Raw genomic sequence first — 88,700 nt, 5'->3', positions numbered from 1 at the left:
GCTCGAGTTCGTCACTCCGAGTCGAGCTCGTCACCGCTAGGTGACGAACTCGACCGGAACTGACGAACTCGAGCGCCCGACGGCGGGTCGGCAGAGCAGGTCCGGTGGGGTCAGCGGGTCAGCGGTCGCGGAGCACCGTGAGGAACTCCTGGACCGAGGACTCGAGGTGCACCGCGGTGTCGGTGAGCGCCTCGTCGGTCGTCGTCCCGGTGGAGATCCGCTCGGCGAGGCCCGCGACGCCGCCCTGCATGACGTCGACGCTCTCGTCGATCTTGCCCAGCGCACCGGCTACCTCGGCGATGACGTCCTGCGACGCGCCGAGCTGCTCCTCGACGCGGGTGCTCGCCCGCGCCGTCTCGTCCGCGAGGCGGCCCACCTCGTCGGCCACCACCGCGAAGCCCTTCCCCGCCGCCCCGACGCGGGCCGCCTCGATGGCCGCGTTGAGGGCGAGCAGACGGGTCTGGCGGGCGACGTCGGTGATGAGCCCGATGACCTGGCGGATCGTCTCGGACGACTCCCCGAGGCGTGCGACCGCGTCGGACGCGGCGCCGGCCCGCTGCACGACGGTCGCGGTGGCGCCCTGGAGCTCGTCGACGGTGCCCGCCATGCTCCTGGCCGACTCCCCCACGGCCTGCGAGACGCGCAGCACGTCCCTCTCGAAGTCCTCGACGAGCGCGCCACGGGCGTCGTCCGCCCCGCGCAGGCGCGCGTCGTTCTCCGCCATCGACATCCGGGCGTCGTTGATGGTCCCCGCCTGGGAGCGGAACGCCCCGGAGAGGCCGACGAGCATGAGCTCGCGCTCGAACCGCCCTGAGCTCGCGGCCGCGAGCGCGGCACCGGCCTCGCGGATGAACGCGTCGGTGACGTCGAAGAACCGGTTGACGTCGTCGCGCACGGTCCCGAAGCCGAGGGCGTCGGCCTCGGGCACGGCGGCCACGCGTCGTTCCATGTCCCCGCGGGCACCGGCGCGGGCGGCGTCCGAGACGGCGTCCAGCGCGGCGCGGTACGCAGCGACCTGCGCCTCGAGCTCGGCGGTGCGGCGGCGCGATCCCGCCCAGGTGGGGAGTCTCATCGGGCACCTCCGGCGACGCTCCACAGCCATTCGCTGTACGTGCGGCCCTGCTCGGCGAGGCGGGCGCGCAGCCAGGCGAGGGACGCCTCGTCGGCACCCTTGCCGCCGTGCTGGGTCTCGACGCGCAGCATCTGCGCGTAGAGGGCCTCGACCTCGGTGAGGGCGGTGCGGCTCACGGCACGTCGGGTCGAGTGGTAGCCGACGGTGGTGCCGCGGGCGTCGCGCGAGGGCGTGACGTGGGCGAACACCCAGTAGTGGGCGCCGTCGAAGGCGAGGTTCTGGACGTATGCGAAGAGCTCGTCGCCTGCGCGCAGCGTGTCCCACAGGAGGCGGAAGACGCCGCGCGGCATGTCGGGGTGGCGGATGAGGTTGTGGGGCTGTCCGAGGGCCTCGTGCTCCTCGATCGCGGAGATGCGCAGGAAGACGTCGTTCGTGTAGGTGAGCCGGCCCTTGAGGTCGGTCTTGCTCACGATGAGCTCGTCGTCGGCGAGGACACGCTCGACGCCGCTCGGTCGGACGGCGGTACGGCTGGTCATCTGGTCCCCCAGGGTCAGGCGGTGGCCCGAGAGGTCCGGACCTGCCCCCTTATCGGCGGATGGTGTCCCGGTATGACCCGCCGTGGGGCGCCTACGATCGTCCGATGAGCTCCCAGACCCCGCGCACGCCGGACGACGCCCCGGACGAGACCCCCGACGCAGGCGGGAACGACGAGGTCGTGGAGAAGGACGAGGGCCCGGACGCACCGGCGGGCGTCGAGACGCGCACCAAGGTCCTCTGGCTCTTCGGTGGCGCCGTGGGACTGTGGTTCGTCCTGTCGGGCGTCCTCGGGGTGCTCACCCCCTGACGGGCGCGCCGCGCCCTGCCGTCCGCGGCCGTGCGTGATGGAATCGCACGGTGGACGACGCCCAGATCATGCCCTTGACCGGACCCCTCCCTCCTGAGGACGCGGAGGCCGTGCTGCGCCTGGCGCGCGCGGCGGAGCACGTCGACGGCGTCGCCCCGCTGTCCGAGCAGCCGCTGCTGTGGTTGCGCGACGCGTCCGCGCCGGTGGAGCACCTCCTCGTCCGGGCCGCCGACGACCTCGCGGGGTACGCGCAGCTCGACCTCGGGGGCACGACGTCGGCGAGCGCCGAGCTCGTCGTGCACCCGTTCGCGCGTCGGCACGGGGTGGGGCGGGCCCTGCTCGCGCACGTCCGGGACGTCGCGGACCGGGAGGGCCGGGAGCTTGCGGTGTGGGCGCACGGGGACGTGCCGGCCGCGCAGGGACTCGCTGCCGCCGAGGGGTACTCGGTGGTGCGTGAGCTGCTGCGCATGGAGCTCGACCTCACCGACCGTACGCTCGTCCCCGTCGACCTCGCCGAGGGGCTGACGCTGCGGACGTTCCGGCCGGGTGACGACGACGAGGCGTGGGTGGCGCTCAACGCCCGCGCCTTCGCGGACCACCCGGAGCAGGGGCGGCTCACGGTGGCCGACCTGCGTGCCCGGACCGCCGAGGACTGGTTCGACCCGGAGGCGTTCTTCCTGGTGCACCGGGGGGACGCGCTCGTCGGCTCCCTGTGGGTCAAGGTCCCCACCGGGCAGGGCGACGGTCCGCGCACGGGCGAGATCTACGCGGTGGGCATCGATCCCGACGCGCAGGGGCAGGGCATCGGGTCGGCGCTCACGCGCGTCGCCCTCGACCACCTCGCCCGGACCGGGGTGGGCACCGCCGAACTGTACACGGAGGCCGACAACACGGCGGCCGTGCGCACGTACACGGCCGCCGGATTCACCGTCGCCGCCACGGACGTGCAGTACTCGCGCACGTCCTGACGGCCCCTGACCACGGACGATCCTGCGGATCACCACCCGAAGTTCACCGAAGGATGCCACGATGAACCCATGAGCGAACCGACCACGACCGTCCAGGCCGGGGGCCAGCGGGGCGGCGCCTCGCAGGCGAACCCGTCGACGGGTGCCCGCATCGACCCCGAGCTCGCCGCGCACATCGCCGAGCACATCGCCGAGGACGACGCCCCGCCCGAGAGGACGCCCGGTGAGCTGGTGGTGCTCCCCGAGGACCGGTTCGGGGACCGGGAGCTCAGCTGGTTGGCGTTCAACGAGCGTGTCCTGGAGCTCGCCGAGGACGAGGCCCAGCCGCTCCTGGCCCGCGTCCGCTACCTGGCGATCTTCGCGTCGAACCTCGACGAGTTCTTCATGGTGCGCGTCGCCGGGCTCAAGCGCCGCATCGCGACGGGTCTCGCGGTGACGTCCGCGTCGGGCCGCGCCCCGCGCCAGGTCCTCGAGACGATCAGCGCCCGCGCGCACGAGCTCATGCTCCGCCACGCCAAGGCGTTCTCCGAGGGCGTGCAGCCCGCCCTCGCGGGCGAGGGCATCACCCTCGTGCGGTGGGAGGAGCTGTCGAGCCCCGAGCAGGACCGTCTGCACAAGTTCTTCCGCAAGCAGATCTTCCCGGTGCTCACCCCGCTCGCCGTGGACCCCGCCCACCCCTTCCCGTACATCTCGGGGCTCTCGCTCAACCTGTCGGTCCTCGTGCGGAACCCGGGGACGGGCAAGGAGCACTTCGCGCGGGTCAAGGTCCCGGCGCTCCTGCCGCGCTTCATCGCGGTCGACGCGAAGGGGCGTCCGAGCGCACCGAGCAGCCAGGCGTCGAACAAGGGGCCCACGTCGTTCGTGCCCCTCGAGGACATCATCTCCCACCACCTGGACCACCTGTTCCCCGGCATGGAGGTCGTCGAGCACCACACGTTCCGGGTGACGCGCAACGAGGACGTGGAGGTCGAGGAGGACGACGCGGAGAACCTCCTCAAGGCCATGGAGAAGGAGCTGCTGCGCCGACGGTTCGGGCCGCCCGTGCGGCTCGAGCTCGCCGAGGGCATCAGCCCGCGCATCCGCCAGCTGCTGGTCCGTGAGCTGGGCGTCGTCGAGGACGAGGTGTACACCCTCCCCGCGCCGCTCGACCTCACCGGTCTGACGCTCATCGCCGACCTCGACCGCGCGGACCTCCAGTACCCGCGGTTCGTGCCGACCACCCACCGGTTCCTCGCGGAGGTGGAGAGCGCCAGCCCCACGGACATCTTCGCGGCCCTCCGCGACCGGGACGTGCTGCTGCACCACCCGTACGACTCGTTCTCGACGTCGGTGCAGACGTTCCTCGAGCAGGCCGCCGCGGACCCCCACGTGCTGGCGATCAAGCAGACGCTCTACCGGACGTCCGGCGACTCCCCCATCGTCGACGCGCTCATCGACGCCGCCGACGCGGGCAAGCAGGTCCTGGCCCTCGTGGAGATCAAGGCCCGGTTCGACGAGCAGAACAACATCTCCTGGGCCCGCAAGCTCGAGCAGGCCGGCGTGCACGTCGTGTACGGCATCGTGGGCCTCAAGACGCACTGCAAGCTGTCGCTCGTGGTCCGCCAGGAGCCCGACGGGCTGCGCCGCTACTGCCACGTGGGCACCGGGAACTACAACCCGAAGACCGCCCGCCTGTACACGGACCTGGGGCTCCTCACCTCGGACCCGGACGTCGGGCAGGACCTCACCCGTCTGTTCAACCAGCTGTCCGGGTACGCCCCGCAGTCGCGGTTCCACCGGCTCCTCGTGGCACCCCGCTCCGTGCGCTCCGGCCTCGTCGAGCGCATCGACCGGGAGGCGGCCGCCGCCCGGGCCGGCAAGCCGTCGTGGGTCAAGATCAAGGTGAACTCCATCGTCGACGAGGCCACCATCGACGCCCTGTACCGGGCGTCGCAGGCGGGCGTGCCCATCGACCTCGTGGTGCGCGGCATCTGCGCCGTACGGGCCGGGGTGCCCGGGCTGAGCGAGACCATCCGCGTGCGCTCCGTCCTCGGGCGGTTCCTCGAGCACTCGCGGATCTTCGCGTTCGCGAACTCCTCCGGACCGGCCATCGGGGAGGGCCCCGAGACCGGGCCGGAGGTGTTCATCGGGTCGGCGGACCTCATGCACCGCAACCTCGACCGGCGCGTCGAGACCCTCGTCCGGCTCAGCGACGAGACCCAGATCTCCGGGCTCCTCGACCTCATCGACGTCTGCATGGACGACGCGACGTCGACGTGGCACCTCAACCCCGACGCCACCTGGACCCGTCACCACCTGGACGCCGACGGCCAGCCCCTCCAGGACGTCCAGGAGATGCTCATCTCCCGGCAGCGCCGACGCATGAGCCTGGGCCGCTAGTGGGTGCGTCGACGTCCTCCACCGCCCCGGGCGTGCGCGTCAGGGGCGCCACGGGCGTGAGCACGTCGGCGGACGACCCGGCGACCGTCATCGAGTCGGCGGGCGCCCTCGTGTGGCGGGTGCGCGACGGCGGCCTGCAGGTCCAGCTCATCCACCGACCCCGCTACGACGACTGGTCGTGGCCCAAGGGCAAGGTCGACCCCGGTGAGGCGCTGCCGACGACGGCCGCCCGGGAGGTCACGGAGGAGACGGGCAAGCCGGTCTCCCTCGGCCTGCCCCTGCCCGGCCTGGAGTACCTCACCCCGGAGGGCCGCGTGAAGCGGGTGCACTACTGGGCGGCGACGCGGGTGCACTCGCGGTCCCCGGCCGTCACCGCCCGAGCACCGGTGCCACCGGTCGACCCGGCCGAGATCGACGACGTGCGGTGGCTCGGCGTCGACGAGGCGGCCGGGCGCCTCACACGGGCCGCGGACCGCATCCCCCTCGAGGCACTGATCGAGGAGCACGAGAAAGGGCGCCTCGCGACGACGGCGCTCGTCGTGGCCCGCCACGGCAAGGCCCTCGCCCGGACGTCGTGGCACGGCGACGAGGCGTCGCGCCCGCTCACCCCGACGGGTCACGCCCAGTCCGCCGCCCTCGTGCCCGTCCTGGCGGCGTTCGGTGTCGACGCTGTCGTCACGAGCCGGTGGCGCCGCTGCGCGGACACCATCGAGCCGTACTCGCGGGCAGCTCGCCTCGAGTCTCTCCCGAGCGAGTACGTCACCGAGGCCGACCACGAGCGCTCCCCCAGCCGTGTCGCGGCCCTCATCAGGGCGCTCCTCGAGGCAGGGGCCCCGTCGTTGCTCTGCACGCACCGACCTGTGCTGCCCACGGTGCTCGACGTGCTCGGTCAGCACTCGCGACGCTCGGTGGCCAGCGCGCTGCCCACCAAGGACCCGTACCTGGAGCCCGGGGAGGCCCTCGTCACGCACGTGACGCAGAGCGCCAAGGGGCCGCGGGTCGTGGGCGTCGAGAAGGTCCTGCCACCCCTGCACTGACGGGGTGGCCGGGTGAGGGCGGGTCTGGCGGGCGGAACCGGGACGTCCTAGTCTCGGTGGATGGCCCGCTACGTCGACGTGCACCCTCAGGACCCGCAGCCCAGGAGCATCGCGCAGGTGGTGCAGATGCTCCGCGACGACGCCCTCGTCGTGTACCCGACGGACTCGTCGTACGCGTTCGGGTGCTCGTTGGACAGCCACACGGGGGCGGACCGGATCCGACGGATCCGGCACCTCGACGACAAGCACCACTTCACGCTGGTGTGCGCGGACTTCGCGCAGCTGGGGCAGTTCGTGCAGCTGGACAACGTGGCGTTCCGGGCGATCAAGGCCGCGACCCCGGGGCCGTACACATTCGTCCTGCCGGCCACCAAGGAGGTGCCGCGCAGGTTCGCGCACGCGAAGAAGAAGACCGTGGGTGTGCGTATCCCGGCCCACCCCGTTGCCCAGGCCCTGGTCCGCGAGCTGGGGACCCCGCTGCTGTCGAGCACCCTGCTGAGCCCCGACTCCGACGAGCCCCTCACCGACGGCTGGCAGATCAAGGAGGAGCTGGACGCGGTGGTCGACGCCGTCGTGGACGCCGGTGACTGCGGGACGGTGCCGACGACGGTGGTCGAGTGGTCGGGAGGGGCGCCGACGGTCCTCCGCGTCGGGCTCGGGGACCCCAGCCGCTTCGAGTAGCAGCAGCCGCCGGGGCGGTCAGCCCAGGAAGGGGTGGAGGATCGCGAAGGTGAGCGCCGCGACGGCGGCCGCGGCCGGGATGGTGAGGATCCAGGCGATCGCGATGCTCTTCGCCACGCCCCACCGCACGGCCGACAGGCGCTTGGTGGCGCCGACGCCCATGATGGCCGACGTGATGGTGTGGGTGGTGGACACCGGTGCGTGAAGGGCGAACGCGTTGACGTAGAGGACGATCGCCGACACCGACTCGGCGACGAAGCCGCGCGCCGGGTCGAGCTCGATGATCTTGCGGCCCAGCGTCCGCATGATGCGCCAGCCGCCCGCGTAGGTCCCCAGGGAGATCGCGGCCGCGGCGGAGAGCTTGACCCACAGGGGGATGCCGTCCTCGCGGTCGGCCCACCCGACGGTGAGGAGGGCCATGAAGATCACGCCCATCGTCTTCTGGGCGTCCTGGAGGCCGTGCCCGAGCGCCATCGCGGCGGCCGACGCGGTCTGCGCGATGCGGAACCGCCGGTTGGTGCGGCTGGGGGCGGCGTTCTTGAAGATCCACAGGACGGCGACCATGACGAGGAACGCGAGCCCGAAGCCCACGAGGGGCGACACGATCATGGGCAGGACGACCTTGTCGACGATCGCGGAGCCGTAGACCCCGAGCCCACCGGCGAGCCCGGCGCCGACGAGTCCGCCGATGAGGGCGTGCGTCGAGGAGGACGGGAGCCCGAACCACCACGTGATGAGGTTCCACACGATGGCACCCACCAGGGCGCACAGGACGACGACGAGGGCGCTGTGCGGTGGCGCGCCTTCGAGGTTGACGATCGACGTGGCGATGGTCTCGGCCACCTCGGTCCCGAGGAGGGCACCGGTGAAGTTCATGATCGCCGCCATGATCAGGGCGGCGCGCGGCGTCAGCGCGCGGGTCGAGACCGAGGTCGCGATCGCGTTGGCGGCGTCGTGGAATCCGTTGGTGTAGTCGAAGCTCAGCGCGAGCGCGACGACGACCACTACGAGCGCGAGTTCCACGAGAGCTCAGGACTCCTTGAGCGCGATGGTCTCGACCATGTTGGCGACGGTCTCGAACGCGTCCGCGGCGAGCTCGAGGGTCTCGACGACCTCCTTGAGCTTCATGAGCTGGATGGGGTCGGCGACCTCGTCGAAGAGCTGCGCGAGGAGCTTGCGGTGGATCTTGTCGGCCTGGTTCTCGAGGCTGTTGACCTCGACCCAGTACTCGGAGAGGTCGCCCATGGAGCGCAGGTGCGGCATGGCCTCGGCGGTGAGCTCGGCGCAGCGCTGGAGGACCTGGACCTGGTCGGAGACGCGGGCGGGGAGCTCGTCGAGCTTGTAGAGGACGATGAGGTCACCGGCCTCCTCCATGTAGTCCATGCAGTCGTCGAGGGCCGACGCGAGGCCGTAGATGTCGTCGCGGTCGAAGGGCGTGACGAACGTCTTGTTGAGGCGTCGCATGATCTCGTGCGTCGCCTCGTCGGCGGCGTGCTCGGTCTCGGCGAGCCTCTTGGCGATCGCCTTGCGGCCCGGCCGGTCGGCGCCGAGGAGCTCGCTGAGCAGGTTGGCGCCGGTCACGAGGTGACCCGCGGACGCTGCGAGGAGATCGAAGAAGGAGGTATCGCGCGGGGTGAGGCGCAGGCGCACAGCTGGCTCCGGTGGGGGACGCGAGGTGATCGCACGACGGCCGAGGAGCGGCACTGTCGCGGGTGATCGACTGATCGTTCCCAGAGTAGGGCAGCAGTTTGGTGAACACACAACTCCGGGGGTGTCGCGGAGGCGACCCGGAGATGAACATCCGGTGACAGGATTCGGGCGCGTCCCGACGACGGTGTGGTGTGGTGAGGTGTGGTGGTGACGCCGGACCACAGAGCGCCTGTCGGCGCGAAGGCCGCTCGTAGCGGCTTGAAGTGGAGCCCGGGGCTACCGTGGCCCGACGTCCCCTCAAGTCTACGGTCGTGCTCGGCGTCAGTCGAGTCGTTCGGCCCGCCAGAGCTCGGCGGCCCGAACGAGCTCCTCTGCGGTGCCGACGAGCGACGCCGCGCCGCGGGTCATGTGCGTCGCGTGGTCCGCGTCCACGCCCTCCACGTGGTCGGCGTCGAAGGCCGCACCGGTGGCCAGGACACGGCAGAAGGCGGCCGCCCGCTCGAGCGCGACGGCCAGGTCACCTGCGAAGACGCCGGACAGGACCGCGTCGGCCACGCTGCGCACGTCCTCGGGGCCGGGGGGCGCCACGACGCCGGCGACCACGTCGTGCACGGGTGCCGCCGCGGTGCCGAGACGGTAGCGGTCGGCCACGGTGCGCGGGTCGCGCCGGACCCACTCGCGCAGCACGTAGAGGCGCCACAGCGCCCCGGGGAGGGTGTCGGCAGGGCTGTCGGCCCAGAGCCCGGCGACCACGTCGAGCCCTTCGTCCTCGACGAGGCTCACGAGTCGCTCGACGACCGCCGGGTCCTCGGACGCACGTGCCCGGTGGACGATGGCCGCGGCGGTCGTGTGGGCGATCTCACCCCGCAGCGCGGGGTCGATCTCACCGGGGATCTCCTCGGCCTCCCGGGGGTCCAGCATCGCCGGCCTGCGGGGCCGCGGGGCCCCTCCGGACGCGCCCGAGGACGCGCTCCCGCCGCCGGTGGTCCTTGCTCCGCTGCCCGCGCCGATCGAGTCGCTCATCATTACAGTGTGGATGACCATGGGCGTCCGCCGCCATGTGTCGGCGACGTCCGGCAAAGGACGGGCCCAGCGCCCGACCCCGACACGGAGGCACTGATGGCCGAGCCACACAAGGAACCGGGCGCCGAGGGCGCGAGCACGGAGGTGCGCGCGGCGCACAGGAAGGCCGTCGCGCTGTCGGTGGCCGCCGCGGTGGGCGGGTTCCTCTTCGGCTTCGACAGCTCGGTCATCAACGGGGCCGTCGACGCGATCGAGACCGACTTCGAGCTGAGCGCCACCCTCACCGGGTTCTCCGTGGCGGTCGCCCTCCTCGGCTGCGCGCTCGGCGCCTGGTACGCGGGCCGCCTCGCCGACCGGTGGGGGCGCCCCCGCGTCATGCTCGTCGGCGCCTTGATGTTCCTCGTCTCGGCCATCGGGTCCGGGTTCGCGTTCGCCGTGTGGGACCTCATCCTGTGGCGCGTCGTCGGCGGCGTGGGTATCGGCATCGCGTCCGTCATCACCCCGGCGTACATCGCGGAGATCTCACCGTCCGCCATCCGTGGGCGGCTCGCGTCGCTGCAGCAGCTCGCCATCACCATCGGCATCTTCGCGGCGCTGCTCTCCGACCAGGTCTTCGCGTCCACCGCGGGCGACGTGGCGTCGGGCACCCCGATCGCGCTCGGCGACAGCCTCTTCGGGCTGGAGGCGTGGCGCTGGATGTTCCTCGTCGCGGTGATCCCGTCGGCGGTCTACGCGTGGGTGGCGCTCTCCGTCCCGGAGTCGCCGCGGTACCTCGTGGCCAAGGGCAAGGTCGAGGAGGCACGGACGGTGCTGCGCTCCGTCCTCGGCCCGGTGGACGTCGACGCGAAGATCGACGCGATCGAGGAGAGCGTGCGACGCGACGCGGCGCTCGAGAAGAAGGCGTCGCTGCGCGGCCCGCGGTTCGGCCTCCTGCCCATCGTGTGGGTGGGCATCCTGCTGTCGGTGTTCCAGCAGTTCGTGGGCATCAACGTGATCTTCTACTACTCGACGACGCTGTGGCGGTCGGTCGGGTTCGACGCGTCCGACTCCTTCACGTTCTCCACCATCACCGCCGTGACCAACGTCGTGGTGACGTTCATCGCGATCGCGCTCGTGGACAAGGTGGGCCGCAAGCCGCTGCTCCTCGCGGGCTCGGCCGGCATGACGCTGTCCCTGGGGACCATGGCGGTCGCCTTCACGCAGGCCACCGGGACGGGCGACGACGTCTCGCTGCCCGGGTCGTGGGGCATGATCGCGCTCGTCGCGGCCAACGTGTTCGTCGTGTCGTTCGGGGCGACGTGGGGGCCCGTCGTGTGGGTCCTGCTGGGCGAGATGTTCCCCAACCGCATCCGCGCGTCGGCCCTCGCGCTCGCCGCGGCGGCCCAGTGGATCGCGAACTTCACCATCACCGTGACGTTCCCGCCCATGGCCGAGCACCTCGGGCTCGAGGTCGTCTACGGGATGTACGGGACGTTCGCGCTGCTGTCGTTCTTCTTCGTCCTGACGAAGATCAAGGAGACCCGCAACCGCGAGCTCGAGGACATGGGCTCCGGGACCGACTGAGTCCTGGGGACCGAACGAGTTCCCGGGCATGACGGAGGGGGGGGGGGGGGGGGGGGGGGGCGCCCCCCCACCCCTCCGTCGCACGTTCGACCTTCCGTGGCCACACTCACACGCCCAGGTAGTTGCATTCGGCAAGCAACCGCTTAGGGTGGAGAGGACGGACCGTCAGGAAGAGAGCGACATGAACGAGGACGTGGCCTACCAGGTGGCTCGCGCGATGGAGGACTTCGGGCGCGCCCAGCGCCAGATCGGGGCCCAGCTCGCCCGGTCGCTCGACCTCCCCCGCGCCGGCATCGGCATCGTGCGCATCCTGCGGCGCGAGGGCGCCGTGCAGGTCGGGTGCCTCGCCCAGGCGCTGCGCGTCGACCTGTCCGTCGCCTCCCGCCAGGTGAGCACCCTCGTCGATGCCGGACTCCTGCGGCGCACCGTCGGCGACGGCGACCGCCGCGCCCGCACGGTCGAGCTCACCGACGCCGGCACGGCCATGGCCGACGCGATCCGCGACCGCCTCGTCGCCACCGTCACCGAGGTGTTCGACGGGTGGGACCCCGACGAGCTCACCGTCGCCGCCGCACACATGAGCGCGCTCGCGCGCTCCATCACCGAGCACCACGACGACGTGGACCGCACCACCCAGCAACCCACGAAGGACCACGCGTGACACCCTCCACACCACCGAGCACAACCGACGTGACGACCTCAACCAGCGCCCCCGGCGCCGCCGACTCGCCACCCGCTCAGCACGTCCCGGGCGAGCCGGCCCGGATGACGCACCGCCAGGTCCTCGAGGCCCTCAGCGGGATCCTCATGGGCATGTTCGTCTCGGTGCTCGCCACGTCCATCGTCTCGTCGTCGCTGCCGCGCATCATCGCGGACCTCGACGGGTCCCAGTCGGCGTTCACCTGGGTCGTCACCGCGACCCTCCTCACCACGACGATCAGCACGCCCATCTGGGGCAAGCTCGCGGACCTCACGGACCGCAAGACGCTCGTGCAGGTCGCGCTCGTCATCACCGTCGTGTCGTCGGCCCTCGCGGGCTTCGCCCAGGGCACGGGGACCCTCATCACGTTCCGCGCCTTCCAGGGCATCGGTGCCGGTGGGCTCATCTCCCTCGCCACGGTCCTCGTCGCCGACATCATCTCGCCCCGCGAGCGCGGCAAGTACATGGGCTTCATGGGTGCCGTCATGGCCGTCGGGATGATCGGCGGGCCGCTCCTCGGCGGGGCCCTCACCGACAGCGTCGGGTGGCGCTGGAACTTCTTCGTCGGCGTCCCGTTCGCCGTCGCCGCCATCGTCGTCCTCCAGCGCACCCTGCGCCTGCCGCCCATGCCCAAGCGGCAGGTCCGTCTCGACTACTGGGGCGCGGCCCTGCTCTCGGCGGGGATCTCCGGACTCCTGCTGTGGGTGACGTTCGCCGGCAACCAGTTCGACTGGATGTCGTGGCAGACGGCCGCGATGGTGGTCGGGTCCGTCGTCGTGCTCGCCGTGGCCGTGCGGGTCGAGGCTCGCGTGGAGGCCCCGATCATCCCGCTGAGCCTGTTCCGCAACCGCACCCTCGTCCTCACCGTGATCGCCAGCGTCGCGGTGGGGGTCGCGATGTTCGGCACCGCGGTGTTCCTCAGCCAGTACATGCAGGTGGCTCGCGGCAAGTCGGCGACCATGTCCGGCCTCTTGACCATCCCCATGATCGTGGGCCAGTTCCTGGCGTCCACCGTCAGCGGACAGCTCATCTCCCGCTCCGGGCGGTACAAGAAGTTCATGGTCACGGGCGCCGTCGCGCTCACCGTGGGCCTCGCGCTCATGGGCACCATCGACTACCACACGAGCATGGTCCTCATCGGGGTGTACCTCTTCGTCCTCGGTGCCGGGGTGGGCATGCTCATGCAGAACCTCGTGCTCGCGACGCAGAACACCCTCGCGGTGAGCGAGATGGGCGCCGGGACGTCGACGGTGGCGTTCTTCCGGTCCCTGGGCGGCGCGGTCGGCGTGTCGGTCCTCGGGGCGGTCCTCGGGTCACGCATCGCCTCCGAGATGGCGAGCGGCCTCGCTGCCGCCGGCATCCCGGCCGGGCAGGGGACGGGCACGTCCATCCCCGACGTCAACGCCCTGCCGCCCGCCCTGCGCGACGTGGTGGAGAGCGCCTACGGCGCCGGTGTCGCGGACATCTTCCTCGTCGCCGCACCCATCGCGGTCGTCGCCCTCGTCGCGATCCTCTTCCTCGAGGAGGTGCCGCTGGGCCTCAAGTCGGGTGTGCAGCAACGCATCGAGGACATGGACGGGGCCAGCACCGCCGACGACGTCCCCGACGCCGCAGCCGTCACCGGCTTCGCCCCGGGCACGGCGGCCGCGATCGACGGGCGCCCCTCTTCCCGCTGACCCCACCTCAACCCTCCGCACAGCCCGACGGGGCGTGCTCTCGTGGACGATGCGGCGCCTTGAGCGCACGCCCCGTCCACAAGAGCACGCCCCGTCGGTCGCGCCCGGGTCAGGGTAGGGGACCTGGGCGCGGGGTCAGGTGCCAGGCACCCGAGGTCAGGTAGCGCGCGGGGTCAGGAGCTCATGTCCTCGAAGGTCAGGGAGATCGAGTTCATGCAGTACCGGTCTCCCGTGGGGGTCTGCGGGGCGTCGTCGAAGACGTGACCCAGGTGCGACCCGCACCGGGCGCACCGCACCTCGGTGCGGAGCATGCCGAGGGTACGGTCCTCGATGAGCTCGACGGCGTCGGACTCCTGGGGCGCGAAGAAGCTGGGCCAGCCGCAGTGGGCGTCGAACTTCGTGTCGGACCGGAAGAGCTCGTTGCTGCACGCCCGGCAGCGGTAGACGCCCTCCCGGTTCTCGTGGAGGAGCTCGCCCGTCCCTGGACGTTCGGTGCCGGCCTGGCGCAGCACGGCGAACTCCTCGGGGCTGAGCTCAGCACGCCAGTCCTCGGGTGTCTTCTCGATCTCGTAGGCCATGGCTGGTCCTCTCCACGAACGGTGTGCGCTCGCTGGTGTCTCGTCGGCGGGGGTCTCCTGGGACAACGACAGGGCCCACCGGATGCTTCCGGTGGGCCCTGTCGACCTTACGTGGTGCTGCGCTGCTGGACTACGGGGTGGTCACGCCTGGCCTGCGGCGCGGCGACGGCCGCGCGGGTTGCTGCTGCGTCCGCCACCGGCGGCACCGCTGCGCTCACCGACCGACGACCCGGAACCCGGCGTGCTCGTGGAGTACTTCACTCCGCCGCGGGCCGACCCTGCACCGCGGGCGGACGAGGACCGGCCGGACCCGGCACGGGAGGACGAGCCACCGGTCGACGTGCGCGCGGACGTACCGCGCTCGCCACCACCGGAACGCCCGGAGCCGCTGGTCGCGCCGCCACCCGAACGGCCGGAGCCGCTCCCGGCACCGCCACCGGAGCGGCCACGACCACGGCCGCCACCGCCGCCAGCACGCTGGACGGGCTGCTCCTGGACGGGCTGCGGCGTGACGTACTCGGCGACCTCGCCGACGAGCCGCGAGACGGCCTCGTCGCCGGGGGTGACCTTCACGGGCTTGGCGTTGATCTTCGCCAGGCGCGTGAGGTCGCGGACGTCGCCGCGCTGCTCGGGGAGCATGATCGTCACGACGTCACCACCGGACCCGGCCCGCGCCGTGCGGCCGGAGCGGTGCAGGTACGCCTTGTGCTCGGCGGGCGGGTCCACGTGGACCACGAGGTCGACCTCGTCGACGTGGATGCCGCGGGCGGCGATGTCGGTGGCGACGAGCACCTTGACGGAGCCGGACGAGAACGCGGCGAGGTTGCGCTCGCGCGCTCCCTGGCCGAGGTTCCCGTGGAGGTCGACCGCGGGCACGCCGTCGGCGGTGAGCTGCTTGGCGAGCTTCTTCGCCTGGTGCTTGGTACGCGTGAACAGGACGCGGCGGCCCAGCCCGGACGCGAGCTCCTTGACGACGTCACGCTTGGCGGCGACGTCGGCGACCTCGAACACGTGGTGGATCATCGCGGCGACGGGCGACTCGACGCTGTCGACGGAGTGGCTCGTGGGGGCGTCCATGTAGCGCTTGACCAGCTGGTCGACGCCCTTGTCGAGCGTCGCGGAGAACAGCAGGCGCTGGCCCTTGGCGGGCGTGCGGTCCATGATGCGCTTCACGCCGGGCAGGAACCCGAGGTCGGCCATGTGGTCGGCCTCGTCGAGGACGGTGATCTCGACGTCGTCGAGGGAGATGAGCCGCTGGCCCATGAGGTCCTCGAGGCGGCCGGGGCACGCGATGACGATGTCGACGCCGCCCTGGAGGGCGTTGACCTGGCGGGACTGCGCGACGCCGCCGAAGATCACGGTGGTCTTGAGGCCGAGGAGCGTCGCGAGGGGCTCCATGGTCGCGTTGATCTGGTTGGCGAGCTCACGCGTGGGGCACAGCACGAGGCCGCGGGGGCGGCTGGGGCGACGGCGTGCGCCGCCTGCCGCGAGGCGCGTGACCATGGGGAGGGAGAACGCGAGGGTCTTGCCGGAGCCGGTCCGCCCGCGCCCGAGGACGTCGCGTCCTGCGAGGGTGTCGGGGAGGGTCGCGGTCTGGATGGGGAAGGGGCTGTCGATACCGCCGGCGGCCAGGTGCGTGATGAGCGCCGTGGGGATCGCGAAGTCGGAGAACGACGCCTGCGTGGCGTTCGTGGTGGGGGTGGTCGAGGGCGCGCCGGAGCGCTGCGTGTTCGTCAAGGGTTGCCTTATCTCTCTGCGCCGTCGGGCGAAATCCCTCGACGCTCGGTGCGCGACCTGCGCGCTTCCTGTCCGTCAGTCTCTCATGGCTGCTCCGTGGGCGGTCGGGGAGCGCCGTGTGACCCTCGACTCCCACGGCCCGGTCGACGCCCGTGGACGCGCAGGCCCGTGTGGTCGAATACGGCCATGGACTTCCTCGCAGAGATCTGGTCGCGCGCATCCGCGCAGCTGGCACCCCCGGAGCAGTGGGTCGTGTGGGTCACGGGCCTCGTGGCCCTCGCCGTGGTGCTGTACCGGCCGACCTGGCGCGTCTCCCGGCACGTGGTGACCATCGCGCACGAGGGGGCGCACGCGTTCGCGGCACTTGTCACCGGACGGCGTCTGTCGGGCATCCGCCTGCACTCCGACACGTCGGGCCTCACCGTGTCCTCCGGGAAGCCGCGGGGCTTCGGCATGATCCTCACGGCCCTTGCGGGGTACGTCGGTCCGGGTCTCGTGGGTCTGGGCGCGGCGTTCATGCTGCGGCAGGGGTACGCGGTGGGGCTGCTGTGGCTGCTCATCCTCGTGCTGGCACTCATGCTGCTGCAGATCCGCAACTGGTTCGGGCTATGGTCCATCCTCGTGAGCGGCGTGGTCCTCGGTGCCGTGTCGTGGTTCGCGAGCACGGAGTGGCAGGCGATCACGTCGTACCTGGTGACGTGGTTCCTGCTGCTGGCCGCGCCGCGGCCGGTGCTCGAGCTGCAGACGGAGCGGCGCAACGGACGGGCCCGCACGTCGGACGCGGACATGCTCGCCCGGCTCACCCCGTTCCCCGGTCTGTTCTGGGTGGGGGTCTTCCTCGTGGTGACCCTCGGCGCCCTGGCGCTCGGGTCGTGGTGGATCGGGGCCTGGTCGGTGGAGCACCTCCCCCGCTTCTGAGGTCGACCGCCCGGAAGGGTCCGGGGACGACGACACCCCGGCCGCCGCGTGCTGCGGCGACCGGGGTGGTGTCTGCGGGCGACCAGCGCGGTCGCGGTGGTCGGGCGCATGGTGCCGCCCGGCCGGTGGTGCTCAGGCCTGCTGCGGAGCCAGGCTGAACGAGATGCTCTCGCCCGCGGGCTGGGCGTCGAGCGCGAGGTCGTTGAGCGACGCGGCGGTCGTCTCCTCGACGAAGACCTTGGTGGTGCCGAGGTCGATGACCTCGTCCGACGGCTTGTGCTCCGTCACGAGGGCGAGGTTGAAGTCGCCCGGGTTCTCCTCAGCGGCGGCGATGCGCAGCCCACCGTCGTCGGGGAGGTTCGCCTGCGTGGCGAGGTCCTGGACAGCCTGTCGAGCGTTATCGGTGAGGGTAAGCACGAGATCTCCTCTCGTAGCCGGGCACTCCCGGGGCATCGCGTCGACGGGGGTCGCCCGCCTCCGGATGAACCCTCCCAGGAGTCATTCGGTCCCCTCCACCGAACCAAGCCCGGGCGGGGCCCGCAAGCGCAGGTGCCCGATGGGGGTGGTTCGCGGCGTTCGTCCTTGCCGGGCGACCCGCTCCGATCCGCAGCACCGCACCGCTCCCGCCTGATTGTGAAGATCCTGCGCAGAGACGGGTTGTCGGCCTCCCGCCCACCCCGGGTAGCCTGTCCTGGCGACGTCCCGCCCTGTCACGGACCGGGACGTCCGGGGCCTCTAGCTCAGTTGGCAGAGCATCGGACTTTTAATCCGCGGGTCGTGGGTTCGAGCCCCACGGGGCCCACCCGGTCGCCGCTGTCGGACCACGCCACGTCCGCGACCGGACTCAGCGCCGGACCGTCAGCGGCCCGCCCTCCCCGAGGGCGAGCCGGGCGAACCTCTCCCCGATGATCTGGTGGGTGGCCGCGTCGGGGTGGAGGGCGTCGGGCAGGGGGTGCGGCTGGGCGTCGTCGGGGCCGTAGAGCTCGCGGCCGTCGAGGTGGTGGAGGTTCGGGTCGCTGGGCTGCCGCTCGCGGACGATGCGCTCGAGCTCCGCCCGGATCACGGTGAGCGTGAGCTTGCCTGCGACCACCTCGCCAGGGTCGCCCGTGGCGCGGAAGCGGACGACGCCCTCGGCGAGGGCGTCGGTGTCGAACGCCCCCGGACCTGGGGTGTCCTCGTGGATGCCACAGAAGATGGGTGAGACCACGAGGAGCGGCGTCTCGGGGTGACCGTCGCGGATCGTGTCGAGGAACCCGTGCACCGCGGGTCCGAACGCGCGGACCCGCATGAGGTCCGCGTTCACCAGGTTGATGCCGATCTTCACGCTGATGACGTCCGCCGGGGCGTCGCGCAGGGTGCGTGCCACGAACGGGTCGAGGAGCGCGCTGCCCCCGAGGCCGAGGTTGACCAGCTCCACGTCGGCCGTCCGGCTAGCCACAGCGGGCCACGTCCCCGTGGGCCGTGCGGCGTTGGACCCGTGGCTGACGGAGCTTCCGTGGTGCAGCCACACTGCACGGTCCCCCGTCGGCCCGGGTGCCACCGGGGCGTCGGCACGGAGGTCGACGAGCTCGGTCGTCTCGATGTGCGGCAACCACACCTCCACGTCCTTGGTCCCCCCGGGCAGACCCTCGAAGCGCGAGGTGCACACCTCGCCCGCCTCCTCGTGGGCGGCTCCGGTGCGCATGTCGACGGTGACCGTCGTCCCGCCCGACGTGGTGGCGGACGCCGTCAGCACACCGTCGACGACGAGGTCCACGACGCCGTCCGGGCGCGGCGGCACGCCCGCGTAGACGACGCGACGCCGGTAGGTGTCGACCTCGAGGACCGTGGCCGCGGTGCGGAGCACGAGGCGCACGCCCGACGGCTGGGACTCGACCGTCGCGAGCTGCGGGTCCGCGCACTGCGCCCTCGCCCACGCTGGCAGGCGGTGCGGGAGCAGCCCGCGTGGGGTGCGCTCGAGCTCCGCGGCGCCGCGCACGAGCGGTGCGACCGGGACGCTGGTCAGGGTCGGGGAGGTCATGGGTCCTTCTCTCTGCCCGGTCCCGGGCCACGGTGATGACGACAGTGGTGACGACGGGGGCGCCGAGCCACGAGTGCCCGAGCGGCTACGGGGCGGGCCAGGCGCCGAGGACGGCGTCGAGCGCACCGATGACGTGCGCCCAGCTCTCCTGCGGTGCCGGGCCGCTGTGGGAGAACGCGCCGCTCGCCTCGAGCGTGATGAACCCCCGGACGGTGCTCCCGATGAGCCGCACCGCGTGGACGTGCACGGCGGGATCGAGGTCGTAACCGCGCAGGACGGCCTCCATGAGCCGCGTGTGGCGCGGCCCCGCGCTCGACGCCGCGGTCGACGGCTCGAGGGCCGCAGAGCTCGCGGAGAAGCGGCCCGGGTGCTCGCGCGCGTAATCCCGGTACGCGTCCGCGAGGCCGGCGAGCGCTTCCGCTCGTGACCGTCCCGCGACCGCGTCGGTGGCACGGTCGGCGAGCTCCTCGAGAGCGAGGAGCGTGACGCGGGCACGAAGGTCTGCGGTGCCCCCGACGTGCGAGTAGAGGCTCGGGGTGCGCACCCCGAGGCGGCGGGCGACCTCCGCGACGGTGACGCGCTCGAACCCGATGTCGTCGGCCAGCTCGGCCCCGACGGCCGCGACCCTGCCCGGTGTGATCCCTGCGTGCACCATGTTCACCTCTTCGTCCGCGATCGATCCTATACCCATTAGGCAACTACCTGTGGAACGAAGGGAGAGGTTGCGGCAGTAACGCGGGAGCCCCCGCACGGCCCGCCGCCCGCAGCGTCGCGACGCAGACCGCTAGCATCGGCGGGTGCCACCCACCTCGCGACCGTCGACCTCGCGACCCTCCGCTCCGCGCCCGTCCGGCCGTCGCACGCATGTCGGTCGCCCGGCCGGCCGCACGCCGGAACGTGGGCCTCGGCGGCGCCGCGCACCCTGGGTGCTCGTGGCGCTGTTCGTCGCCGGGCTGACGGCCGCGACCCTCCTGCTGGACCTCAGCCTGGTCGTCGCCGCCGTCTACGGCACCCTGAGCCTCGTGACGTTCCTGACATACGCGCGAGACAAGGCCTCGGCGCGCGCCGGGCGCTGGCGCACGTCGGAGCAGACGCTGCTGACCCTCGGGCTCCTCGGTGGGTGGCCGGGCGCGATCGCCGCCCAGGAGACGCTGCGGCACAAGACGACGAAGGTGAGCTTCCGGTCGCGGTTCTGGGTGACGGTCGTCGTGAACCTCGCCGCGCTCGGGCTGCTGCTCAGTCCTCTCGGTCCGGTGGTGCGGGACGCCCTGCGCGACGTCGTGGGCGTCTGAGCCTCGGATCGAGGTCCCGCCTGACGCGGCGCTACGGGTCGCTGGAGCAGCGAGCGCGCCTCGTGCGGAGCGCCGAACGCGCAGCACAGAGCGCATGCCGCAGCCCACTGCCCACTGCCCACTGCCCACTGCCCAAACGTTTCAGCAGTGCCCGAGTCGTGGCATACGTCTGTGATGTGCATCACCCTGGTGCGATGACGACCACACCACTCGCGGTCCGGACGGACGAGCGTCCCACCGTCGATCACACCCACGACACCACAGGACGTGTGGGAGCGCGGTCCCTCGCCGCCCTCCGCATCGTCCTCGGCCTGGTGTTCCTCTGGCCCTTCCTCGACAAGACCTTCGGCCTCGGCTACGCCACCCCGCGCGACCGGGCGTGGATCGCCGGTGGGACACCGAGTCAGGGATACCTGCAGTCCGACGCCGTCAAGGGGCCGACCAAGGACCTCCTCGCATCGATGGCGAGCCCCGTGTCCGACTGGCTCTTCATGCTCGGCATGCTCGGCGTCGGGCTCGCGCTCGTCATCGGCATCGGGCTGCGCGTCGCCGCCGTGGCCGGCGCGTTCCTCATGCTCCCCATCTACCTCGCGAGCTGGCCCTTCGGACCGGGCAGCAACAACCCCCTCGTCGACCAGCACCTCGTGTACGTCGTCGCGCTCGTCGCCCTCGCAGCGACCGCCGCCGGCGACACATGGGGCGCCGGCCGCCCGTGGGCGAGAGTCATCGGCCGCCAGACCTGGCTCCGATGACCCCTGACACCTGACACCCCCGACCCCACAGGACACAGCACGGCCCCGAACGACCTCACACGGGGCGTGCTCTCGTGGACGGGGCGTGCGCTCGAGGCGCCGCCCCGTCCACAGGAGCACGCCCCGCCGGGCCGCGCAGCCGAGGGGCACACCACGCGCGGACCTGATGCCCGTCGAGCGCTGCGCCCGGGCCGTGAGGGCGAGGACACCTCACGCCGAGCGTCGGACCGCATGCCGCGCTACGGTCGGGACGGACCGGCGGACGACGGCACGAGGAGGACCGCGTGAAGTGGCACGAGCAGTCGAAGGACGTGTGGACGGCGTCGACCGAGCACCGGGTCTACACGGTGAAGAAGTACGACGGCCGATGGAAGTTCACGTGGGACACGGTGCCCCCGTCGCTCACGGAGCGTGAGCAGGGGCAGGAGTGGCTCACCCTCGCTGACGCGCAGCAGGAGGCCGAGCAGCACTCGTCCCCGAGCTGAGGGGCGCTGGACCGGAGGCCACCCACGGGACCTCGCCGGCGGTGACCCACTCCCCGTCCGCGGAGCGCGTCTGGATCCACAGCGCCTCGTCGCGCGCCACGGACACGGCGATGTCGAGGAAGTCCCGGGCGGCGAGGGCGATCGCGATGTCCTCGGCGCGGCTGGTCTCCCTGTACACCTCGGTCCCGTGCCGGTCGACGAGCCGGTAGGTGCGTCGACCGGACACGGCACCTTGGTCACCCAGCTGCGGCACCCCGTCGCCCCTGCCGCTGCTCGCCGCCGCCACGAGACCTTCGGCGAGCTCTCGGAGCTTGACGTTCGCCTCGTTGGACCGCTGCTTGAGCATCCCGAACGCCTCGTCCTCGCTCAGCCCGAACGCAGCCATGAGGATGCCCTTGGCCTGCTCGATCGCAGCGCGCGAGCCCGCAGCGGCGCGGATCGACTCGGCGGCCTCCCGCTGCGCGGCCTCGTGCTGGGTCTCGGTGAGGTCGATGATGGTCCCGGAGATGCAGGCCGACGTCGGCCCGTCAGGATCCTCCCACCGGCCGGTGAGGACGAGCGTGCGCTCCACACCGCGCGCGTCGACGATCCGGTGCACCCGGCTGAACGCCGCGCCCGAGCTCCGCAGAGCCTCGACCGCGACCTCCACGGATCCTCGGTCCTCGGCCACGACGTGGGCGAGGACGAGGTCACCGGACGGGACGACCTCGTGAGGCTCGAACCCGTAGATCTCGTAGACCTCGTCGGACCACCACCAGGTGTCCGTCACGAGGTCCAGGCGGTAGGTGCCGAACGCCTGCTCGGTACCGACGGTCAGCGCGGCGATCCGGTGGCCAGCGTGTCCATGATGAGTCCTGTCGCACAGTGCCGTGACGGCCGCTGCTTGACCCCAGGGCCACCCTACTCGCGCCCGCCCTCCTCCGCAGGCGCACGACGGCCGTCGACCTCGCCGGCACGCACGTCGCCCTCCTCGTCCTCCACGCGCTGGATCTGGGCGGTGCGCTCGCGCTCGTCGATGACCTCCTGGCCGGGTCCGGAGAACGCCTTGGACCGCTGCTGGGCGTCCGCGCTCCCGGTGAACAGCCCTGCGGCGGGGCTCATGACCTGGGTCTCCTCGACCTCGGCGGTGGGGTGCGGGCCACGCGACGGCTCGCTCAGGCGCATGCGCAGCCCGGGTCGCGCGACCCGCACGGGGATGCGCTCGGGGGCCTTCTGCGTGGCCTTCTTCTTCCGCTCCCCGGCAGGCCCCTTCCCGGGTCGCGCGCCGCCGGGGCGGTCGTCCTCGTCGGTGACGCTCAGCGGCGCCTCGACGGCACCGTCGGCACCGAGCAGGCGGGTGCGCGGCTTGGCCTGCGGGGCCTCGCGCTGCAACCACTCGACGAGGCCTTCACGCAGGTAGCAGCGCAGGTCGAAGAGCGTCCCGGCGTCCTGGGCGCTCGCCATGGCGCGCACCCGCACGAAGCCGTGGGTGGCCTCAGTCACCTGGAGGACGCCGACGCGCTCGTCCCAGAGCGGCGTCGAGTCGAGGAGCCGCGTGAGCTCGGCGCGCATCTCGGCGAGGGGGACGTCCCAGTCGAGGTCGATCTCGACTGTCCCGAGCAGCTCCGCCGCCCGCCTGGTCCAGTTCTCGAAGGGAGTGGTGGTGAAGTAGGTGCAGGGCAGGATCAGACGACGGTCGTCCCAGATGTGCACCACCACGTACGTCATGGTGATCTCCTCGATGCGACCCCACTCGCCCTCGAGGACCACGACGTCGTCCACGCGGATGGCGTCCGTGAACGCGATCTGCATGCCGGCGAACACGTTCCCCAGCGCCGTCTGCGCCGCGAGACCGGCGACGATGGACACGAGTCCCGCGGACGCGAGGAGGCTGGCACCGGCGGCGCGGGCGGCGGGAAACGTCAGGAGGATGCCCGCGAACCCGCAGATGACGATGACCGCGACCGTGAGGCGCCGGACCACGATGATCTGGGTGCGCACGCGTCGGGCGTGCCTGTTGTCCGCCGTGTCGGTGCGGTACCGCTTGAGGATCCCGTCCTCGACGACGAACGCGAGGGACCCGACGAACCACGCCCCCACCACGATGAAGAGGATGAGCAGGAGGTGCTCGACGCCCGCGCGCCAGGAGTGCGCGGAGTCCGTGGCGAGGCGGACGGCCAGCCACACACCGACGACGACGAGGACGGCACGCAGCGGGCGACGCATCCGGGTGGAGAGGTCGCGCAGGAGCCAGTTGTTACGACCGGCGCGCCGGACCACGCCGGAGATGATGGCACCGACGAGGAACGCGGCGACGACCGCGCCGACGACGGCGATGGCTGTGACGGCCACGTTGGTGGCCTCGGTGAGGTCTGTCTCTGGGGGCATCGGTCCAGGCTAGGCCGATGATCCTGGACGTCGCCTGACGGAAGGTCCGGGGCGCCCGTTCCGGTGGCGAGGTCCCACAACCGGTGCAACACTGGCGATGCAGCCACTGCGGCCGGTTCTCCGGCCCGGTGATGCGACCACCTTATGGAGTCGACGGGTGCGAGAGCTCCGTCCGGGCGCAGGCCCACTGCTCCGCCACGCACTGTGCGGGCGAGACGGAGCAGCTCCCACCCCGCTCGCCCTCGGGCGGGCGGGGTGCTCCGGTGGGTCGCCGCCCGCGGCAGCTAGCCTGCCGCCCCTTCCGTCACCTGAGCCAGCAGCCAGGACGCGATCTCCTCACCGGCCGCCGCGCCTGCCGCGCCCGTGACCGTGAGGCCCGGCGTGGTCCAGCCGACGTCGTGCAGCTCGCCGTGGGCGGGCCGGATCGCACGCGTGGCGGACTCGAGCATCTCCGCGTCGAGCAGCGAGTCGCCGGCCGCGACCACCGTGTGCGCGTCCGTGCGGCGCGCCACCTCGGCGACGGCCGCGCCCTTGCGCAGCTCGTCGGGGACGACGTAGAGCTTGCGGCCCTGGAGCGACGCCCTCCACCCGTGGGCCCGCGCCCAGTCGGCGACCTCGTCGACGAACCCCTCGGGCAGGTGCTGCCGGCGCACCACCGCGTAGCAGAAGAGGCCCTCGGCGCTGCGCAGCTTGGACGTCCACTCCGGCTTGAACACGGACGCCATGTAGCCCTCGACCTCGGCGAACGGGTGCGACGACTCGGCGAGGACCCGCGTGACCCGGTCGGTCCACGCCTGGTCGGCCACGCCGTCGACGAGGAGGAACCCGCCGTTCGCGGTCACCGCGTACGGCGCCTGCGGCCCGGGCAGCATGATGCGCTCGTACTGCGCCCGGGTCCGTGTGGTCGCCGGGACGAGCGCCCCGGTCCGCGCGAGGGCCTCGACGGTGCGGTGCGCAGCCTGCGTCACGTAGGAGAGGGGTTCGCTCTCGTAGATCTCCACGCAGGCGAGGTCCCGCACGAGCTCCTCGTGGGTACCGTCGGGGAGGCCGAGCCGCGCGGCCTTGCGCGAGTAGACGAGCGTCCGGTCGAGGTCGCACGCCGCCACCACGGGCAGCACGGCGTCGGCGGCCCGGCGCACGTCGGCGGTCCGAGCGGTGGTGCGGCTCACCTGGAAGCCACCTCGCCCTGCTCGACCGGGGCGGCGTCGGCCGCCGCCGTCCCGTCCGCTCCCGTCGCCCCGCGCGTGAACCGCGGGTGGATCAGTCCCACGCAGCTGTACGGGAGATCGGCGACCTCCTCCACGTCGACGCCCCGCTGCTCGGCGAGCAGGCGCACGTGGCCGAGCTCGGCGGCGGCGTCCGCACGCACGAGGACCTTCCACGGGACGCGACGCAGCAGCACCCGCGTGGTCTCCCCCACGCCAGGCTTCACGAGGTTCACGTCGCCGAGACCGTAGGACTCGCTGATCTGCTCGACCGCGGCCCACCCGGCCCAGGTGACGTCCGGCTCGGGAGCGTCCTGCCGCGCCGCCACGTCGGCCCGCACGGTGTCGGCCACCTCGGAGAACTGGGCGCTCACGACGTCGAGGAACTCCGCCGAGACGTCCGCGTCCGCGAGGTCGGCGTAGAACTTGGCGCCGTGGAACATGCCGGGACCGATGAGCCGGTCGTTGAGCACCGTCCGCGACACGAGGCCGGAGACCGTGGAGTTCAGGCACGCCGACGGGATGAGGTAGTCCTCGCGCGTCCCGAAGAGCCGGACGCAGTGCCCGGGGTCGGCGAGGACCGCCGGCTCACCGGAGAAGCCGCGCTCCCCCAGGCCGAGCGCCGCGTTCGCGCGCTCCACGGCCGCGTCGAGCTCGCGTGCGATGGCCCCCTTGCCCGTCCACCCGTCGACGAACAGCACGTCCGCCGGGTCGTGGTGCTGGGCGAGGTACGCGAGGGCGACCTCGTCGATGCCCCGTCCACGGACGATGCTCGCCGCGTAGTGCGGGAGCGTCAGGCCGTGCGCGTAGCTGGCCCACCGCTTCATGAGGATGCCGACGGGCGTCCCGGCGCGGGCCAACGACACGAGGACGGTGCGCTCCCCGCGCTCCGCGAGCGCGAGCTCGGTGACGACGCCCACCGCGTGGGCGAGCCGCGCGGCCGACGCGCGCAGGGCGCTGTGGAAGAGGTCCTGGTACTCGGGGGTGGGCTGGTACTCCACGGGGAGGGACTCGGCGTAGTGGGCGCCACCGGACTGGATGGCCTCCTCGCGCTCCTCGGTGGGGGCCTCGAGCTCGACGTCGGAGAGGTCGCTGAGGAGCCACTCGACCTCGTGCGCCCCGTAGGACCCGAAGGTGGGGCCGTGGAGCGGCGCGGGCAGCGCGGTCGCGTCGCCACCCCGGGTGGCGTGCGGTGCGGAGCTCGGTGCTGTCTCGACGGTCACAGGGTGTGCTCCTCGGTGGTGGGGCTGGTTCTGGTGCGCTGGGCGGGGACGTACGACGGGACGACGGCGAGGTGCACCTGGTCGCAGCTCTCGGCGAGCCGGTCGAGGAGCCCGCCCGGAGCCCGGAGCTCAGGGGTGTCCCCGACGGAGTCGACGACGAGGACGATGTCGGTGAACCGTCGCGTCGGGTCCGTCCCGGGTGCGACGTTGTGCGCGAACCGCGGTCCCGGTCCGTCGGCGGGGTCGTCGTGCGCGGGGAACTCCAGGGTGGTGCGCAGGGCGTACCCCGCCTCGTCGACGGCGAGGACCGGTGACCGGGTGGTCGTGGAGCAGCGCACCTCGAGCGCCGGGCCGGGCGCCGAGCCCGGCCCGGTCGTGCCGGAGGCGAGCGACTCGAGGGCCCGGCCGAGGAGGAGGGGCGCGTACATGAGCTCCTCGAACCCGAGGACGAGGACCCGGTCGCCGGTGAGGGAGGACCGCAGGCTCTCGGCCGCGGCGGTCGCAGCCGCCTCGAGGGTGGTCTCGTCGGCGGGCGTGAACCCGTGGCGTCCGCCGTCGCGCACGCCCGCACCCCAGGTGGGGACCTCGCGCGGCGCGAGGCCGCGCGCCCCGCCGTCGGGCCCCGCGGAGGCGGGGACGGCATCCGGTGCGGACGGACCGGCGGGCGCGACCGGCGTCGCGGTCACCGACGCGACGAGCGACGCCGCCCGCTCGAGGAGACCGTCCGGGAGCGTGATGGTGCCGGACGCGAGCGCCACGACGTCGATCCGCACCCCGAGCCTCTCGGAGAGCGCCGCGAACGTGCCGCGGTCGGCGGCGGACCGCAGGTCGATGAGGGCTGCGACGACGTAGCGCTCGCGGTGCCGGACGGCGTCCAGCGCGGCGATGGTGTTGAGCGCGGTGCGCCCGGTGGAGATCTCGTCGTCGACGAGCACGAGGGTGCTGGCGCGGTCGAGCAGGCGGGGGTCCTCGGGGAGCACGAGGTGGTCGGTCGCGTGCGAGTGCTCCTCGGCGAAACCGGCTGCGGGCGTCACTCCGTCGACCGGGCGACGGGTGGAGTGCACCGACGGGACGCCGAGGGCGCGGGCGACGCTGTGCCCGAGGGCGGTGGCGGTCTCGGCGTACCCGAGGACGGCCGTCCCCGCGAGCAGGTGCAGCGGGTCGCCGGAGGCTGCGCGCGGGGCGCTGGCGGCGACGGCGTCCGCGAAGCGTCGCGCCGCCGCGACGGTCCGAGGGCCGGTCGCCCCGAGGGCGTCGCGCAGGGCGTCGGCGAGACCGGCGGCGCGTGCGGCGTCGGGCACGGTGCCGCTGCCCGCGACGACATCGGCGACGAGGTGCCCGAGGAGCACACCCGCCTGGTGGACGACGGTCGGGGACGTGGGCACGTGCTTCCCGAGGACCGTGGACACGAGCAGGTGGGCGCGCCGCGGGTTGCGGCGGACCGCGAGCCCGACGAGCGCGTCGAGCGGCACCCCTACGGGCGCGTCCACGGTCTCGACCCCGATGCCCAGGCGGTCCGCGACCCACGTCCCCGTCCATGTCGTCGCGGCCGTCGCGGTCGTCGCGGTCTCCCCGACGGCGGGGACCTGCGCCGCGCTCACGAGGTCTGGCTCGCGCTGAGGACGTCCACGAAGCTCACGTCCTCACGGATCACGCCGAACACCTGGGCGCGCCGCAGGAGCTGGGTGGCCCAGGCCCGGTGCGGCTTGCTCTCGTTCATCTTGTTCCGGTACTCCGACGCCTTCGCGCCACCGCGGTCCGCGGCGAGGACGTCGCACGCGTCGACGTACTCCTCGTGGGACACCACGGACAGCGCATGGACGGCCGCGACGTGCGAGGGGTGGATGACGGTCTTGCCGGTGAGGCCGTTCGCCTGGTCGAGGACCACCTCGCGGATGAGCCCGTCGAGGTCGTCGGCGATCATCCGCTGCCGCAGCTTCTCCTCGTCGTGCTCGGCGAAGGGTGTCTCGCGGAGCTGCGGCTTGAAGAGGCGCTCGTGCTGGGCGAAGTACTCCCAGACGGGTCCGGTGATGACGAACCCGGTCTCGTCGGCTCGCCCGAGGACGTTGACGATGTCCGCGATGACGGCCGCGATGACGTGGACGTGGTAGATGGTCAGCTCACGGTTGCGCCGCAGACCGAACGCGGCGGAGAGGTCGGTCGCACCGATCCGGACGGCGAGGACCGTGTCCCGGTACTTCTGCAGCACCGTCTGGATGCCGGCGAGCTCGGTGCTCCGCGTCTCGGCGAAGGCGAGCGTCGGGGACTCGAGGACCGGCATGGCGTACAGGCGACGGCCGGAGCGGGCGTTGACGGCCTCGATCGCCTCGAGGTACTCGATGCCGTTGTCCTGGAGGAACTTGGGGACCACGAACCCCGCGAGGATCCCCAGGTGCTCGCCCAGGCCGTCGGCGACGAGCGGGATCTGCTCGGGGTTCCGTACCCGGACGAAGACGAGGGGCCCCGTGGCGCCGGTCTGCGCGTAGGCGCGGAGCTGGGCGACGACGTTGCGCTCGGCGGCCGGGACGTCGTCGTCGGAGATCGAGTCCTCGAGGCACACGACGACGGACACGACACCGGCCGCCGCTCGCTTGGCGATGTCCTCCGCGAGGCGCGGGCGCGTCCCGGGGCTGTACAGGGTGGCGCCGAGCGCCATGGCGAGGACGTGGGGGTCGCTGTCCGTGCCGAAGTCCTCCGGTGCGCGGAAGAACAGGCGGTCGATCTCGGACGCGCTCAAGGTGGCGAAGTGGCGCATGTTCTCCCGGCTCTCTGCGTGCGGGACGGCGCGATCGACGCAGCCCCTCGCGCCCACTGCGTCGGGTGCGCAGTTCAAGATAGCCGACGGGTCCGCCCCGAGGACACCGTGCCGGAGGGGAGAACTCCCCACCAGGACGCTCTGCGACCATGGGGTCATGACGCAGATGACCAAGGGCTCGAACATCCCGCTCACCGCCGTCCACCTCCGCGCGGAGCTCGTGTGGGACGCCCGCCCCGGGACGCCCGACGTCGACGCCTCGGCGCTCCTGCTCACCGAGCACGGGACGGTGCGCTCCGACGACGACTTCGTGTTCTTCAACCAGCCGGCCCACGCCTCGGGTGCCGTGCGGAAGCTGCCCAAGCAGAGCACCGCGTCCACCGTCCGCGACACCGTGGAGGTCGACCTCGGTCGCGTGGAGCCGGCCGTCGACCGCATCGTGCTCGGCGCGTCCGCCGACGGCGGCACCTTCGGCGCCGTCCGCCACCTGCGGCTCGTCGTCACGGACGTCGGCACGGGTGCGGAGGTCGCGCGGTTCGACATGTCCGACGCCACCACGGAGACCGCCTTCCTCTCCGGCGAGCTGTACCGCCGGGGCGGCGGCTGGAAGCTGCGCGCCGTCGGCCAGGGCTACGCGTCCGGCCTGGAAGGCCTCGCGACCGACTTCGGGATCACGGTGGACGAGGCACCGGCGGCACCACCCGCACCCCCGGCACCGACGCCCGCCCCGGCGTACGTCCGGTCGGCCCCGACCGCCCCTCCGCCCCCGAGCGCCCCGAGCTTCGGTGCTCCCGCACCGGCGGGCACGGGGACCTCGATCCCCGGGTACGCACCGCCGCCGTCCGGCCCGCCCGTGGCCGTGCCGCCCCCGGCTCCTGTCGCAGCGCCCGCGCAGGGCCGGGCGACCGTCAACCTCGACAAGGGACGCGTGAGCCTCGCGAAGAACCAGCGGGTGAGCCTGACCAAGTCGGGCGCACCGGCCCTCACGCGCGTCCGGCTCGGCCTCGGTTGGGACCCGGCCTCCGGCGGCAGGTCCATCGACCTCGACGCGTCCGCCATCGTCCTCGACGCGCAGGGCAAGGACGTCGACAAGGCGTGGTTCCTGTCGAAGAAGGCGTGCGGCGGTGCGATCCAGCACATGGGCGACAACGTCACGGGACAGGGGGACGGTGACGACGAGGTGATCGTCGTGGAGCTCGACCGCCTGCCCGAGAAGGTCGCAGCGGTGGTGCTCACCATCAACTCCTTCGGTGGGCACCGGTTCACCGACGTGCGCAACGCCTACTGCCGTCTCGTCGACGCGGCGTCCGGCGCGGAGCTCGTGCGCTTCGACCTCACCGACTCGAAGCCCAGCACCGGGGTCTTCATGTGCGTCCTGCGCCGCAGCAGCGGGGGGACCTGGGAGATGGAGGCGCTCGGCGAGTTCCACGACGGGAAGACCGTCAAGGCGATGCTCAAGCCTGCCGCGCAGTTCGTCTCCTGACCGGTCCACCGCACCGACGACGAAGGCCCCCGGCGGCTGCCGGGGGCCTTCGTCGTGCGTGGCGGGGCGCACGGGCCCCGCACGTCACAGGTGCGGGGTGACCGCCGGGAGGAGCTGGTCGAACGTCCGGCCGCTCGCGGACTGCCCGATGGCCGTCATGGCCCACCCGGCGCCCTCGCGCGTCACCTTGGCCATGATCTGCGCGTTGTGCGTGCCGGAGCCGGAGAGGTCGTAGCGGGCGACCTCCGAGCCGTCCGTCTCGTCGACGAGACGGCAGAACGCGCTCTCGATCTGCGTGAAGTCCTGCCCGGTGAACGAGTTCACCGTGAAGACGACCGTGGTGACCGTCGGCGGGATCCGCGTCAGGTCGACGACGATCGACTCGTCGTCGCCGTCCCCTGCGCCCGTCCGGTTGTCACCCGTGTGCACCACGGAGCCGTCACGGCTCTGCAGCTGGTTGAACCAGACCACGTCGACGAGCTTCTTCGAGGCGTCGAACAGCAGGCCCGACGCGTCGAGGTCGATCTCCTGCTCCTTACGGCCGAAGAAGCCGCGCTTCTTCACGGCGTCCCAGCCGAGGCCCATGCGCACCCGCGTGAGCGTGGCCCCGCTCGACTTCTGGAGGGAGAGCTTCTGTCCCTTGGAGAGGTTCACTGACATGCGTCGTCCTTTCGGTGCCCCGTGGGCGGGGCGGTTGCGGATGAGGTGTCGGTGGTGCGGGCCGGCACCGGCCGTGAGGCCGGTGCCGGATGCTGCTCAGGCGTCGACCGTGGCCGGCTCGCTGGTCGTCGGCTCCTCCGTGCCGTGGAGCCTGCGGTAGCGCAGCGAGGACAGGAACGCCGCCCCGATGAACACCACGCCCACGAGGCCGGTGACGATCTCGTTGACGTGCACCTGGATGGAGACCAGGAGGATCACGGCGAGCGCACCGATCGCCCAGTGGGCACCGTGCTCGAGGAACACGTACTCGGCGAGGGTGCCCTTGCGGACCAGGTAGATGGTGATGGAGCGGACGAACATCGCCCCGATGAACCCGAGCCCGAGGGCGATGATCACGGGGTCCGAGGTGATCGCGAACGCACCGATGACGCCGTCGAACGAGAAGGACGCGTCGAGGACCTCGAGGTAGAGGAAGAGGAAGAACCCGGCCTTGCCGGTCGCCTTCGCGAGCTCGGACGGGCCACCTCCGGTGCTCTCCGTGTCGAGGGCGTTGTCGACGACCTTCTCGGAGACGCTCTCCTCGCCGATGCCGCTCGACTCGAAGAGGGTCCCCAGGCCGTTGACGGCGAGGTAGGTGACCATGCCGAGGACGCCGGAGAGGAGCACGACGTGCGGGTCCTCGGCGAGGAGCTCCGCGGCGAGGAGCAGGAGGACCGCACCGACGACGACGGACACGTTCTCCAGCTTGCCGGCGCGGGCGAGCGGACGCTCCAGCCAGCCGAGCCAGCTGATCTCGCGCTCCTCGAAGACGAAGTCGAGGAAGAGCATGAGGAGGAACATCCCGCCGAACGCGGCGATCTGCGGGTGCGCCTCGTTGAGGACGTACCCGTAGGTGCCCTCGACGTGCGGGTCGCCCTTCTCCATGGCGAGCTGGAGGGCCTCGATCGGGCCGAGGTCCGCGGTCACGGAGACGATGACGAGGGGGAACACGAGGCGCATGCCGAAGACGGCGATGAGGATTCCGACCGTGAGGAAGAGCTTCTGCCAGAAGGCGCTCATCCGCTCGAGGATCTTCGCGTTGACGACCGCGTTGTCGAAGGAGAGGGAGACCTCGAGGATCCCGAGGATGAGGCAGAGGAAGAAGGCGTTCCAGCTGCCGTAGACGAATGCGGCGACGAGCGATGCGATGGTGACGGCGAACGACCAGCCGAACGTGCGCAGGATCATGCTGTTCCTTGTCTCGGCACTGCGCGCACGGGCGCAGCAGGACGACGGCCCCGGGGGCGGGTCGCCTCGGGACCGTCGTCCGTGATGTGGTTGTGCAGCGTCAGACGTTGACGCCGTAGTCGCGGGCGATGCCCGCGAGGCCCTCCGCGTAGCCCTGCCCGACGGCACGGAACTTCCACTCGGCGCCGTTGCGGTAGAGCTCGCCGAAGACCATGGCGGTCTCCGTCGAGGCGTCCTCGCTGAGGTCGTAGCGGGCCAGCTCGGCTCCGCCTGCCTGGTTGATGACGCGGATGAAGGCGTTGCGCACCTGGCCGAAGCTCTGCGAGCGCGTCACAGCGTCGTAGATCGACACGGGGAAGACGATCTTGTCGCACTCCGCGGGGACCGCGGCGAGGTTGACGTTGATCTGCTCGTCGTCGCCCTCGCCCTCACCGGTGGTGTTGTCGCCGGTGTGCTCGACGGAGCCGTCGGCGCTCTTGAGGTTGTTGAAGAACACGAAGTGCTGGTCGGACAGGACGCGTCCGTCGGCGCCTGCGAGGATCGCGCTGGCGTCCAGGTCGAAGTCGACACCGGTCGTCGAGCGGACGTCCCAGCCGAGACCGACGGTGACGGCGGTCAGGCCCGGGGCTTCCTTGGTGAGCGAGACGTTCCCGCCCTTGGTCAGACTGACTCCCACGAGTACTCCATACGTTCGGGACGGGGCGTGCGTCCCCGCCGTGTCGATGGTCCGTCGCCCGGTGGGCGACGGGCCGACTATAACGTGCTGACCCCTGTCAGCACGTGGGTCCCGGGGAGGAGATCCATGGGGACTCCTCCCCTGCGTCGGCGTGCACCTCGAATCGTTTAGGCGTTTTTGTCCCGAGTGCGACACCTCGGGGGCATCCGCTACCGTCGGCGTCATGACGTACGCCCACCCGCGCACCGCGCTCCGCGCCCGTGCCGCTCTCCCCGCTGCCCTCCTCGTCCTCGTGCTCGCTGCCTGCGGCTCGGACGACCCCGGGGACGGAGGGACGGGCGAGGGTGCCGAGGTGTCGGACCAGCCGACGGAGGCGTCGGTCGAGCGGGGCGACCTCACGGAGGCGACGCTCGAGATCGTCGGGGGTGCGGCGACCATCGAGCTGGTGGCCGGCGACGCCGACGGCACCCTCTTCAGGGCCGTCTCGGCCGACGACGCCATCTCCCCCGTCCCTACCGAGACGGCAGAGGGCGAGTACACCCTGGACATCACGTACGTGCAGGACAGCTCGACGAGCGCCCTGACGGTCTACCTCGACCCGGAGGTGCTGTGGCACCTCGACGTGACGGGCGGGTCGGACACGTTCGAGGCCGACCTCTCGCAGGGACGTCTCGGCTCGCTCGACGTCACGGCGGGGTCGCGAGCCATCGACCTCACGCTGCCGGTGCCCGAGACCGAGGTGCCGATCACCCAGGCCGGGGGCGCGGAGTCCTTCACCGTGCACGTCCCGGAGGAGGCCTCCGCGCTCGTGTCGTTCGAGGCCGGGTTCGGGTCGGCGACGGTGGACGGCGCCGAGCTGGAGCCGGGCCCGTCGGGCGAGGCGACGGCCGGGGACCCGGCAGCGGCCGAGCGCTACGTCATCACGAACACGGGCGGCCTCGCGTCGTTCGTCCTCGACCGCGGCCCCGTCTCCTGACCTGATCGCGCCGTCGTCCGCAGCGCTCCCGGAGGTCAGGAGAGCGCTGCGAGGACCCGATGCCACACCTCGAGCGGCCGGCCGGTGTCGGTGAGGACCAGCGGTCGCGCGGTCGCCGGCACGCCGGGGGCCGCGCTGGTCCGCACCTCCCCCACGAGCAGCTCGTCGTGGGCGACCTGGACGGCCCGGTCCCCGTCCCCCGGCCCGAGGCCGAGCCAGGCGGCGAGCCTGGCCGGGATCGCGGCCACGTCGAGCACCTCGAAGGTCGGGGCGCTCGCACCGGGGTGGGCGGAGCGCAGCACGGCGTGCCCCTCGAGCCGGTGGACGGTCACCCACGTCCTGGGGGTCGCGTCGCCGGTCCGACGCTCGAGAGCCACGAGGACGTCGGGGCGGTGGAGGGCGCGGCGCACCCACCGGCCCGTGGGGGTCGCGGTGCCGTCCTGCTCGAGGAGCCCCTCGGCGCACGGCCCGGACCGCCAGCGTCGACCGACACGGTGCGAGCCGTTGACGAACACCGTGAGCTCCTCGTCCCCGAGCCGGGGCACAGCCGGGACGGGCCCGGTCCAGACCCGGTCCCCGAGGGGCGACGGTGCGACCGGGGCCTTGACCAGGTGCGGACCGCCCGGGACGGAGAGGCTCGCGAGGGCCTGCTCGACCGTCCCCGCCAGCGCTCGGTGGTGGGCGACGGGCACGGTGGCCGTCGCCGCCACGAGGCCGTCGCCGGAGGGCACCACGAGGGTGGTGACGACCACGGGCGTGGTGCCGTCCCGGTAGGTCAGGTCGCTGCGGACGCCGGGGGCGTGCCCGTCGGAGCCGGACCAGGCGCGGTGGTCGAGGAGCCATGCGAAGGGATCCGCGGCCCACGCATCACGGACCGCGGACGCGACGACGTCCGCAGCGGTCCGCGAGGCGCCCCCCTCCGTCGCCGCACGGGGGACGAGACCCGCCGACCCGGCGAGGTCCTCGACGCGCAGCTGGGCGGCGAGGGGGCGGCCCGTCGCGTCGGCCCGCCATGCCGGACCCTCGCAGAGAGCGGCGCCGAAGTCCTCGACGACCGTCCACCCGTCCGGGACCACGAGGGCGGCCCCGGACCGGGGCTCACGGAGCAGGTGCGACGTCACACGTCGATGCGGCGAGGCCCGGCCTGCCACGCGGACCAGGCGGACTCGAGGATCTCGTCGAGACCGGCCTCGCCGCGCCAGCCCATGACGGTGTTGATGCGCTCGGGCGAGCCGACGAGCACGGGCGGATCGCCTGCACGACGCGGCTCGACGACCGGGTCGATGGTCAGGCCGCTGACGCGCGCGAGCCCGTCGATGACCTCGCGCACGGACGAGCCCTCGCCGGTGCCGACGTTGAACACGTCGAAGGGGCGCTCGTCGCCACCCAGGTAGCCGAGCGCCGCGATGTGCGCCTTCGCGAGGTCGAGGACGTGGATGTAGTCACGGACGCACGTGCCGTCCGGCGTCGGGTAGTCGTCGCCGAAGAGGCGCGGGGACTCGCCGCGGGCGATGCGGTCGAGGACCATGGGGACGAGGTTGAGCACCGCGGGGTCGCCCAGGTCGTCCCAGCCCGCGCCGGCGACGTTGAAGTACCGCAGCGCCACGAAGCGCAGGCCCCACGCGCGGGACGCGGCCCGACCGAGCCACTCACCGACGAGCTTGGTCTCCCCGTAGGGGTTGATGGGCTCGGCGTGGAGCTTCTCCTCGACCACGGAGACCGACGGCATGCCGTACGTCGCGGCGGAGGACGAGAAGACGAGGCGGTCCACGCCCGCGTCCTCCATCGCCCCGACGACGTTGACGAAGCCGTTGACGTTCTGCTGGTAGTAGTACGCGGGGCGCTGGACCGACTCGCCGACCTGCTTGCGCGCCGCGAAGTGGATGACCGCCTCGACGGAGTGCTCGCGGAGCGTCGCGGCGAGCGTCTCGCGCGCCTGGGGCCCGGCGACGTCGAGCTCGACGAGCGTCGCGTTGCCGATGCGCCCCGCCTGGCCGGTGCTCAGGTCGTCGACGACGACCACCGACTCACCCTTCTCCAGCAGGAGCCGCACGACGTGCGCCCCGATGTACCCCGCTCCACCCGTCACCAGAATCGTCATGGCAGCAGGCTACTCGGCCGCGTGGTCGTCCCCGGGTGCCGTTCGTCCCGCGCGTCGACGCCGTGCCGTCGCCGGCTCCTCACGCCCAACCGAGCTCGTGCAGGCGCTCGTCGTCGATCCCGAAGTGGTGGGCGATCTCGTGGACGACGGTCACCGCGACCTCGTCGACCACCTCGTCGCGGGACTCGCAGACGGCGAGCGTGGGGTTGCGGAAGATCGTGATGCGGTCCGGCAGGGAGCCTGCCGCCCAGCCGAGGTCGCGCTCCGTGAGGGGGACGCCCTCGTAGAGCCCGAGGAGCCCGGGGTCGTCGGCGGGGGCGTCGTCCTCGACGAGCACGACGACGTTGTCCATCTGCGCCGCGAGCTCGGGTGGCACCTCGTCGAGCGCGTCGCCCACCGCGTCCTCGAACTCCTCGCGCGTCATCTCGACCATGCCGCCATCCTCCCCCACCCTCCCCCGCTCGTCCCCACGGGCCCCACGAGTCGGCCACGCGGCACTGCACGACCTCGGGTTTTGCATCCCACGCTCCGCGGGTCATATGATGACGCTGGTCTTCGACGGTTCGAGCTTCCGGGCGTCCGGGGCGTCATGACTGGCCCCCATCGTCTAGCGGCCTAGGACGTCGCCCTTTCACGGCGGTAGCACGGGTTCGAATCCCGTTGGGGGTACGGGCACATCGAACGGTGTTCGGAGTGGGCCACGAAGTAAGGTACGATCTTCCAGGTTCGCCGAAAAGCGAACTGCACGAAGCAGGTTCCTCGTAGTGAGGTATCACTCGAGGCCCCGTAGCGCAGTTGGTTAGCGCGCCGCCCTGTCACGGCGGAGGTCGCGGGTTCAAGTCCCGTCGGGGTCGCTTGACATCGAACGCCCGGTCATTCATTGGCCGGGCGTTCGGTTCAAGGCTCTGTAGCTCAGTTGGTAGAGCGTTCGACTGAAAATCGAAAGGTCACCGGATCGACGCCGGTCGGAGCCACACATGAACCCCTGGGAGACCAGGGGTTCTTTTTCTTTGCCCCCCCCGGTCTGCCGCCGCCCCGACCCACCCCATGCCACCCCTCCGACGCCGTCACCTCGGGCGTCGCGGTTGCGGCCGACCCCGGGTACGGGTTCAGTAGGTCTAGTGTCCACCTGGAAGGCGGGAGTCAGATGAGTCAGGAAGACCACGGGCGCGTACCGCTCGGTACGCAGAAGCCCTCCATCGGTCAGCTCCTCGAGCAGATGACCGAGCAGGTCAAGACCCTCGTCCGTGCCGAGATCGCCTCGGCCAAGGCCGAGATGGCCGCGAAGGCGAAGAACGCGGGCATCGGCATCGGGTTGTTTGTCGGCGCCGCCGTGCTCGGGCTGTACGCCTTCGGGTTCCTCCTGCACTCCGGCATGGTCGGGCTCGCTCACGTCGTGCCCCTGTGGCTCGCCGCACTGATCGTGGGGATCGTGCTGCTCGCCGGCGCCGGCGCGCTGGCGCTCGTCGGCAAGAAGATGCTCTCGCGCGGCATGCCGCCTGCACCCACCGACGCCGTGCAGAGCGTCAAGGCCGACGTCGACGCCGTCAAGAATGGGGCCACGTCATGACCTCCTCGAACCCGGACGACACGGCGCGCCAGGCCGAGATCCTCGCGGCCCGCGCTGCGCTCGCCGCCACGGTGGACGAGCTCACCACACGCCTGACCCCCAAGAACCTCGCCGCCGATGCCGCGGAGAGCACTCGCCGGGCAGCAGACGACGCAGGGACCTTCCTCGCCGGCGGAGGCTTTCCTGTGGGCTCACCCAGCCGCACCCGCAACGTGAAGATCCTGCTCGGCGCAGCGGCAGGAGTGGCCCTCCTCGTCACCGTCGCGGTGATCCGCAGCAGACGCTGACACGGAGCGACGACGAGGGGCCCGACCGCGGATGCGGGCGGGCCCCACGGCGGCCCTGGGGGGCGCGCCGGCGGGGGGGGGGTGCGCCCCCTGGCCGCCCCCCCCCCGGCTCGGCGCCGGGATGTGGCTCAGGCGCCGCGGCGGGCGCTCAGCTCGTCCTCGCTCACGACGACACCCGAGTTGGCGAGGAGGCCCTTGACCTCGGACTCGCGGTAACGGCGGTGGCCGCCCAGGGTACGGATGGACGAGAGCTTGCCGGCCTTGGCCCAGCGCGTGACCGTCTTCGGGTCGACGCGGAACAGGCCCGCGACCTCGGCGGGCGTCAGCAGGACTTCGGGCTCTCCACGGTTGATGGACATGTGTGCCTCTCTTGGCAACGGGCTGGTTCCGAGGGGGGGCGGAACTGTGCGATCAGACTCGTTGCTCTTTCATCCATTATCCCAGTTCGGGCGATTCGTAACCTGCGAAAAGCGGGTGAAAAACGGGTGAATCGGCTGTGAGCGAACAGGACGAGATGTAGATCACCCTCCCGATCACGCCTCGAACGGCTCCTCCTCGCCGGTCCAGGTAGTCCTAGGCCGCCGCGAGCATGTACCGTTGACCCACGAACAGACGAAACTTACCCCGGGGCCGCACGTCTGAGTACGCTGCCGCCCCGCTTCTACGTTGAGGGGGTCGGAGCCATGGGCCGCGGCCGTCAGAAGGCAAAGCAGACCAAGGTCGCTCGGGAGCTGAAGTACTTCAGTCCTGAGACGAACTACAAGGCGCTCGAGCAAGAGCTCACTGGTCACAGCCGAACCGATGTAGCCACGGACTCTCGCCTCGCGGCGAGCAGGTCCGACGACTCCGAGGACTGGGATCCCTATCGGGACTGGTCCGACGACCGTTGACGTCGTTCGACCCCACGCACTGAGACACCGCACCTGCCCTCCGGGGCCGGTGCGGTGCGCGTGTGTGCGACCGGCTGGTCGGCCTGGTGCGCTCGGCCCGCCAGGTCAGACCCGGTAGTTCCCGGTGAGCTCGACGGCCCCGCCGTCGACCCCCTTGGACCCGCGGACGATCCCGTCGTGCTGTGCCGGGTCGTCCGAGGCCACCGTGCCGAGGACCCATGCGGGGACCCCGAGCGCCGCGAGACGGGCGAGCGCTGCGTCTGCGCCCTCGACACCGACGACGGCGACCATCCCGACACCGAGGTTGAGCGTGTTCTCCAGGTCGGACCAGGGCACCTGACCGAGACCACGGACGACGTCGAACACCGCGGGCACCGCCCAGGACCCTCGGTCGACGGTCGCGCGCAACCCAACCGGGAGGACGCGGGCGAGGTTCGCGGCGAGACCCCCGCCGGTGACGTGCGAGAACGCGTGCACCTGCGCAGCCTCGTCGCGCGCCAGGGCCAGGCAGTCGCTCGCGTACACGCGCGTGGGCTCGAGGAGCTCCTCGCCGAGGGTGCGCGCGAACTCGGGGACGTCACGGTCCAGCTGCCAGCCGGCACGCCCCACGACGGCCCGCACCAGCGAGTACCCGTTCGAGTGGAGCCCCGAGGACGCGAGCGCGATGACGACGTCGCCCTCGCGGACGCGGTCCGGGCCGAGCAGCGCGGACGCCTCGACGACGCCGACAGCGGCACCTGCCACGTCGTACTCGTCCTCGGCGAGGAGACCGGGGTGCTCCGCGGTCTCTCCCCCGACGAGCGCAGTCCCGGCGACCTCGCACGCCGCCGCGATGCCGCGCACGATGTCCGCGACCCGCTCGGGGACGACCTTGCCCGTCGCGATGTAGTCGGTCATCACGAGCGGCTCCGCACCGCACACGACGATGTCGTCGACGACCATGCCCACGAGGTCGAAGCCGATGGTGTCGTGGACGTCCATGGCCTGCGCGATCGCGACCTTGGTGCCGACACCATCGGTGGAGGACGCGAGGAGCGGACGCTCGTAGTCCTTGAGCACGCTCACGTCGAAGAGACCGGCGAACCCGCCGACGCCGCCGACCACGCGGGGGCCGTGCGTGCGGGCGACGGCCGCCTTCATGAGCTCGACGGCACGGTCGCCGGCGGCGGTGTCGACGCCTGCGGCGGCGTACGTGAGACCTTCGGACACGGGGTTCTCCTGCGGGTTTCGGGGGGACGACGGCCCGGGCCGGGCGCCGCTCGGCGCCCGGGGACGCGTCAGGGCTGGTTGAGGGCGGTGGAGCCGCCCGCGGACACGGCGAGGGTGCTCAGGCCGTCCTCCGGTGCGCCGAGGGGCTGCTCGGGCTGCTCGAGGAGGTGCTTGCCGAGCTGGTCCGAGTCGGGGAGCTCGATGGGGTACGTGCCGGAGAAGCACGCGCTGCACAGCTGGGAGCGGGGCTGCTCGGTGGCGGCGATCATGCCGTCCTCGGAGATGTACCCGAGGGTGTCGGCACCGAGGGACTTGCCGACCTCGGCCGGCCCGAGCCCGTTGGCGATGAGCTCGGCGCGGGACGCGAAGTCGATCCCGTAGAAGCACGGCCACCGCACGGGCGGGGAGCTGATGCGCACGTGCACCTCGGCCGCACCGGCCTCGCGGAGCATCCGGATGAGGGCGCGCTGGGTGTTGCCGCGCACGATCGAGTCGTCGACCACGACGAGGCGCTTGCCCTTGATGACCTCGCGCAGCGGGTTGAGCTTGAGCCGGATGCCCAGCTGGCGCAGGGTGTCCGACGGCTGGATGAAGGTGCGGCCCACGTAGGCGTTCTTGGTGAGGCCCTGGCCGAACGGGATCCCGGACTCCTGCGCGAAGCCCACCGCCGCAGGCGTCCCCGACTCGGGGACGGGGATCACGAGGTCGGCCTCGACGGGGTGCTCCTGGGCGAGGCGCCGGCCCATCTCGACGCGCGCCGAGTGCACGGAGCGGCCCTTGATGCTCGTGTCGGGGCGGGCGAGGTACACGTACTCGAAGACGCATCCTGCGCGCTCGGGCTCGGCGAACCGCTGCGACCGCAGACCGTCCGCGTCGATGGAGACGAGCTCGCCGGGCTCGATCTCACGGACGAAGCTGGCGCCGACGATGTCGAGGGCCGGGGTCTCGCTCGCGACCACCCAGCCGCGCTCGAGGCGCCCGAGGACGAGGGGACGCACGCCCTGCGGGTCCCGTGCGGCGTAGAGGGTGCGCTCGTCCATGAAGACGAGGCTGAAGGCGCCGCGCAGACGTGGGAGCACCTCCATGGCCGTCTGCTCGAGGGTGTGGTCGGCGTCCCCGGCGAGCAGCGCCGTGACGAGCGCGGTGTCGGTCGTGTTGCCGCGGGCGAGCTCTCCGCGCCGCTGGGCGCCGTACCGCTCGGCGACGAGGTCGACGAGCTCGGCGGAGTTCACGAGGTTGCCGTTGTGGCCGAGGGCCACGGTCCCGCCGGCGGTCGCGCCGAGGGTGGGCTGGGCGTTCTCCCAGGTCACTCCCCCGGTGGTGGAGTACCGGCAGTGTCCGACGGCGATGTGCCCGGTGAGCGCGTTGAGCGCCGTCTCGTCGAAGACCTGGGACACGAGGCCCATGTCCTTGTAGACGAGGATCTGCTCGCCGTTGCTCGTGGCGATGCCCGCGGACTCCTGTCCGCGGTGCTGCAGCGCGTACAGACCGAAGTAGGCGAGCTTCGCCACCTCTTCGCCGGGTGCCCAGACGCCGAAGACCCCGCAGGCGTCCTGCGGTCCCTTCTCGCCGGGCATGAGGTCGTGATTGAGAAGTCCATCTCCACGGGGGGCCACGCGCCAAGTCTCCCACACGGCCCGGGCGCCGCGAAGTCAGCGTGAGCGCCGCACGCTCCGGCGGTCGGCGAGGACCGCGGCGGTCCCGGCGGCGAGCGTCGTCACGAGGGTGGTGCCCAGGACGGTGACGACGACGTAGATCCACCGGTTGACCATCCCGGCGTCGGAGACCACGACGCCGAGCACCACGCCGACGACGATGCCGACGAGCGCCCCGGTCCAGAAGAACGCGCGGTAGCGCGGCGCGCGACGGACGTGGGCGTCCGTCGCGGTGCGCTCGATGGTCTCGCGCTCGGCCGAGGTGGGCGTGGCGGGGTCCGACGCCTCGTCCGGGCGCGGTGGGGTGCTGGGCTCGTGGGACGTCACCCCGTCATCCTAGGCGGCGCCCCCGAGGACGCCCGCGGCGCGCGCCGCCCGGATCCAGTCAGGGAGCTCGCTGAGGAGCCGCTTGTAGAGCTCGTCGTCGGAGACCTTGTCGATGTCGTCGAGCTCGAAGAACCCGACGTTGTCGACGACGCGGCCGTCGAGCTCGTCGAGGTCGGTGAGCAGCCCGTAGTTGGCGCGCCCGATGCCGACGAACTGCCAGAAGGCAGGGAGCGCGGAGGCCTCGCGGACGAGCTCGGTGATCGCGCGGCGCCGGGAGAACCCGCCGTCGGTGAAGAAGAGCACGAGGGTGGGCACCGCTGCGCCCCGGTGCAGGCTGTCCATGATGGTCCGCATGATGGGGATCTCGTCGTTCGAGAGCCCGATGGAGTCGTAGTCGAGCCCGCCGTGCCGGCCGGTGAGGTGGACGTACGTCTTGGTCCACTCCTCGAGCCCGGCGACGGTGAGGTCCGGCAGGCGGAGCTGGCCGCGCGCGTAGAGGTAGGGCTCGAGGGCCCCGTCGTCGTCGAGCTGCACCGCCACGGGGACCATGCGCTCGACGACGCGGTGCACCACCTGCCGCTTGTACTGGCGCTGCATGGACCCCGTCTTGTCGATGACGAGGACGACGCGGGCACGCTCCTGTGCTGCGCCCTTGGTGAGCAGCACCCGGTGGACGGCCTCCTTGCGCAGCGAGAGAACCTGGCGCTTCTCGAGGGAGAGCCGCTCCTCGCCGGGCGCCGTGCGGACGCCCTCCTGGCGCGCGGGCACCACGGGCGGGGCGGGTGGCGGGGGCGGCACCGGAGGCATCACGGTAGCGGGCGGGGCCGGCTGGGCGGCCGACGCGGGAGCTGCGGGGGCCGCGGCCGCAGCAGGCCTCTCGGCGGGCTCGTCGTCGACCGCGACGCCGAGCTCGCGCACGAGGTCCGCGAGGCCGCCGTCCCACCCGGCGGAGACGTTGCGCACCTTCCAGGCGCCCTGGCGCCGGTAGATCTCGAGGAGCACGACGGCGCGTTCCGTCGTGAGGCCGGACACGATGCAGCGCGCGTCGTCCGCGCCGCTGCCCGCGGAGCTGCGGACGGCCGCGCCGAGACCGGCCGTGTCGGCGAGCGCCCCGGGGGCGGAGTCGTCGAGGGCCACGGCGACGGCGACGGTCGTGACGTCCGCGGGGACGCCTGCGAGGTCGACGGTGATGGCTCCCTGGTCGACGAGCCGCAGTGCTCCCTCGGCGGAGGCGGGCTGGTTGTAGAACACGAGGTCGTGGTCGCCCCGGACGGTGCCGGCGTCGGTGAGCTGGAAGGCGAGGAGGTCGACGGTGCCCTGCACGGCCCCGGTGACGGTGACGGTGAGGTCGGTGCTCGTCAGGGGCGTGTTTGCCCCTCGTGCCAGGTCCACGGGTGCTCCTCGGGTCGGTGGTGCGGTCATGCTAGCGGTCCCGCCCGTACACAGTCCCGGGGCGGACGGCCGGAGGGCCACGCACCGTCCGGTGCGTGGCCCTCCTCAGGCGCTCAGGTCCTCAGGTGCTCGAGGTCCTCAGGGTCAGAACCACCACCAGGACGACGTCCCGCGGTAGGGCTCCACGTACGTCTGGGCGGCCGGGCTGCCCTCGACGGTGGTGGTGGCCTCGATGGTGGCCGTGCCGCGCGGGATGCCGCCCCGCGTGGTGAAGACGGAGATCACGGTCTGGCCGGGACGGACGGACCCGTAGGTCCGGGTGCCGTACGGCGTGGTGACGGTGATGCTCGTCGTGGTGCGCTCGAGGTTCGTCGTGAGCACGTACACCTGGGAGGTGCCGAAGAGCTTGACGGAGAACGCCTCGGTCCACAGGTGGACGCCTCTGGTGGGCGGCGCGTCGACGCTCTCGACAGTGAGGGGCACCTGCACGGTGGTCCCGGACGGGGCCGCGACGAGGACGAGCGCGTACTCGCCCTCCGCGGTCCCGGCGGGCACGGTCACGGTGACGGATGCGGCACCGTCGGTGACGGGGGCGGTCGCGACGGGTGCCGCGGCCGGGTCCCGTTCCTCGCCCGCGGGGACGAGGTAGGCGCTGACCTCGGTGTTCGCCGGCGAGCCGAGCGAGGTGAGGTCGAGCCGTGCGAGGTCGAGGGTGGTGGAGGCCCCCGCGTCGACGGTGCCCGGCAGGTCGCCGGCCTGGACACCGCGTCGTGCGAAGTCGGGGCTCAGCGGCGAGCTCGCCTCGATGTAGGAGATCCATGCCTCCCGGTCGACGAGCCCGGAGTCGCGGGCGTCGGTGCCCTCGGTGAAGACGGTGAAGTTGTCACCGCCGGTGGCGAGGAAGGAGAACGTCGCGATGCGGTACTCGGTGGCGGGGTCGATGGGCTCCCCGTCGACGGTGACCGACGTGATGCGCTCGCCCCGTGCGTTGTCGGGGTCGTACGTGTAGCTCACGTTGTCGGAGAGCCCCAGGTTGAGGAAGGGGCGCGAGCTGCCGTCGGGCTGCCACTGCTGCTCGAGGAGCTCGGTGAACTGCTCCCCGGTGAGGGTGACGGACCACAGGTTGTTGACGAACGGCAGGACCGCGTTGGCCTCCGCGTAGGTGATGACGCCGTCCTCGCCGTGGCGGAGGTCGGCGCGCAGGCCACCGGGGTTGACGACGCCGATCTGCGCTCCGCCGCGCTCGGCGGGCGCCAGGGTGTCGCGCAGCGACTGGGCGACGAGGTTGCCCAGGGTGGACTCCGACGACCGGTCGTCGCGGTTGCCGTCGACGAACGCCGTGGTGATGTCGGCGGTCACGGACCCGACGGGCTGGTTGCCGATGACCGCGGCCTCCGCGAGGGCGGCGTCGACGATGGTCCTGACCTCCGCGACGCGGGGGTACGTGGCGACGAGCTCGGCGGCGGGCGTCGTGGTGCGTGCCACGTTCTGGACGGTGTAGGCGGTGACGTCGAGGGTGTCGGGGTCGAGGATCAGGGTGACCTGGCCGATGTTCTCGCCGTAGCTGCCCGTCTGGACGATCGGGCGGGTCCGGCCGTCCGTGCCGGGGACCGGGGCGTCCCACGCGTACTGCTTGTGGGTGTGCCCGGTGAAGATCGCGTCCACCCGGGCGTCGGTGTCGGTGACGATGCGGGCGAACTCGCCGCCTGCGGCGACCTCCTCCTCGAGGGTGGCACCGTCGGGCGTGCCCGCGGGTGCACCTTCGTGGAAGAGGGCGACGACGACGTCGGCCTCACCGTTGGACTCGTCGCCGTCGCTCAGCTGCTCGGTGACGCGGTTCACGGCGTCGACGGGGTCCCCGAAGTCGAGGGTGGCGATGCCGGCCGGGGTGACGAGCGCCGGGGTCTCCTCGGTGACGGTGCCGATGACGCCGACCCGCACCCCGTCGACCTCGAGGATGTCGTACTCGCGCAGGGCGGGGGTGGTGGTCCCCTTCTCGTAGACGTTGGCGCCGAGGTGGTTCCAGTCGGACGCGTCCTCGACGCGGCCCACGAGGTCCTCGAGGCCCTTGTCGAACTCGTGGTTGCCGACGGCGGACGTCGCGAGCTCGAGGGCGTTGAGGACGTCGATGGTGGGCTGGTCGTCCTGGGACGCCGACGCGAAGACCGACGCGCCGATGTTGTCGCCCACGGAGAGGAACGCGGTGCCCTCGGGGTTCTGGGCGCGCAGCTGCTCGACGGTCCCGGCGAACGCGACGGTGTTCGCGTCGATGCGACCGTGGAAGTCGTTGATGCCGAGGAGGTTGAGCTCGACGGGCTGCGTGCCCGTGCTCAGGCCCACGACGATGGGGTCGTGGTCGCTGGACCGGTACGGGGTCTCGTCGTAGAGGATCGTCGCGTTGTAGTTGTAGCGGCTGTACTCGTTGGCGATGGGCTCGACGGAGTTGATGTTCCAGATGTCGACGCCGGTGACGTCCTCGACCGCGGCCTCGGACGCGAAGACGTGATCGAGGGAGCCGACGTACCCGCCGAACAGGTAGGTGTGCTCACCGGTGGTCGCACCGAGGTTGGTGTACCCGGCCTCGGCGAGGACCACGAGCGGGTCCTCCTGGGTGTAGGAGTTGAAGTCGCCGACGAGGAAGACCTCGTCGGTGCCCGCGGCCTCGCCGACCTCGTCGGCGAACGCGACGAGCGCGGTGGCCTGGCGGACGCGCGAGGCGTTGGACGCACCCTGCCCGTCACCGGTGTCGGCGTCCTCGCCGGAACCGGAGCCCTTGGACTTGAAGTGGTTGACGATCACGGTGAACGCGTCGTCCTCGTCGCCGTCCGCCGGGGCGAAGGTCTGGGCGAGGGGCTGGCGGGCGTTGGAGAACGCGGGGTCGTCGAGGATGGTGGACTCCCCCACCGTCTCGATCGCCGCGGGCCGGTAGATGAATGCCGTGCGGATGACGTCCTCCGAGGCGGGGACGTCGGCGGGCGACGGGACGAACGCCCACGCGTCCGTGCCTGCCGCCGCGTTGAGAGCGTCGACGAGGTTCGACAGGGCGTCGTCGCGGTCCTTGCCGAACGCGGCGGAGTTCTCGATCTCCTCGAGGGAGACGACGTCGGCGTCGAGGGCCTCGATGGCGGCGACGATCTTCGCCTCCTGCCGGTCGAGGCTCTCCTGGTTCGCGGCGCCGCGGGCGTCGCACCCGCCGCGCACGGTGAGGGGGCTGCCCTCACGGTCCGTGTAGTAGCTGCAGCCGCTGAGCTCGTCACCGGTGGTGGTGAAGTAGTTGAGGACGTTGAACGTCGCGAGCCGGACGTCGCCGCCGACGTCCTCGGGGGCGTCGGTGCGCGTGTTCCCGAACGTGGCGGGCTGCACGCTCGCAGCGTTCTCCGCGGTGAGGTGCGTGGTGGGCTGGAAGGTCCACGCCTCGAAGCGGTAGTCGAGGACCACGGGCGTCGTGAAGGTCACGGGCGCCCCGACGCGGACGGGCGACCCTGGCGTGAGGTACGGCAGGGGCGTGCCCTTGTTGGCGTTCGAGTTGAAGTTGGTGGTGGCGCCGTCGTCGAGGACGACCGAGCGCGCCTCGGCGTCGGCGACCGCCGCGGCGGCCTCGGGGCTCCCGGGACGCCCGACGTCGGTGGGCTGGACGAGCGGGGCGGTACCGGAGGCGAGGGTGAGCGACCCGTAGAAGTTCGTCGAGTAGTTGTCGGTGACCAGGTAGTCGCCGGCGGGCTGCACGAGCATGCCCTCGAGGGACTCGCGCTGCGCCTCGTCGGCCGGGTAGGCGACGTTCGCGGGCTTGACGGCCTCTGCAGGCTCGTCGAGGACCCGGTAGCTGCTGGGGGTGATCTGGGTGAGCTCGAAGTACTCGCTCACGGTGCCGGTGATCTCGACGTGCTGGCCGACCTGGAGCTCGGCGGCTGCCGCGGCGGAGTACACGAAGAGGCCGTCGGACGCGGTGTGGGTGGCGAGGTCGAGGTCACCCCCGCTGCCGGGCGTCTGGACGTACAGACCGTCGTAGCCGCCCGTGGGGTAGGTGGCGGTGACGACGCCACGGGTGGTGACAGTCTGCCCCACGAGCGGGCTCGCTGGCCCGGTGCCCTGGACGTCGGCGATCGCGACGACGGCGGGGTCCGTCGGCTCGTCCGTGGGCTCCTCGGTCGGTTCTTCCGTCGGTTCCTCGGTCGGCTCCTCGGTGGGCTCCGGGTCGGGGTCGCCCGTCGAGCTGCCCTGCGGGGTGACGGTCTCGAGCAGCGTGAAGTCGGCCGCGTTGTCGTCGGTGTCCACGCCGTCGGTCCGGTTGAGGGACCGCGGGACGTTGTTCGCCGAGGGTGCCGGGGCGACGGCCGTCTCGAAGGTGTTCGACGAGCCGTAGCCGACGAGGTCGACGACCTGCGGCTGGCCGGTCACGGACCCGGTGGGCAGGGTCACGGGGTCGACGCCCGCGACGAGCGCGATGGTGCCCGTCGTCCCTGAGGTGTTGAGACCCGGTGCGACGACGTCCGCCTCCGGGAGCGCGGCCCCGTTGGTGCCGTTGGACCCGCCCGAGACGAGGTAGTACCCGCCCGGCTCGATGGTGCCGCTCAGCGCGGCCCTGCTGTTCGTCGCTCCCGTGCCGGTGGCGGACCGGTACTGGACGGACCACCCGGTGAGGTCGACGGCCGAGGCGGTCGGGTTGTACAGCTCGACGAACTTGTGGGTGAAGGGGGCGTTCGCGCTGCCTCCGCTGAGGTACGCCTCGTTGATGACGACGGCCGAGCCGTCGACCGCTGTCGGGAGGACCGTCGTCCTGGGGGTGGCGGTGGCTGCGGCCGCCTGCCCGAGGACGAGCGCGCCGGAGAGGGCGGCGGCGACCGCGGCCCTCCTCGGCGCTGAGTTCCGCTGGTGGCTCGAGAACACGCTTGCTCCTTCGTGGTGCGACGGGGAGCCGCACGTCGGTGACGCGGGTGGTGGACCGCCGTTGGTCGACCTCGTGCATCACATCCCGTGCGGGTGAACGGACGGTGTCGCCCAGGGCGACACCGTCTGAACTGGACGCTAATGCCGCAGACCGTGGGAAGAAAGACCTATCGCCCTCCAGTTACCGACTGGTAACACTGGGACGCACCAGACCGCCCCGCACGTCCCGGGGCGATCTGGGCGATCGGGACATGACGTCAGCGGCGACGCGCCGCCTGGAGCGGGAGCAGCCGCGACACGTCGGACCGCTCTCCCGAGGCGTGGACGCGGCCCGCGGCCACGGCGTCGGCCCACCGCACCTCGCCGGTGGCGAGCCCCAGCCAGGTCTCCGGGTCGGTCTCCACGACGTTCGGCGGCGTGCCGCGGGTGTGCCGGGGACCCTCGACGCACTGCACGGCGCCCGCCGGGGGCACGCGGACCTCGACCGCATGCCCCGGGGCGACGTCGGCGAGCTCCTCGAGCGTGAAGCGCACGGCCGTCGTCACGTCGACCCGGGTCGCGGCGCCGTCGCGCCACGCGTCGAGGGCGCCGCGACCCGCGGCGGGGTCGGTGCGTCTGCGGACGGCCACTACGCCCCCTCGAGGACGAGCTCGACCCGGCGGTCCTCCACGCTCGCCCCGACGAGCCGCACCGTGACCTCCTCACCGAGCGGGAGCGGCCCGGCCGCAGACCGGAGACGCCCGCGGACGGCGGGGTCGGCGAGCATCACCTGCCCGCTCGTCGGGTCCTTGTCGACGTCGACCACGACACCCACGAACGTCTCCCCGACCCGTGAGGACAGCAGTGCCGCCTCGACGACGTCGACCGCCGCCCGGTCGAACGCGGACGCACGCTGGCCGGTGCGGGCCATCGTGGACGGGAGGTCGTCGAAGGCGTCCGTGACCCAGCCGGGGACGTCGTCCGCGGACCCGCCCGCGCAGAGGGTGAGGCAGATCTCGGTGCCGTACCGGTCCACGAGACGCCGGAGCGGCGCGGTGACGTGCGCGTACTCGGCAGCGATGGCGGCGTGGGCGGAGCCCCCGGGCACGTCGCCCACGAACGTCACGTAGCCGGCGCCGCGGAACAGGGACGTCGCCTCGTGGAAGAACGCCGAGTGCTGGGGGACGCGGGAGTCCAGGCGGTCCAGGAGGCTGCCGTAGGTCTCGCCCTCGGGCCAGTCGATGCCGAGCGCCCGGGCCGTGCGGCGCAACCGTGCGACGTCACGCTCGTCGCTCTCGGGGAGCGTGCGGAGCACACCGATGCCCCCGGCGCGCATGACGCCGGCGGCGGCGATGCCCGTGAGCAGCGAGATCTGGGCGTTCCAGCCCTCGACCGGCAGGACGCTGCGCAGCTCGAGACCGTACGTCCCGTCGCCGTGCACCGTGACCTCCTGCTCCGGGACGTCGAGGGAGACGCCTCCGCGCTCCCTCTCGGCCGCCTCACGGAGCAGACCGACCTCGCGCAGGAGGACGAGCCCCCCGTCGGCCCCGCCGGCGTCCAGTGCCTCCTGCGCCTGCGCGTACGTGAGGCGGGCGCGGGAGCGGACCATGCCGCGGCGTACGTGGGTCTCCTCGATACGGCCGTCCCCGTCGAGGGTGATGCTCCACACCGCGGCCGGGCGCTCCTCGCCGGGGAGAAGGCTCGCCGCGCCTTCCGACAGCACGGGCGGGTGCAGGGGCGTCCGCCCGTCCGGGGCGTAGAAGGTGGCGCCACGCGCGTGCGCCTCACGGTCGACTGCGCCGCCCGCCGCGACGAAGTGGGCCACGTCGGCGATCGCGTAGTGGACGACGTAGCCCTTCGCCCCGTCGGGGCGGCGCTCGACGTGGACCGCCTGGTCGAGGTCCATGGACCCGGGCGGGTCGATCGTGACGAAGGGGAGCTCGAGGGTGTCCCGCGCGTGCGTCCCACCGGCGCCGCGCTGCGCCGACCTCTCTGCGTCCGCGAGGACCGCCGGCGGGAAGGCCAGGGGGACCTGCATCTCCTCGCGGAGGCGGGCGAAGGCGGCGCGGATCCGCTCGGGGAGGGTGGTCGACGGCAGGTCGAGCCTGATGCGACGGGTGGGCATGGTCCGACCCTACGACGCACCGTGCCGGGTCGCCCCGGGGAGGCGTTACCCCGGCGGTGTTATCGGCTAACACACCTCTGGGATCCGCGCGACCGCTGCAGAGGGTGAAAGGCAGGGTTAAAAACCCGGGTACGGAAATTTTCAACCGCTCCGCGCCGGAAGGGTACCGATCAGCGAACAGCTAACCGCTCCGCCGCGAACTCCCCCCGTGACGGAGCGGCCACACGTTCAAGGACAGGACTTCCCGTGCGCTCAACGCCGACCACCATTGCAGAAGACGCCTCCCGCTCCCCGTTCCCGCGCGCCGCGACGGTCCGCATCTCGGCGCTCGCGACCGCGTTCGTGACGGGTGGGGCGGCCATCAGCCTCCTCGTCGCCCCCTCGGCCTCGGCAGCCCAGGCGACCACGACCAGCCCGCTCGCGCAGGCCTCGGTGTCCCAGTCGCTCTCGACCACCTGGGGCCACGACGGCTGGTGGGAGAAGGGCAAGCACAAGGACAAGAAGAAGGACCAGACCACCAAGACCGTCGCGTGGCTCATGCCGGGCAGCACCGGTCAGGTCACCTGGCCCCAGACGCTCGTGAGCGCCGTCCCCGACTGCGGCACCGACTGGTACCAGGTCGACGTGTACCGCTACGGCTCGCAGGCCGAGCGCGACCTGGTCGACGGCTTCATGGCCGACGGCATCCTCGAAGGGCCCCACGAGGACGGCGGCGCGTACCTCAGCCACCAGTTCGTCCAGCCCAAGAACGACCCGGCGGTCTGCACCCCGGCCGAGCCCGAGACCCCGGCCGAGCCCGAGACGCCCGTCGAGGAGCCGGAGACCCCGGTCGTCGACGAGACGCCCGTCCCCGAGCCCGAGACCCCGGCCGAGCCCGAGACGCCCGTCGAGGAGCCGGAGACCCCGGTCGTCGACGAGACCCCCGTCCCCGAGCCCGAGACCCCCGTCGTCGTCGACGAGGAGCCTGTCGTCGTCGACGAGGAGCCCGTCGTCGAGGAGACCCCCGTCCCCGAGCCCGCGCCGGCAGTCACCACGCAGCCCGTCGCCGGTGTCGGCAGCGCCTACGGCGAGGCCCCCAGCACCGCGGTGAGCTCGTCCGGTTCCGAGCTCGCCGTGACCGGTGCCCGGTCCGGCGTCCTCGCGTCGATCGCCGCGGCGCTCGTCGCCGCCGGTGCAGCCGCCTTCTTCATCACCCGTCGGAAGATGCGCGCCTCGCAGCGCTAGTCGACCCCGCCCCTCGGGTTGCCCCAGCGTGACGTTCCCGGCAGATTTCTGCCGGGAACGTCACGCTTTGTGCGTGGTACTGTCCACAATTCACCCCGCACACCTTCTAGGCAGGACCACCGGCGCTCTACGATCGGGGCTCACCCGTCGTGCGGCGCAAGACCAGCAGCGCTCCTCGCTCCACCGAGCAAGGAGAGGATCGGGTGGTCGAAGGGGCCCGACGGCGCATGGCATCACCGACGAGAGACTCACCAGCCGGTGGGTTCTACGGAGGACCCCGCGTACCGTCGTTCCTCATCCCTCGTCCTGAGCTCGTCGCCGAGATCTCCACCGCCGCACCCCTCACCGTCGTCCGCGGCCCCAGCGGCGGCGGCAAGACGGTCCTCCTCGCCGAGTGGAGCGTCAACCGCCCCGAGGACTCGCCGCCCGGCGTATGGGTCACCGCCCACGAGGGCACCGCCACGCGCCTCGCCTTCTGGCGCGAGGTCATCACCACCGTCATCGACGCCGGGTATGCCGCGTACGCACCGGTCTTCAGCCGCCTCGTCGCCGAGATGAGGGTCACCGACGACCCGCGCCGACTCCTCGTCCGCGGGTTCGGACAGCTCCGGACGGCCCTCACCATCGTCGTCGACGACTACCACCACGTGCGGGCCGCATCCGTGCACCCGGACATCGTGTTCCTCCTCGAGCACTGCCCCCACGTGTCCTTCGTCATCGCCACCCGCACCCTCACCCCGCTCGAGGACCCGTCGACGGCCCTGAGCCTCGAGACCGTCGTCGTGGACCCCGCGACGCTGCGGTTCACGCTCTCCGAGACCGTCGCCGCGTTCGACCAGGCCGGGTTCGAGCACGCGCAGACCCTGGGGCTCGCCGCGCACGACATCACCGACGGGTCGGCGATCGCCATCCGAGGGCTCATCGTCACCCTGCAACGTGCCCCCGCGGGCACCGCCGCGCAGGAGATCTCCCCCGAGCTCATCGACGCCAGCGCGTCCGTCCTCCACGACTCCGTCCTGGGGCGCCTCACCCCGCAGACGACGGAGGCGGCCATCCGGTGCTCCGTGGCGGAGGTCCTCACCGTCGACCTCGTGCGCCGCCTCTCCGTCACCGACGACGTGGACGCCGCCGAGGAGTGCCTGGTCGAGCTCGAGGGCGCCGGGGTGGGCATGTGGTCCGTGACGGGCCTGGGCCGCACATTCCAGGTGTCCGCGATGGCGCGGTCCATCCTCTCCGCGGAGCTCCGCACGCGGTACCCGTCGGACGTCGAGGACCTCGTGCGCACCGCCGCCGCCTGGGCCCTGGAGAACGACCAACCGTTCACCGCGTTGCGCGACGCCGTGTCCATCGGGGACCTCGACCTCGCCACCCGGGTGGCGCAGAGCCGCTGGTTCACGCTGCTCTCCTACCACGCGGAGTCCGTCGCCCGGCTCCTGTCGCCCCTGTCGATCCGCCGCCTGTACAGCTACCCCATCCTCGCCATGGTCCTCGCCCTCGCGTACTCGTCGTCGGGCGCGCACCGGGTGCGGGCCATCGAGATGTTCGGCATCGCGAACGCGTCCGCGAAGCTCCGCAGCGCCAAGGCCGGGCCCGCGGAGCGGCTGGTGCTCCTCACCATCCAGAGCGCGTCGTTGCGGTCCACGGGGAACCTCGACCAGGCCATCGGCGTCACCGACCGGGCCATGCGGCTCTTCGCGGACCTGAGCATGCAGCAGCGCGACGAGCTCGCCGGGATCCTGCCCGTGATGCTCGAGCACCTGGGGCTCACCCTCTACTACTCGGGGCAGGCGGACCGTGCCGTGAGTGCGTTCGCGACGAGCTACGCGATGGCCGAGTCCACGGGCGCGGAGAGCCGCCACCACGCCCTCGCCCTCCAGTGCGGCGCGCTGGCGATGCAGGGCGAGATCGCCCGCGTGCGTCCCCTCATCGAGCAGATCCGCGGGGAGATGTGGCCCGAGGGGTGGAAGGAGGGGTACTACGGGTCGCTCTACCGGCTCGCGGAGTCGTTGTCGGCGCTCGAGCAGTTCGACTTCCCGCGCGCCCAGTACGAGCTGCACCTCATGCGCGCGCACGTGAACCTCACGGAGCACTGGCCACTGTTCCGGTACGCGCAGGCCATGATCGACCTCGGCCTGGGGCAGGCGGCTGAGGGCAGCGCAGCCCTCGAGATCGACATGACGACCATCTCGCACCTGCCCGCCATCAGCGACCGGTCCCGCGCGCTGCTCGACTCCTGCCGGGCGGGTCTGCTCATGGCCAACGGTCAGGGCGTCAAGGCGGAGAGCCTCCTCGAGGACCACCCGAAGACGTCACCGTGGACGGCCGTCATGTGGGCGCGGCGCTGGTTGCTGTCCGGGCAGCCCGACAAGGCGATCCGCACCCTGGCCCGCGTGTCCGGGGAGGAGGTGCTCTCCGTCCGGCTGCGCTCGGAGTCGCTCCTCATCCGCGCGGCCGCGGCCCTGCGCCTGGAGAACCCGGCCATGGCCCTGCGGAACGTCGACGCCGCGGTGCGCCTCATGGTGGAGCACCACCTGCGGACCCCCCTCATGCTCGTCCCCCGCAGCGACCTCGTCGCCCTGCAGGCGCTCGCGGCGGCACGCCCCGTCGACCCGGCGGCCGCGGTGCTCTCCGACCTGGAGCAGGTGCCGTCGGTGCTGCCGTCCGCGCTCTCCACCGTGCGCCTCGCGGAACGCGAGCTCGTGGTCCTCAACCACCTGGTGAACACCGGGAACATGGCGGAGATCGGGCGGGAGCTCTTCGTGTCGACCAACACGGTGAAGAGCCAGGTGCGGAGCATCTACCGCAAGCTCGACGCGTCGTCCCGAGAGGAGGCGCTCCTGCGCGCGCACGAGCACGGCCTCATCGGGGACTGAGGCCGTGCTCGGGGCGGTGGGCTGTGCGGGTCAGACGACGCCGAGGGCGAGCATCGCGTCGGCGACCTTGGTGAAGCCCGCGATGTTCGCACCGGCGACGTAGTTGCCGGGCTGGTCGTACTCGTCGGCGGTGGCGGCGCAGCGGTCGTGGATGCCCGTCATGATCTGTGCGAGGCGGTCGGCCGTGTGCTCGAACGTCCAGGCGTCGCGGCTGGCGTTCTGCTGCATCTCCAGAGCGGACGTCGCCACTCCCCCGGCGTTGGCGGCCTTCCCGGGGGCGAAGAGGGTCCCGGCCTCCTGGAGGAGGGCGACCGCGTCGGGCGTGGTGGGCATGTTGGCGCCCTCGGCGACGGCGAGGAGACCGTTGCCGAGCAGGGTGCGGGCGGCGTCGACGTCGAGCTCGTTCTGGGTGGCGCACGGGAGGGCGACCGTGGCGGGGACGTCCCAGATGGACCCGCCCTGGACGAGGGTGGCGCTGTCGCGGCGGGCCGCGTAGTCGTCGACGCGGCCGCGCTCGACCTCCTTGATCTCGCGCAGGACGTCGAGGTCCACGCCGGCCTCGTCGACGACGTACCCGGAGGAGTCGGAGAACGCGACGACGTGCGCGCCGAGCTCCTGGGCCTTCTGGATGGCGTAGATGGCCACGTTCCCGGACCCGGAGACGACGACGCGCTGGCCCTCGAGCTCGAGCCCGCGCGTACGGAGCATCTCCTGGGTGAACAGGACGGTCCCGTACCCGGTGGCCTCGGTACGGACCAGCGACCCGCCCCAGCTGATGCCCTTCCCGGTGAGGACACCGGACTCGTAGCGGTTGGTGATGCGCTTGTACTGGCCGAACAGGTACCCGATCTCACGGCCGCCCACACCGATGTCTCCGGCGGGGACGTCGGTGTACTCGCCGATGTGCCGGTAGAGCTCGGTCATGAACGACTGGCAGAACCGCATGACCTCACCCGTGGACTTGCCGCGCGGGTCGAAGTCGGACCCGCCCTTGCCACCACCGATGGGCATGCCGGTGAGGGAGTTCTTGAAGACCTGCTCGAACCCGAGGAACTTCACGATCCCCAGGTACACGGACGGGTGGAACCGCAGGCCGCCCTTGAAGGGGCCGAGCGCGGAGTTGAACTCGACGCGGAACCCACGGTTGATCTGCACGCGGCCGGAGTCGTCGACCCACGGGACACGGAAGATGATCTGCCGCTCGGGCTCGCAGATGCGTTCCAGGACGGCGGCGTCCACGTACTGGGGGTTCTTGCGCAGGACGGGGGCGAGCGACTCGAAGACCTCACGGACGGCCTGGTGGAACTCGGTCTCGCCGGGGTTGCGGCGGAGCACCTGGTCGAGAACGGGCGCGAGCTGGCCTTCCATCGGCGGTCTCCTCGGGTCGCGTGGCCCGCACCCGGAACGGTACGGGCGTGCCACTAGTGGCACACGCGTACCGTATCCGGAGCCGTGGCGCGGGGACACCGCCGGTCCGACGGGTGAGCCACGCCGCCGAGCAGCCCGGTGCCCGTCGCCGGACGTGTTGTCCACAGGGCCCCACGCGGGTGGTCGCCCCGTCGCTAGGCTCGCCGGGCCTCACCCCCTCCGGGACGGTGACGCCCCACCGTCGCCGAGCACACCTGGACCACCTCCTCATGACGCACCACCCGCCGCACCGCGGCGCCGCCACCCTCCTCGCCGTCGCCCTCCTCGGGCTCGCAGCCTGCTCGGGCGGGGCGAGCGCCGACGAGACCCCCGCGTCGCCCGCCACGCCGACGGTGGAACCGATGACCTTCGTCGCCCCGGACCGCTCCGCGAACGCCGAGTTCGGTCTCACCGCCGACGGCCCCGAACGGACCGACAAGCACGGCACCTACCGGCAGGCGAGCATCGCCGACGACGCCCTCGTGCTGCAGTACGAACCCGACGTCGTGGACCCCGGAGTCGCGGCCCTCTACGCGCCCGAGGACGTCGCCGCCGCGCACCGTGCGGCCGTCACGTACTTCCTCACGGAGTTCATCGACTCCGAGGTCGTCGCGGACGACAGCGAGGAGGCTCGCGCGGCGGCGGGGAGCAGGATCGCCGCGGCGCTCTATCCCGACCCGGAGTTTCGAGGAAGCGTGCCCTCGTGGCTGAACGAGGAGGATTGCGAAGGCCTGTCGGACTGTTGGTCCACCGCGAGGGACGAGAACCTCGGCTACGCCCCTGTCCCCTACGGCGAGGCCCTGCGGTTCGTGCTCTCAAGTTTCGGCACGGCCGAGATCACGGCGTCCGAGTACTACGACGTCATCGTGACACTGAGTGCCGGGTACCTGCGAGAGATCGATGTGCCCGACCAGCCACACGCGGTCGAGACCGCGCACGTGAGGACCTCCTTCACCATGTCCCAGGTCGACGGCGAATGGCTCATCCTCGGCATGGATGTGAACTCCAGCCTCTTCGACGTCGAGTCGCTCGTCGAGGGCGGGTCTGAGTCTCTCCCCCTCCTCGACGTTGCGGCCAGCGGCGTCGTCCCGGACGGGTTTGTCGAGACGACCTTCGGTGAGGTCGTTCTTGCTCTCCCCGCGCAATGGGCGCCCGGGGGCGAGGACCGGTGGTCCTGGACCAACGTCCCCGAGGACACCGACGTCGAGATGGACGCCTTCCTCGGGCCGGTCCTCGAGTCGACGTCCGAGCCTGCGGGCCTCATGGTCTGGCGTGAACCCGGCGAGGTCGAGGCGCAGGGTGTGGGGACGTCCAACCCTGACTGGTGGCACCCCGTCGGAGGTTCCTCGTACCGGCTCGACGTCGAGGGGACCGAGGAGGCGTTCGCCCGCATCGAGCCCGCAACATCGACGCAGGAGGCGGAGTTCGTCGAGATCACCCTGGTCCTGGCAGACACCGAGAACATCCGCATCGGGACGTACGCCGACCCAGGCGAGGGCGAGGACACGCTCCGGGAGATCGTCGAGACCCTGTCCGTCTCGTGACGGCGTCCGCTTGATCACTGGATCGCCCGAGGTGGAGAAGGCGGGCCGGGCTCAGGTCTCCTCGGCCGGTCCGTCGGCCGATCGGTCCGCCTGCCGGAGCGCAACCCGGCGGATCTTCCCGGAGACGGTGGTGGGCATGGCGTCGACGAACTCGACGATGCGCGGGTACTTGTAGGGCGCGGTGCGGTGCTTCACGTGGTCCTTGATGTCGTGGGCGAGGGCGTCGGACGCGACGTAGCCGTCGGCGAGGACGACGGTGGCCTTGACGACGGTCCCGCGGACCTCGTCGGGGGCGCCGGTGACGGCGCACTCCCGCACGGCGGGGTGGCTCATGACGACGCTCTCCACCTCGAAGGGTCCCACCCGGTACCCGGAGGTCTTGATCATGTCGTCGGTGCGGCCCACGTACCAGAAGTACCCGTCGGCATCCCGCCGGGCGAGGTCGTGGGTGTGATAGAAACCGTCGTGCCACACGGCTGCGGTGGTCGCGGGGTCGCCCGCGTAGCCGATGAAGAGGCCGAGGGGCCGGGTGCCCTCGGGGACGCGGAGGCAGATCTCGCCGTCCTCGTCGACGTCGGCCTCGGTGCCGTCCTCGCGGAGGAGCACGACGTCGTACGCGGGTGACGGGGTGCCCATGGACCCGGGCTTGGTGGCCTGCCAGTGGTTGGTGACGACGGCGAGGGTCATCTCGGTCTGGCCGTAGCCCTCCTTGAGCTCGAGGCCCGTCATGTCGCGGAAGCGCTCGTACACCACGGGGTTCATCGCCTCGCCGGCGATGGTGCAGTGCTGGAGTGCGGAGAGGTCGTACCGTCCGAGGTCCTGGCCCACGAGGAACCGGTAGACGGTGGGGGCGGCGCAGAACGTGGTGACCCGCGCGTCCTCGAGGTGCTTGAGGAGGCGGGCGGGGTCGAAGCGGTCGAAGTCGTAGACGTCGACGCACGTCTCCATGAACCACTGCCCGTAGAGCTTGCCCCACACGGACTTGGCCCAGCCGGTCTCGGAGACGGTGAGGTGCAGCCCGTCGGGGTCCACGCGGTGCCAGTACTTGGCGGTGGCGATGTGCGCGACGGGGTAGGAGTGGTCGTGGACGACCATCTTGGGCTGAGCGGTGGTGCCGGACGTGAAGTACAGCAGGAGAGGGTCGTCGACGGTCGGGAGGTCCTGCGCGGCGGGCTTCACGAACGGGCCGGTGGCGGCCATGCCTGCGTCGAGGTCGTCCCAGCCGGGGCGCTGGCCGCGGACGCCGATCTTGCGGAGCGTGCGGCCTGTCTCGGCCTCGGCGGCCTCGACCTCGGCCGCGACGTCGCCCTCGAGGGTGCACACGACGGTGGTGATGTCCGCCTCCTCGAGGCGGAACACGAGGTCGTACCGCAGGAGCTGGTTGGTGGCCGGGACGGCCACGGCCCCGATCTTGTGGAGCGCGGTGATCGCCCACCAGAACTGCGGGTGCCGCTTGAGGATGAGCAGGACCCGGTCGCCCTTGCGGACGCCCTGGGCGAGGAAGTACGACGCGGCCCGGTCGCTGAGGCGCTTCATGTCACCGAAGGTGTAGTCGGCGCGCTCGCCCTCGTCGTTGCACCACCGCAGCGCGCGACGGTCGGGAGTCTGCGTGCCGAGGCGGTCGACGACGTCGTACGCGAAGTTGAAGCCCGGCGGGCACGTGGGCTCGAAGGACCGGGGGTGGCCGTCGTCGGCCAGGTCCTCCGTGAGGAACTCCGTGTGCAGCCCGACCACCATGTGCGTGCCTCTCCCGTCGACGCGTCGATCCCGATCGACGCTAGCACCGAGGTCCCTCCAGGACCCGGGACCGGACCGGGCGTGCCCTCGTGGGCGATGCGTGCGCTGCACGGCACGCCCCGTCCTCAGGAGCACGCCCCGTCGGGGCCATCCAGGACTGGCGGGGTCAGAGGGTGATGACGATCTTGCCTCGAGCATGCTCGTCCTCGAGCTGGCGGATCGCGGCCGCCGTCTCCGCGAGCGGGTAGGAGCGGTCGATCACCGGTCTCACCTCACCCTTCTCGATGAGGTCCGCGAGGTAGGCGAGGTCTGCCGGATTCACCGACTCGGAGAGGCTCGTGAGCCGCTGACCGACCACGAGGTTCACGAGGACGGCACGGACGATGAGCGGCATGGGTCCCAGGAACCGGCCACCTCCGCCGCCCGAAAGCACCAGGGTGCTGCGTGGTGCGAGGGCTCGTCGGAGCGCCGTGAGGGACCGGTTGGCGACGAGGTCGAACACGACGTCGTACCGCTCCCCCGCCCTGGTGAAGTCGTCGCGGGTGTAGTCGACGACGTGGTCCGCACCGAGTGACCGCACGAGCTCGACGTTGCGGGTGCTGCACACCGCCGTGACCTCGGCACCGAGGGCCTTGGCGATCTGGACGGCGAAGGTCCCGACACCGCCCGACGCCCCGTTGATCAGGACACGATGACCGGCCTTCACACCACCGCTGTCCCTGACGCCCTGGAGCGCGGTGAGCGCCGCGAGCGGCACCGCGCCCGCCTCCTCGAAGGACAACGTCGCAGGCTTGGGCGACAGGTTCGTCTCCTTGACGGCCGCGAGCTCGGAGAACGTCCCCTGCTTGATGTCCCCGTGCCCGTAGACCTCGTCGCCCGGTCGGAGCGTCGAGACCTTGGACCCCACGGCCTCGACCACACCGGCGACGTCGATCCCCCGGACCTGGACGGTGGGTGTGCGGATCCCGAAGCCCACGAGTCGCATGAAGTACGGCTTGCCGCGCATGAGGTGCCAGTCGGCGGCGTTCACCGACGACGCCCGCACGCGGACGAGCACCTCGTCGTCAGCGGGCACCGGGACGGGGACGTCGCGCAGCTCGAGGACGTCGGGCCCGCCGTAGACGTCCTGGACGATCGCCTTCATGACGCCGACCCGCGGGTCCGCGGTGGCAGCACCCGGCTCCGGGGCGGTCATTCGACGCTCCGCAGGATCTGCTCGACGGCGGCCGTCCGGGTGCGCAGCTCGGCGACGTCGGCCGCCGTGCGCTGCTGCGCGTCGAGGGTGTTCTCCGCGAGCCGCTCGTAGCGGCTCACGAGCTGACGCATGTCCTCGTCCTGCTTGGCGTCGATCTTCGTCTTGCGCAGCTCGAGGAACGTGGCGCACGCGGCGCCCACGAGGAACATGACGAAGACGAGGAGTCCGACGAACGCCGCCACCTCGGGCGCGCTCACCTCGCTGTCCGCACTGATGTACATCACGGGTTCTCCTGGGGTGGTGGACCCTTGGTGGCGTCCGGTGGGGTGAGGGTGGTGGCCGCCGCGGCGAGCACGGGCGGTGTGATCGTCAGGTGGAAGTCGGTGAGCTCGAAGTACTTCATGGCCTTGCCGTCGAGGGAGAGCTCCAGCGCGCCGGCCACCAGGCCGGCTGCCTCGAGCCGCTGCAGGTGCATGTGGAGCAGCGGCCGGCTGATGCCGACGTCGCGAGCGAGCTGGCTCACGTACTCCCGGCCGTCGGCGAGCCGCGCGATGATCCGCAGCCTGATCGGGTTCGCCAGGGCCGCCAGCACGAGGACCAGCTGGTCTCCGGTCGGTTCGTCGTGTGTCACATCGCTCCTTCGGGTGTAAGAGAAGACTGACGGGTGGCGATAAGACCTGTCAAGGATTCCTGACAGGTCCATCAAGGCCGCCTCCGCCCACTCCAGGCCACGAGTTCGGTACTTCCAGTCGAGGGCGTCAGCTCGAAGTGCCGAAGCCGACTGGAAGTGCCGAACTCGACGCGGCTGCGAGCGCACGGGGGGCGGAGGTCGGGGGTCAGGGATCGGGCCTCGGACTGGTGTTCGGCTGGTGTGACGGCGCGTCGGCCTCCCGGAGGGTCTATCGTCCGTCTGTGCTCGATGAACCAGTGCGTGACGACCTTCCCCTGACCTTCCGCCCGGCCACCCTCGGCGACGTCCCGGCCGTCGTCGCCCTCGTCGGCTCGGCGTACCGGGGTGAGGCGAGCCGTGCGGGGTGGACCACGGAGACGGACCTGCTGTCGGGGCCGCGCGCCGACGAGGCGATGCTCCGTGCGGACGTGGAGCGTGAGGGCAGCCGCATCGTGCTCGCGGAGCAGGACGGGGTGCTCGTGGGGTGCGCGCACGTCACGCGCATCTCGGAGACGGGCGCCTACTTCGGGTTGTTCGCGGTGCGGCCCACCGCGCAGGGGCAGGGCATCGGGAAGCAGGTGCTCGCCGAGGCGGAACGCGTGGCCCGGGACGCCTGGCAGCTGCGCACCCTGGAGATGACGGTCCTCGACGCGCGCCCCGAGCTGCTCGCCTACTACGACCGCCGCGGGTACCGCGCCACCGGCGAGCGCGCACCGTTCCCGCCGCCGGGCATCGAGGGCGTCGTGGTGCTCCGCGACGGCCTGCAGCTCCTCGTGCTCCGCAAGGACCTCGCTCACACCGGACCGTCGACGGAGGACCTCCCGTGACCCACCCTGCCCCTGCGCCCTCGCCACCCGTGGTCCTCGTCCCTGAGGGCGAGCGCGCCGTCGACGCCGCCATCGAGGACCGTGACGAGGGCGACCCGTCGGGCCGCGACCGGATGCTGCGGAACGTCACGGTCCCCACGCTCACCCCGTACCTGCCGGAGCCGTCGGTGCGGACCGGGACGGGTGTGGTCGTCGTCCCCGGTGGGGCGCTGCACTTCCTCGCGGTGGACAACGAGGGCACGCATGTCGCCGAGCGGCTGGCGGAGCGCGGGATCGCGGCGTTCGTCCTCCGGTACCGCCTGGCGCCCACACCGGTGGACGAGGCGGAGCTCGAGGCCGCGATGCGTCGCACCTTCGCGGAGCGATCCACCCTCGCCGACATCTCCCGGGAGCGGCGGGCACCGGCGCTGGCCGACGGGTCGGCGGCGCTGCGCACGGTGCGGGAGCGGGCCGACGGGTGGGGCGTCGACCCCGAGCGGGTGGGCATGCTCGGCTTCTCCGCCGGCGCCTTCGTCACGCTCGTCACGACGCTCGACGGCCCCGCTGGGGAGCGCCCGTCGTTCGTGGCCCCCGTGTACCCGGCGTGGTGGGACGACGTCACGGTCCCCGTGCCCGCCCCGCCGATGTTCCTCGCGTGGGCCACCGACGACGGCCTGGGCGACGTGATCATCGACCCCGCCCTGCGGATCTACGACGCGTGGCGCCGCGCGGGCGCAGCGGTCGAGGCGCACGCCTACTCGCGCGGCGGCCACGGGTTCGGGTCACGAGCGCAGGGCACCACGTCGGACCACTGGTTCGACGCGTTCGTGCGGTGGACGGCCGATACCGTGGGTGCATGACCCAGCTCGGACAGCACCCGGCGCCGTCGCACGCGATCGCGCACATCAGCGACACGCACCTCCTCGCGGGGAACCGCCGCCTGTACGACGCGGTGGACACTCAGGCGAACCTCGAGCGGGCGCTGCGCCAGCTCGAACGGTCGGACATCCACCCGCAGGCCCTCGTGTTCACAGGGGACCTGGCGGACCTGGGCGAGCCCGACGCGTACGCCCGCCTGCGCGGCCTCGTGGAACCCATGGCGGAACGCATGGGCGCCCAGGTGGTGTGGGTCATGGGCAACCACGACGAGCGGGCCCCGTACGCGCAGGGCCTGTTCGACGAGCCCGGGTCCGAGGCCCCGCAGGACCGGGTGCACGACGTGGACGGGCTGCGCATCGTGTCCCTCGACACGACGGTCCCCGGGTACCACCACGGCGAGCTCACCGACGACCAGCTCGGGTGGCTCGCCGACGTCCTCGCGACACCCGCCCCGCACGGCACCCTCGTCGCCATGCACCACCCGCCGGTGCCCACTCCCCTCCTGTGGGCCATGGACATGCTCGAGCTCCGCGAGCAGGACCGCTTCGCCCGCGTGGTCGAGGGCACGGACGTGCGCGGCATCCTCGCCGGGCATCTGCACTACTCGACGCACTCCCTCGTGGCAGGAATCCCCGTGTCGGTGGCCGCGGCCACCTGCTACACGCTCGACCTCAGCGCCCACGACCGCCTGCTGTCCGGCGTGGACTCCGGGCAGTCGATGATGATCGTCCACGCGTACCCGGACCGTCTGGTCCACTCCCTGGTGCCGGTCGGGGAACCCGCTGAGGTCTCGGCGTTCCCCGACCGGCACCGGGCCACCATCGAGGCCATGACCCCGGAGCAGCGCGTCGAGATGTTCTCGAGCAAGACGTCGCCGTTCAACATGGGCGAGCGGGGCTAGGAGCCGTCGGTCATGATGTGGGTGACGTGGGGGCAGTGCGCCCGGCACCCGACGATGGGATGGCGTGAGATGAACGACTGGGTCTTCGCGGGCCTCGCCTTCGCGGCGATCGGCGGGTTCCTGCTCTGGACGGCGGTCCACTCCGTGCGTCAGGACGTCGACCACCGGCGGTCGCCCGGCCTCAGGACTCCTACGACGCTCGAGTCCCGGCAGGCGTGGCTCGCGGCGCACCGACGAATCTCGCCGGTGCTGTGGCGAACCGGCCTGGTGACGATGATCCTCTCCGTGGCGGCCGTGATCTGGGGATCCGTGGACGGCGGCGGCAACGCCGAGGCCTTCGTCGTCGGGTGCCTCCTGACCTTTCTGCCGGTCCTCGTCCATGTCTACGTTCGAGGGTCACGAGCGGCATCGGAGGCGCGCGGGGATCGCTGACGACTGGTACCGACGACCGCCAGGGTCTCGTCAGCCACGTCGCTGACGGGACCTCTGTCGGATGCGGACGCTCAGGCGGACCCGACGACGCGCCGGACGAGCTGTTCCCACCCGTCGGCGAGGCGGTCGAGGGAGAGGCCCGCTCCCGTCGACTCGTGGTGGATCACCCCGGCGTCGAGCACCGCGAGGAGGTGGAACGCGAGGACCTCGACGTCGACGTCGCTGCCGGTCTGGCGCAGGAGCATCTGGACGTGCATACGGCTCGCGGCGCGCACTGCGCTCGAGTAGCGACCCTCAGGGGACGACGCGACCGCGCACAGGAGCTCGCCCTGGACGGTGACGAGGGACAGGCGCCCACGGCCGAAGGCGACGAGCCGGTCGACGGGGTCCGCGCCCGGCCCCAACGGCGGCGGTCCGGAGAGGAACGCGCGCTGGAACTCCGTCTCCGTGTCGTCGAGCAGCGCCTCGAGCAGCCCCTGCCGGGACCCGAAGCGGCGGAACACCGTCCCCTTGCCGAGGCCGGCCTCGCGCGCGAGCGCATCCATGGTCAGGCCCGCGACGCCCGTGGCATCGAGCATCCCGCGCGCCGTGGCGAGCAGGTGCTCCCGGTTGCGCGCCGCGTCGGAACGGCAGTCGTCCGTGCGGTGCCCCTCGGCGCAGGTCCCGCCCGCAGGAGGACCGACGCCGATCAGGTCGTCGGATCGCATGGTCTCCGTCCGGTGGTCGAGATCGTCAGGGCTGGGAATAGAAAACGGACCGTGGTCCGTTTTAGTGTCGCACCACGCAGTCGACGGCGCCCACCGCCGTCGAGCATCCCACCGAAGGAGCACACCGTGCCAGCCACCTCCGTCCTCGTCCTCGTCGGCAGCCTCCGCGGCGGCTCGACCAACCGCCAGCTCGCCGAGACCGCCGTCGAGCTCGCCCCCGCCGACGTCACGCTGAGCATCTACCCCGCGCTGGCCGACCTGCCCTTCTACGACGAGGACATCGACCTCGAGGGTTCGGCACCTGAGTCCGCCGACCGCTTCCGCGCCGCCGTCGCGGCCGCCGACGCCGTTCTCGTCGTGACCCCCGAGCACAACGGCACCATCCCCGCCGTCCTCAAGAACGCCATCGACTGGGCGTCCCGCCCCTACGGCGTCGCGCCGCTCACGCAGAAGCCCGTCGCCGTCATCGGCAGCGCCTTCGGCCAGTACGGCGGCGTGTGGGCCCACGACGAGGCTCGCAAGGCGCTGGGCATCGCCGGCGCCCGTGTCCTCGACGACGTGACGATGTCCGTCCCCGGCTCCCTCGTGCGCTTCGCCGAGACCCACCCCCGCGACGACGCCGAGGTCGTCGAGCAGCTGCGAGCCGTCGTCGACGGCGTCGTCTCCCGGGCAGCCGCACCCGCGGCCTGACGGCCACGCCGGTGAGGACGGCGAGCGCGCGGGGCGATACTGGCCGGGTGGACCCCTCGCCCATCACGGCCTCCGCCCCGCCGCTCGCGCGTCCCCGGATCATGACGCAGCGGTGGGAGGACCTCACGTTCATCCACTGGCGCGTGGATCCCGCGCTCGTCGCGCCGCTGCTGCCCCGCGGCACCACCCCGGACCTGTTCGACGGCGCGACCTACGTGGGTCTCGTGCCGTTCCGGCTCGCCGACGCCGGGGTGGGCCGCGGGCCGGCCGTCCCCTGGCTGGGGACCTTCGCCGAGACCAACGTGCGCCTCTACTCGGTCGACGCATCCGGGCAGCGCGGCGTCGTCTTCCGCTCGCTCGAGGCCGCGCGGCTCGCCGTCGTCCTCGCCGCCAGGGTCGGGTTCGGGCTGCCCTACACGTGGGCCCGCATGCGGATCGACCGGACGCCCACCACGATCACGTACACGACGGCCCGGCGCCTGCCCGGGCCTCGCGGCGCGGGCGGTCGTGTCGTCGTCGAGCCCGGCGAGCGGATCACGGAACCCGACACCCTCGCGCACTTCCTCACCGCCCGCTGGGGGCTGCACACCCGGCACCTCGGGCGACTGCTCTTCGTGCCCAACGACCACGAGCCGTGGCCGCTCCACCACGCCCGCGTCACGCACCTCGACGACTCGCTCGTGGCCGCCGCCGGACTCCCCGGACTCGTGGACCGGGCACCCGACTCGGTGCTCTGGTCGCCCGGCGTGCGCACCGTCTTCGGGACTCCGCGCCGGGCGGGCTGAGGTCCGGCGATCCGATTCGGCGTGCACGGCCGGGCCCAGGAACCGGCGGCCGGTGAACCGACCGTCAGCCGTCGTGCGCGAGGCGGCCGAGCACGTCGCGACCGTCCGCGGTGAGACCGGGGAGTGCATCGCGCAGCACCTCCGCGACCCGACGGACGAGGAAGGGATCCGGGTCCCCCTCGGCCGCGTCCACGGCGGCCCCCGTGGACCAGGCCTCCACCGTGAGCTCCCCGTCGTCGTCCAGGGACGCCTCGACCGGCCGCGGCTGCTGTCCGCGGCGATCCACGAAGAGCTCGATCCCCACCGACCTCACGGTGGCGTCTGCGAGACCTCCGGGCATGGTCCCCGGCGCGCTGGACGGCCCTGGACCGAACACCTCGAGGACACGGGCGACCACCCGCTCCGACGCCGCGTCCCAGGCGGCCGCACGCACCTTCCGGTGGGCGTACTCGGCCTCCGTGACGCTCCCGTCGTCGAGGTCCACGTGGTCGACGGTGACGTCCAACCAGACCCCCTCGGGGTCGTGCTCCTCGAAGGGGTAGACGTCGCCCGCGCGCGTGAACCGTCGCAGGGCGGGCCACCCCCGCTCGTCCGTCACGTCCCGGTCCTCGAGGTCGCTCGCCACGTCCGAGACGACCATCTCGTCGCGGTCCGCGAGCGCCTCGGCGAAGGTCCAGCCCACCGGGTCGGGACGGACCCGTTCGAGGGGTGTCGCGTCGGGTCCCCGGTCGAAGGCCCTCAGCTGGGTGGGGTCGGCGACGACCTGCGCGCACGCGACAGGACCGGCGGCCAGGACGCGTGTCACGGCACGGACGAAGCGGCGCCGCGCGAAGACCGCGCGCGGGCCGGTCCAGGGGTGCTCCACGATGTGGCGGGCGTGCTCCTCGGTGTCGAGGGCTGCCAGGGCTGCGCCCAGCTGCGACTCGACCCGCGTGGCCTGCTCCTCGGTGAGCGCGAGGACGGCCTCACGCACACGGCCCAGCCCCGCGGCGTCGACCGTCCCGCCGAGCGGGGCGAGCACACCCCACAGGTCCTGCCACTCCGCGACGTCCGCCCTGCGTCGCCGCCTCCCGAACAGGCCCATGTCGTTCCGCTCAGCCGAAGATCGCGGGCAGCGTCCGGTCGTGCGCCTCGCGGGCCTCGTCGAGGGGCAGGGTGAACAGGCCGGTGACCTCGAGGACCTCGGCGCCGTCGACGTCGTTGCCCGTCTCGCCGATGCGCAGGTGCGGGACTCCACGGGCGACGCACGCGTCGACGAACCGGACCTCCTCGCCGCGGGGCACGGACACGAGGGCGCGGGCCGTCGACTCCGAGAAGAGCGCCTCGAACGCGGTGACGCCGTCACGCTCGAGGAGGGCGTCGAGCGACACGGTCGCGCCGGTCCCGAACCGCAGGCACGCCTCGACGAGCCCCTGGGCGAGGCCGCCCTCGGAGAGGTCGTGGGCGGCGTCGACGAGCTCGTCCCGCGTGGCGTTCACGAGGACCTCGGCGAGGGCCCGCTCGGCCGCGAGGTCGAGGGCCGGCGGCAGGCCACCGAGGTGGTCGTGCACGACGTCGGCCCACGCGGACCCGTCGAGCTCGGGGCGGGTGGTGCCGAGGAGGAAGATGCTCTCCCCCTGCGCCCGCCACCCGGACGCGGTGGCGCGGGACACGTCGTCGAGGACACCGAGGACACCGACGACGGGGGTCGGGTGGATGGACGAGTCGATCTGGCCCGGCTCGCCGGTGCCGTTGTAGAGCGAGACGTTGCCGCCGGTGACGGGGACACCGAGAGTCTGGCAGCCGTCGGCGAGACCCTCGATGGCCTCGACGAGCTGCCACATGGCGTCGGGGTCCTCGGGGGACCCGAAGTTCAGGCAGTCCGTGATGGCGAGGGGGCGGGCGCCGGTCGCGGCGACGTTGCGGTACGCCTCGGCGAGGGCCAGCTGGGCGCCCGTGCGGGGGTCGAGCTTGGTGTAGCGGCCGTTGGCGTCGGTGGCGAGGGCCACCCCGAGCCCCGTGGTCTCGTCGACACGGACCACGCCGCCGTCGTCGGGCTGCGCGAGCGCGGTGTTGCCCTGCACGAAGCGGTCGTACTGGTCGGTGACCCACTCCTTGGAGGCGAGGTTCGGCGAGGAGAGGAGGCGCAGCACGGTGGCGCGGAGCTCGTCGCCGGTCTCGGGGCGGGCGAGCCCGGCCGCGACGACGGTGTCGGCGTTGAGACCGTCCTGCCACGAGGGGCGCGCGTAGGGGCGGTGGTAGACGGGCCCTTCGTGCGCGACGGTCCTGGGGTCGACGTCGACGATGCGCTCGCCGTGGTGGTCGATGGTCAGGCGCCCGGACCCGTTGACCTCGCCGATGACGGCGGTCTCGACGTCCCACTTGCCGGTGATGGCGAGGAATGCGTCGAGCTTGTCGGGGGCGACCACGGCCATCATGCGTTCCTGCGACTCGGACATGAGGATCTCGCCGGCGTTGAGCGACGGGTCGCGGAGCAGCACGTCGTCGAGCCACACGTGCATGCCGCCGTCACCGTTGGACGCGAGCTCGCTCGTGGCGCAGGAGATCCCGGCGGCACCGAGGTCCTGGATGCCCTCGACCACCTGGGCGGCGTAGAGCTCGAGGCAGCACTCGATGAGGACCTTCTCCATGAAGGGGTCGCCCACCTGGACGCTGGGTCGCTTGGCGGGGACGCCGTCCTCGAAGGTCTCGGAGGCGAGGATGGAGGCGCCGCCGATGCCGTCGCCGCCGGTGCGGGCACCGAAGAGGATGACCTTGTTGCCGGTGCCGGACGCGTTGGCGAGGTGGATGTCCTCGTGGCGCAGCACACCGAGGCACAGGGCGTTGACGAGGGGGTTGCCCTGGTAGGACGGGTCGAAGACGAGCTCGCCACCGATGTTGGGCAGGCCCAGGGAGTTGCCGTAGCCGCCGACGCCGGCGACGACGCCGTGCACCACGCGGGCGGTGTCGGGGTGGTCGACCGCACCGAAGCGGAGCTGGTCCATGACGGCGACGGGGCGCGCACCCATGGAGATGATGTCGCGGACGATGCCACCGACGCCGGTCGCTGCGCCCTGGTAGGGCTCGACGTAGCTGGGGTGGTTGTGGGACTCGACCTTGAAGGTCACGGCCCAGCCGTCGCCGATGTCGACGACCCCGGCGTTCTCGCCGATGCCCACGAGGAGGTGCTTCTTCATCTCGTCGGTGGTCTTCGCCCCGAAGGTGCTCAGGTGCACCTTGGACGACTTGTACGAGCAGTGCTCGGACCACATGACGGAGTACATGGCGAGCTCGGCGGCGGTGGGGCGACGGCCCAGGATGTCGCGGATCCGCTGGTACTCGTCGGGCTTGAGCCCGAGCGCCGCGTACGGCTGCTCCTCGTCCGGGGTGGCTGCTGCGCGCTCGACGGTGTCCAGGGTGGGCTTGCTGGGGGCAGTCATCAGTTCCCTCATCGGTGGTGTGCCACTCACGCGGTCGAAGTCACCGACGACGGAGCACGGCTCTGCGAGACGCGCCCATCCTATCCGCGGCGCGCACCACCGGGTGAGGGCGTCCGGGGACGCCCCGCGGGCACGTCAGGTGAGGACGACGACCGCGGCCTCGTACCCGGGACCCACGTCGAGGTCGGAGATCCACACGGGCGGGACGGGGCGCCCCTGCCAGCCGAGGAGCTGGGGCGTCTCGTCGGGCGCGCTCATCTCGAGGGTGGGGGGCTCGATGGCCAGGCCCTCACCGCTCGCCTTGAGCATGGCCTCCTTGCGGACCCACCACCGGGTGAGGGCGCTCGCGCGGTCGGGGAACTCGTGGAGGACCTCGCGCTCGGCCGGCGTGAGGAGGACCTGCTCGACGCCGCCCGCACGGTCGGCCTCGGCGATGACCTCGTGGGACTCGACGTCGACCCCCACCGGCCCGGTCTCGGTGACGGCGCACACGACGCGGTCACCGGCGGTCGCGATGTTGAAGTGGACGCGGATGGGCGGGTAGACGAGCTCCGGCTTGCCGTACCGGCTGCGGACCCCGAACGTGAGCTGTTCGGGCTGCCAGTCGATCTGCTTGGCGACGAGGATCCTCAGCATGGCGTGCGCGGAGACGAAGCGACGCTGGGTATGGTCGTTGCGGATGGCTGCCGCGCGGCGCTGCTCGCTCTCGTCGAGCAGCTGAGCGGCGGCATAGAGGTCGGGGCCGTCGAGCGTCATGCCCCAGGAGACGTTCACATCGGTGTCGATCAGCACGCCTCTACTATCCTTCGATGATCAGTGCAACAGATGAGGAGCCCCACGGCATGGGACCCCGCCGATCACGGCCTCGGTCGAGCACTCGCGAAACGCCCGTCCGGACAAGCGTTCTGCACGCCCCCGTCGCCGTCGTGGTGGGTTTTTCACTGGTTGCATGTTCACCCATTTCTTCACCCGCTGTCCAGTCCCCTGGTCCAGATTCTGAGACAAATTCGGGCTCAAGTTCCGGTAACGACGGCGAAAGTGCTAGAAGTCCCGAGTCCTCCCTGGTCACGCTCGTCGGACCGCCTCCCGGGACCCCGCCGGAAGTTCTCCGAGCCGTCTCGGCGCAAGCCGTCCCGGACGCCGGCAGCGGGCTCCTCGTCACCGCGACCGTCCCCGACAGCACCGGCCTGCGCCTCGAGGTCGCCGCACCCGAGGGCGCCGCCGTCCCACTCGGGACGGACGTCGTCCTCGACGGCACCCTCGCCGTCACCGACGTCACGGGCGACCTCCTCCTCGGCGTCACCGAGATCGCCGCGACCGATGCCGCGGGGGTGAGCGTGCGCGGAACCTGGACCGTCGTGGAGGACGCCACCACGTCGTCCGGCACGCAGACCGACGGCGCCGCCGGACCCCTCGTCGTCCTCGACTACACGGACCTGGTGCCCGCCGACGCGTCGGCGTCCCTCGCCGGCGACGTCACCTACCCCGTCACGGTGGACCTCCATGTCGGCAGCACCGTCGTCGACTCCGTCCTGTGGGACGAGCGCGAGGGCGGCCGCTCGCTCGTCGTCTCCCCGTCCGCCTGGGGGCGCGTCGCCGGCGCCACCGGCATGACCTACGGGTTCCAGGACGTCGTCCGCCTCGAACCCGCCGCCGACACCCAGGTCATGGAGTTCCAGCTCCTGTGCCACCTCACCGGCGCCCCCGACAAGGACACGTGGAACCTCGAGCCGTGGCGCCCCGAGGTCTCCTACCTCGCGTACCTCGCCGCGCGCTGCAACCCCACGTAGGAGGTCACACCTCCGGGGCGACGGGCGCCGTCGGGCCCGGCCGGGACGTCAGGGCGATCGCGGCGGACACGAGGACCACACCCACCACCTCCGCGACGCCGGGGACCTGCTGGAGGACCACCGCCCCGACGAGAGCCGCGGACGCCGGCCAGATCGCCAGGAGGATCGCGAACTGCGCCGAGCTCAACCGCCGCAGCACCACCTGGTCGATCCCGTACGGCACGATCGACGACGCCACCGCGATCCCGACGAGCGCGAGCAGCAACCACGGGTCGACGAACAGCGGCACCGCCGACGCCCCGAAGAACGGCGCGAAGACCAGCGCCCCCACCGCCATGCCCACCGCGAGCGCCCCGAGACCGGGGCCCTGCTGGGAGACGACGCGCCCCAGGAGGATGTACCCGGCCCAGCAGGCCGCGGCGGCGAGGACGAGGACGAGCCCAACGAGGCCGCCGTCGGCCTGGAGGGTGACCCCGGCGAGGAGCGTGACGCCCGCGAGGGAGAGGAGGATGGCGACGCGCTCGCGCACCCCACGGCCGGTGAGCGCGCCGACGAGGACGGGCCCGAGGAACTCGATGGCCACGGCGTTGCCGAGGGGAAGGTGCTCGAGGGACGCGTAGAACGTGCAGTTCATGGCGGCGAGGACGACGCCGAACGCGGCGGCGGCCCGCAGGGAGGCGGCGTCCCAGCGCAGCCGCCACGGGCGGGACACCGCGAGGAGGAGGAGCGACGCCACGGCGATGCGCGACCAGGCGACGCCGGTCGCGGTAGCCGTGGCGAAGAGGCCGACGGCGAGCCCGGCGCCGACGTACTGGGTGAGGCCCGAGAAGACGAAGAGGACCGGGGCCGGGATGCGGTGCACGCCGTCACTCTACGAGCGTGCCCGCCCCCCGTCCCCGGTGCCGCGCCCGGGGGTTCCCCGGGCTGCGTGCCGTCAGCGCGCGCGGGCCTTGAGGGCCTTCTCGCTCACGGGCTCGTCGCCGCTGGCGCGCAGCTCGCGGTAGTAGTCGCGCGCCTCGTCCTGGCGTTCCTTCTCGATGCCCGTGGCGATGGTCGCCCGGACGTGCTCGGGACCGTACCCGAACGCGTCGACGAGGTCCTGGGCGTGGGGACGCAGGCGACCGAGGAGCCGGTCGATGTACGACGTGACGGCGCGGGCGCGCTGCCCGGACAGGCGCCCGTTGATGAGGTACCAGGCGAGGTTCTTCTCGACGGCGGAGAGCCCGAAGAGGTCGCGGACCCAGGTGAGGACCTGGCGGGTGCCCGGGTCCCGGACGTCGGAGAGCGCCTTGGTGAACGACTCCCACTGGACGAGGTCGGCGTGCGCGCGGGCTGCTTCGATGAGCTCGTGCTGGTGGGTGTTGAAGAGCTCGGCGGCGTTGGCGCGGGAGAGCTTGCTCGCGGGCCGCAGGGCGTTGGCGAGCTCGGCGACCATGGCCTCGACGCGGTCGGTGAGGAGCTCGCGCTGGGTGGCCTCCTCACGGAGGTGACCGGCGGAACGGCGCACGGACCCGGAGTCGACGAGGTTCTGCACGACACGCCCTACGGGGGTGCGGTAGAGGACGGAGTCGGCGGCGCGCTCGACGACGAACCGTGCCATGCCGACGCCGTCGATGCCCTTGAGCTCGGCGGCGTAGTCGGCGAGGAGGCGCTTGCCGACGAGCTGCAGGAGGACGGTGTTGTCGCCCTCGAAGGTGACGTAGACGTCGAGGTCGGCCCGGAGGGACACGAGGCGGTTCTCGGTGATGAAGCCGGCCCCGCCGCAGGCCTCGCGGGCGGTCTGCAGGGTGTTCAGGGCGCGCCACGTGGAGATGGGCTTGAGCGTGGCGGCCATGGTCTCGAGGTCCTCGCGGGACTCCGGGGTGTCCATCTCACCGGTGAACACCGTGTGGAAGAGGTCGAGGAGGCGGTCGTGGGCGAAGTGCCCGGCGTACGCCTCGGCGAGGAGCGGCAGGAGACGCCGCTGGTGCTCGGCGTAGTCGAGGAGGACGACCTCGTCGGCGGCGGACGCCCCGGCGAACTGGCGGCGCTCGTTGCCGTAGCGGATGGCGGTGGCGAGGCCGATCTTGGAGGCGATGCCGGCGGCGCCGTCGAGCGACACGCGGCCCTGGACGAGGGAACCGAGCATGGTGAAGAAGCGGCGTCCGGGGCTGTCGATGGGCGAGCTGTAGGTGCCGTCGGCGGCGACCTGGCCGTAGCGGGCGAGGAGGTTCTCGCGCGGGACCCGGACGTGCGTGAAGTGCAGGCGCCCGTTGTCGATGCCGTTGAGGCCTCCCTTGAGGCCGTCGTCCTCGCCGCCGATGCCGGGGAGGAAGTCCCCGGCGCTGCCGTCCTCCCGGGTCTCGCGGATAGGGACGTAGAAGGCGTGGACGCCGTGGTTCACGGGGGCCTGGCCGGGCGTCGCGGTGATGAGCTGCGCGAAGACGGTGGCCGCGGTGCCGTGCTTGCCGGCGTTGCCGAGGTAGTCCTTCCAGGCGGCCCGGAAGGGCGTGTGGAGGACGAACTCCTCGGTCTCGGCGTCGTAGGTGGCGGTCGTCGCGATGGACGCGACGTCGGAGCCGTGCCCGATCTCCGTCATGGCGAAGGCGCCAGGGACGTCGACGGTCATGGCACCGGGCAGGAAGCGGTCCTGCTGCTCGGGGGTGCCGAGGTGGAGGATCGCCGCCCCGAAGAGCCCCCACTGGACTCCGCCCTTGATCTGCAGCGACGGGTCGGCGGTGATGAGCTCCTCGAACGTCGCGAGGCTGCCGCCCGCGTCGTCGCTGCCGCCGAGGCGCTCGGGGAACGCCCGGAAGACCTGCTCCTCGGCGGCGAGGAGGCGGATCTGCTCGAGGACGCGGGCACGGTGGTCGTCCATGGACAGGCCCTCGTGCTTGGAGTAGCGGGGGTCACCACCGATGCGGCGTCCGGCGAGGCGCTGCTCGGGCCACCGGCCGAGCAGGTGCTCGGTGAGGTACGCGACGTCGACGCGGTGGTCGGCGGTGGTGGGCCGGAGGCTGCGGGGCTGGTTCTCCGCGGCGGCGGGGCGGTCCGAGACGGTGGTCATGCTGACTCCTTTGTCCGAGCAAGAGCGGTGTCGAGGTGGTGCACGGCGGCGTGGTTCAGGGGGACGGCCGGTCCTTGGCGAGGACGCCGACGGGCCCGCCCCACAGCCAGGCGGTGACGCGGTCGGTGAGCTCCTCACGGCTCGGGGCGCCGGGGGTGTCGCGGTGCTCGAGCCACCACTCTCCGGACCCGCGGACGAAGCCGACGGCGCCCGAGCCCCAGGCGGCGGCGTCGGTGGCGTCGGCCTGCATCTCCTGCGCGAACGGCACGGAGACGATCTCCGTCATGGAGTCGAGGAACGGCAGCCCGGGGGCGGTGCGCGTGACGAAGTAGTAGACGTTGGGCGAGTGCTCGATCATCTCGAGGTAGACGGACACCATGGAGCGCAGCGCCTCGCGCGGCGTCGTGGCCGTGCGGGCGGCCTCGCGCAGGGCGTCGCGCATCTGGGCGACGACGGCCTCGCCGACGGCGAGCTGGAGACCCGGCTTGTCGACGAAGTAGCGGTAGACGATGGACTTGGAGGTCTTCGCTCGGGCGGCGATCTCGTCCATGGAGATCTCGGGGCCCACCTTGTGCACGGCGCGGCGGGCGGCGTGCACGAGCTCCACCCGGCGGGCGGCCCGGTGGTCGTCCCACCTCGTGGAGCGACCGTCGGTGGCGGCCGGGAGCGTCTCGCTCGACCTCGCTGTCGAACCCTCTGCGACTGGACTCACGAGACCGACAGTATCAGGTACTGTGGGTGCTGGACATAGCCCGACGCAGTCCCGACGCAAAGACGCGAGGAGAACCCAGTGCCGCAGACCGCCCCCGCACATCCCACCACCCCGCTCCCGCAGGACGCCTACATCCTCGGCGGCAACCGCATCCCCTTCGCCCGAGCAGGCGGGAAGTACGCGTCCGCGAGCAACCAGGACATGCTCACCGCCGCGCTCGACGGGCTCGTCGCACGGTTCGGGCTCCAGGGTGAGCGCATCGGCGAGGTCGTCGCGGGCTCCGTCCTCAAGCACTCGCGCGACTTCAACCTCGTCCGCGAGTGCGTCCTCGGCTCCGCCCTCTCGCCTCAGACCCCCGCGTACGACCTCCAGCAGGCGTGCGCCACCGGCCTCGAGGCCGTCATCGGGGTGAGCAACAAGATCCGGCTGGGACAGATCGAGTCCGCCATCGCGGGTGGGACCGACACCATCTCCGACGCCCCGATCGCCGTGAGCGAGGGCCTGCGCCACGCCCTGCTCAACGCCTCCCGCGCCAAGACCGTGGGGGCACGCCTCAAGGCGTTCGCCGCCCTGCGTCCCGCCGACGTCGCACCTGCCACCCCGAGCACCGACGAGCCCCGCACCGGGCTCTCCATGGGCGAGCACCAGGCCATCACCACCGCGCGCTGGCGAATCACCCGCGAGGCACAGGACCAGGTGGCGTACGACAGCCACCACAACCTCGCCGCCGCCTACGAGGCCGGGTTCTTCGACGACCTCGTCACCCCGTTCAAGGGCCTCACCCGCGACCAGAACCTCCGCGCGGACACCAGCCTCGAGAGGCTCGGGACCCTCAAGCCCGTCTTCGGGAAGTCCCTCGAGACGCCCGCCACCATGACCGCCGGGAACTCGACCCCGCTCACCGACGGCGCGAGCGCCGTCCTCCTCGGCTCCCGCGAGTGGGCGCAGGCGCACGACCTGCCCGTCCTCGCCCGCGTCGTCGACGGCGAGACCGCCGCCGTCGACTACGTCCACGGCCACGAGGGCCTGCTCATGGCACCCGTCCACGCCGTGCCCCGCCTGCTCGGCCGCAACGGCCTGACGCTCGACGACATCGACTTCTTCGAGATCCACGAGGCCTTCGCGTCCACGGTCCTCACCACCCTCGCCGCATGGGAGGACGACGACTACTGCCGCACCGAGCTCGGCCTGGACGGCGCCCTCGGGAGCGTCGACCGGGCACGGCTCAACGTCCACGGCTCGTCGCTCGCCGCCGGCCACCCCTTCGCCGCCACCGGGGGGCGCATCGTCGCCACGACCGCCAAGCTCGTCGCTGCGAAGGCCGCCGAGACGGGCCGCACCGCCCGCGCGCTCGTCTCCGTGTGCGCCGCCGGCGGCCTCGGCGTCGCAGCCATCATCGAGTCGGCCGACACCGAGGGGAGCACCAAGTGACCGACACGTACACCTCGCTCGTCAACGGCGGCCTCACCGGGAGCCTCGCCAAGAAGCTCGGCCTCCCCCGCCCGTCGGTCCTGCGCCGGCACACGCCCGGCGCCCCGCTGGTCACCGGGCCCGTCCTCGTGCTCGGGGGCGCCGTGGGCACGGGCGACGACGCCGACGCCGTGGCCCGCACCCTCCTCGGGTGGGACCTCGACGTGCGCCGCACCGCCGCGGACGACACCGCCCGGTGGGGCGCCGTCGTCGTCGTCCTCACCGAGGCCACGCACCCCGACGACCTCTCCGACCCCGTCCGCGAGCTCGGCAGCGTCCTGCGGTCCCTCGCCCCCGGCGCCCGCGTCGTCACCGTGTCACGCCCGGCCCTCGCGACCGACGCACCCGCCCTCGCCGCCGTGCGCCAGGGCGTCGACGGGATCCTGCGCTCCGTCGCCAAGGAGCTCCGTGGCGGCGCCACGGGCAACGGCGTGGTCCTCGCGGGCGACGTCACCGTCGACGCGACGTCCGTCCACGGAGCCCTGCGGTTCCTCCTGTCGGCGCGGTCCGCGTTCGTCGACGGCCAGCTCCTCACCGTGTCCTCCGACGCCGGGTCGGCGCCCGCCGACTGGGAGCGCCCGCTCGCCGGGCGGGTCGCGGTCGTCACCGGTGCCGCACGCGGCATCGGTGCCGCCATCGCCACGACGCTCGCCCGCGACGGGGCCCGCGTGGTCGTCGTCGACGTGCCCGCCGCCGGCGAACAGCTCGCGAAGGTCGCCAACGCCGTCAAGAGCACAGCCCTGCAGCTGGACATCACGACGCCCGACGCGGGCACCCGCATCATCGACCACGCGGTACGCCGCCACGGAGGCCTCGACATCGTGGTCCACAACGCCGGGATCACGCGCGACAAGCTCCTCGCGAACATGAAGCCCGAGGTGTGGGACTCCGTGATCGCCGTGAACATCGCGTCCCAGCTGCGCATCAACGAGCAGCTCCTCGCATCCGACGCGTTCCGGGACGCGCCGCGCATCGTGTCGCTCGCGTCGACCAGCGGCATCGCGGGCAACCGCGGGCAGTCCAACTACGCGGCGTCCAAGGCGGGCGTCGTCGGCATGGTGCGCGCCACCGGCCCGCTCCTCGCCGAGGTCGGCGGGACGGCCAACGCCGTGGCGCCCGGGTTCATCGAGACGGACATGACGTCCCGCATCCCCTTCGCCACGCGGGAGGTGGCGCGCAGGCTCAACTCCCTCCAGCAGGGCGGGCAGCCCGTGGACGTCGCCGAGACCGTCGCGTTCTTCGCGTCCCCCGCCGCAGGTGGGATCAACGGTACGACGCTCCGCGTGTGCGGACAGAACCTCGTGGGCGCCTGATGGGTGACGAGCGCCCCACCACCACGCTGCCCGCCGTCCCCGGGCTCGGCGGGCTCTACGCCCGCGCCGTCGCACCCGACCCGGCGGCGCTCCTCGCGCGCGTCCCCGTGCTCGGCGGGCTCGTCGGCGGGCGCGACGAGGACCGGGCGTCGGGCATCGTCCTGCCGGACGTCACCTACCGTGTGGCCGACGTCGTCGCCGACCCCGCACGCCTCCTCGCCTACCAGCGTCTCCTCGGGGAACCCGCCGACGACCTCCTGCCCGCCGGGTTCGTCCACGTGCTCGCCTTCCCCGTCGCGATGGCCGTCATGGTGCGCCCCGACTTCCCGTTGCCCGTCGCAGGCATGGTGCACCTCGCCAACGCGGTCCGCGTCGAACGGCCCGTCCACGTCGACGAGCACCTCGAGGTCCGTGCGTGGGCCGAGGACGCGCTCCCGCACCGTAAGGGCACCCAGGTGGACCTCGTCACCGAGGTGTCCGCACGCACCGGTGCCGGAGACGAGCGGGAGGTCGTGTGGCGCGGGGTGTCGACATACCTCGCCAAGGGAGTCGGGGCCGCCCCGTCCGCAGTTGCTCCCGAGGTGTCGGACGACGCCGCGGGCACCAGCGTGCGGAGCAGCGCGGAGCGCTTCCCGACGGGCCGGTGGACCCTCGACGCCGGCATCGGGCGGCGGTACGCGGCCGTGTCGGGAGACCGCAACCCCATCCACCTGTCGGGTCTCACCGCGAAGGCCTTCGGGTTCCCCCGCGCCATCGCCCACGGCATGTACACGGCCGCGCGCGCCCTCGCCGAGTCCGACGCGGGCCGTCCCGGGGCCGACGGACGTGGCGCCTACGACTGGACCGTCGAGTTCGCCAAGCCCGTCCTCCTCCCCGGACGGGTGGCCGTCGCCATCGAACCCACCACGTCACCTGACGCCGGCGGGCGGCGCGCCTTCCGGTACGCCGGGTGGGACGCCAAGAGCGGCAAAGAGCACTTCACGGGGGGCGTCACTCCGCGGTGAGTCTCGTCGGAGTGACACCCAAGACGACGGACTAGTGTTCCGGCGTGCTTCTTGCCTACGTCGACGAGTCCTATGCCAAAGACCAGTACTTCTGCCTCGGCGCGATAGTCGTCGACAGCGATGCAGCGTCCACCATCGAGCGAGGGCTCGACGAACTGGTCGTCGAGTACTCGTCGAGCACTTCGCTCCCGATGGACGCCGAACTCCACGGGTACGAGCTCTTCCACGGCAAGGGTGACTGGTCCTGCCTCAAGTTGCGACAGCTCATCAATGTCTACGGGCGCGCGATGCACATCATCGGCACTTCGGGCGCTCGGCTCATCTTCCGGAGCATGGACGTCGCCCGCCAGCTCCGCCGCTACTCGGCGCCCTACCCACCCCACGACGTTGTGCTCGGCCACGTTCTCGAGAGCATCGAAAGCGTGGCAGCCGACATCGGGGACCACGTGGTCGTCATCGCTGACGAGGTCCACTCGGAAGAACGCCACAGGACGAACTTCCGGTCATTCAGACGCCTCGGCACGCCGGGGTACCAGAGCAGCACTCTTCCCCACCTGCTCGACACCTTGCACTTCGCGCCGTCGAAGCACAGTCGACTCCTTCAGGCCGCCGACCTTGTGACATTCATGCACCGTCGACGAAACATGGCGGTCGACACTGATCCCCGTGCAATCGCGACGAGTGATCGGATCTGGGCATCAGTGGCCGACAGCGTCGTGAGGTCCTGGCACTGGGCGCCCTGAGACAGTCCAGACGCACGAAGACCCCGTTCGATGACGGGGTCTAAGGCGATGCGGGAGGCCTCGCGGCGTCCTGCAGCTGTAATCCTACGCATCGCGCAGGAACGGAGCAAGAGGCGCGTCTTCACCTCGCCCGAGCCTACGGGACGAGGCTCCGGAGCATCGCGTTGGTCTCGGGGTCAGTCGAGTACAGGAGCGTGCCGACCATGCCTCTCGTCAGGAGGACCTTGTAGACGTGGCGGACCAGCCGGTCGAACTCCGCGTCGGACACCTTCGCCCGCGAGCGGAAGTCGGGGTCCTTGTTGCGGTCACGCTGCGACACCCATCCCCCAGTGCCTTCGTCGGCCGAGGCCCGCCACACGAGATCCGGTCCCAGGATCACCCCGTTCCAGGAGTACTCGAAGCCCTGCGCCGTGTAGACACACCCCACCTGGTCGAAGCCTGCCGGATCTGACGCCCAGAGCGAGGCAGGCGGTGCGTCGCCCACGCGCCTCTCCCCCTTGAGGTTCCAGGGCATGCTCCACCCTCCCACGACGACGTCGGGCACCAACGAGCCGTCGGGACGGGGGTCGCTCCACGGCCAGCAGTACCCGGCGGTCATGCGCGCGTTGAACTCGGAGTCCCGGTATGCGCGCAGCCGTCCTTCCATCTCGCCCACCGAGCTCACGACGTCCACGGAGAACGCCGAATCCGCGACCCATGGGACCGGCCCTCCCTGGGTCAGGCCCAACAGCCGTTGGACCCAGTCGATGTACGCCTCGGACCCACCAGCCCGGTACTGCGCCTTGAGGTCGACGTGCAGCACATCCAGACCGCGGTCCTCCGCGTGCCTCTCGATGTCGGCAAGTGTGCCCATCTCCCCGGGGCGGACCACCTGGTGCTCGTCGAGGAGGAAGACGGGGACACGAGCGACCGAGAGCAGCTCCTCGATCTGGGGACGCGCACGGTCGCGGACCGCCTTGCTCGTGTAGCGGTTCACCGAGGTGGCGCGGATCCGGTGCGCCTCATCGAGGATCACGACGTCGAGCCCGTTCGGTTCCGCGTCCATGAACGAGTTGAAGTACTTGAACAGCGCCTTGGTCCTGGTCGATCTCCTCCCCGCCACGTGGCGCATGGTCTGCGTGAAGCTCCGCGAGCCTGTGGCGTGGATGACGGTGCGTCCCTGACGGGCGAGCTCGCCCAGGAGCGACAGGGCGATGACTGACTTGCCCGATCCGGGGCCCCCGGTGACGACCACGACGGACTTTGCGTCCTGCCGCCTCGCCCTCTCGACCGATCTCAGGACGAGCTCGAAAGCGACCCTCTGCTCATCGACGAGGACGAACTGCTCACGGTCCTGGACCTCCTTCGCCGCCACGGTGAGGAGCTGCCGCGACGGCGCGACAGCGGATGAGAGGAAGAGGTCGGCCGCCTCCGCCCCGGAAGCGCCGGGCTCGAGCCGGGTCCTCAGATGGGCGTGGAGCTTTCCTCGTTCCTGCCCGGTGAACATCGGCGCCTCTCCGAGCGCGGGGTTGTCCCAGAGGTCTGCCACACCGAGGTCGTCAGCGTTGTGCAGGTATGCGACGGCCGAGAGCGACTCGGGCGTCTGCGCGAACATGCGAACGAAGTCACGCAGGTACTCGGCGTATCCGGCGACCTGGACGCTCGGGTGGAGAACGGGGCGATACGCCGCCCCGTCGACGTCGACGAGCGTGTCCGAGCCTTCCCACCGGTGCGCGGCACTCCACTGCTTGAGCTCGACCACCACGTAGGAAGGGGCTCCGGTTCGCGGATGCACGCCCGCGAGGATCACGTCGGTCCGTTTCGAGGAGAGTGGGAGCCTGTGCTCGAGGACGACCTCGGTCTTCTCCAGACCCGCATCGCAGAGATCGCGCGCGAGCGTCGGGATCGAGTGCCGCCACGACCGCGTCTCGCTCGCTCCCGGGGCACCGAGGCCTTGCGCTCTGAAGTGGTGGGTGAGCTGTTGTTCCACGGAGCTGAAGTCGTGCACGGCGAGATTCATCAACGAGTCGGCACTGTAACGAACAGCAGTCAACGGAACACATCCCCAGGCAGCACGAATGAACGTGCGGAGGGGACATGTCCTCGTTCACACCCGGCTCAGGGGTGGGAAACGAAGGAAGTCCGTCGGTACCGCTGGGAGGACACTATCGGTTCATCACACCCCGACCGGAGTGGTGCGCACGTACGCCGACCTGAAGTCGATGCCGTGGACCACGCGGAGCCTGCGCAGCTCGTAGGCCGCGAGCGCGACGTTCACCAGCGGGCCGCCGATGAGGACGAGGACGACCGCCCAGGTGGGGAGCGCGAAGCCGCCGCTCTCCTCGGCCCACGACCAGGCGAGGGTGCCGAGGGTCCAGGTGCTGAGCGCGGCGGAGACGACGGCGCGCATGCAGGGGTGGCCGTCGACGGCGCGGAAGTAGTGCTGGGATGCGGCGCGGAGGCCGACGGTGACCATGAGGACGAGCGCCACGAGGTAGAGGAAGCCGCCGACGAGGGACACCAGGGCGAGGACGAGCTGGATCATGCCCGGGACGTCCGCCGGCAGGCTGGTGCTCACCCATCCGGTGAAAGTGGGAAGGAGGATCATCGTGATCAGCGCCCCGAGGCTGACGAGGACGGTGCGCACGGGGATCCACGTGCAGGTGAGCATCGCGCGTCGGTGCCCCCGTCTCGCGGCTGCGGCCATGCCCAGCGCGGAGACGATCACGAGGCCGGCGATGACGAAGGGGGTCGTCATCGCGGAGAGGGCGGCGTCACCGAGGGAACCGGAGATGTCGCGGTTCCACGAGCCGTGCACGACGACGACGAGGACGATCCCGGTGGTGTTGCGCCAGAGGACCAGCTTCTCGATCTGGTCGTCGACCCTGTGCCGTGGGAGGAGGAACCGCTGGATGCGCCACTTCATGGGCCAGACGACCCGCTTCTCGATCTTCACGGCCAGGATGATGACCAGGTACCACACGTGTGCCCCCTGCGGTTCGCCCCGGTGACTCGTTCACCGGGCGCGACTCGGGACGTTAGCAGCGGCGGCTCGCGTCGAGGCCGCCGTCCACAGGCTCAGGTGCGCAGGTCAGCGACCTGTGGACGGGTGCGGGCCGCCGCGACGGCAGCCGCCCGGCCGGAGCGGGTGGCGCCGATGGTCGACGCCCCGGACCCGTACCCGGCAAGGTAGACGCGCGGGTCCCGCGGGACGTGGACGCCGTCGGTGGCGATCGCCCCACCGTGCTCACGCAGCCGCAAGGGTCCGAGGTGGTCGACGGCAGGGCGGAAGCCGGTCGCCCAGAGGATCGCGTCCGCGCGCACCAGCTCGCCCGGACCGTCGGGGTCGGTCGGGTCGGGGAACACGACGCCGTCCTCGACGACGCGCGTGAACATGCCGCGGGACACGAGGACCCCGTCGTCGATGCCCTGCTGGTACTCCGGGGTCAGCGGCAGGCCCGTGGCGCCGACGACGCTCAGCGTGGGCAACCCGGCCGTGGTGCGCTCGCGGACGCGCCGCTCCACGTCGATGCCCCACTCGCGGTCGAAGACCCGGTCACCGAAGACGGGCGGCCGGCGCGTCGCCCACGTGGTCGTCGCGACCTCGGCGAGGGGCAGGAGGAACTGCACCGCGGACGCCCCTCCCCCGACGACCACCACGTGCTGACCGCGGAACTCCTCGACGGTCCAGAAGTCGCGGGTGTGGAGCTGGCGCCCCCGGAACGTCTCGCGCCCCGGGTAGTGGGGCCAGTACGGGCGCGTCCACGTGCCGGTCGCGCTGATGACGGTGCGCGTGCGCCAGGTGCGCGTCGTACCGTCCGGGGCTTCAGCGGTGACGAGGAGCGGGGCCGTCCGGTCGTCCGTGCCGGCTGGGCGGGCGGCGTCGTCCGGCGGGTCATCCTCGGAACGCACGGAGCGTGCCGTGTACGGGCGGTGCACGGGCAGCCCGAACCGGGTCTCGTAGTCCCCGTAGTAGCGGGCCACGGCCACGGATGCGGGCTCGGTAGGATCAGGAGGGCCGATGGGCAGGCCCGGCAGGTCGTGGATGCCGTGCGCGGCGCCGAGGGTGAGCGACGGCCACCGGTGCCGCCACGCCCCGCCGGGCCCGTCGTTGGAGTCGAGGACCACGAAGTCGCGCTCGGGCTCCAGCCCGAGGCGCACCAGGTGGTACGCGGCCGCGAGGCCGGCCTGCCCCGCCCCGATGACCACGACGTCGAGCATCTCCGCCTCCTCGTTAGTTGATCCGTCAATCATCCGAACGACGGCGAGGGGTGGGACATTCCTGTCAGCCGAGCCGGGCCTCGAGCCGGGCCCGGACGTCGGGCCACTCGGGGGCGAGGACGGACAGGACGACGGTGTCACCACGGGACCCGTCGTGGGCGATGCGGGCGCCGCGCAGCACGCCCTCACGCACGGCGCCGAGGCGCTCCATCGCCGCGAGGGAGCGCGTATTACGGCTGTCCACCCGGAATCCCACCCGGTACAGCCTCTCGGTCTCGAAGGCGTGCTGCAGCAGCAGGAGCTTGCAGGCCGGGTTGGAGCGCCCACCCCACCAGGTGCGGCCGTAGAAGGTGTGGCCCGCCTCGGCACGTCCCTGCGACGGGACCAGCTCGTGCAGGGAGGTGGACCCACGGACCGCGCCGTCGTCGCCCAGCACGGCGAACGCCGCCCGGCCGGGCGTGCGGACTGCGGCGTCGACGTACGCGGTCATCGACTCCTCGGTGTCCGGCAGCGGGACGGTCATCCCCGCCCAGAGCGCATGGTCGACGAGGGCCGCGAGCGCCGACGCGTGCTCGGTGGCCAGTGGGACGAGCCGGACGCCGTGACCGGTGAGGGTGATGGTGTGCTCCACGGGAGCATCGTGGCAGGCACCGTCGGCGGCCGGGGTGGTCGTCCGTGGTGCGGTCGTCCGTGGTGCGGTCAGCAGCGCTCGTAGACGTACTCGTCGTCGTCGGGGGTCACGAGGTCGCGGTCGCGCAGGATCATGTCCGCGGGGCGTCCGGGGGTCGCGCAGGCGGCGGTGAAGTCGCCCTCGTCGGTGTACTCGACGGCGAGGACCTGGCCGCCGTAGACCTCGGTGAGGACGTCGCACTCGTCCCAGACGGCGCACTCCTCGACGACCGCGAACCCGAAGCCGATGTCGTCGCGACCGCGCTCGGCGAGCTCGACGGTGTTCTTCTGGCCGACGACGAGGCCGAGCGCGGCGCCCTGCTCGACGATGAGGCGCGCCGCGGCGGTGGCGTCGTCGATGTCGAGCGCCCCGCCGGAACGCAGGTAGGAGTCGAGGTTGTCGATCTCCGCGGCGTCGTACCCGCGGTCCGCGCAGGTGCGCAGGATCTCGCCTGCGCGGGCGGCGACGGCCTGCCGGGCGGCGTCGGTGGAGATGTCGAGGACGTACTCGTCGGGCCATCCCGGGTCGGCGACGGGTTCGCCGGACGCGTCGTGGAGGATGAGGTCGGGGTTCTCGGCGAGGAGCTCCTCGGACTCGCCGGGCTGCGTCTGGAAGCCGTTGACGTAGCAGACGTTGTACAGGCCAGGGGTGGGGTCGTCGGTGCTGTCGCGCACCACGAGGGTGACGCCGGGGGCAGGCTCGTAGGCGCCACCGAGCTGGTAGTCGCCGACGGCGTCGTCCGGGAAGGGGACGAGGTCGGGCGCCGAGACGGCCTGAGCGGCCGGCAGCTGCTCGACGACCGTCTCCCCTCCGACGCACCCGGCGAGACCGAAGACCGCAACCGTCGCTGCTGCGAGACGGACGAGGTGGCTGCGCGCCGGACGCGGGCTCGTGATCATAGGAGTCACGCTACGCGTCCGCACGACACCTCGCGGGTCTCCCACAAATAGGGCGACGGCGCGTCGTGGCCTCCACTACGGTCGGGGCTCTGCGAGGCCCGGGCACCAGCGTCCGTGCCCGCCCTGACGAGAGAGGCATCATGCACACCGAGTTCCCCGTCCCCCTCCCCGGCGCGAAGGCGTCGACGCTCATGTGGACCCACCCCCACGACGTCGAGCCGGCGGCGCTCCAGCAGCTGCGCAACATCGCGGCTCTGCCGTGGGTCGAGGGCGTGCGCGTCATGCCCGACGTGCACCTGGGCAAGGGTGCGACGGTCGGGTCGGTCATCGCGATGCGCGATGCGGTGTCGCCCAACGCCGTGGGCGTGGACATCGGGTGCGGGATGATCGGGGTGCGGACGTCGCTCACCGCGTCCGACCTGCCGGACGACCTGGGTGCCCTGCGGTCCCAGTTCGAGCGGTCCGTGCCCGTCGGCTTCCACGCGCACAAGAACCCTGTGGACCTCAGCCGGGTGCGGCCCGTGCGGTCGGGGCCCGTGAGCGCGGCGTTCGTCTCGGGGACGGCGTCGCTGTGGGACAGGTTCTCCTCGCTCCACACGGGTGTGCAGAACCTCGAGGCGCGGGCGCGCAAGCAGCTGGGGACGCTCGGTGGTGGCAACCACTTCATCGAGCTGTGCGTGGACCAGGACGACCAGGTGTGGCTGCAGCTCCACTCGGGGTCGCGGAACATCGGCAAGGAGCTCGCGGAGCGGCACGTGTCGATCGCCAAGGGCCTCGACCACAACCTGTCGCTGCCCGACCGCGACCTCGCCGTGTTCCTCGCGGGGACCGCTGAGATGGACGCGTACCTCGCGGACCTGCGGTGGGCCCAGGAGTACGCGGCCCGGTCGCGTGCGGTGATGATGGCGCTCGTCGTCGACCAGGTGCGGCGCGCGTTCGACGGGCTGGACGTGGAGTTCGACGAGGCCGTGAACGTCCACCACAACTACGTCGCCGTCGAGCAGATCGACGGTGCGGAGCTGGTCGTCACCCGCAAGGGTGCGATCCGGGCTGGCCGGGGTGAGCTCGGGCTCATCCCCGGGTCCATGGGCACCGGGTCGTACATCGTGCGGGGGCTGGGGAACGATGCGTCGTTCCAGTCCGCGTCGCACGGTGCGGGGCGGCGGATGTCGCGGACGCGGGCCAAGAAGGAGTTCACCGTCGACGACCTGGCCGCCCAGACGTCGGGCGTCGAGTGCCGCAAGGACGCCGGTGTGGTCGACGAGATCCCCGGCGCCTACAAGGACCTCGACTCGGTCATCGCGGCGCAGTCGGACCTCGTCGAGGTGGTCGCCCGGCTGCGCACCCTCCTCTGCGTCAAGGGCTGACCGGGCATCTTTTCCCGCTCCCGCGTGACGGGGCGTGCTCTTGTGGACGATGCGGCGCCTTGAGCGCACGCCCCGTCCATGAAGGCGCGCCCCGTCGGGCTCGCCCCGGGTGAGGTGGCGGGCTTCAGCGGTGCGCCGGGTGCCCGGTCAGGGCGGGGTCAGGGCCGGGACGAGGAGCACCGTCGTCGTGTCGAGCCAGAGCTCGTCCACGCTCGTGGCCTCCTCGTCGATGTCGCGTTGCGCGAGGAGGCTGAAGCCCTGGAAGTCGTAGGTTCCCTGGACGCTGGCCGTGACGACGGTGAGTGTCGGTCTCTCCCCCGTCCCCGCTGACGCGACCGGGCTCGTCTCGAGCGTGACGAGGTCCGACGCCTCCTCGGCAGCCGCGCCCATGTCTGGCTCAGCCTGCTCCGGCGTGAGCAGGGTGGTCCAGCACCTCGTGGCGGCGAGCCCGTCGTCGGGGCACGTCACGGGCGCGTAGCCGTCTGGGAGGTCGACCGCGTCCATCGCAGCCGTCACCGCTGCGAGGTCTTCCGGCCACGCACGCTCGGCGATCCAGCCGTGGACGACGTCCCGTGCCGGGTCGGCGACGAGCGCACCGACGACGAGGGCCGCAGTCAGCGACCCGACTGCCACGGGGATCCAGGTTCGACGCACATGACGTCCATCGACACCCCACGCCCGCACCTTGAGCGGGTGCCGCCACGACGGGGCGTGCTCTCGTGGACGATGCGGCGCCTCGAGCGCACGCCCCGTCCACGAAAGCACGCCCCGTCGGCTCAGTGGGAGAGCTCAGTCTCAGCCGAGCAGAGTGGTCTGGTCGGTCTCAACCGGCCCAGAAGGCCAGGTGGGAGCGGTGCAACCAGTCGTCGACCCAGCGGCGGTCCGGCTGGTCGCGGACGGTCGACGAGTCGCGGATCGCCTCGAGGCGGGTCTCCGTGTCCGTGATCTCCTGGACGACGCGTGACAGCTCCACCTCGCCGCGGCGCACGGCACGCAGCCGGCCGAGGTCGGGCTCCGGGACGGGCAGGGTGATGCGCCCGGTGGTGAGGTACTCGATCCCCTGGATCCCGAGGCGCAGGGCGTGCATCGCGAACTTCGTGTCGTAGCCGTGCGCTGCCACCAGCTCCGGTCGGCCGTTGTGCGCACCGCTCGCGCCCAGCATCGCGTCGCGCTGGGCGCGCAGATACCCGATGAAGCGGTCCGCGGCGAGCCTGGAGACGAAACGGGGAGCGTTCTCGACGAGCTCCGCACCCGCCTCGTTGCGGTAGACGACCTCGTCGTCCGGTGCGAAGAGCGCGAGGAGCACCGTCGGGTTCCCGGCCAGCGCGAGCCTGCACCACTTGCGCGCCGAGTAGATGACGACGTCGAGGTCACCGGCCCCGGACCGGTTGGCGAGTCCGCCGGGCTGGTCCCAGACGGTGTGCCGCTGGTACTGCTCGAACTCGACCTCGGCCTCGCTGTCGATCCCGCGCGGCACGCGCGCGAGCCCGGTGACGAACTCGGCCGGCTCGAGGCAGATACCCATCTCGTCGCGGTCGTCCTGCCCGGAGATCGCGGTCCCGTGGACGCCAGACCCGACCTGGACACGCAGGATCATGCCGTCCTCCGCGATCCGCCGTGCCTCCTCCGACGCGTGCGGGTGCGCGAACCCCGGGGGCAGACGCGTCTCTCCATCGACCGTCCGGACCATCGCCCCGCCTCTCCTCGACACACGTCAGCCACCGACCGGCTCCCCGACCTCGGTGACGTCGCACGTGAGGGCAAAGGTGCTCACAGGCTAGTCCAGGGCCGGAGCCAGAAAGCAGCACGGAGCCGAGCCGTGTCCTGACGGGCCTCACCAGCGGGTCC

The 88,700-nt window shown here is 72.0% G+C and carries 81 protein-coding genes and 4 tRNA genes; 36 read left to right on the top strand and 49 right to left on the bottom strand.

All coding sequences use genetic code 11. The annotated features are described in order from the left end of the window. Window positions 1-118 precede the first annotated feature (118 nt). Together JAV76_RS12375 and JAV76_RS12370 are read right to left on the bottom strand one after the other, a co-directional pair. Complete coding sequence (locus JAV76_RS12375; RefSeq protein ID WP_230402241.1) at window positions 119-1,072, bottom strand: methyl-accepting chemotaxis protein; 954 nt, start codon at window positions 1,070-1,072, stop codon at window positions 119-121. Beyond that, window positions 1,069-1,608, bottom strand: a complete 540-nt coding sequence (locus JAV76_RS12370) for a PAS domain-containing protein (RefSeq protein WP_198734370.1) — start codon at window positions 1,606-1,608, stop codon at window positions 1,069-1,071. Before JAV76_RS12370 ends, JAV76_RS12375 begins: the two co-directional genes overlap by 4 nt. Window positions 1,609-1,712: 104 nt before the next feature. On the opposite strand from JAV76_RS12370, the gene JAV76_RS12365 reads away from it, so the two are divergent. The 5 genes from JAV76_RS12365 (at window position 1,713) to JAV76_RS12345 (ending at window position 6,981) form a co-directional block, all read left to right on the top strand. Beyond that, complete coding sequence (locus tag JAV76_RS12365) at window positions 1,713-1,916, top strand: hypothetical protein (RefSeq protein ID WP_198734369.1); 204 nt, start codon at window positions 1,713-1,715, stop codon at window positions 1,914-1,916. Window positions 1,917-1,966: 50 nt separating this feature from the next. Next, window positions 1,967-2,884: a mycothiol synthase gene (gene mshD, locus JAV76_RS12360; protein ID WP_307844203.1), complete on the top strand. Its 918-nt coding sequence runs from the start codon at window positions 1,967-1,969 to the stop codon at window positions 2,882-2,884. A 69-nt stretch (window positions 2,885-2,953) separates the two neighbouring features. After that, window positions 2,954-5,263: an RNA degradosome polyphosphate kinase gene (locus tag JAV76_RS12355; protein WP_198734368.1), complete on the top strand. Its 2,310-nt coding sequence runs from the start codon at window positions 2,954-2,956 to the stop codon at window positions 5,261-5,263. A 56-nt stretch (window positions 5,264-5,319) separates the two neighbouring features. Beyond that, window positions 5,320-6,300 (top strand): NUDIX hydrolase, encoded by a 981-nt coding sequence (locus JAV76_RS12350; RefSeq protein WP_307844202.1) that lies wholly within the window; start codon window positions 5,320-5,322, stop codon window positions 6,298-6,300. A 60-nt stretch (window positions 6,301-6,360) separates the two neighbouring features. Next, entirely contained in the window at window positions 6,361-6,981 is a 621-nt protein-coding gene (locus JAV76_RS12345) for an L-threonylcarbamoyladenylate synthase (RefSeq protein ID WP_198734366.1), read from the top strand. A gap of 18 nt (window positions 6,982-6,999) precedes the next feature. Here the strand turns inward: JAV76_RS12345 and JAV76_RS12340 are convergent, their stop codons facing one another. The 3 genes from JAV76_RS12340 to JAV76_RS12330 form a co-directional block, all read right to left on the bottom strand. Continuing rightward, window positions 7,000-8,004 (bottom strand): inorganic phosphate transporter, encoded by a 1,005-nt coding sequence (locus JAV76_RS12340; protein WP_198734365.1) that lies wholly within the window; start codon window positions 8,002-8,004, stop codon window positions 7,000-7,002. Between the two features lie 6 nt (window positions 8,005-8,010). Next, window positions 8,011-8,631 (bottom strand): DUF47 domain-containing protein, encoded by a 621-nt coding sequence (locus JAV76_RS12335; protein ID WP_198734364.1) that lies wholly within the window; start codon window positions 8,629-8,631, stop codon window positions 8,011-8,013. Window positions 8,632-8,952: 321 nt separating this feature from the next. Further along, the gene (locus JAV76_RS12330) at window positions 8,953-9,552 is read right to left on the bottom strand and encodes a hypothetical protein (protein ID WP_198734378.1); all 600 of its coding nucleotides are present in this window, start codon (window positions 9,550-9,552) and stop codon (window positions 8,953-8,955) included. A 198-nt stretch (window positions 9,553-9,750) separates the two neighbouring features. Between JAV76_RS12330 and JAV76_RS12325 the strand changes: the two genes are divergently transcribed. The 3 genes from JAV76_RS12325 to JAV76_RS12315 all read left to right on the top strand — a co-directional run bounded on the left by JAV76_RS12325 (window position 9,751) and on the right by JAV76_RS12315 (window position 13,593). Continuing rightward, complete coding sequence (locus JAV76_RS12325) at window positions 9,751-11,217, top strand: sugar porter family MFS transporter (RefSeq protein ID WP_198734363.1); 1,467 nt, start codon at window positions 9,751-9,753, stop codon at window positions 11,215-11,217. Between the two features lie 181 nt (window positions 11,218-11,398). Then, a complete protein-coding gene (locus JAV76_RS12320; RefSeq protein ID WP_198734362.1) occupies window positions 11,399-11,878 on the top strand; it encodes a MarR family winged helix-turn-helix transcriptional regulator in 480 nt (159 codons plus the stop codon). Between the two features lie 104 nt (window positions 11,879-11,982). Continuing rightward, complete coding sequence (locus tag JAV76_RS12315) at window positions 11,983-13,593, top strand: MDR family MFS transporter (RefSeq protein ID WP_198734377.1); 1,611 nt, start codon at window positions 11,983-11,985, stop codon at window positions 13,591-13,593. Window positions 13,594-13,766: 173 nt separating this feature from the next. Here JAV76_RS12315 and msrB read toward each other — a convergent pair whose 3' ends face one another. Both msrB and JAV76_RS12305 read right to left on the bottom strand, forming a co-directional pair. Beyond that, complete coding sequence (gene msrB / locus JAV76_RS12310) at window positions 13,767-14,171, bottom strand: peptide-methionine (R)-S-oxide reductase MsrB (RefSeq protein ID WP_198734361.1); 405 nt, start codon at window positions 14,169-14,171, stop codon at window positions 13,767-13,769. Window positions 14,172-14,312: 141 nt separating this feature from the next. Beyond that, complete coding sequence (locus tag JAV76_RS12305; RefSeq protein ID WP_198734360.1) at window positions 14,313-15,908, bottom strand: DEAD/DEAH box helicase; 1,596 nt, start codon at window positions 15,906-15,908, stop codon at window positions 14,313-14,315. 186 nt (window positions 15,909-16,094) lie between these two features. Here JAV76_RS12305 and JAV76_RS12300 point away from each other — a divergent pair, with 186 nt between their 5' ends. Further along, window positions 16,095-16,826: a M50 family metallopeptidase gene (locus JAV76_RS12300; RefSeq protein WP_198734359.1), complete on the top strand. Its 732-nt coding sequence runs from the start codon at window positions 16,095-16,097 to the stop codon at window positions 16,824-16,826. 132 nt (window positions 16,827-16,958) lie between these two features. On the opposite strand, the gene JAV76_RS12295 is transcribed toward JAV76_RS12300, so the two are convergent. Next, a complete protein-coding gene (locus tag JAV76_RS12295; RefSeq protein ID WP_198734358.1) occupies window positions 16,959-17,243 on the bottom strand; it encodes an iron-sulfur cluster biosynthesis family protein in 285 nt (94 codons plus the stop codon). Window positions 17,244-17,555: 312 nt separating this feature from the next. On the opposite strand from JAV76_RS12295, the gene JAV76_RS12290 reads away from it, so the two are divergent. Further along, window positions 17,556-17,628, top strand: a tRNA-Lys gene (locus JAV76_RS12290). Between the two features lie 42 nt (window positions 17,629-17,670). On the opposite strand, the gene JAV76_RS12285 is transcribed toward JAV76_RS12290, so the two are convergent. Together JAV76_RS12285 and JAV76_RS12280 are read right to left on the bottom strand one after the other, a co-directional pair. After that, complete coding sequence (locus tag JAV76_RS12285; RefSeq protein ID WP_198734357.1) at window positions 17,671-18,846, bottom strand: SGNH/GDSL hydrolase family protein; 1,176 nt, start codon at window positions 18,844-18,846, stop codon at window positions 17,671-17,673. A gap of 85 nt (window positions 18,847-18,931) precedes the next feature. Then, window positions 18,932-19,501, bottom strand: a complete 570-nt coding sequence (locus JAV76_RS12280) for a TetR/AcrR family transcriptional regulator (protein WP_198734356.1) — start codon at window positions 19,499-19,501, stop codon at window positions 18,932-18,934. A 277-nt stretch (window positions 19,502-19,778) separates the two neighbouring features. Between JAV76_RS12280 and JAV76_RS12275 the strand changes: the two genes are divergently transcribed. From JAV76_RS12275 to JAV76_RS12265, 3 genes are all read left to right on the top strand, one after another. After that, a complete protein-coding gene (locus JAV76_RS12275; RefSeq protein WP_307844199.1) occupies window positions 19,779-20,138 on the top strand; it encodes a DUF1294 domain-containing protein in 360 nt (119 codons plus the stop codon). 194 nt (window positions 20,139-20,332) lie between these two features. After that, window positions 20,333-20,890 (top strand): DoxX family protein, encoded by a 558-nt coding sequence (locus JAV76_RS12270; protein WP_198734354.1) that lies wholly within the window; start codon window positions 20,333-20,335, stop codon window positions 20,888-20,890. A gap of 284 nt (window positions 20,891-21,174) precedes the next feature. Further along, window positions 21,175-21,375, top strand: a complete 201-nt coding sequence (locus tag JAV76_RS12265) for a hypothetical protein (protein WP_198734353.1) — start codon at window positions 21,175-21,177, stop codon at window positions 21,373-21,375. On the opposite strand, the gene JAV76_RS12260 is transcribed toward JAV76_RS12265, so the two are convergent. The 6 genes from JAV76_RS12260 to JAV76_RS12235 all read right to left on the bottom strand — a co-directional run bounded on the left by JAV76_RS12260 (window position 21,323) and on the right by JAV76_RS12235 (window position 28,925). Continuing rightward, window positions 21,323-22,144 (bottom strand): PAS and ANTAR domain-containing protein, encoded by an 822-nt coding sequence (locus JAV76_RS12260; protein ID WP_198734352.1) that lies wholly within the window; start codon window positions 22,142-22,144, stop codon window positions 21,323-21,325. The two genes, JAV76_RS12265 and JAV76_RS12260, sit on opposite strands and share 53 nt — an antisense overlap. Window positions 22,145-22,275: 131 nt before the next feature. Beyond that, window positions 22,276-23,742, bottom strand: coding sequence for a mechanosensitive ion channel family protein (locus JAV76_RS12255; protein ID WP_198734351.1), 1,467 nt, complete (start codon window positions 23,740-23,742; stop codon window positions 22,276-22,278). Window positions 23,743-24,026: 284 nt separating this feature from the next. Beyond that, window positions 24,027-24,911 carry an HAD family hydrolase gene (locus tag JAV76_RS12250; RefSeq protein WP_307844198.1) on the bottom strand — a complete coding sequence of 295 codons (885 nt, stop codon included), beginning with the start codon at window positions 24,909-24,911 and terminating at the stop codon, window positions 24,027-24,029. Continuing rightward, the gene (locus JAV76_RS12245) at window positions 24,908-26,170 is read right to left on the bottom strand and encodes a cysteine protease StiP family protein (RefSeq protein WP_307844197.1); all 1,263 of its coding nucleotides are present in this window, start codon (window positions 26,168-26,170) and stop codon (window positions 24,908-24,910) included. Before JAV76_RS12245 ends, JAV76_RS12250 begins: the two co-directional genes overlap by 4 nt. Then, the gene (locus tag JAV76_RS12240) at window positions 26,167-27,771 is read right to left on the bottom strand and encodes a phosphoribosyltransferase family protein (RefSeq protein WP_198734350.1); all 1,605 of its coding nucleotides are present in this window, start codon (window positions 27,769-27,771) and stop codon (window positions 26,167-26,169) included. Before JAV76_RS12240 ends, JAV76_RS12245 begins: the two co-directional genes overlap by 4 nt. Then, entirely contained in the window at window positions 27,768-28,925 is a 1,158-nt protein-coding gene (locus JAV76_RS12235) for an HpcH/HpaI aldolase/citrate lyase family protein (protein ID WP_198734349.1), read from the bottom strand. The genes JAV76_RS12240 and JAV76_RS12235 overlap by 4 nt, the downstream gene beginning before the upstream one ends. 157 nt (window positions 28,926-29,082) lie before the next feature. Here JAV76_RS12235 and JAV76_RS12230 point away from each other — a divergent pair, with 157 nt between their 5' ends. Then, on the top strand, window positions 29,083-30,408 hold the full coding sequence (locus tag JAV76_RS12230; protein ID WP_198734348.1) for a TerD family protein: 1,326 nt from the start codon (window positions 29,083-29,085) through the stop codon (window positions 30,406-30,408). Window positions 30,409-30,492: 84 nt separating this feature from the next. Here JAV76_RS12230 and JAV76_RS12225 read toward each other — a convergent pair whose 3' ends face one another. The 3 genes from JAV76_RS12225 to JAV76_RS12215 form a co-directional block, all read right to left on the bottom strand. Further along, entirely contained in the window at window positions 30,493-31,068 is a 576-nt protein-coding gene (locus JAV76_RS12225) for a TerD family protein (RefSeq protein ID WP_198734347.1), read from the bottom strand. Window positions 31,069-31,164: 96 nt separating this feature from the next. Further along, window positions 31,165-32,295: a DUF475 domain-containing protein gene (locus JAV76_RS12220; protein WP_198734346.1), complete on the bottom strand. Its 1,131-nt coding sequence runs from the start codon at window positions 32,293-32,295 to the stop codon at window positions 31,165-31,167. Between the two features lie 100 nt (window positions 32,296-32,395). Then, window positions 32,396-32,971 carry a TerD family protein gene (locus JAV76_RS12215; protein WP_198734345.1) on the bottom strand — a complete coding sequence of 192 codons (576 nt, stop codon included), beginning with the start codon at window positions 32,969-32,971 and terminating at the stop codon, window positions 32,396-32,398. Window positions 32,972-33,194: 223 nt separating this feature from the next. Between JAV76_RS12215 and JAV76_RS12210 the strand changes: the two genes are divergently transcribed. Next, window positions 33,195-33,947 (top strand): hypothetical protein, encoded by a 753-nt coding sequence (locus JAV76_RS12210; protein ID WP_198734344.1) that lies wholly within the window; start codon window positions 33,195-33,197, stop codon window positions 33,945-33,947. A 35-nt stretch (window positions 33,948-33,982) separates the two neighbouring features. Here the strand turns inward: JAV76_RS12210 and JAV76_RS12205 are convergent, their stop codons facing one another. From JAV76_RS12205 to JAV76_RS12195, 3 genes are all read right to left on the bottom strand, one after another. Next, window positions 33,983-35,068 (bottom strand): hypothetical protein, encoded by a 1,086-nt coding sequence (locus tag JAV76_RS12205; RefSeq protein WP_198734343.1) that lies wholly within the window; start codon window positions 35,066-35,068, stop codon window positions 33,983-33,985. Further along, a complete protein-coding gene (gene galE, locus JAV76_RS12200; RefSeq protein ID WP_198734342.1) occupies window positions 35,065-36,048 on the bottom strand; it encodes a UDP-glucose 4-epimerase GalE in 984 nt (327 codons plus the stop codon). The genes JAV76_RS12205 and galE overlap by 4 nt, the downstream gene beginning before the upstream one ends. A 79-nt stretch (window positions 36,049-36,127) precedes the next feature. Continuing rightward, the gene (locus JAV76_RS12195; RefSeq protein WP_198734341.1) at window positions 36,128-36,481 is read right to left on the bottom strand and encodes a metallopeptidase family protein; all 354 of its coding nucleotides are present in this window, start codon (window positions 36,479-36,481) and stop codon (window positions 36,128-36,130) included. Between the two features lie 163 nt (window positions 36,482-36,644). Between JAV76_RS12195 and JAV76_RS12190 the strand changes: the two genes are divergently transcribed. From JAV76_RS12190 to JAV76_RS12170, 5 genes are all read left to right on the top strand, one after another. After that, window positions 36,645-36,717 (top strand) — tRNA-Glu (locus JAV76_RS12190). A 111-nt stretch (window positions 36,718-36,828) separates the two neighbouring features. After that, a tRNA-Asp gene (locus JAV76_RS12185) sits at window positions 36,829-36,902 on the top strand. A 47-nt stretch (window positions 36,903-36,949) separates the two neighbouring features. Next, window positions 36,950-37,022, top strand: a tRNA-Phe gene (locus JAV76_RS12180). Between the two features lie 173 nt (window positions 37,023-37,195). Beyond that, window positions 37,196-37,618 (top strand): phage holin family protein, encoded by a 423-nt coding sequence (locus JAV76_RS12175; RefSeq protein WP_198734340.1) that lies wholly within the window; start codon window positions 37,196-37,198, stop codon window positions 37,616-37,618. Beyond that, window positions 37,615-37,905: a DUF3618 domain-containing protein gene (locus JAV76_RS12170; RefSeq protein ID WP_198734339.1), complete on the top strand. Its 291-nt coding sequence runs from the start codon at window positions 37,615-37,617 to the stop codon at window positions 37,903-37,905. Before JAV76_RS12175 ends, JAV76_RS12170 begins: the two co-directional genes overlap by 4 nt. 128 nt (window positions 37,906-38,033) lie before the next feature. Here the strand turns inward: JAV76_RS12170 and JAV76_RS12165 are convergent, their stop codons facing one another. Continuing rightward, complete coding sequence (locus tag JAV76_RS12165) at window positions 38,034-38,264, bottom strand: BldC family transcriptional regulator (protein WP_198734338.1); 231 nt, start codon at window positions 38,262-38,264, stop codon at window positions 38,034-38,036. A gap of 324 nt (window positions 38,265-38,588) precedes the next feature. On the opposite strand from JAV76_RS12165, the gene JAV76_RS12160 reads away from it, so the two are divergent. Continuing rightward, window positions 38,589-38,795 (top strand): DUF3073 domain-containing protein, encoded by a 207-nt coding sequence (locus JAV76_RS12160; RefSeq protein WP_198734337.1) that lies wholly within the window; start codon window positions 38,589-38,591, stop codon window positions 38,793-38,795. A 105-nt stretch (window positions 38,796-38,900) separates the two neighbouring features. Here the strand turns inward: JAV76_RS12160 and purM are convergent, their stop codons facing one another. From purM to JAV76_RS12125, 7 genes are all read right to left on the bottom strand, one after another. Beyond that, window positions 38,901-40,004 carry a phosphoribosylformylglycinamidine cyclo-ligase gene (gene purM, locus JAV76_RS12155; protein WP_198734336.1) on the bottom strand — a complete coding sequence of 368 codons (1,104 nt, stop codon included), beginning with the start codon at window positions 40,002-40,004 and terminating at the stop codon, window positions 38,901-38,903. Window positions 40,005-40,072: 68 nt separating this feature from the next. Beyond that, window positions 40,073-41,620: an amidophosphoribosyltransferase gene (purF, locus tag JAV76_RS12150; RefSeq protein WP_198734335.1), complete on the bottom strand. Its 1,548-nt coding sequence runs from the start codon at window positions 41,618-41,620 to the stop codon at window positions 40,073-40,075. A 36-nt stretch (window positions 41,621-41,656) separates the two neighbouring features. Next, window positions 41,657-41,986, bottom strand: coding sequence for a histidine kinase (locus tag JAV76_RS12145; RefSeq protein ID WP_198734334.1), 330 nt, complete (start codon window positions 41,984-41,986; stop codon window positions 41,657-41,659). Between the two features lie 9 nt (window positions 41,987-41,995). After that, on the bottom strand, window positions 41,996-43,378 hold the full coding sequence (locus tag JAV76_RS12140; RefSeq protein ID WP_198734333.1) for a VWA domain-containing protein: 1,383 nt from the start codon (window positions 43,376-43,378) through the stop codon (window positions 41,996-41,998). 144 nt (window positions 43,379-43,522) lie between these two features. Beyond that, window positions 43,523-48,265 (bottom strand): ExeM/NucH family extracellular endonuclease, encoded by a 4,743-nt coding sequence (locus tag JAV76_RS12135; protein ID WP_198734332.1) that lies wholly within the window; start codon window positions 48,263-48,265, stop codon window positions 43,523-43,525. 257 nt (window positions 48,266-48,522) lie between these two features. Next, complete coding sequence (locus tag JAV76_RS12130; RefSeq protein ID WP_198734331.1) at window positions 48,523-48,894, bottom strand: sterol carrier family protein; 372 nt, start codon at window positions 48,892-48,894, stop codon at window positions 48,523-48,525. Then, window positions 48,894-50,369, bottom strand: a complete 1,476-nt coding sequence (locus tag JAV76_RS12125; protein ID WP_198734330.1) for an RNB domain-containing ribonuclease — start codon at window positions 50,367-50,369, stop codon at window positions 48,894-48,896. The genes JAV76_RS12130 and JAV76_RS12125 overlap by 1 nt, the downstream gene beginning before the upstream one ends. 246 nt (window positions 50,370-50,615) lie before the next feature. Between JAV76_RS12125 and JAV76_RS12120 the strand changes: the two genes are divergently transcribed. Together JAV76_RS12120 and JAV76_RS12115 are read left to right on the top strand one after the other, a co-directional pair. Then, window positions 50,616-51,593: a hypothetical protein gene (locus tag JAV76_RS12120; protein WP_198734329.1), complete on the top strand. Its 978-nt coding sequence runs from the start codon at window positions 50,616-50,618 to the stop codon at window positions 51,591-51,593. Window positions 51,594-51,820: 227 nt separating this feature from the next. Continuing rightward, window positions 51,821-54,466, top strand: coding sequence for a LuxR C-terminal-related transcriptional regulator (locus tag JAV76_RS12115; RefSeq protein WP_198734328.1), 2,646 nt, complete (start codon window positions 51,821-51,823; stop codon window positions 54,464-54,466). A gap of 30 nt (window positions 54,467-54,496) precedes the next feature. On the opposite strand, the gene gdhA is transcribed toward JAV76_RS12115, so the two are convergent. Further along, the gene (gene gdhA / locus JAV76_RS12110; protein WP_198734327.1) at window positions 54,497-55,834 is read right to left on the bottom strand and encodes an NADP-specific glutamate dehydrogenase; all 1,338 of its coding nucleotides are present in this window, start codon (window positions 55,832-55,834) and stop codon (window positions 54,497-54,499) included. Between the two features lie 269 nt (window positions 55,835-56,103). Here gdhA and JAV76_RS12105 point away from each other — a divergent pair, with 269 nt between their 5' ends. Then, window positions 56,104-57,417, top strand: a complete 1,314-nt coding sequence (locus JAV76_RS12105; protein WP_198734326.1) for a hypothetical protein — start codon at window positions 56,104-56,106, stop codon at window positions 57,415-57,417. A 51-nt stretch (window positions 57,418-57,468) separates the two neighbouring features. Here JAV76_RS12105 and JAV76_RS12100 read toward each other — a convergent pair whose 3' ends face one another. From JAV76_RS12100 to JAV76_RS12085, 4 genes are all read right to left on the bottom strand, one after another. Further along, the gene (locus tag JAV76_RS12100) at window positions 57,469-59,154 is read right to left on the bottom strand and encodes an AMP-binding protein (RefSeq protein ID WP_198734325.1); all 1,686 of its coding nucleotides are present in this window, start codon (window positions 59,152-59,154) and stop codon (window positions 57,469-57,471) included. A gap of 166 nt (window positions 59,155-59,320) precedes the next feature. Continuing rightward, complete coding sequence (locus JAV76_RS12095) at window positions 59,321-60,349, bottom strand: NAD(P)-dependent alcohol dehydrogenase (protein ID WP_230402238.1); 1,029 nt, start codon at window positions 60,347-60,349, stop codon at window positions 59,321-59,323. Beyond that, window positions 60,346-60,633, bottom strand: coding sequence for a hypothetical protein (locus JAV76_RS12090; protein ID WP_198734324.1), 288 nt, complete (start codon window positions 60,631-60,633; stop codon window positions 60,346-60,348). Before JAV76_RS12090 ends, JAV76_RS12095 begins: the two co-directional genes overlap by 4 nt. Continuing rightward, window positions 60,630-60,980: an ArsR/SmtB family transcription factor gene (locus JAV76_RS12085; protein WP_307844194.1), complete on the bottom strand. Its 351-nt coding sequence runs from the start codon at window positions 60,978-60,980 to the stop codon at window positions 60,630-60,632. Before JAV76_RS12085 ends, JAV76_RS12090 begins: the two co-directional genes overlap by 4 nt. A 281-nt stretch (window positions 60,981-61,261) precedes the next feature. On the opposite strand from JAV76_RS12085, the gene JAV76_RS12080 reads away from it, so the two are divergent. From JAV76_RS12080 to JAV76_RS12065, 4 genes are read left to right on the top strand one after another with little or no spacing between them, the layout of a single operon-like run. Continuing rightward, window positions 61,262-61,846 (top strand): GNAT family N-acetyltransferase, encoded by a 585-nt coding sequence (locus tag JAV76_RS12080; protein WP_198734322.1) that lies wholly within the window; start codon window positions 61,262-61,264, stop codon window positions 61,844-61,846. Beyond that, window positions 61,843-62,685, top strand: coding sequence for an alpha/beta hydrolase (locus JAV76_RS15280; protein ID WP_198734321.1), 843 nt, complete (start codon window positions 61,843-61,845; stop codon window positions 62,683-62,685). The genes JAV76_RS12080 and JAV76_RS15280 overlap by 4 nt, the downstream gene beginning before the upstream one ends. After that, window positions 62,682-63,605, top strand: a complete 924-nt coding sequence (locus JAV76_RS12070; RefSeq protein ID WP_198734320.1) for a phosphodiesterase — start codon at window positions 62,682-62,684, stop codon at window positions 63,603-63,605. The genes JAV76_RS15280 and JAV76_RS12070 overlap by 4 nt, the downstream gene beginning before the upstream one ends. 12 nt (window positions 63,606-63,617) lie before the next feature. Next, a complete protein-coding gene (locus JAV76_RS12065) occupies window positions 63,618-64,037 on the top strand; it encodes an SdpI family protein (RefSeq protein WP_198734319.1) in 420 nt (139 codons plus the stop codon). 71 nt (window positions 64,038-64,108) lie between these two features. Here the strand turns inward: JAV76_RS12065 and JAV76_RS12060 are convergent, their stop codons facing one another. Next, the gene (locus tag JAV76_RS12060; protein WP_198734318.1) at window positions 64,109-64,744 is read right to left on the bottom strand and encodes a TetR/AcrR family transcriptional regulator; all 636 of its coding nucleotides are present in this window, start codon (window positions 64,742-64,744) and stop codon (window positions 64,109-64,111) included. A 126-nt stretch (window positions 64,745-64,870) separates the two neighbouring features. On the opposite strand from JAV76_RS12060, the gene JAV76_RS12055 reads away from it, so the two are divergent. Both JAV76_RS12055 and JAV76_RS12050 read left to right on the top strand, forming a co-directional pair. After that, window positions 64,871-65,434: an NAD(P)H-dependent oxidoreductase gene (locus JAV76_RS12055; protein WP_198734317.1), complete on the top strand. Its 564-nt coding sequence runs from the start codon at window positions 64,871-64,873 to the stop codon at window positions 65,432-65,434. 101 nt (window positions 65,435-65,535) lie between these two features. Beyond that, the gene (locus JAV76_RS12050) at window positions 65,536-66,219 is read left to right on the top strand and encodes a YqjF family protein (protein WP_198734373.1); all 684 of its coding nucleotides are present in this window, start codon (window positions 65,536-65,538) and stop codon (window positions 66,217-66,219) included. Window positions 66,220-66,283: 64 nt separating this feature from the next. On the opposite strand, the gene JAV76_RS12045 is transcribed toward JAV76_RS12050, so the two are convergent. The 3 genes from JAV76_RS12045 to JAV76_RS12035 form a co-directional block, all read right to left on the bottom strand. Next, entirely contained in the window at window positions 66,284-67,303 is a 1,020-nt protein-coding gene (locus JAV76_RS12045; protein WP_198734316.1) for a hypothetical protein, read from the bottom strand. A 10-nt stretch (window positions 67,304-67,313) separates the two neighbouring features. Then, entirely contained in the window at window positions 67,314-69,638 is a 2,325-nt protein-coding gene (purL, locus tag JAV76_RS12040; RefSeq protein ID WP_198734315.1) for a phosphoribosylformylglycinamidine synthase subunit PurL, read from the bottom strand. A 135-nt stretch (window positions 69,639-69,773) separates the two neighbouring features. Further along, window positions 69,774-70,430, bottom strand: a complete 657-nt coding sequence (locus tag JAV76_RS12035; RefSeq protein WP_198734314.1) for a 4'-phosphopantetheinyl transferase family protein — start codon at window positions 70,428-70,430, stop codon at window positions 69,774-69,776. Window positions 70,431-70,564: 134 nt separating this feature from the next. Here JAV76_RS12035 and JAV76_RS12030 point away from each other — a divergent pair, with 134 nt between their 5' ends. Beyond that, window positions 70,565-71,428 carry a DUF2599 domain-containing protein gene (locus JAV76_RS12030; protein WP_198734313.1) on the top strand — a complete coding sequence of 288 codons (864 nt, stop codon included), beginning with the start codon at window positions 70,565-70,567 and terminating at the stop codon, window positions 71,426-71,428. A 4-nt stretch (window positions 71,429-71,432) separates the two neighbouring features. Here JAV76_RS12030 and JAV76_RS12025 read toward each other — a convergent pair whose 3' ends face one another. The 3 genes from JAV76_RS12025 to JAV76_RS12015 form a co-directional block, all read right to left on the bottom strand. Continuing rightward, entirely contained in the window at window positions 71,433-72,290 is an 858-nt protein-coding gene (locus JAV76_RS12025) for an EamA family transporter (protein ID WP_307844189.1), read from the bottom strand. 72 nt (window positions 72,291-72,362) lie between these two features. Continuing rightward, complete coding sequence (locus tag JAV76_RS12020; protein WP_198734312.1) at window positions 72,363-74,474, bottom strand: acyl-CoA dehydrogenase family protein; 2,112 nt, start codon at window positions 74,472-74,474, stop codon at window positions 72,363-72,365. A gap of 55 nt (window positions 74,475-74,529) precedes the next feature. Beyond that, complete coding sequence (locus tag JAV76_RS12015) at window positions 74,530-75,186, bottom strand: TetR/AcrR family transcriptional regulator (RefSeq protein ID WP_307844188.1); 657 nt, start codon at window positions 75,184-75,186, stop codon at window positions 74,530-74,532. A 78-nt stretch (window positions 75,187-75,264) separates the two neighbouring features. Between JAV76_RS12015 and JAV76_RS12010 the strand changes: the two genes are divergently transcribed. Genes JAV76_RS12010 through JAV76_RS11995 form a run of 4 tightly spaced genes read left to right on the top strand, consistent with a single transcriptional unit; the run spans window position 75,265 to window position 79,716 of the window. Beyond that, window positions 75,265-76,617, top strand: a complete 1,353-nt coding sequence (locus tag JAV76_RS12010) for an acetyl-CoA C-acetyltransferase (RefSeq protein WP_198734310.1) — start codon at window positions 75,265-75,267, stop codon at window positions 76,615-76,617. Continuing rightward, on the top strand, window positions 76,614-77,969 hold the full coding sequence (locus tag JAV76_RS12005) for a 3-oxoacyl-ACP reductase (protein WP_198734309.1): 1,356 nt from the start codon (window positions 76,614-76,616) through the stop codon (window positions 77,967-77,969). The genes JAV76_RS12010 and JAV76_RS12005 overlap by 4 nt, the downstream gene beginning before the upstream one ends. After that, window positions 77,969-78,973, top strand: coding sequence for a MaoC family dehydratase (locus JAV76_RS12000; RefSeq protein ID WP_198734308.1), 1,005 nt, complete (start codon window positions 77,969-77,971; stop codon window positions 78,971-78,973). The genes JAV76_RS12005 and JAV76_RS12000 overlap by 1 nt, the downstream gene beginning before the upstream one ends. A 44-nt stretch (window positions 78,974-79,017) precedes the next feature. Next, complete coding sequence (locus JAV76_RS11995) at window positions 79,018-79,716, top strand: DUF3800 domain-containing protein (protein ID WP_198734307.1); 699 nt, start codon at window positions 79,018-79,020, stop codon at window positions 79,714-79,716. Window positions 79,717-79,852: 136 nt separating this feature from the next. Here the strand turns inward: JAV76_RS11995 and JAV76_RS11990 are convergent, their stop codons facing one another. From JAV76_RS11990 to JAV76_RS11970, 5 genes are all read right to left on the bottom strand, one after another. Then, window positions 79,853-81,715: a DUF2075 domain-containing protein gene (locus JAV76_RS11990; protein ID WP_198734306.1), complete on the bottom strand. Its 1,863-nt coding sequence runs from the start codon at window positions 81,713-81,715 to the stop codon at window positions 79,853-79,855. A 156-nt stretch (window positions 81,716-81,871) separates the two neighbouring features. Next, window positions 81,872-82,651: a hypothetical protein gene (locus JAV76_RS11985; protein ID WP_198734305.1), complete on the bottom strand. Its 780-nt coding sequence runs from the start codon at window positions 82,649-82,651 to the stop codon at window positions 81,872-81,874. Window positions 82,652-82,773: 122 nt separating this feature from the next. Then, the gene (locus tag JAV76_RS11980) at window positions 82,774-83,916 is read right to left on the bottom strand and encodes an FAD-dependent oxidoreductase (RefSeq protein ID WP_198734304.1); all 1,143 of its coding nucleotides are present in this window, start codon (window positions 83,914-83,916) and stop codon (window positions 82,774-82,776) included. A gap of 64 nt (window positions 83,917-83,980) precedes the next feature. Further along, window positions 83,981-84,547: a GNAT family N-acetyltransferase gene (locus JAV76_RS11975; protein WP_198734303.1), complete on the bottom strand. Its 567-nt coding sequence runs from the start codon at window positions 84,545-84,547 to the stop codon at window positions 83,981-83,983. Between the two features lie 68 nt (window positions 84,548-84,615). Beyond that, the gene (locus JAV76_RS11970; protein WP_198734302.1) at window positions 84,616-85,485 is read right to left on the bottom strand and encodes an endo alpha-1,4 polygalactosaminidase; all 870 of its coding nucleotides are present in this window, start codon (window positions 85,483-85,485) and stop codon (window positions 84,616-84,618) included. A 140-nt stretch (window positions 85,486-85,625) separates the two neighbouring features. On the opposite strand from JAV76_RS11970, the gene JAV76_RS11965 reads away from it, so the two are divergent. Further along, window positions 85,626-86,852 carry an RtcB family protein gene (locus tag JAV76_RS11965; protein WP_198734301.1) on the top strand — a complete coding sequence of 409 codons (1,227 nt, stop codon included), beginning with the start codon at window positions 85,626-85,628 and terminating at the stop codon, window positions 86,850-86,852. Window positions 86,853-86,999: 147 nt separating this feature from the next. Here the strand turns inward: JAV76_RS11965 and JAV76_RS11960 are convergent, their stop codons facing one another. Next, window positions 87,000-87,506 (bottom strand): hypothetical protein, encoded by a 507-nt coding sequence (locus JAV76_RS11960; protein WP_198734300.1) that lies wholly within the window; start codon window positions 87,504-87,506, stop codon window positions 87,000-87,002. Window positions 87,507-87,675: 169 nt separating this feature from the next. Continuing rightward, on the bottom strand, window positions 87,676-88,542 hold the full coding sequence (locus JAV76_RS11955; RefSeq protein ID WP_198734299.1) for a nucleotidyltransferase domain-containing protein: 867 nt from the start codon (window positions 88,540-88,542) through the stop codon (window positions 87,676-87,678). Window positions 88,543-88,700: the final 158 nt, after the last annotated feature.

This window comes from Sanguibacter suaedae (genome assembly GCF_016342785.1).
Lineage (GTDB): Bacteria > Actinomycetota > Actinomycetes > Actinomycetales > Cellulomonadaceae > Sanguibacter > Sanguibacter suaedae.
This window is presented reverse-complemented; position numbering and strand designations above follow the sequence as displayed.

Bases quoted from the DNA above. Each gene is read 5' to 3' on its own strand.
- JAV76_RS12100 (WP_198734325.1), bottom strand. From the start codon at position 59,154: ATGGTGGTCGGGCTGCACACGGAGTTCCTCACGGAGGACCTGGCCGAC.
- galE (WP_198734342.1), bottom strand. From the start codon at position 36,048: ATGACGATTCTGGTGACGGGTGGAGCGGGGTACATCGGGGCGCACGTC.
- JAV76_RS12365 (WP_198734369.1), top strand. From the start codon at position 1,713: ATGAGCTCCCAGACCCCGCGCACGCCGGACGACGCCCCGGACGAGACC.
- JAV76_RS12220 (WP_198734346.1), bottom strand. From the start codon at position 32,295: ATGATCCTGCGCACGTTCGGCTGGTCGTTCGCCGTCACCATCGCATCG.
- JAV76_RS12065 (WP_198734319.1), top strand. From the start codon at position 63,618: ATGATGTGGGTGACGTGGGGGCAGTGCGCCCGGCACCCGACGATGGGA.
- JAV76_RS12255 (WP_198734351.1), bottom strand. From the start codon at position 23,742: ATGCCCCCAGAGACAGACCTCACCGAGGCCACCAACGTGGCCGTCACA.
- gdhA (WP_198734327.1), bottom strand. From the start codon at position 55,834: ATGGAAGGCCAGCTCGCGCCCGTTCTCGACCAGGTGCTCCGCCGCAAC.
- JAV76_RS12270 (WP_198734354.1), top strand. From the start codon at position 20,333: ATGACGACCACACCACTCGCGGTCCGGACGGACGAGCGTCCCACCGTC.
- JAV76_RS12060 (WP_198734318.1), bottom strand. From the start codon at position 64,744: ATGCGATCCGACGACCTGATCGGCGTCGGTCCTCCTGCGGGCGGGACC.
- JAV76_RS12325 (WP_198734363.1), top strand. From the start codon at position 9,751: ATGGCCGAGCCACACAAGGAACCGGGCGCCGAGGGCGCGAGCACGGAG.
- JAV76_RS12160 (WP_198734337.1), top strand. From the start codon at position 38,589: ATGGGCCGCGGCCGTCAGAAGGCAAAGCAGACCAAGGTCGCTCGGGAG.
- JAV76_RS11970 (WP_198734302.1), bottom strand. From the start codon at position 85,485: ATGATCACGAGCCCGCGTCCGGCGCGCAGCCACCTCGTCCGTCTCGCA.
- JAV76_RS12070 (WP_198734320.1), top strand. From the start codon at position 62,682: ATGACCCAGCTCGGACAGCACCCGGCGCCGTCGCACGCGATCGCGCAC.
- JAV76_RS12235 (WP_198734349.1), bottom strand. From the start codon at position 28,925: ATGCGCCACTTCGCCACCTTGAGCGCGTCCGAGATCGACCGCCTGTTC.
- JAV76_RS12280 (WP_198734356.1), bottom strand. From the start codon at position 19,501: ATGGTGCACGCAGGGATCACACCGGGCAGGGTCGCGGCCGTCGGGGCC.
- JAV76_RS12230 (WP_198734348.1), top strand. From the start codon at position 29,083: ATGACGCAGATGACCAAGGGCTCGAACATCCCGCTCACCGCCGTCCAC.
- JAV76_RS12285 (WP_198734357.1), bottom strand. From the start codon at position 18,846: ATGACCTCCCCGACCCTGACCAGCGTCCCGGTCGCACCGCTCGTGCGC.
- JAV76_RS12105 (WP_198734326.1), top strand. From the start codon at position 56,104: ATGACGCACCACCCGCCGCACCGCGGCGCCGCCACCCTCCTCGCCGTC.
- JAV76_RS12300 (WP_198734359.1), top strand. From the start codon at position 16,095: ATGGACTTCCTCGCAGAGATCTGGTCGCGCGCATCCGCGCAGCTGGCA.
- JAV76_RS11965 (WP_198734301.1), top strand. From the start codon at position 85,626: ATGCACACCGAGTTCCCCGTCCCCCTCCCCGGCGCGAAGGCGTCGACG.
- JAV76_RS12210 (WP_198734344.1), top strand. From the start codon at position 33,195: ATGACGTACGCCCACCCGCGCACCGCGCTCCGCGCCCGTGCCGCTCTC.
- JAV76_RS12315 (WP_198734377.1), top strand. From the start codon at position 11,983: ATGACGCACCGCCAGGTCCTCGAGGCCCTCAGCGGGATCCTCATGGGC.
- msrB (WP_198734361.1), bottom strand. From the start codon at position 14,171: ATGGCCTACGAGATCGAGAAGACACCCGAGGACTGGCGTGCTGAGCTC.
- JAV76_RS12375 (WP_230402241.1), bottom strand. From the start codon at position 1,072: ATGAGACTCCCCACCTGGGCGGGATCGCGCCGCCGCACCGCCGAGCTC.
- JAV76_RS12045 (WP_198734316.1), bottom strand. From the start codon at position 67,303: ATGGGCCTGTTCGGGAGGCGGCGACGCAGGGCGGACGTCGCGGAGTGG.
- JAV76_RS12170 (WP_198734339.1), top strand. From the start codon at position 37,615: ATGACCTCCTCGAACCCGGACGACACGGCGCGCCAGGCCGAGATCCTC.
- JAV76_RS11990 (WP_198734306.1), bottom strand. From the start codon at position 81,715: ATGAATCTCGCCGTGCACGACTTCAGCTCCGTGGAACAACAGCTCACC.
- JAV76_RS12195 (WP_198734341.1), bottom strand. From the start codon at position 36,481: ATGGTCGAGATGACGCGCGAGGAGTTCGAGGACGCGGTGGGCGACGCG.
- JAV76_RS12115 (WP_198734328.1), top strand. From the start codon at position 51,821: ATGGCATCACCGACGAGAGACTCACCAGCCGGTGGGTTCTACGGAGGA.
- JAV76_RS12175 (WP_198734340.1), top strand. From the start codon at position 37,196: ATGAGTCAGGAAGACCACGGGCGCGTACCGCTCGGTACGCAGAAGCCC.
- JAV76_RS12355 (WP_198734368.1), top strand. From the start codon at position 2,954: ATGAGCGAACCGACCACGACCGTCCAGGCCGGGGGCCAGCGGGGCGGC.
- JAV76_RS12165 (WP_198734338.1), bottom strand. From the start codon at position 38,264: ATGTCCATCAACCGTGGAGAGCCCGAAGTCCTGCTGACGCCCGCCGAG.
- JAV76_RS12330 (WP_198734378.1), bottom strand. From the start codon at position 9,552: ATGCTGGACCCCCGGGAGGCCGAGGAGATCCCCGGTGAGATCGACCCC.
- JAV76_RS11955 (WP_198734299.1), bottom strand. From the start codon at position 88,542: ATGGTCCGGACGGTCGATGGAGAGACGCGTCTGCCCCCGGGGTTCGCG.
- JAV76_RS12095 (WP_230402238.1), bottom strand. From the start codon at position 60,349: ATGACCGCCCCGGAGCCGGGTGCTGCCACCGCGGACCCGCGGGTCGGC.
- JAV76_RS12050 (WP_198734373.1), top strand. From the start codon at position 65,536: ATGACGCAGCGGTGGGAGGACCTCACGTTCATCCACTGGCGCGTGGAT.
- JAV76_RS12225 (WP_198734347.1), bottom strand. From the start codon at position 31,068: ATGTCAGTGAACCTCTCCAAGGGACAGAAGCTCTCCCTCCAGAAGTCG.
- JAV76_RS11980 (WP_198734304.1), bottom strand. From the start codon at position 83,916: ATGCTCGACGTCGTGGTCATCGGGGCGGGGCAGGCCGGCCTCGCGGCC.
- purL (WP_198734315.1), bottom strand. From the start codon at position 69,638: ATGACTGCCCCCAGCAAGCCCACCCTGGACACCGTCGAGCGCGCAGCA.
- JAV76_RS12370 (WP_198734370.1), bottom strand. From the start codon at position 1,608: ATGACCAGCCGTACCGCCGTCCGACCGAGCGGCGTCGAGCGTGTCCTC.
- JAV76_RS12345 (WP_198734366.1), top strand. From the start codon at position 6,361: ATGGCCCGCTACGTCGACGTGCACCCTCAGGACCCGCAGCCCAGGAGC.
- JAV76_RS12000 (WP_198734308.1), top strand. From the start codon at position 77,969: ATGGGTGACGAGCGCCCCACCACCACGCTGCCCGCCGTCCCCGGGCTC.
- JAV76_RS12125 (WP_198734330.1), bottom strand. From the start codon at position 50,369: ATGCCCACCCGTCGCATCAGGCTCGACCTGCCGTCGACCACCCTCCCC.
- JAV76_RS12320 (WP_198734362.1), top strand. From the start codon at position 11,399: ATGAACGAGGACGTGGCCTACCAGGTGGCTCGCGCGATGGAGGACTTC.
- JAV76_RS12020 (WP_198734312.1), bottom strand. From the start codon at position 74,474: ATGACCACCGTCTCGGACCGCCCCGCCGCCGCGGAGAACCAGCCCCGC.